Source organism: Trichococcus shcherbakoviae (genome assembly GCF_963666195.1).
Taxonomy (GTDB): domain Bacteria; phylum Bacillota; class Bacilli; order Lactobacillales; family Aerococcaceae; genus Trichococcus; species Trichococcus shcherbakoviae.
This window is the reverse complement of record NZ_OY762653.1, coordinates 978,611-1,093,953: the sequence shown is the minus strand read 5'-3', so window position 1 is coordinate 1,093,953 and position 115,343 is coordinate 978,611. Positions and strand designations below refer to the sequence as shown.

The window sequence follows — 115,343 nt, the reverse complement described above, 5'->3', positions numbered from 1 at the left end:
AGGACATCGCCTGAACCGCCAGTCGCCATGCCGTTGTTGCCGGTAGCGTTGATGAAACGTTCATCCTGGTGGGCTACGACAGTCCGGGCATCCTTCATGACAAAAGTCAGATCCGAATCAGCCGTGCAAAAATCTGCAGTCCCCAGAAGATCCGCTTTTATATCCGCCAGATCCTTATCCAAAAGACGCGCCAGTTCCTTCAAATGAGGGGTAAGGATGCTTCCCTCCGGAACGGTCTGCGCTACTGCGCTGATGCGGGCACGGGAATCGTTACCCGCCAACGCCGCTTCGTTGAAACGATCGGAAAGGATATTCAAGGCATCCGCATCGAGGATCAGAGGTATCTGGCTGTTTTTGAGAACCAGATCGACCACTGTGCGGGCGGCATCGGACTTCCCGATTCCTGGCCCGACAACAATCGCATCGGCGCAGGAAACCGCCGTGATGATTTTCAGGCGCTCACTCTCCTTATCCAACCCGTCCGGCTGGTAAGTTGTCAGGATGGCTTCAGGCAGTTGCATCTGAAGGATGGCGCGGTTTTCATCCGGAGTGACAATCTGGACCAGCCCGGCGCCCGTACGATAGGCAGCTTTTGCCGAAAGGAAGGCAGCCCCGCACATGTTTGCGGATCCGGCGATGATCACGACCCGGCCGTAAGTACCTTTGTTCGAATAGGCCGCGCGTCTCGGAAGCGAAAAAAGATCGCTCTCTTCATAAAACAGCACATTCGAAGAAATGACATCCATGGCGCTCGGCGGGAAACCGATATCACTGACAATCAGTTTTCCGGTGTGCAAAGAACCGGGGTAAAGCAGCTGGCCGATTTTTTCGATCCCGAAAGTGATGGTCACATCCGCCCGGACAGCGGTGCCCAGCACTTGTCCATTGTCGGCCGAGATGCCGGATGGGATGTCGACGGCAAAGACGTATCCGTGGAACTCGTTCATGAGTTGGATCGTCTCCGCGTATTTCCCTTCTGCGGGCCTATCCAATCCGATGCCGAAAATAGCATCGACCAAGACAGTGTAGCCTTTGAAATTGATTTCGCTGACGTCATCCCAGATGACCATTTCCAAGTTTTCGATGATGTCTAGTTGTTTTTTGGACTCAGCGGACAATTTTTTGCGTTCGCCGATCAGGAATACATCCACTTGGAAGCCGTGGTTCAACAAAATGCGGGCTGCCGCCATTCCGTCGCCGCCGTTGTTGCCTGAACCGCAGATCACGAGGATGATGTCCTCTCTTGAGATGCGTTCTTCCATGGCTGTGACGACCTGATTCGCTGCATTTTCCATCAGCACCATGGCTGGGATGCCGATCTCATCGATCGTAAAGGCGTCGATTTTTTTCATCTGTTGGCTGTTGACAAGTTTTTTCATTGAATATTCCTCCTGATGGTTGGTGGATGTCATTCCATTTTCACAATTGATATTATACCATTCTTGGTGCGTGAAAGAATACGGGGAGCCTGATATAGCTTTATCCAAGGCGGAATCTAATGATTGCCTTAACAAGCCGTGACTATTCTGCACAACAATTTTCTGAAAACTTAGGGAAAACAGTCATTCACTTTTTATAAGTAATGTGATAATCTTATCAAGGAACTCGAATAAGGGAGGAATGTATGATGATCGAGCTGATTGCAACAGCCGAGTCAGTAGCGCAAGCCAAGGAATTGGTGGATTGCGGTGTAGATATACTATATATAGGAGAGGATGAGTACGGCCTTCGTTTGCCGTATTCCTTCACCAGAGAGGAACAGCGTGAGGTCATTGCCTATGCGCACGCGAAAGGCGCGCAAGTCAGTGCCGCGGTGAACGCGATCTTCCATAACGATCGGATCAATCAAGTGGCCGAATATCTGGCTTTCCTACGTGAAGCGGAAGTCGACAGCATCACGTTGGGCGACCCTGGCGTAGTGCAGGTCATGCGGGAACAGGATTTGTTCATCCCTTACCGTTATGACGCACAAGTCATGGTGACTTCAAGCGGACAGATAAATTTCTGGGCGAAAAGGGGAGCGGTCGGTTCCGTGCTGGCCCGTGAAGTGCCTTTCGAGGAAATGAAGAAGTTGATTCCGGGCGCTTTGGTGCCGGTCGAAGTGTTGGTGTACGGTGCCACTTGCATCCATCAATCGAAACGCAACCTGCTTGAAAATTATTTCAATTTCATCGAGAAAGAGGAAGCTGTGAACAAAGAGCGCGGGTTGTTCATTTCCGAGCCTAAAAAAGTGGATTCCCATTATTCCATCTATCAGGACCGCAACGGAACGCACATCTTCGCCAACAATGACCTTGATCTGATGCCTCATCTGGGCGAACTGACTGCTATTGGCGTATCGCAATGGATGCTGGATGGATTGTTCACCCTAGGCGAGAATTTTGTCGCAATCGCGAAACTGTTCGTGGAGGCGCGTGAAGCCCTTGCGGAAGGAAAATGGACGGAGGAATTGGCTGAACGTTTGGATGCCGAATTGCACGCTTTGCATCCCGCCAACCGTGAGCTGGATTCCGGGTTCTATTCCAAGGATCCGAACGAAGTCGTCTGATACTTTGATACTGAAAGAAAGAGAGTGTATACACACATGCGAACAATAACAAAGAAGCCCGAGGTCTTGGCCCCGGGCGGAACATTGGAAAAATTGAAGACAGCCATCCACTACGGAGCTGATGCCGTCTATATCGGCGGAGAAGCGTACGGCTTGCGCAGCCGCGCAGGCAACTTCGACTATGAGGAAATGGCGGAAGCAGTCGCTTTTGCGCATAGCCACGGTTCGAAGATCTATGTCGCCGCGAATATGGTCACCCATGAAGGCAACGAGGAAGGCGCAGGTGAATTCTTCCGCACTATCCGTGATATCGGTATCGATGCGGTCCTGATTTCGGATCCCGCGTTGATGGAAATTGCCGTGACCGATGCACCCGGCTTGCCGATCCATTTGTCGACCCAGGCTTCCGCGACAAACTACCAGACGCTCAATTTTTGGGCGAGCGAAGGGTTGGAACGCGTTGTTTTGGCCCGTGAAGTATCAATGGCAGAAATCCAGGAAATGAATGAGAAGACCGATGTCGAAATTGAAGCCTTCGTCCACGGGGCGATGTGCATCTCCTATTCGGGCCGTTGTGTCCTGTCCAACCACATGTCGAACCGTGATGCCAACCGCGGAGGCTGCGCGCAGTCTTGCCGTTGGAAATATGGCTTGTTCGATATGCCGTTGTTGGGACAACAGAACCCTGTAGGTGCCGGCGAAGAAGGCATCGAAGAGAAATTCTCCATGAGTGCAGTCGACTTGTCGATGCTGGAGCACCTGCCCGACCTGATCGAGAGCGGCGTCGACAGCCTGAAAATCGAAGGGCGCATGAAATCGATCCACTACGTGTCGACTGTAGTCAATGTCTATCGCAAAGCCGTGGATGCTTATTGCGCCGATCCCGATCATTATGAACTGAAGCAGGAATGGGTGGATGAGTTGTGGAAAGTCGCGCAGCGCGAATTGGCTACCGGTTTCTTCTACAAGGATCCGACCGAGGATGAACAACTCTTCGGCCAACGCCGCAAAATTCCGCGCTATGGTTTCGTCGGCCAAGTGATGGCCTACGATCCGGAAACGCAGATGGCTACGATCCAGCAACGGAACAATTTCGGTGTCGGAGACGAAATCGAATTCTACGGGCCGGGATTGCGCCACAACATACTGACTGTGGAAGCTATCTGGAACGAACACGATGAAGCGATCGACCGTGCGCCTAACGCCATGATGACCGTGAAGATGAAAGTTCCTTTCGTCGTTGAACGTTTCGATATGATCCGCAAAAAGAAATAAAAAAGCGAAGACTTCAAATTTGCTTTCTGCTGACCTGTCGTTTATAGTAAAAAAGAATTAAATAGAAGTTTTCCGTAGGGGAGTAACTAGCAGCCGAGCTGCGGCAATGCCAACAATAAGTAGATCCGAGAGGACCTTCTGGCATTGCCTTAAATAGTGAGACTTACGCCTACCGTTTCTTGAGAGAAACGGTAGCGCGTAAGTCTCTTTTTTATTTCTCAATTGCGGGAAAAAATGGGGTGAAAGCGGCAGAAACGTGATGCAAGGATAGGGAAAACGATACAACGGTGAACCATGAAAATAGATGAGAACAGATGACTAAAACAGGGGGATAACGAATGGAAAACGAAAGAATAGGCACAAAAACGCTGGAAGCAAAACGGAATGCGGGTCATCCGCACAAGAACAAGCCGGGGGGAACTTTCTTGGAGGCATACCAGAAAAGCTTGGAGACGATTTTTGCGGAAACTGGCAGCACTAGGGAAGGGCTCGATGAGCAGTTCGTCGAAACCAGACAGGCAGAACGTGGATTCAACGAATTAGCGACGAAGGAACGTGATTCGGTTCTGAAGTTGTTTGTTGAGACGTTCAAGGATGCGATGGTACTAGTGTTGCTGGCTGTCGCCGCAATTCAGATGGCCATGGGGCATGCAGCGGAATCCTTGATTATCTTTGCTGTGCTGATGATCAATGCGGTCGTCAGCATCATCCAGACGCGCAAAGCTGAAGGTTCGCTGGATGCCTTGAAGAGCCTGTCCGCTCCGATGGCTAAGGTAAAAAGGGCTGGCGCTCGGCTGACCATTCCGGCAAGAGAATTGGTTGTCGGCGATATCGTCAGCTTGAATGCCGGCGATTATGTCCCTGCGGATGGCCGCTTGGTTGAAGCTGGTTCGCTGAAGGTGGATGAAGGGATGCTGACCGGGGAGTCCATTCCTGCGGACAAAGAGGTGAAGGATATCAACGGCGCCGTCCCGATAGGGGATCGCTCCAATATGGTGCACAGTGGGACGCTGACGGTGTATGGCCGCGGCGAGTTCCTCGTAACGGGTATTGCCAATGATACGGAAATCGGTAAAGTGGCAAACCTGTTGGAAAATGCGCTGGCAAAGCAAACGCCGCTGCAAAGGAATCTGGAGCATTTCAGCAAAAAATTGGGCGTAGGCATTCTGGTGCTTTCCGGCCTCATTTTCGGTATCCAGTTCATACGCATGTTGGGGGAAGGCACAACTGATATGGGAGCTGGCATGTTGAGCGCATTCATGTTCGCTGTAGCCGTGGCTGTAGCCGCCATCCCGGAAGCCCTGCAGTCGATTGTGACAATCGTCCTTTCGATAGGGACGAAAAAGATGGCCAAGCAAAACGCGATCATCCGCAAGTTGCCTGCAGTGGAAACATTGGGATCGACCAGCATCATCGCCACCGACAAGACCGGAACTTTGACGCAGAATAAGATGACGATCGTTGATCACTATTTGGCGAATGGGCAATCAGGCACCTTCAACAATCAGCCGCGGACGTGGTCATTTGATGAACAGAGATTGATGCAGATCGCTGTCTTGGCCAACGATGCCAGCATCAACATGGAAGGGCAGGAATTGGGGGATCCCACGGAAATTGCCATGGTCGCCTTCAGCAACAAAATGAACCAACCGTTTGGCGAGCTGCGGGCAGCCTATCCCCGCGAAGCTGAACTGCCATTCGATTCGGAACGGAAGCTGATGTCAACGGTTCATACGATCGACGGCGAACGCTTGCTCCTGACTAAGGGCGGGCCCGATGTCGTGTTTGGGCGCAGCACCAAAATATTGATCAACGGTGAGGTGTTGCCGTTGACGAAGGAGCTGCTGGGGGAAATCAAGGAACAGAACGAATATTTCTCAAGCCGCGCCCTGCGCGTGTTGGCTTTCGCCTACGGGCCGCTGGAGGAAAAAGAGGCGCTCGATTTCAACGTGGAGCACGATCTGATCCTGGTCGGACTTATGGCGATGATCGATCCGCCACGCGAAGCGGTATACGCCGCGGTTGAGGAAGCAAAGAAGGCCGGCATCAAGACCGTGATGATCACCGGCGACCACAAAACAACGGCGCGCGCAATTGCCCGCGACATCGGCATTGCGGATGAGGAGGACCTCGCTTTGACTGGCCAGGAACTAGACAACCTCAGCGATCGGGAATTGGATGGCATCCTGGAGCGGGTATCCGTCTATGCCCGGGTATCCCCCGAGAACAAGATCCGGATTGTCCGCGCATGGCAGAACAAAGGCCATGTCACCGCAATGACGGGTGATGGGGTGAATGATGCGCCGGCTTTGAAGCAGGCGGATATCGGCATCGCCATGGGTAGCGGAACTGATGTAGCGAAAGAGGCGGCAGCGATGGTGTTGACCGACGACAATTTCGTTTCCATCGTCAGCGCGGTCGGAGTAGGACGGAACGTCTATGACAATATCAAGAAAGCCATCGCTTATCTCTTCTCGGGTAATCTGGGGGCAATCATTGCAATCGTCGCAGCGCTCCTGATGGACTGGGTGAATCCGTTCACAGCCCTGCAACTGCTGTTCATCAACTTGGTCAATGATTCCATTCCGGCAATTGCTTTGGGGATGGAGAAGGGCGAGCCTGACGTGATGGACCGCAAACCAAGGGATCCAAACGAGGGCATTTTCTCCGGAGATACGCTCGTTTCTGTCATCTACCGAGGGGTGCTGATCGGGGCAGCCGTAATCCTTTCTCAATACATCGGACGGGGCTACTCGGCTGAGATGAGCATAGCCATGGCTTTCTCTACCTTGATCATCGCGCGCACTTTGCAGACATTCCCGGCCCGTTCGAATTCCCAGACGGCCATCGGAGCAGGCTTCTTTGCGAACAAATATGTCCTCTATGCCGTAGCGTTCTGCAGCACACTCTACGCAGCGACTTTGTTGCCGGCGGTGCGCGGCATCTTCTCGATACCGGCTGAATTCGGTTTGGTGCATTTCGGGATGGCGGCAGGACTTGCCTTGACCGCTGTCGCGTTGATGGAAGCGACGAAGCTGATCATCAAACGAGTCAGGAACTGATTAATCTTGACACAGTAAAAAAACGGCCTGGGAACTTGGATTCCCGGGCCGTTTTTGCGATTAAGATATCATCAAGAAAAGAGTCGTTCTTTCGGCTGAGCAGGTACTTTGAACAGCAAGGCGATCACTGCAGCGATGACCGTAAAGACGAAAAGGAGCAGATAAAGGTAATTCAGCCCGATCTGATCGATGATGGGGCCGGCCATCATCTGGAAGAAGATGGTGCCGATGTTCCTGGAAAGCATGGCGACGACTGCCGTTCCCGTAGCAATCAGTTTCCGGTTCAACAAGGTGGAGACCATCTTGAGGTTCAGCATGATAAAGGTGCCGGAAGCGAAAAACTTGGTCAGGACGGTCGCAATGGAAAGCACCAGAAAGTCGCTCGAAAGGAAATTGATCAGATACTCTGTCCCCGACAAGAATAGAATGGCCAGAAGCAGCTGCTTGTTCGTGAAATGGTCCATGAAGCGGTGCGACAAAGCCATCGCGATGACTTCCGCAAACAGGGCCACTGTCAGGGTCGTGCTGACAAGTGCGACTGGAGCGCCCGTATCGGTCAAAAGCAACGGCAGATAACTGGTGTTGACCGTGTTCGTGCCGAAAATGATGAACGCCAAAAGCAGATAAGTGATGAACAGTTTGTTCTGGAAGATGTTCTTGAGTGTATTGCCTCCAGAAGGTTCCTCCTGCTTCTCGGCTGCATGCTCTGGAGAGGCAGCCGTTTGCTCCGGTTTAGGTAAGAGATAAAGGAACACGATGCTTGCAAAATAACAGGCGAGATAGAGCACAAAAATCGATTTCGGCGATACAAAATCGTAGATGATCCCTGAAATCTGTTGTCCAGCCGCATAGCCGATTGTTCCCCAAAGGCGAATTTGGCCGAATCTGTAAGGGCTGTTGGTCGCAAGCACATCGAACAGAGGCGCGAGCCCCAAGGTGATGGCGTTCGCCAAACCATAAACGAGTCCGAAGAGCCAGTTGCCTGTGAAGAAAAAAAGCCCACTGCTGATGACAGCTGAAATCAACACATAGATGGTGACCGTTTTGCGGGTTCCCCATTTTTCGTTTGAATACCCGATAAGTCCTTGGATGATGAGTGCGATTATGTTAGAAAGGATAAGGATGAATGAAATTTCCGACCCGCTTTTCCCCAGGTCACGCATGTAGACGGTGATCAATGATGATAAAGCTGACATGGCCATAAAATAGAAGATGAACAATAACACGTATTGTTGATACAGACGCTCCTTAAAATACCCCATAAAAATGCATTCCCCCAATAAGTTCACTAGTATACAATATTCTAACACATGAAACGGTGATTAAGCTGTTTCTTTCTTAAATTGAAAAGTGCTTCGCAAATCTCGCACCATTCTTCCTCGAAATTGTAAAAAGCGTTCGAAAGCTGCCGCGCATCAGGCTGTGGATGCGTTATAATGATAGACAACTACAATTATGGAAAGGAGGGGCTTGCTGATGTATCCAAGAACCCAAAAGAAGATCGCTGAGATGCTGAAAGATGCTGTTTTCCCAGGGGCGACGTATACCTTTATCGATAAGGAAAAAATGGAAACCCGGCTGATTGGATCGGCGGCGATTCTGCCCGAGCGGGAAGTCTTGCGGGAGGGCATGCTCTATGACGTTGCGTCTTTGACGAAGGTGATCGTCACGACAACACTGCTGCTCCAACTGTATGAAGAAGGGGAAATCAACTTTGAAGATCCGGTGCGAGCGTATCTGCCGGCATTCCAGTCTGGCTCGGTGACGATCCGCCATCTGCTGACGCACACGTCAGACCTGAAAGGCTACATCAAAAACCGCGATGCGCTTTCGGCCGAGGACCTTTCTGCCGCCTTGATTTCCCTTGAGCCTGGAGAAAACCTCGGGGGGGAAGTGGTCTATACCGACACCGGTTTGATCCTGGCAGGCTTCATCATCGAGAAGCTGACAGGGAAATCGGTTGAGGAAAACTTTGAGGAACGCATCAAGCAGCCGCTAGCCATGACGGAGAGCAGCTATCAGCCAATTGATCCGATGCGCTGCGTTCCGACGCAAAACCATCCGACCAGAGGGGTGATCCGCGGTAGCGTGCACGATCCGAAAGCCTTGATCCTGGGCGGTCATTGCGGAAGCGCTGGCTTGTTTGCGCCGATGAATGATCTGATCCGGTTCTCCCAGATGCTGCTGCATTTCGGGGAATGGGAAGGCCAGCAGATTTTGCGGAAAGAAAGTGTTCAAGCCTTGCTGCGGGATTGGGGAAATGTCCACGGCCAACCGCGCTCCTTGGGATGGAACCTGTTTCAGGATGGAGAAGACTTTGTGTTGTGGCACACCGGTTACACCGGCACATTCATGATACTGGATCCGAACCGGAAAAAAGGATTTTTGCTGCTTTCGAACCGGGTCCATCTCGAAGACCGCAGGCCGGAATGGATAGCGGTCCGCGATGAGCTGATCGCCATCTATCTGAAGGAATCACGTTAAGGGAAAATAGAATAAGAAAAGCGGAACGGGTTCGTTCAGCCCTGAAAGAAATTTAGGAAATCGTGCCGACTGAGCATCGTAGAGCGCAATAGGTACGATTTGTCTAATTTCCGAAGGGCTAACCCGTGAAGCTGGACAACTTTTTGGATGCATGAAACACTTTGCAAACTTGTGAAACACCTATGGTGATGCACTTTTGAGTTAAAATATTGTATACAACGCTATCAAAAAAACGCCACTTTTTGGGTGGCGTTTTTTGCTGTCCTTGGATGGACGGTATCCTTTAGAAAGTGGACGGTGAAGTTGCAGCTTCACCGTTCCGGTTCGGAGGTCTAAAGAAAAAGAGTAAATTCTCTCAGTAACTTCAGAGTATACAGTGATACTCTGAATATAGTATGACAGCTTATTAATATTTTGGAAAGTAATAAATGAAAAAATTCACATGAAAATCAACAACGAACACGCGGGTACTGTCAATGGAAGCTCGCTGTCATGCCAAAAAACGCAGCGCAACTCAATTTCTGAGTAGCGCTGCGTTTTTTGCTGTCGGGATTTTTGAGTGCTCGAAACCAAATGTGCAACAAGCTATCAGTCGCCCCAGATTTCGTCAGCGATTTGTTTGACCAATGCCAATTTAGCCCATTGTTGTTCTTCCGTCAGATTGTTTCCTTCTTCGGTTGAAGCGAAACCGCATTGCGGGCTCAGGCATAATTGCACCAAAGGCACGAATTTAGCAGCTTCGGCGATCCGCGCTTTGACTTCGTCGATATTTTCCAATTCCGGCGTTTTTGAAGTGATCAGGCCCAAGATGATTTGGCCGTCTCCTTTGTAGTAGCGCAAAGGTTCGAACCCGCCGGCGCGGTCGGTGTCATATTCCAGGAAGAAGCCGTCAAAGCCGGTTTCGCCGAACAGTTCTTTCGCAACAGGCTCATAAGCGCCTTCCTGCGAATAGGACGAACGGAAATTACCGCGGCAGATATGCGTCGTGACGACCAGATCTTCAGGCAGACCGATCTGGATATTTTTGACGTTTTCAGTAGCGACGCGTTTCAATTCATCATAAGTTTCCTGAGAACCGAAAATTTCCAGCGCTTTTTCCGAGCAAAGGTCGCCCCAGAAAGTGTCATCAATCTGGATGTAACGGTTACCCAACGAGTAGAAGTGCAGGATCGTGTCGCGGTATGCTTGCTGCAGATCGGCAGCATACTCCTCCAATGTAGGATAAACTTCTTCGTTGCGGAAACCGAGGCGGATCAACTGATTCGGGCTCGGAATTGATACTTTCGCAACGGCTTTGTCGCCGACTGCTTCAGCCAAGAAAGCATAGTCCGCGAAGAATGGGTGTTCCGGATTAAAGGCGATCTTGCCGATGTTGCGTACGCTGTGGGCGCTTGTCACAACGTTGTGGAATTGTTTGCCTTGCGCCGCGAGGTAACCTTCAAAGCCAAGGAGGTTCTCAAGAAAATCGAAATGCCAATAAGAGCGTCTGAATTCTCCGTCCGTTATGCCTTTATAGCCAAGCTCAATCTGTTTTTCGATGATGCGTGTGATCTCGACATTTTCGATTTCGCGCAGGGCTTCTTTCGTGATTGTGCCTTCAGCCAGCTCTTTGCGGGCTTTTTTGATGCTTTCGGGACGCAGGAAGCTTCCTACGTGGTCTGCGCGGAAGGGCGCTTTCGTTCTGCTTAAAGTTGTTTGGGTTGTCATGATAATTTCCTTCTCTCGTTTGTTTTTTTGTAAAAAAATACGTCCTTGCGCATTGTGCTGCGCAAGGACGTATGAAAGATTCATCGTGTTACCACCTTGGTTCAGAAAAACCTCTCGATTTTCCCCTTAACCAGTACGCCGCAACAAATCGCTGTTCCGGGATACTGTGATGCTGTAACGGGCATTCCCGTGGAGGGCTAAGGTTCTAAAAAGAGCGTTCGCCGTCCACTCACTCGAAGACCATTTTCTGGATAGCATCCCTGTCCTCTTCTCAACTACCGAGGTTCTCTGTGCATTTCGTCCATCCGTACTTATCTTTTCAATGTGGATTTATTTTGAAATTTATATACATAATAACAAGCGGATAAGAATGAGTCAAACTATTTTTAATTATTTTTTCATTTATTAGATTCGGTGGCTTGGCATCTGTTTCCTTTCAGGAAGGAAATTGCATTTGGAACAGCGAGGGTATATACTTCATATAGATAGATGTCTATGAGAAGGCTTCAAGGGTGACAGAACGGGCTAGGTGCCTCAAAAGATATCAGGAAAAGAGGAACTGAGTATGACGATTGAATACAAAACATACGCGAAATGTCTGAAAGTGTTGTCGGACGAAACTAGATTGGAAATCATGGATTTATTGTCGGAAGGCGAAATGTGTGCCTGTGCGTTGTTGGATCAGTTTTCGATCACCCAACCGACCTTGTCGTATCACATGAAGATGATGAAGGACTGCGGCTTGGTGGCCAGCAGAAAAGACGGCATTTGGGTCAAATATTCCGTGAATCATGAAAAATTGGATGAATTGAAGGACTTTTTCCAGACAATGGCAAAGCAAAGCACCACTGTATAGCACGAGAAAGCAGGGGATGGAAATGGAAATCAAAATACTGGGACCAGGGTGCCGCAACTGCGAGAAACTGCAGGCCAATGCACATGAAGCACTGAAGAAAATCGGCATGGAAGCAACCATCATCAAAGTGGAAGATCCGATAGAAATCGCAAAATACGGCATCATGCAGACTCCGGGCCTGGTCATCAATGAAAAGGTCGTCTCATATGGGCGGATCTTGACACCCAAACACATTGCAGAACTGCTGCAAAAGTGAAGAACAGAGAAAACACCTATCTTTGGATGAACAAGCTGCGAAACTGGGGTTCTGCTCCTGCATTATCGCAGCTTTTTTGAAGCCTTTCACTACCCAAGAACAACACATTGACATTTATCTATGTGTGGGCGTATACTGACACATAGATAAATGTCAATGTGTTATGTGAAAAAATACAAAATAGAAGGTGCAGTTCATCATGGGAATTTTTCAATGGTTAAATGATCAGTTATTAAAAATGCAGTGGCTCAGCGATTTGGTCGCTGTGCTTGTCCGGGATGTCTTCGGATTGGACCTCGCCAGCAGGGTAGGCGCCAGCATCCACTTCTTCATCTACGACGTCATCAAAATCTTCATTCTGTTGTCGGTGCTGATTTTCTCCATTTCATACGTGCAAAGCTTTTTCCCGCCTGAGCGGACGAAGAAAATCTTGGGACGCTTTGATGGGATCACCGCCAATATCCTGGCGGCGTTGCTGGGGACGATTACACCATTCTGTTCCTGTTCTTCGATTCCACTTTTCATCGGCTTCACCGGATCGGGACTGCCGTTGGGCGTGACGTTTTCGTTCCTGATCTCTTCACCGCTTGTTGATTTGGCATCGATTATCCTCTTGGCCAGCATCTTCAACTGGAAAATCGCCATCGCGTATGTCGTTGTGGGATTGATACTTGCGGTTGTCGGCGGAACCTTCATCGGGAAAGCGCACATGGAGGACCAGGTCGAATCCTTTGTGTTCGGTAGCCCGACAATTGAACTTGAGGAAGCAGAGTTGACAAGGAGGGATCGTGTCAATTATGCAGTCGATCAAGTGAAGGAAGTCGTCCAGAAAGTATGGCTGTATGTGCTCCTTGGGGTCGGCATCGGAGCCGCCATCCACAACTGGATTCCGGAGTCCGTTATAACGGCTCTGTTGGGCCAAGATAAATGGTATTCGGTATTGGTGGCAACATTCGTCGGGGTTCCGATGTATGCAGATATTTTCGGGACGCTGCCCATTTCCGAAGCACTTGTCGCAAAAGGGGTCGGATTGGGAACCGTGCTTTCCTTCATGATGGGTGTAACGGCATTGTCCTTGCCGTCGATGGTCATGCTGAAGCAGGTCGTCAAACCAAAATTGTTGGGCCTCTTCTTCGGAATCGTGGCAGTCGGTATCATCATCATCGGCTATGTGTTCAATTTCCTGGGACCAATCTTTATGTAATCAAATCAAAAATAATAAGCAGGAGGAATATCATCATGGAAATCAAAATTTTGGGTATAGGCTGCAAAAATTGCGTGAATTTGGCTAAGAACACGGAAGAGGCTTTGAAGGAACTGGGGATGGAAGCGACCATCACAAAAGTGACCGACATGAAGGACATCGCGAAATACGGCATCATGCGCACACCGGGATTGGTCATCGACGAGAAAGTAGTCTCCTACGGTAAAGTCGCCAGTACGGAAGAAATCACAGAATTGTTGAAAAAATAAAAATTTTCGGAAGTGCCGGGTGGGGAATTATTCTCTGTCCGGCACTTTCTTTGCACAAATTCTATTTTGTGTTTGACTGTAGATTGAAGAAGTTCTATATTGTAAAGGTAACAAAAAAATTTTAAGCTATCAAAAGCTATTCAAAATACAAACAAGCTAAGGGGAAATGAATCATGACAAACATTACTATTTTTGAACCGGAAACAAGCAGTAGCTTGTTCAGCAGCCAGGATGCCCTGCGCATTGCAGCAGTAATGGAGGCTTTGGAAGGCTTGGAGAATTACGAGGCATTGCTTTTTAATTTGACCGATGATGCGGATCAATTCACGCTAAACAAGGCCGTTAACGAAAAAATCGAGGCGGAAGGCAATAGCGTCTTGCCAATCACTGTTGTGGATGGAGCAATCGTTAAAAGCGGCAGCTACCCGACCAACGATGAAATCACAAGCTATATCGGCGTCCGCTTCATTGAAGAGACAGAAGGCTCTTGTGGTTGCGGAGGCTGTGGTTGTGGCGGTTCGGAGGAATTTGCCGAAGCAGAAGAAGTAGAAAAAGAAGAAAAAGTAGAAAAAGAAAAAAAAGAAGAAAAAGAAGAAAAAGAAGAATCTGGCTGCTGCGGCGGCAATGGCGGAAAAGGCGGCTGTGGCTGCGGTGGTCATGGACACCATCATCACCATAAGCATGAGGAAGCTGCAACAGCAAGTAAGGGCTCATGCGGTTGTGGACAGGGCGGCTGTTGCTAGCAAAAATAAAGAATACTCGTGTCTCGGGATACCCCGGCTCGAGTTTCTTTTTCAGCGATAGATAGAAAAACTTCTATATAAAAAGGAGCATCAGCAATCATGGATTATGAAAATTATGCAAAAATCGCAAAGGCTTTGGCCGACCCGAAGCGCGTAAAAATTGTCGATATGCTTTCCTGCGGGGCCATGTGTGCCTGCGACATACTGGAACATTTCGATTTTACCCAGCCAACTTTATCCCATCACATCAATCTGTTGGTGAAGGCGGGGCTGGTGACGACGGAAAAATCCGGCACGTGGCATTATTACGATCTGAATAAAGACGCTTTCGAAAAATTCAAGATGGATACCGCGGAACTGATAGCCAATACACCGGCCTGCATCTGTGAACCGGTGCGGTCAAAAGCTGTGTGCACAACGGAAGAAAAAGAAAAAATCAAATGACGCAATAACAGTGCTATAAAGAGCGCAAAACTATAAATGGAGGTATAATATAATGAGTGGAAAAGAGCAAACAAGCATCTCGTTCTTCAATAAATATTTGAGTGTCTGGGTAGCAATCTGTATGGTGGCGGGGGTTCTGGTCGGAAAATATCTGCCGGTCATACCTGAATTCTTCGGGAAATTCGAATATGCGAACGTCTCAATCCCAACGGCCGTGCTGATATGGGTCATGATCTACCCGATGATGATGAAGGTAGATTTCCAAAGCGTCCGGGACGTCGGGAATAATCCGAAAGGACTTTATGTCACCTGGGCAGTGAACTGGCTGATCAAACCTTTTACCATGTACGCGATTTCCGCTTTCTTCTTCTTTATCGTCTTTAAGAATTTCATTACGCCCGAGTTGGCGACGGAATATTTGGCAGGGTCGATTCTGCTGGGAGCTGCGCCGTGTACGGCTATGGTATTTGTCTGGAGCCAATTGACAAAGGGCAATCCGGCATACACTGTCGTTCAGGTTGCGACCAATGATCTGATTATCCTGGTAGCCTTCATTCCGATCGTCAAATTTTTATTGGGCGTCAGCAATGTAACGGTGCCTTGGGACACCTTGATCCTGTCCGTTGTCTTGTTCGTTGTTATTCCCTTGGTCGGAGGAGTCCTGACGCGGATCTTCGTCACAAAGAAAAAAGGAGTCACTTATTTCGAGAAGGATTTTCTTTCGAAATTTGATGGCGCAACTACAGCTGGGCTGTTGTTGATGCTGGTCTTGCTGTTCTCTTTCCAAGGAGAGGTCATTCTGGAGAACCCGTTGCACATTTTGATGATCGCAGTGCCTTTGATCCTGCAGACATTCCTGATTTTCTTCATTGCCTATTTTGCAAGCAAGGCCTTGAAGCTTCCACACGCAATCGCCGCACCAGCCGGGATGATCGGCGCATCGAACTTTTTTGAATTATCGGTGGCGGTTGCCATCGCGTTGTTCGGAATGGATTCTCCAGCAGCATTGGCGACGGTTGTGGGTGTCTTGACTGAAGTGCCGGTGATGCTGATTTTGGTGAAAATTGCCAATTCGACAAGACATTGGTTTCCTGGAAAAGAAAAAAGTGTAGTGAATCCTGTAAAAACGGTAAAATAAGCCACTTTAACTGAAAAGGAGAATTTATTATGAAAATCATCGTAATCGGTTCGGTAGCGGCGGGTACCTCCGTTGCGGCCAAAGCGCGCAGAAACACTGAGGAAGCGGAAATAGTCGTCTATGACCAAGGGAAGGACATTTCCTATTCTGTCTGCGGTATACCCTACAAAATCGGTGGGGAAGTCGATTCAGTGGATCGCCTGACGCCGCGGGATGCGAAATGGTTCAAAAAGAGATATGATGTCTCCATTTTTACGGAACATAAAGTGACGAAAGTGGATCATGACGCCAAAAAGATTCAAGTTAAAGATCTTAAGACCGGCGAAATCAAAGAGGACGCTTATGATGTATTGGTTTTCGCGACAGGTGCGGCTCCGCTGACGCCTCCGCCTTTCGATCAGGCTGAATATGATAATGTCTTCCACGTCCGTAACATCCAGGACCTTCGTGACATTGAAAGTTATTCGGAAGCGAACCAACCAAAAAAAGCGCTGATCATCGGTGCCGGGTTCATCGGTCTGGAAATGGCCGAACAACTCGTGTATAAAGGTTGGGATGTCTCCATCGTTCAACTGGAAAATCAAGTGATGCCGCCGATGGATGCGGATATGGCTTTTCGTGTGGAAGAAGTGCTGATGGCCAATGGGGTGCATTTGCACCTCGGTGATACGGTCAAGACCATCGAAGGTAAGGGGACCGTCAAAAAAGTGGTGACTACAAAAGGCGCCACCATCGAAACGGATATCGTCATCCTGGCTGCCGGCGTGCGTCCGAATATCCAACTGCCGAAGGAAATCGGCGTCACGATCGGAGCGACGGGTGCAGTTGCCGTCAACAGTAAAATGCAGACGAACATCCCGGATGTTTATGCGGTCGGAGACGTCGCCGAAAGTTTCTCGGTCATCACAGGCAAACCGATTTACCGTCCATTGGGCTCTACGGCCAACAAGATGGGACGTATCGCCGGAGACGTGATTACAGGTGGGAATCTGGAACACCGCGGGGTGCTGGGTACCGGCATTTTCCGCGTATTCAATCTGCATGTCGGCCAGACAGGCATGACCGAAAGAGAGGCGAAGGCAGCCGGTTATTCCGTGGAAGTCCTTTACAACATCAAGCCGGACCACGCCGAATACCTTGGCGGCAAGGAACTGATCATCAAGGCATTGGCTGATAAAGCTTCCGGACGCGTTTTGGGTGCGCAAATCTTAGGAACGCAAGGTGTGGACAAACGGATCGATGTCCTTGCCACGGCCATCACCTTCAAGGCAAAAGCTGTAGATCTGTTCCATCTCGATCTGGCTTATGCTCCGCCGTTCGCAACGACAAAAGATCCTATCCATTATACAGGCATGGCATTGGATAACGCCTTGCATGGAAACCCTCTGATGACGCCGGCCCAGGTGGTCGAAACACAACGTAAAGGCGAATCTATCCAGGTGGTCGATACGCGTTCCGCCAAGGACTTCGAGAAGGGTCACGTCCAAAATGCAATCCACATCCCGTTAGGGGAACTGCGTGCACGCGCCGGTGAGCTTTCCAAAGATATCCCGACAGTTACCTACTGCAACAAAGGCGTGACCGGAAATGCCGCTCAGAATGTCTTGATCAATTTAGGTTTCCAGGAAGTCTACAACCTTTCCGGCGGCAACAAAAATTATCAAAGTTACCTCAAAATGCTGAAGAGAAAAAGCTGAAGATAAGTCTCTGAATGTACGTGAGAATAATGGAGGATCCGAAACGGGTTCTCCATTTTTTTTGGATTAAAATCTGATTAGGGGTGGCAATTGTCAAAACGAGTGATAGAATGAAAAGTAAGTCAAATGTTTGGAGGATGAGTAGATGAATTATGATTTCGAAACACCCGTCAATCGGAGCAACACCGGGTCCGAAAAATGGGCAGCCATGTACAGAAGCAATCCGAATGTGGGGAAGGATGTTTATCCTTTTTCTGTAGCGGATTTGGACATAAAGACAGCACCGGAGATCGTCAAAGGGCTGCAGGAATATATCGAAACGGCCGTTATGGGCTATGATTTGCCGACCGAAGACTATTACAGGGCAATCATTAATTGGATGGGGAACCGCCATGATTGGAAAATCAAGAAGGAATGGATCATCTGCACACCGGGCATCATCGCGGCGTTCTATTCCGCAATCCGGGCATACACAGAACCGGGTGATGGCGTCCTTTACATGGGGCCGGTCTATTATCCGTTCATGAAGTCGATCAAGAACACGAAACGCAGGCTCATCAACAATTCGTTGGTCCGCAACGGCGATCGTTACGAAATCGATTTTGAGGGCTTGGCCGATAAAGCCAAAGATCCGAACACCAAACTGATGCTCTTCAGCAACCCGCATAATCCAGTCGGCCGCGTCTGGACCAAAGCGGAACTGGCGAAAGTGGTCGATATCTGCGCCGCCAATGATGTCGTGATTTTGGCGGATGAAATCCACCACGATCTGATCATGCCCGGTCATGTCTTCACACCGATGGCAGCCATTTCTGAAGCAGCAGCGGACATCTGCATCACGGCAACCGCCGCCAGCAAGTCCTTCAATATCGCGGGCCTGCGCAATTCCAACGTCATCATTTCGAATCCAAAGCTCCACACAGCTTTCAAGATGGATATGGAAATGACCGGCATCGGCGGAGGAACCAATGTTATCGGCTTGAAGGCGACAGAGATCGCCTACACGGCAGCCGAGGACTGGCTTGAAGAATTCAAAGCTTTGATCTGGCATAATCACGAAACGCTAAAGGATTTCCTGGCGAAGGAACTGCCGGAAGTGACTGTCTTCGATCTGGAAGGCACCTACCTGCAATGGATGGATTTCAGTGCCTTCGGTTTGTCGCACAAGCAATTGGAAGAAATCACGGAGCAGGAGGCGCAAGTGTTCCTGGATGAAGGCTACATCTTCGGGGATGAAGGTCGCGGATACGAAAGAATCAGCCTAGGTGCTCCAACGAAAACGCTGATGGAAGCGATGGAACGCCTAGTCACAGCCATGCAAAAATACCGGAAATAAAATCAATAGAAAAACTGTGGCTGTCTCGTTGTGGGGCAGCCTTTGATTTGCGGGAAACCCACGAGCAGCGCGCTGCTCCGGTGAACGGAGGGTTGGCCGGAGTTCAGCCGCGTCCTCCGGCGGGCGGATTCCTTACAGGAGTAGAGGATCGCTCCAGACAACCTCCTCCGACCAACCGGGATCTGGTTTTGCCAACAACAATATCTAAAGAATTTGATAAAATTACACCAACGTAAGCATCCTTCATCCTTTCTTCACAATCGGATGCTATACTGTAGAGTAAATAAAAGAAAGGTTGATGAGACATGTTGTATCCATTCTTCGATAGCACCTATATATTGATCATCCTAGGTATCGTGGTTTCCATGATTGCTTCGGGATTCGTCAAACGTACTTTCAATACCTATAACCAAGTGAAAAGCCAAAACGGTTACACCGCTACGGATGCAGCACGCTTCATCCTTGAGCAATCGGGCATCCATGATGTGCAGATCGAACGCGTCCGCGGGGATTTGACGGACCACTATGACTCGCGCGCCAAAGTGTTGCGTCTTTCAGACACGACAGCCAACTCGACTTCGGTTGCGGCTATCGGCGTCGCTGCCCATGAAGTCGGTCACGCAATCCAGGACCAAAAAAATTACATTCCGTTGCGCTTGCGTGCCGGGTTGTTCCCAGCCGCCAATTTTGGTCAGATGGTATCCATGCCGATGATCATGATCGGCGTATTTGCGGGCATGAACCAGACGTTCCTCAATTTGGGGATCCTCTTCTTCTCGTTCAGCTTTTTGTTCCAAGTGGTCACATTGCCTGTCGAATTCAATGCATCCGGACGCGCGCTGAAGATTCTGTCGAACGGTGGCATCCTGAATGCGCAAGAAGTGCCGAAAGCCCGCAAAGTTCTTGTCGCAGCAGCCATGACGTATGTCGCGGCGGCCTTCATGAGCTTCCTGCAACTGCTCCGTCTGCTGTTGCTTTTCGGCGGCGGAAGCAACGACGATTAATTGACGGCAATAGTGTAAGCCTGCCTTCTATCGGAAAAAAACTGCTTCGGTCCATTCAATGGGCTGGAGCAGTTTTTTTGCCGTGGAGGATTCCCGGAAGGGCGGCCGTTAAACTTGTTATCTCGGGGTGGCTATACTATAATCATATTAGCATTTTGGAAGTCTATATCAGAAAAGAATTCCGAATCAGACTCTGGAAGCAGGAGCTAACAATGAATCCTAATAAACAATCGCAGGACAAGCGCGTCATAGCCACAAAGAAAAACCTTTTGCATGCGTTGATAACTCTGTTGGAAGAAAAATCCATCGAAGAAGTGACGGTGAGGGAACTTACCGGACGGGCAAAAGTGAATCGGGGAACTTTTTACCTGCATTATGTCGATAAACATGATTTGTTGGAAAAGAATATCGATGCGCTGATTCTGGAACTTCAGGACAGAGGGAAAGCCATCACGAAAACAGCTTTATCCGGGGCAACGGAAACGGAATTCAGGCAAAAGACGGTCGAGGCGTTCACGGATATCTTCAGTTACATCAAAGAAAACGAGCGCTTCTTCAGTGTTCTTTTCAACGGGCGAAGCAGCTACTCTTTTCCGCTCAAATTCAACACTTATCTGAGGGGACGTTTGGAAGATCAGCTCCGGTCGAAAAAGACTGTTATACCTTATGAACACTGGATCACCGCCGTTTCCTTCGCCTACCAAGGGATGATCTACTCCTGGGTGACGAACGGCATGAAAGACTCGCCGGAACGGATGGGAGAGTACGGATATTATTTCATTTCCCAAAGCGTGGTGGAAATAACCAGAGGAACGTGATCGTACCATAAATTAGCATGTTTGTGTTTGAGCGACAGGAGGAAGCGTCATGGGAAGAGGAAACCTTGATTTGAATGTGGTCCAGGAGATACTGAACAAGACAAAAGAAGAAGTGGAAAACATGCATCCCGTCAATATCCTGCTGGCGGGGAAGACGGGTGTCGGGAAAAGTACGCTGATCAACAATGTCTTCCGGGAACGGATGGCTGAGACCGGAATCGGAAAACCTGTCACGAAACACTTGCGGCGGATCGCGAGGGAAGGCATGCCGATTGTGCTGTATGATACGCGCGGGTTGGAATTGGGCCATCCGATTCAAACCGAGGTAAAACGGGAAATCATCGATGCCATCAAGAAGAGCCAAAAGGAAGGGGCCGATAATGCGATCCATTTGGTCTATTATTGCATCAATGCGCATTCCTCCCGCATCGAGGAATCGGAGATCGCCTTTATGGAAGAACTTTCCGGATTATTGCCGGTGTTGGTCGTCCTGACGCAATCGATCGGTCAGCCTGCGAACGAGCTGAAGCAATACATTGAAAATCTGAACTTGCCGATTGCCGGGGTGCTGAACGTGATGGCGGAACCTTACGCCATCACGGATGAACTGGTGCTTCCGCAGAGCGGATTGAAGGAATTGATCGAGCGGACGTTTGCGTTGCTGCCGGAGGAGACGAAAGAGGCTTTTAACAACGCCCAACAGGTGGACATCGCGCGTAAAGCGAAAGCATCCCGAAGTTGGGCGACAAAATACATTGTGACCACATTCGGTGTTGGGTTCACGCCGATCCCTTTTTCAGATGCGACTGTCCTTGTGCCGATGCAGATCGGCATGCTGGCCCACATTACTGCCATTTTCGGTATTTCGATGGATAAAGCCACCATCACCAGCGTGATAGGCGCTGTCGGCGGAACAGGGGGAGCCACTTATTTAGGTCGGTACATCGTGTCCAACCTGCTGAAGCTGATTCCCGGTGCGGGGACGATCGTCGGAGGGGTCATCAGCGGCGCCACGGCTGCCGTGTTGACGACCGCGCTGGCGATGAGCTACATCGAGGTGCTGACCGTTGTGGCAAAAGGTGAAAAGGACGGCAAGTATCCGGACCTCAGCAACATCGAGACGCTGATGCGCGAAAAAATGCAAGAGCGCCTGAAAATGGGAACCAAGGATCAGGATGTCAAAGAGGTCTTGGCTAACCTGAAGAAGAAAAATCCATTGAAAAAATGGCTAAAAAAATAGAAAAAACAAAAACGCACAGTCAGCCGACTGTGCGTTTTTTCAACAGTGTGCCCGGCATGGGTGATAACTTGGTGGTGAAAGTCCACTACAGGCTTTGCAGTAGGAACTGTTAGCGAATGACAAGGGTGTCCACCGTGAGGTGGAATCTGAAGGAAGTCGGACGCAAATACTCGCACTGACGAACAGAAATCTCATATAAGGCTGGATAGAGACGGACGAGCTTGCTGTACAAAGTAAAATCCTATACTGCACGAATCTCTTACAGTAAATGAGGCAGTGACACGAGTGGAAGGTTATCATTCTTACCCGGGGAGGTCTTATGGACATGAGGAATCATGGAGTAAAGCTTGTCATAAGAAGTCAGCAGAAGCCATAGTAGTGACCATAGGGTCACGAAGGGCTGAACAATAATAATCTTGATAGAAACAAGGAGGTGAATGTATCTCGGCACTACAGAAAACGTCGTGGTATAGACCGAAATGGCGGCTATCTCCAGAAGGGATAAGTTGGAAACGAAAGAGATATGGAGAAGCGTAGAGAGATACAGCATGGATATGAAGAAACAAGATGGTATCACGTTAATCGAGAGAATCGCAACACCAAGGAATTTAGTCATTGCCTGCGAGAAAGTCTACAAAAACAAAGGCGCTGCAGGTATTGATGGCATCACGGTTCAGGAAATAGATGAACATATGGGCAAGTACCAAAAGGCGATCATTGCAAAATTGTTGGATGGGACCTACAAGCCACAACCGGTCAAGCGGGTATCCATACCCAAGGAAAATGGCAGTATGCGTAATCTGGGAATTCCTGTAGTGAGAGATAGAGTTGTTCAACAGGCTATCTTACAGATAATTGAACCGCTGTTTGACCCAAACTTTTCCAGGTATAGTTTCGGTTTTCGAAAAGGAAGAAGCGCGCATGATGCAATTAAACAAGCTGAGAAATACATTGAAGAAGGATACAAAACAATCGTCGATTGTGACTTGAAGAATTATTTCGATACAGTCAATCATCAAAAACTGATGGTGTATCTGAGGGAATTCATACAAGACGAGATTGTACTGAAGTTAATCTGGAGTTTTCTTCGTTCTGGCATCATGGAACAGGATGTGTTTATCCAATCCTACAAAGGCACCCCTCAAGGAGGGGTAATTTCCCCGCTATTAGCCAATATCTATCTCAATCAGCTGGATAGGGAATTGGAAAAACGTGGCCATCGCTTCGTTCGTTATGCGGATGATTTCTGCATATACACCAAGACTCCTCGTGCGGGAGAACGGGTGCTAGCTAGTGTCACTACCTTCCTTGAGAAGAAACTGAAACTGACGGTGAATACCGATAAGAGTAAAGTCACTACCCCAGGTAGTGCTAAATTCCTTGGGTTCACCATTTGGAAAACGATGGGAAAGTCAGAAGCCGTCCACATAAGACGGCTAAACAGAAATTCCGAAAACGATTAAAACAGCTAACCAGTCGGAAACGACCAGGAACCTTTCAAGACATAGTAAAAGAAATCAATCAGTATACGCAAGGATGGATAAACTACTATGGCATTGGTGATATGAAAAACTTTATCAGGGAAACGGCTCAATGGCTGAATCATCGACTAAGGCAGCTAATTTGGAAGAGATGGAAAAGAGTCTCTACCCGCTTCTACGGATTGATGCGTTATGGCATTGATAGAGAAGAAGCTTGGAAAGTTGCGAATTCCCGTAAAGGCTACTGGAGAATGTCTAAGAACCAGACCATTCACCGGGCCATTAACAAAAAAAGGCTGGCTAGTTGGGGTCTGAAAGACCTCAATCAACTATACCAGCGTAGATACTTAAGTTATTGAACCGCCGTGTACGGAACCGTACGCACGGTGGTGTGAGAGGTCGGAGCCTTTGGCTCCTCCTACTCGATTACCTGATTTTAGATGCTGGTTACGTTAAGTGGCTGTTTTAACGGGCCATTTTTCAATGCAAAAAGGTAACAGATGCCGTAGATTATGGCCAAGCCCATCATCGCATACATGCCGATTGCATATGAGCCAGTTACGTCATAAACAGCTCCCCAAAGCGGGCCGGAGATGGACATCCCTATGGAAGGCGCCATACCAAGGATGGACCAGATACGCGGGTAATCCCCGATACCGAAGACTTCGCTCACGACCAATGGTGTCAACACCGCTGGTCCACCGAGTCCGAACGCGAGGATGAACATGACGATCGACAAGGCCAGGAAAGAGCGGGTGGTCGCAAGGAAGAACAAGGCAATCACCATGCAGACAACAACAACTGTAAGCGTGATGGTCGAATCGATTTTATCATTGAGGGCTCCCACCGAAATGTTGGCGATGATCATGCCAGCCATGACGAGCGAGAACAACGAGCCGACCTGTCCGGATGTGAACTCCAGGCCACTAAAGTGCGCCGGCAGATGTTGCATCATTCCGCCTCCGAAAGCGGAAAGGAAAATGCCTATGAATAGGATGTAAAACGATTTCATCTTTTTGGCTTCTTCATAAGGGATGGACAGAGCATGTATAGGTTCATTGTTTTGGGTTTGAGCGGACAGTTCATCCCCATAAGCGTTCAGGCCGATACTACCTGGATTTTCCACCAACAAAAAGAGGGCGTTCGGGACAGTTAAGAGCGCGAAAAGTCCTGCAATCAAAAAATAACCCATGCGCCAACCGAAATTATCCAGAAATGTCGGCATGATCATCGAAACGATGGCTCCCGCAAGTCCTCCGGAGGCATTCAATAAGCCCATCATCAATCCTTTTTTGGCGGTGAACCAATTATTAATCAACAAAATCGCCAGAAACATGGTGATTGGCATCATGAATAGACCGAGGAAGATGCCTCCTAGATAAAATTGCCATAAATGGGTGGCAAATGCCAACCAAACAAATCCAAGCGAAACCCAGAGTCCTCCTCCGATCAGTAAGCGCTTTGCGCCAAATTTAGGTAGAAATTGTCCGATCAGGGGAAGCACGAAGACGCCGGTCAAAGTCGACAGGCTGATGTAAAGCGAAAAAGCACTGCGAGTGAAGCCTAATTCCATGGTAATCGGCTCAACGAAGAAACCAACCGCATTTCCGGCAATGTACATGGCCATGATCAAAAAGGCCGCAGATAAAAAAGATAGATAGTGGCGTAAGGTCATATAATAGTTCCTCTCTACATCGTGATAAGTAAAATGTGATTCATGCCAGGTTTTCCATATAACAAAAAGGCATTCCACAGTATGGAATGTCGTTTCACGAAACCGGATACATGTTTATTTATATAAAATCTTATATTAATAATCAACAAAAAGCAAGGGAGTGTCAAAAAAAACGTCACACCCGTGAGGATGTGACGACAGAAAGAGGCGGATTTTCGGCTCCATTCATCCGAAAATTCAATCTTCAAAATGCAACTGCAATTGCAGAACCTGGAAGAAATGCTGGAGTGCCAATGCGATACCGCCCAAAAGTGCGCCGTTTTCCCCCAGTGTGGACAAACTCACCGGAACGTTTTGTCCGGACTTCCGGTTCAATTCCGTTTGGATTGCTGTCACACATTCCGGCAATGCACGGAAGAGGTCGCCATTCAGATAGACTTTTTCCGGATCGAACAGACTGACGACATTGCTGATCGCGATGCTCATATGCAGCACGAGATGTTCCACTACATTTTTGGCATCTGCATCGCCTGTTTTATACAAGGTAATCAGATCGGCAAGCTTAAGTGCGGGAGCCTTCTTGAGGTCCCTGATTTCCGCAACCAAAGCACTCGTTGAACAATATTGGTTCAGGCAGCCTTGTTTGCCGCAGTCGCAGTCTTTCCCGAATGGATAGAGGATCGTGTGCCCCAGATTGCCCGCCAAGCTGTTTTTGCTTCGGAACAACCGGTTCTGCAGCAAGATGCCGGAACCGATGCCTTCATCCAGATCGATACTGATGATATTCCCCGGAGAATGGGCGAATACAGCTTCGGCAATCACCGCTAGATTATTCTGGTTCTCCAGGAAAATCGGGCAGTTGATTGCGTCGCTCTCTAGATGTTTGGCGGTCAGATGCTCTAACATTTTGTTAGTTGATGCTACTATCTCATCTTCATGCACAAAGCCGTCGATAGAGACAACAATACCCACGAAGCGAAATGGCGTCTTATTGAGATTCTTCCTGTGGTAGACGACCACTTCCTCGATGCTGTCGATGATATTGCTGGCCTCCACTTTTCTGACCAAATCATAATGCGCGACGATTCTGCCTTGAAGATTGCAGACGAGAGAAGAAATCTTTGTTTGTGTAATGGTCAAACTCATCGCGTATCCGCCATTCGCATTCACCTTCAACAACACCGGTTTTCTCCCGCCAACAACAGAACTTTGACCTGTCCCGAGTTCGACGACAAGTTTTTCCTTAAGCAGTTTTTTGACAATTTCAGATACGGTTGCCTTATTGAGTCCGGAATCATGAGAGATGGCCGCTCTTGAGGTATTGGGATGATTGATGATTGCTGTCAAAACGATGGTTTCGTTCTGTTCCCTGATTGTGTTACGGTTGACGATCATGGTGTGTCACACCCTTTACAGATTTTTTTTGAGTTTTGGGCGCAAGAAAGGTGATGGATCTGAAAAATACACAAGGAAAGGCCATCCTGAAGCAGGGGCGAACACGTTTCAGAAAGTCTATCGGATGTGGGAATATCTTGCAAAGTCGTTAGAAGCGCAGCGGTGAAGGCGGTTACAAAAATGGTTATGAAGCAAGTGGGCTCGTTGAAGAGCGATGGTGGAGGGAACAGTCATTGTGGTCATAAGTCTTTGGTTACATTTTAACACTTTTTGTTGTTGATTGCGAGGTTTGGATGACCGCCAAACCCAATTCACACGTACTTTTTTCTAGTAACCGAGGTGATTAAGCGTTTTCTGGATTGTGGTCTCTGAGTCATTGTCATTTTTGGGGATAATCGGTAAAATGAAAGAATCGTTGGAGGGGGGGTTACAGAATGTTGGGTTTGAACGGGATTGAATGGGTAATGTTGATCATTGCCGCGATCATCATCGGTTTTTCGAAAACAGGCATACAAGGTGCGACAATACCGGCAGTGGCACTCGTTGCGGTTTTGTTCGGAGGTAAGGCGTCAGCCGGCATTATGTTGCCGATGCTGATGCTAGGGGATCTTATCGCCATCTTTCAGTACGGCAAACAAGGTAAATTCAGTGACGTCCTGAAATTGTTGCCCGCAGCCGTAATTGGTATCGCCATAGGAGCCATCACAGGCAATTATCTCGATGACAAGCAGTTTAAAGCTTTATTGGGTATCGTCGTGTTGATTTGCTTGGGGCTGTTGGTCTACAGAGAGGTGACCAAAAGAGTTTTACAGCTTCCGAAAAATCCAATCTTCCACTGGATGGTTGGGGCTGTCAGCGGTTTTTCATCGATGGTCGGGAATGCGGCGGGGCCAATTTTCAACGTCTATTTGCTGTCGCAAGACATCTCCAAGAATAAGATGATCGGAACAACTGCCTGGTTCTTCCTGTTGATGAACATTGTGAAATTGCCTTTCCATATCTTCATGTGGGGCACCGTCACCTGGGGAACACTCCGGTACATGCTGCTGATGATTCCGTTCATCGCATTCGGCAGTTGGGTGGGAATCACTTTCGTCAGGAAGATAAACGAAGTGTGGTACAAACGCATCATCATGATCATGACCGCGATTGCTGCGATCCGTCTGTTCATCTAAAAAAGAGATGCCTAATGAAGGAAGTAAAATCCTTTCGTTAGGCATCTCTTTTTGAACTTCTAAAAAACTGGTTGAATATTTATGCTACTTAAGGTGTTCCACTTCTACTTCATCAGCCGGATCGACTGGCCCACGCAAAGCCCGTTGGTTGGCCCGGTGAAGGTGAAATGCTTCCAGGATTGGAACCAATATCGAAGCGACAAGTCCGCCCGAAAAGCCATTATTGTAGAGGTTGACGCCGCCATGGAGATAGCCGATATTCATGACCAACGTCAGATGCATGACTCCGGCGATGATGCCCGCTATGTTCCCGTAGCGACCGGCCAAAGGTGCCAAGGTTGTACCGAACAGTGCCGAAATCAGCACGATGGTTGACTGATTGTCCTGATAGTTGAGTCGGCCCATCAGAGTGACCCCAATCAGGATCGGCAGGACATTCTTGACGTTTTTCCCGAAGGCTCCAAAACCTATGACTGTGAAGATTCCTCCCAAAACGGGACCGTTGATTTCTCCCCCCATCAAAAGAATGTAAGTCGTAGACAGGAATCCAAGAAAAGACATGTTGATGAGCGTCGCACCCAAACCGCCAAGCTCCAGGTAATCAGTAGACAATTGGCCCGAATGGCGCATGATTCGCTTCAACCCCTTGAAGCTCCATCCGTTGAGCCACAAGCCAATCAGGAACATGCCACTGAACAATGAAAAGAGCAGCACTGAAAATGGGCCATTGTAGCCGCTGGCAAGGATATTTGCTGTTTTGATCTCGAAGCCGAAGTTGCGCATCAAAGAGATGAAGACCGTTCCGATGATGCCGCAGGTGAAGCCGACGTTATAGAGGCTGAATCCTCTTGTGAAGGTAACGAAATGATGCGCCAAGGGGGGGATCAGGAAGCCGGAAATGAAACCGGCGCCCAGCCCAAGAAGCACACCATAGGGTTGACCGATGCCTAGGCTGAAGGAGAGTTCACTGACCAGTGGTGCCAAGGCGGTTCCGAAAAGGGCGGCCAGCAATGATTTGTGCATCGGTACTTTTGTGACTCTTGCATAAGTGAAGGCACCGATGCTGATTGGCATGGAATTGAATAAGTTCTTGCCAAAAAAAGCGAATCCCGCAATTGTCAAAATGCCGGCTATGACCGGACCGTTAATCTTGGCATCCGCCATCCGGACAATCCAGAGAGCCTGCAAAGTCATCAAGGCAACGTTGAACAAGGCCGCGCCGACATTCGTCAACGCCATGTAATCCGTAAAAAGATTAGCCGGAGAGGCCAGTATGGTGAGGTTGCCTTCATAAATTTCGCGTGGGCTGTTGAACAGGAAGGCCACACCGCCCATCAATAGGGCAAAGCCGGTCAATAACCTAAATTTTAATCGCTCGTAGAGTTCCTCTGCGCCACTCATAGTAGGCTGTCTTTTCTGTATCATTAGTGTCCCCCAATCTTATAGTGTTGAAACTAGTAAATGAAAATAAAATATGAAAATTGCTGTTTAGTGCTGCGGAAAGAACCCAAGCTGACAAACTCATGTAAACGTTAACTTACATTTAATTATACAGGGCCGGAGCGACTCTCACAATATTTATTTTCAACTTTACTAAAATCCACTAATATTGCAACAGGAAATACACAAACGGAACAATCTGCGCTGAACATTTGGTACAAAAGGCAGCACCCGAACCAAAAAAGACCGCACTTTTGTACCGATTCAACCCGGATTTGTTTACATTCCGATATATACCGCTACAATATAGAGAGGAAGATACAATCATTTAGGAGGAGAAAATATGCTGACAATCGGATACATCGGAAACGGAAAAAGCACGAACCGTTATCATCTGCCATTTTCTTTATCAAGAAGCAACATCAAAGTCAAAACAATCTATAGCCGGAATCCGGAGAAGAGTGATTGGGAAAAAATCGAGGGCATCCACTACACCGGGAATATTGCGGATGTGCTGGAGGATGATGACATCCAGTTGGTGGTCATCTGCACGCATACGAATTCCCACTACGAGTTCGCCAAACAAGCTTTGGATCACGGCAAAAATGTACTGGTCGAAAAACCCTTCATGGCAACATCCGAAGAAGCGGCCGCCATTTTTGCTTACGCGAAAGAAAAGGGCTTGCTGGTCCAGTGTTACCAGAACAGACGCTATGATTCGGACTTCCTGACGACGCAGAAAGTCATCGAAAGCGGCAAATTAGGCGATCTGTTGGAAGTCGAGATAGCCATCGATTATTATCGTCCGGAAATTCCTTTAGCGATCGACAGCTTCACCAAGGATACAAGCTACCTGTACGGAATCGGTAGCCATACCATCGATCAGGTCCTTTCCTATTTCGGCAAACCGGACAAAATCCACTATGATGTGCGCCAATTGTTGGGGCCGGGCCGGATGAACGATTACTTCGATTTGGATTTCCATTATCAGAATCTGAAGGTTTCCATCAAATCCAGCTTCTTCAGGCTGAAAGAGCGTCCGAGTTTTGTCGCTTACGGCAAAAAGGGCATGTTCGTGAAACAGACCCGAGACCGCCAAGAAGAGCATCTGAAGCTGTTCCACATGCCGAACAATTCCGATTTCGGTGTCGACCTGCCTGAACATTACGGGGTTCTGACGTATATGGATGATGAAGGGGTCTACAATGAAGAGAAAGTTGTCTCCGAAAAAGGCGATTACGCCAGAGTCTACGACGATTTGTACAACGCAATCGTGAACGGTGCGGAAAAAGTCACCAAGGACGAAGAAACCCTGCTGCAGATGGAAATCATCGAAACAGGGATAGCGGGTATGATCTGAGGAGAAATAAAATGAAAGCTACCAGGGGCCGTCTCTTTGCGAGGCGGCACTCTGGTTTTTTTGTCTTTTCTGTTTGTCCGGTAACTATCTTTGCGAACGTTTTGAGGCCGGCGGGGGCCCCAGCTCAGGTGAACGGTGCCTTCGCCGTAGTTCGGACCACATTTCGCTTGCGTACTCCGATGAGCGCAGCCTCGTCGGAGTTGCGGCTGAAAATTACCGAAGAAATTCGGTGAGCGTGCGCCTCACCGGAGCTGGGCGAGCGACCGTTTTTGCTTTTTTTGATGGAAACAGACCTGGAAACATGGATTCATTTGAGTTATTCATGGTTTCGGTCGCGATATCATCCAGAAACATGAATTCACGAAAGTTATTCATGTTTTCAGTCGCGAAATTATCCGAAAACATGGATTCACGATAGTTACCCATGTTTTTTTTCACCTCAAAATTATCCCGTTGTGCTCAATTATGGTAAAATTTCCTTGTAAACACAGGTCGACATATTCCTTTCCAATGATTGCCCTAATAACAATACAACCAAAGGAGTGATCAAAACTACGATGGAAAAAACAATTGAGAACACAACGGATATCAAAGGCAAAATCTATTTGCTGACATTCATCAGTTTCCTGGTCGGCACGTTGCAGTTCGTCATCGGGGGTATCCTGGATAAAGTGGCATTCTCAGTGGGGGTTTCGGTATCGACAGTGGGGCAGGTCATCACAGCCTTTTCATTGGCCGCCGCCATCGGCACTCCGATTTTCATGATGGCGACCGCGAAGATGGACAGACGCAAGCAACTGCTGATCGGGCTTGCTGCAGTACTGATCAGCACGATTTCCACGGTGGCCCTGCCAGGGTTCGGATTCCTGATGGTTTCCCGTAGCCTGCTTGGTGTTGGGACCGGGATCTACAACATCAGCGCTTATGCGCTCGTTGCCAAGATGGCTCCTCCCGGACGGCAGGCCATGGCCTTGTCGAATCTTGCGATGGGAGCCAGCGCCGCTCTGGTCATCGGTGTTCCGATTGCCCGTGTCATGGTTGCTGCTTTTGACTGGAGGATCATTTTTGTGGTCATCGGCATCCTGACGCTGCTGTCCATACTCGCCGTGATCCGGATGATTCCGGCTGCGGCAGGAGAAGCGCCAATACCGCTCAGCGCGCAACTGGCATTGCTGAAGAACCCGAAAATATTTATGGCACTCAGCGTGTCGTTTTTAATGTTTTTCGCCTATTCGGTGGTCAATTCGTACACGACTCCATTTCTGCTGGCGGTCATGCCGTCGATGGAATCACGCATCAGTATGATTCTCCTTTTCCTCGGAATTGCGAGTCTGATCGGATCCAAGCTTGGAGGCTTTTTGGCGGATCGATTTGGTGCCGCCCACACGCTGGTGGGTGGAATCATAGCCCAAGCCCTTGCGTTGATGCTCATCCCGATCTTTTCCGGATCGGTGATTCTCATCGTTTCCATGCTGATGATCTGGTCCATCGCCGCCTGGGCATGCGGACCGACGCTGAACTTTAATCTGGTCTCCATCGCTCCCGAAGCGTCCGGCATCATGCTGAGCCTGAACAGCACTTTCATCCAGTTCGGGTTTGCTGCAGGTGCGGCCATCGGGGGGATCGTCGTGGGAAGTGCGTCGATCATGGCGATCATGTGGACAGGCGCTGCATCGTTAGCAGGTGCTGTTGTCGTGGGGCTTGTTTCCTTCGGCCTTATGCCTCCCCGTAAAAATTATCATTTGTAAAAACAGAAAAATCCTTAAAATGGGCACGAATCCCATTTTAAGGATTTTTTTGTTGGTTATTTAGTTTGCGCGGACATCTTTCAGGGCATCCAGAATCGCCACATCTTCCGGTGAAATGCTGAAATCCAGCTGCGCATTCTCGATGATGCGCGCTTCGTGCGTGGACTTCGGCAAAGGCAAGGTATCCTTCTCCAGGCAGTAACGGATGGATAATTGCGCCGGCGTCACGCCGTATTTTTCGGCCATCTGCTTGATTTCCGGGCTATCCAGAATAGCGCCGGTAGCTAAAGGTGAATAGGCTTCGACGACGATTTTGTGTGTCTTGCAGAAAGTCAGCAAGTCCTTCTGGTCGCGGCCGATGTAGAAAGGGATCTGGTTTGCCATCGGTACGATGTCGCAATTGTCCAGGATCGCTTGCAGGTCTTTGATGGAGAAGTTCGAAACCCCGATGGCGCGGATTCGGCCTTCGTCATAGAGCTGTTCCATGGCTTTCCAAACTTGGATGTTGCCTTCGGTGCAGTCCTTGCCGATCTCATCCCATGGCCATGGCGCATGGATCAAGTAAAGGTCCAAATAATCCAGACCGAGATTGTTCATGGTTTCCTCGAAATGCTGCAGCGCACCGTCAAAATCTTTGATTTGCGCCGGCAATTTGCTGGTCACGAACACTTCTTCGCGGGCAATGCCAAAATCGCGGATCGCTTTTCCCACATTTTCTTCGTTGTGATAGGCATGTGCCGTATCGATGTGCGTATAGCCATTCTTCAAAGCCATCGTCACCGCTGCATAGGCTTCTTCGTTAGGGATTTGCCATGTGCCGAAACCGATGGAGGGAATCGTCACACCGTTGTAAAAAGTGAATACATCTTTAGTTGTCATTAAATAACCTCCTGATATGATAACGTTTACTATTATTCAGTTTAGAGCAGTTGGAGGCAGATGTAAAAGAATACACCTCGAAAGGAAAAAAGAGACACAAATAAGATATGCGTATATAGAATAATTATCTCTACATGATCTAGTAAAATATTATCGATATGATAAACTGATGAGTAAAGACACAAGCGAGGTGAAGCCATGTATTCGTTGATAACCAACAGCAAAAAAGGGACCTTATTGGACGAACTGGTCCAATCATTGGAAACATGCCAACGCTTTTATTTGAACGTGGCCTTCATCAACTTTTCCGGACTGCAATTATTGTTGGATCCGATCCAGAAAGCGGCACAGAATGGTGCGTCGGGAAAAATACTGACGGGGACTTACCTGAATTTTACGGAACCGTACGCGTTGACCCGATTAAAGGCATTTCAGCATATTGATACCCGCATCTTTGTCGCTACTCATCAAACCGGCTTCCATCCTAAAGCCTATATTTTTGAATATACCAATTATTACAAAGTCATCGTCGGCTCTTCTAACATTACCCAAAGCGCCTTGAAAAGTAACATCGAATGGAATCTTCAAATCATCACCAAGGACGACAATGAGGACGAGGAATTCATCTCGGAAATCATGGAAGCCTACAACCTGATTTGGGAGAGCAGTGAAATATTGGACGACGCCTTCATCGATGACTACGCAAGCTTCTTGACGGATCGCAAAAAAGACCTCGTTGTCCAAGAGTCTTATCCTATGGTTTTCCAATTCACGCGCGGACCCTCGATCAAACCAAACATGATGCAGGAATTAGCGATAGAAAAGCTGATGCGGCTGCGGGAAAAACACCAGGAGAAGGCGTTAGTGGTGGCTGCCACCGGAACCGGCAAAACGTTCCTAGCTGCTTTTGATGTGAAGCAGGCAAACCCAGAGCGGCTTTTATTTCTGGTGCATCGGGAAGACATCCTGCATAGTGCGATGTCGTCTTTCAAAAAAATCATCAATCTGAAGGATAAATCGACCGGCATTTTATCGGGGACATCCAAAGAGCATCAGTCTGATTATTTGTTTGCGACAATCCAGAGCATGAAGAATATTTATGCAGAATATGACCCGGGGCATTTCGACTATATCATCGTGGATGAAGCGCATCATGCGACAAGTCCGAGATATATGGAGGTTCTCGAGCATTTTAATCCCAAATTTCTGTTAGGGATGACTGCGACTCCAGAGCGGACGGATGGCGGCAACATCTTTGACTTGTTCGATAACAATGTGCCTGTTGAAATTCGGCTGCGCGAGGCTTTGGAATACGATTTGCTGGTGCCGTTCCACTATTTTGGCATCACTGATGAATCGGGTGTCGACTTAAAGGATTCGGAGAAGCTGACGCCTGATCAAATTGCCCAGCGCCTCAGTGTTCATCGGCGAGTGGACTTCATCGTCGAAAAAATGAACTACTATGGGCATGATGGCTTGAAGCGAAAAGCGTTAGGCTTCTGTATGACGATTGCGCACGCAGAATTTATGGCGGCGGAATTCAATGAACGGGGTATCCCGAGCATCGCTTTATCTGGTGGCGATAAAGTAACCAGAAGAGAAGCCTACACGAAATTACTGGAAGCGGAAGATTCTGATCTGGAGGTGATCTTCACCGTGGATATTTTCAATGAAGGGATTGATATTCCCGGCGTCAATCTGGTCATGATGCTGCGACCGACCCAATCTTCCATCGTCTTCACCCAGCAATTAGGCCGCGGCTTGCGCAAAAAAGACAACAAGGAATTCCTGACGGTCTTGGACTTCATCGGCAACTACAGCAAAAGCTTCCTGATTGCGATCGCGCTGAACGGGCGCCGCTTTTACGACAAGGACAGCGTTAAAACGTCAGTGAAACGCAATTTTTCGGATTTGCCGGGAGCGACCCATATCCAGTTGGATGAGATCAGCAAGCAACAGATTCTGGAACAGCTCGAACGGGAGAAGTTTTCGAGTCTGGCTTACTTGAAAAACAGTTATCTGGAGTTCAAAAACCTGAATAGCGGGAAAATCCCTTGGTCGTTACAGGACTATTTGAAAGTGGACGCTGCTCCCGATCCGGTCACTTATTTTCATAGAGCCGGAACAGTGTCCTCAAGAAATTATCTGGAGTTTATCAACAGAGTAGAAGAGAACAATGAATATGTGCAAACTTTGACTTCAGACACTCTGTTTATGAATATTCTGTCGACACTTTCCCAATGGCTGCCTTTGATCCGTCCGCATGAATGGATCATTTTGGAATACTTGTTGATGCATGAGACGTGTACGTTGGCGGAAGCGAAAAGCGAGCTGTTGGAATACGTTGATTCAGTGGATGAGGCCACTGTGCTGCATGCCTTCCGCACCTTGGCCATGGAATTTGCGGATAAAGGAGAAAGAGATAAAACGAGACCTATCGTTTCCATGGATCACAATCTAACGCTGCAGCGTACACCGGAGTTTGCGAAAATCCTTGCTGATGAGACCTATCGTTTCTTTATCACGGATATCCTGCATTATGGACGGATGCGCTACTTGAAGGCTTTCGGTACCCTGAATTATGGGATTCCTCATCTGAAACTTTACGAGGAATATACCATGCGGGACATTGCATTGGTATCCAACTATAAAAAGACCCATTCATCTTTCAGGGGACAAGGGGTCCTGAAGAATGATGAAATCAACCATTATTTCTTCTTTGTCGATCTCCATAAAGGCGAGGATGTTGAAGAACGGGTCAACTATAAGGACAAATTCATCAGCACCAAGCAATTCCAGTGGGAGTCACCGAACAGCACAAAAGTTGCTACGGATCGCGGCCAAGATTTCGTCAATTCCGAAAACCGCGGCGTGACGTTGCATCTGTTTGCCCGCAAATTTAAACAGATAGACAATGTCACTTCCAAGTTCATCTATCTCGGTGAAATCACGCCAATGTCCCATCGGAACGAAAAACCGATCGAAATCCAATACAAACTGGAAAAGGAAGTGCCTTGGGAATTGTATCAGGAATTTGAACCGGAACTTTCTATCAAGTAAATCCTGTTATTGAAAGATTACCGGGCGCTGCAGCCGCGATTATAGGCGAGCAACAGTGCCCGGTATTTGTCAGTAAAAAAGCGATTGGATAGAGGCTTCGTCAAATAAGGATACACGTAATGTCAGGGTTAATTTGAGAACACTCGAATAAAACAGTATATTTTAAGCTAGGGTGGATGCTATAATTTCGCCAAGGGGGAATGTTCATGGGCTTCGATAGGAATCAGTATTTACGTGAATTGGAGACGATCGTCAATATCGACAGTGGCAGCAGAAATCCTGCGGGCACACGGGAAGTGGCGGCGTTTTTGGAAGAGAAATATAGGCAGCAAGGTTTTCTGACCGAGCTGGTTTCGGTCGGTCCGGAGGTGGGGCCGGTATTGGTGGCGACGAATGCTCCAGACGAACCCATCGATCTGCTCTTCATCGGCCACACTGATACTGTGTTCCTGGATGGCGAAGCGAGCAGACGGCCTTTCAAGATAGAAGGAGAGCGGCTTTATGGGCCTGGCGTCTATGACATGAAAGGCTGCAGCCTGTTGACGGCTTATTTGCTGGAAAACTTGCCCGCAGAACTGAAGCAAAGCCTCAATATCTGTGTGATCCACAATCCGGATGAGGAGATCAGCTCCTTTTATTCCCGCGAAGTGATCATCGCGAAAGCAAAAACGGCCAAGTTCGCCTTCGTCATGGAGCCGAGTTCAGCGGACGGTTCGATGATCAAGGAAAGGAAAGGCATCGAAAAACTGAAGATCCATTTCAAGGGCCGGCCCTCCCACGCCGGCGACGCTCCCCAGGAAGGGCGCAGTGCCATCAACGAATTGGCTCATTGGATCGTTCGCATGAATACTTTGATTGATTACGATGCCGGTGTGTCGGTCAACGCGGGCACCATCCAAGGCGGTAGCGTACCGAATGTCGTCCCCGAGCACGCCCAGATGGAATTGGACTACCGTTACTCAAATCCCACGGACGTCACGGCCTTCTTTGTTATGTTGGAGGAATTGCAGAGTCATGCAACCGAAATGGAGATCGGCATCGAAATAGAAGCCATCGGTAAGCGGCCACCTATGGTCGATGTGCCGGGAGCGAAAGCGTTGCGGAGCGTCTTCGAGGATGTCGGCAAGCAAATGGACACGTTCGTTTCGTTCAAGAAATCGGGAGGCGTATCCGACGCCAACTTCACGACCAGTGTCGGTGTTCCGACGGTCTGCAGCATCGGTCTGATCGGCGGCGCTTTCCATACCGATCATGAATATGTGGAGCTGGATTCCATTAAGCAACGCTTGGATCTTTTGACGGCAGTCATAGCAGAAATGAGCAGGCGGAAAATGTTCTGCAAAAGCACAGATCGTCTTTCCGTAAAATGATGCAGACATGAAATACTATAAATAGAACAGCAATGCGAAGGTCCTTTTCCGGTCCTCTGCGTTGCTGTTTTTTTGGATGGGTGGGGCAGTGTTCCTCGGCGGAAATACTTGCCGAAGCACACCGGAAGAACAGCACTTTTGTTGTTCCGGATGCGATAATAGGGGTATAGCATTTCAGCCATAAATGTAGGACCGCATAGACTACAGACCGAGCAAATGAGTGATTGAATGTTTCCGGGGGATTAAGCAGAAGGGGTGGTAACATGGTGAAGATTGGTGAGAAGACAGTTGTGTCCGTAACGTGCCAAGATGTTATTCTGCAATTAGCTGAGCAGTATTGTTCTGAAGGGGAGTACCTTCATTTCGGGATGAAAGAGAATCCGAAAAAATATGTGTTGGTGACCGACGAAAAAATATACCTGATCAAATCCAAAGCGATGGCTGAGGACAAGCATAAAGAGGATGTGTTCAGCATCCAGTACACGCAAATGCGGAAAGAGGAATTAAGGATGAAGTTTGATGGCTGGTTTGTGGAAATGTCCACCAACGCTGCTGCAAAGAAAGAGCCTCATTTCCATGTCGTTTTGGACAAAATCCAAGGATTGCGTCCGGATGAAAAAGAGACTTCCTTAAAGAATCCGCAACCCGTTTTGCCAGATTACCTGGAAGCGGAAATCCACTGCTTAAAAGAAATATTGGCGGAAGGCCTCATCACGCAGGAAGAGTACGAGAGCGTTAAGGACAGACTTTCGGAAATGTGAGCAAGCATTCGGTTCCTCGGAGTCGCGATACAGAATATATTAAAAAAAACATGGAGCTGTCTCGTTTTCGAGACAGCTCCATGTTTTTTTGTGGGCGTGCTGTTGGTGTCTGATACTTACAGGATATCGGACAACTACGGATGAAAGCGAGCGCTGCTTGTCCGATACTTACGGATTATCGGACAACTCCGGATGAAAGCGAGCGCTGCTTGGGGCTGTCTCAAAATAAAATGAGATGGCCTCTTTGTTTTTGTTTAAAAAATACAAAAAGGAGAATTCACGAAGAATTCTCCTTTGGTGTAAAATAGAATTATGGAAAACGATTTCACACAACCAGAGTATAGCAAACGCGGGAGCTTTACACAACTGGTTTTACCCCATTATTATGACGTACTCATTCCCGAGGATGATTCGGTGAGACTCCTGAGCCAAATATTAGAGGAGCTCGATTATTCGAAATTACACCTGGCCTACTCCCCTTTGGGAAGAAAACCAGCGGTTTCACCGAAAAATCTTTTCAAAGTTGTCATATACGGCGCGATGAATCATATTTTTTCGAGCCGAGCAATCGAGAAGTCCTGCCGACGCGACATTAATTTTATGTACCTCCTTCAAGGGCAACCTGTCCCCGATCACAACACGATTGCACGTTTCAAAAAAGATCGCCTGCCTAAATCAATTGATTATTTGTTCAATCAGTTCACTCGCTTACTACAAAAGATACAGGAGATTACTTTCGAAACCCTTTATGTAGATGGAACGAAAGTAGAAGCAAATGCGAACCGGTATACATTCGTATGGCGAAAGTCGGTGGAAAAGTACAATGTAAAGCTAATGGAAAAAGCGAATCTGTTTCTCCAAACTCTTTATGCTGACAAGGATATTCCACAACCACTTACGCTTACCTTTATGAAAGACTGTCTTTTACTACTTGAGAAGGAAAAACAGGAAACTAACCTCACTTTTGTGCATGGGAGTGGCAAACGAAAGACGCCACTACAAAGGAATTATGAGACTCTAAGCGAATATATAGACCGAAAAACGTACTATGAATACTGCTTTGATAAATTTGGCGATCGAAATAGTTTTTCTAAAAGCGATACAGATGCCACATTCATGCGACTGAAAGATGACCATATGCGTAATGGTCAATTAAAACCGGCTTATAATGTTCAGATTGGTGTGGAAGCAGAGTACATTGTCCAAGTAGGTGTTTATTCAAGTAGTACAGATTATGGCACGTTCGTGCCTTTCTTGCATAAGATAGAAGCAGCGTTTAAAGAGAAATTCAAGAACATCGTGGCAGATTCTGGATACGAAAGTGAAGAGAATTATGTCTATCTAACAGAAGAGAAGTATAGCTCGTTCATAAAACCTCAGAATCATGAAATAGTGAAGACGAAAAAATTTAAAAAACAAATTGGACGCAAGGAAAATATGGAATATGACAAGGAAAAAGATGAATTTACCTGTAGCAACGGGCGCAAATTAGTATTCAAATATGAGAGCACCCAAAAGTTAAAGAGTGGATATGAGCGGAAATTAAGTAATTATGAATGCGAAGATTGCAGCAATTGCCCGATTTATGAACAATGTAACAAAAGTAAGTTAGAGGCAAATAAGACTCTTCGTTTTTCAAAAAAATTTGACGCGCTACGAGCGGTATCCGTTCAAAATATTTCGTCCAAGGAAGGTATAAAACTCCGTGTGAATCGATCCATTCAGGTAGAAGGTGCGTTTGGCGTTCTAAAAGGGAACTATGGGGTCCAACGATTTTTGATGCGAGGATTCAAAAATGTAGAAGTTGAAATGACCATCTTGTGTTTAGGATATAATTTTAATAAACTGCACAACAAGCGCAAATCGAATCGCCTTAAAACGGAGTACCACGAAGTAAAAATTGCTTAAAAAAATCATATCAATCTATCTTATTTCCGTGCGCCCAAAAACATCCGTTTTTGGATTTTTTTGTTTTACACGACTATTATTCAATGAATACGACAAAAAGGCCGTCAAAAACTAGAATAATATATTCTAGTTTTGAGACAGCCCCAACAACGGATGAAAGCGAGCGGCGATTGTCCGATACTTACGGGTTATCGGACAACTTCTTATGGAACTAATCTCAGATTGCCAGGCTTGTTCTTTTGAATGTGTTGAACTGGTCGCGCAAAAGGGCGCGCGTCAGATGGTCCTCAAAAGTCACGTTCAGGTTCGGCAGTTTTGCGATATTGTAGATGTCGTTTGTATCTTCCACGAGCACCCAATTGTTCAATACCTTCACGACGATGGAGGACAGCGGTTCTGCATGGCTGCACTTGAACAGCGTATCATCCACAAATTTTTTGAAAGGGTTGACCAACTGTTCTTCCGGCAGCATGTTCTCCGCCAAGTCCAAGGCATCATCCCGATAAATCGTGAATTCTTTCTCATAAACGGGAGGGGATTGCTTGATGAGTTCGTAATCCCGTTCCTTTATGTAAGCCAAGGCATCCTGGTATCCTTTGCGGTATTCCTTAGTCGATTTGATGCCGCTGTTCATGTAGGTTTTGGCTGCGATGACTTCTTCCAATGAATCTTCAGGAATCAACCAACCTTCTTTATTGCTGAATTTCACAGCATCTTTGATTTTCCCTTTGCGGATCCATCTGCGCACCATTTCTTCTGAATGTGTAATATTTTTTTTGCTGAGTATTTTGACTGCTTCGGCTACGGTAAGCACTATTCATTCCTCCGTTATTACTTGTTTAGTTGACTCTATAGTAGCATTAAGCTTTCGGGATGTGGTGTTTCTTTTGTGTACTCCCAAACATAGTACAGTGAAAAAACACTTCTCGGATGCGAAAAAGTCTCATACACCAAGAAAGTGTTTTTTTTCTGTTCAAAATATCAAGCACATCATAAGTACACCTCAATATCGGCACAAACACAGAAAAGCATACTATAATGAAGTCATCAAAACTACGGAGGTCGAGTATGGCAACAATTGAAACGTACCAAAGATCTGCATTGAAGAAGACCAATCCATTGTTAACCAAATTACGCACGACAGTCGAAACTGCTTTCTACGGCAGCAATATGCATGAAGTGACGACACTTGCCGAAGCCTATGAATTGGCGAAAACATCCCCAGGGGTCATCGTAACCGACCTTCCCATCAAAGAGACGGAAAAATTGGGCCTGCCTGAAGATGCCAAAGTGTTGGTCGAAAACGGCGGCAAGATAGTCGGACGGACGGCTAAAGCAAGAAGGATTGTTGGCGAGGACAAAGCGGAGGACGAGCAGTTGATGGCACTGGTCCGTGAAGTCATCTACCAGAACCGCACGAAGAAATACCACCAGACAACCGGCTATGTCGGATTGGATGAAGAGTTCATCATTAAAGCGCACATCGCCTTTCCGGAAGGGAACGAAAATAATCTATATTCCTGGTTGTTGAACTTCCAGTGGGCCAATGATATGTACAACGAATTGTACGCGCATTCAAAGAAATATGAGGAAGGGGATATCTACATTTATACGGATCCCGACTGGCGCCATCCCGATTATCCGCTGGGTCTGGCTTACTTCGAACCCGATCACAACGTCGCCTGCATTTTGGGTATGCAGTATTTTGGGGAATTCAAGAAAGGCACGCTATCCTTGGCATGGGGCACCGCGCACCGCAACGGGTATGCTTCTTGTCACGGCGGTCTGAAGAAATTTGTGTTGAAAGACAAGAAGCGCGTCTTTGCGTTCTTCGGCCTGTCCGGTTCGGGCAAGTCGACGCTGACGCATTCGAAGCACAACGGAAAGTACAAAGTGAAAGTATTGCATGATGATGCCTTCATCATCGATCTGCTCGACGGCTCCTCGATTGCATTGGAACCGGCTTACTTCGACAAGACTCAGGACTATCCGGCAGATCATCCTGAGCAGGAATATTTCCTGACGGCACAGAACGTAGGCGTGACGAAGGACGTGGACGGGAAACGTGTCTTGGTGACGGAAGATATCCGCAACGGCAATGGCCGCACCGTCAAGTCGCGATACGTGACGCCTGACCGAGTGGACAAGTTCCATTCGGCGATCGAGGGAATCTACTGGATCATGAAAGATGACGCCTTGCCGCCGCTCGTCAAAATCGAGAATCCGATCCTTGCCGCCACTTTCGGAGCAACGTTGGCCACGAAACGGTCGACTGCGGAAACCGCCAGAAAGGGCGAGGACAGAGACCGATTGGTTATCGAACCTTATGCCAATCCGTTCCGCGTCTATCCGCTGATCGAAGATTACGAAGATTTTAAAGCTTTGCTGAGCAAAGAGGCAGTGGACTGCTACATCATCAACACCGGCGCTTTCCTGGACAAGGACATCACCAAGGATGTCACCCTCGGCGTGATCGAAAGCATCGTCGAAGAGACAGCCACATTCAAACCTTTCGGGGACGGGACCGGCTTGGCGTACTTGGATGTGCCTGGATATGAACCACCTATGGAAGACGAGAGCTATAAAAAGCTGGTGAAGGAACGGATGACGATGCGGATTGATTTCTTGCAGACGTTCAACCAAGAACATCCGGAATTCCCGCTTCCGGATGAGGCTATCCATGCATTTGACCAGATTGCCCAATCTCTGTGAATACCAGCAGATCGGTAGAGCACTGATCTGAAAATAAAAAACCAGCAGCATTGTCCCCGTCAATCAGGATTAATGCTGTTGGTTTTCATTTTTTGTTGTATCAGCTTTTCTGGAGGGGAATGTTGACGAGGACGGTCAGACCTTTTTGGGCTCTGTCCAGTCTGATTTGCCAATCATATTTATCAGCGATGGAAGAAACCACAAACAATCCCAGACCGGACCCGTTGCTGCCTTTGGTGGTGAAGAAAGGATCGAACAGGTCGTTGCTCTCCAATCCTTCCGCGATTCCGGGGCCATCGTCTGTGATGGACAGGACCGCATATTCTTTGTACTTCGTCACAATCGAGCGCTTCTGCAAATCGGCGTTGCATTCGGCATCAGCTTTTTTCAGCCTGATCGTGACATTGCCGGGACGCGTATCGATTGCTTGAAAGGCGTTTGTCAGAAGGTTATACAGGACCACTTGCAAGTCTTGCTTGTCGAAGCCTTCAACCAAGATGCCGGGAGCGATGTCACTCTCGACTTTGATGCTCTTCGGCGTCAGGATCGTGATTTCGGAAATGGTTTCCTTGAGTACTTGCGAAAGGTCATGCGCGGTATCTTGTTGTCCTTCGCTGACCTTGGAAAAACGCAACACGTTCGTTGAGAGATCCTTGCCTTTTTCTGCCGCAAGGTAGATTTCCTTCAGCTCGCTGACCAAGTCCTCGTTCTCAGCGTAATCTTCCATCAACAACTGGGCATTTCCTAGGATAGGGGTCAGGAAATTATTCATGTCGTGAACAATCGTCGTGGTCAAAAGTCCGATTGCTTCCAATTTGCTTTCTTTCAGGATCCGTTTTTCCAGTCGATGGCGCTCATTTTCGAATTTTTGTTTTTCGATGAGGCGTTGGCTTTCTTCGTAGGCCTGGTTTTTTTTGTTATAGCCCCTGATCAAAAGGATGAAGATGAGAATTATAGCAGAAATCAGCAATAACAGACTTAATAGGATATAATTGTTTTGAATAGGGACGCGGTTGTGCTCATAGAAATCCGAGTTCAGGGCAATGACCCAGTGGGCTGCACCGATGTCGATCCACTCGAAGGCACCCAACTTCAGAACCTTGGTCGGATTCTCTTCGTCCCACCAATAGGAATAATAGCTGAGCGTTCCTTCTTCTTGAGTAAGCTGGGCTTCCTCCAAGCGCCTCAGATCGGAAAGATCCAAATCCGGGAACTGCTCCTGGCGGCCGGAGATGATATCAAGTCCGACTTGGCTCTCGACCGGATGGATGACGACTTCCATATCGGCGTTCTTCACCAATGGATAGCCACTGTAGTCGCTTGTGTCGCTGAATATTTCCGCCTTGAACATATTTTCAAGGTTCAAAGGTGCGATAAAATAACCGGTGATTTGGCCATCGTCCGCAACAATCGGGGAATAAAGGTTGACGAACGATTGGTTCTCAAGAAAATAATCGCTGCTGTTTTGGACGAGCGAGCCACTTCCAATCAACGATTTTAGACTCGGGTCCGCAATCAGATAAGTTTCGACTCGATCTTCGGAAAGTTCCTGAACGGATCCATTGTTGAACTGCCAAGCCTCCGAAAAACTACCTTCAGCATCAAGTTGGATCAACAGATTTATTTGATCTTCATGGGAGCCGAGATAAGCAGTGAGGGTCTCTTCGGGAAGGTCTTCGGAAGGAAGTTTCTGGGAGAATTGCTGAAGCGATAAGGACCTGTTTTCGATGACAAGCTTCAGGTTGTTCGTCACATAATTCAAGGTGCGCATCAGTTGTTCCTGGCCGCTTTTCTTGGCATTCTGTTCGACGGTGTAGAAGCTGCCGGCGATCGTGACCAATGTAATTGCGATGATGATGAATAATCCTGCCATGATGATGTTGATGATACGTGTCGTTGGTTTATTTTTCATCATAAGAACCCTTTCTTAAAAAATACACAGTATGTAAATTATCAGTTGACAAAACGATGTTCCACTTGCGAAACTAGAGAACATTGAGGAGGAAAAATATGAACAATCAAAAAATACTCGTCGTTGATGACGATATCGCAATTCGGCGGCTGATTTGGAAGTCGCTGCAATCAACGGGCGTTCTTATTTACCAAAGTGATTCCATCGAAAAAACACTGGATATCATGACCCGTGTGACTTTTGATCTTTTTCTGTTGGATATCAGTCTGGAATATGAGAATGACGGTTACCATCTGGCGCAGCTGATCCGCGCTGACTACCCGTTGACCCCTATTATATTTATAAGCGGCAAAAAAAGCGAGACCGATATCATCAACGGTCTCGAAACAGGGGCGGACTATTATATTACGAAGCCTTTTTCGCCAAATCTTTTGCGTGCTCAAATTTTGAGCACGTTGCAAAGAATGAAGACCATCCAGTCACAACAATCAAATCCAACCAGCCGTGTCCTCAAAGTGGGCGATTTTACTTTCGACAAAAATCTATATCAACTGCAGAAGCGGGGGCAGGATATCGCCCTGTCATCCAAAGAAATCCAATTGATGCTGTTTTTCCTGGAAAATCCGAATCAAGTTTTTTCGAAGGAGCAGATCTATGCGAATGTATGGAATGATGGGGAGATGGACAATAACCTGATCATGGTTTACATCAGCTATCTGCGCAATAAGATTGAGGATGACTCGAAAAAGCCGCGTTATTTGAAGACCGTCTGGGGAATCGGCTATACGTTCAGCCCAGACGGCGAGTAAGATCAGAACAAATTTTCCAATTTTGCAAAAAAGATACCTAAGGATAAAAGATCGGCAGCTCCGCCTGGGCTCAAGTGTCTTTCTATCAAGACCAGGTCATAGCTGTACATCAACTCTTTCAGGTTTCCTTCATGTGAATCTTGCAGGAGTTGTTTTGCTTCCATTTTGATTGTCTGCCAGGCGTCGATGCCTCCGCGGTGTATGATGTTGCCATCTTCAACTTGGCTCATCAACAGGAGCAGCGCCTTTAATAATAGTGATTCAATGGGCTGACGTTGGTTTGCTCTAAAAAAAGGCAAAATCAGTTCGCTCAAGGCAGGATAGCCGGCTTCGGCTTCGCCGCGGATACCGGTGATGCCATAGCTGAGGTATAATTTTTCTCCATACGTCAAGGAGGTTTTGGCAGCGAGATCAGCAAAATCATCCGTCACCAATCCATGGCTCATTTCTTGGGCATAGGCGAGTACTTCTTGCGTATCATTTTGTGTGAAAGGAGGCTGCAGACCCCGACCGATGCAAGCACCGGTCGCTCCCAACAGTACAGCGAAAGAGAAGTTCGCGCCTTTGTGCGTATTGATGTTTTTGGTGGCAGCCAGCATCGCTTTTTCGGCATGGACGCCCATTGAGCGGACTTTATGGAATAGCTCTTTTGCGGTTCCTTCATGTTCCATCCCTAATTTTACATATTGATAAAGGTAAGGGCTCAGGCTGACGATGCTGTCCAAGAAAGTAAAGAAATCCATGTCGGAGTGGGCACCGCTGTTGTTGCGGTCCACCAGACCGGGTTTTGGTGTCAATGCTACCTCATAAAGGAGAGCTTTCTCGGCTTGCCCGGCAATTTCGACAAGTAGCTCATTCATTGGTTTCAAAGTCAATTTTACGTTTCTCCATTTCTTTGACGATAAAATTCAGTGAGCGATCCAAATGTTCGTGGGTGATGAGTTGGATCTGGAGAGCATCCTGTGTCTTCATCCCGCGGTAGATCAACCAGTGTTCCGCCAATGCAAAATCACGTCTTTCCTTCGAACTGATCGAGATGTCCCTGAAGTACATCAAGTATTCCGATAGCTTCAAAACGATGGACTTTAAGCGTTGCATCTGGCTTTTTTCGTATATGAAATCGTTGAATTCAAAAAATTTCTGCTGCAATTCATCAACTTTATCTTCCTGATTCAGCATTTCGCAGTATTCCAAATGCAGTCGCATCACTTTGAAATCCTCGGCTGTCATCAGCTTCATGGCTGTTGTTGTAGCGAGGGTATCCAGCGCTTTGCGGATATCGTAAATTTCGTACGCATCTTTGATGCTGATGCCTTTTACGACGACGCCGACTCCAGGGACGTGTTTCACTAAATCTTCTTCGGTCAACTTTTTCAGAGCGTAGCGGATGGGTGTGCGGCTGATGTTCATATTTTCGGAGAACTCTTTTTCGTTGATGCGCTCTCCAGCTGGGATTTCGCCTAAAATGACGGTCTTGCGAAAAGCCTCGTAAATCAGGTCTTTAAGCGGCTTATTTTGGCTAAGGTCTAAATTTTTGCTGACTGCTTTGATTATAGTGCTCATCTTTTTCCCCTTCATCCTATTATTTTTTGGTTAGCTATTGGTTAGTTCTAAATGAGAGCGATTCCTTTTATACTAAAAAGCCGAGCAGAGTCGCCCGGCTTTCCATTCCTTATTAGGATTATACGTTTATTTATTGCGGGATGTAAAGCGGCATTTGGCCGAACAATACGATTGTCACTAAGAAGATTACGAAAATTCCTAGTGCATATTTCGCAGATTCTTTCTGCCAAGCGCCCATATCCAATCCAGTCAAACGAAGCAAAAGGTAGATGAATGCTACCAATGGGCTCAACAAGTGGAATGCTTGACCCATCAGGGAAGCCAAAGCCATTTGCATGTTTGTGAATCCGTAAGAGCGACCAGCTTCAGCCAATACAGGCAAGACACCGAAGTAGAAGCCATCATTGGAGATGAAGAAAGTACCTGGTGCAGAGATAAGGGCGATGATGATTCCCCAGAAACCTGCCAATTGTTTAGGAATGATTGTTGCAAAGCTTTCTGCCAAAGCAGTAGCCATTCCGGAACCTTGGAACAAGCCCATGAATACGCCAGCTGCGAATACTAAGATTACTACTTGAACAGCGTCGCCGCCGTTTGCGCCGATACGGGAAGATTGATCTTTAAGAGCAGGGTAGTTAACCATCAAAGCGATACACGTACCAACCAAGAATAACATCAAAGGTGGCATTGAGATAGCTTCGATGAATGACCCAGCAACCAACCAGCCGATCAAGCCGATTGTAAGGATACCATTGAATGCGAAGTTTTGTGGACGACGGATTTCTTGTGTTTCAGGGTCTGTAACAGTAGTCATTTCTTCGATTTCTTCATCAGTCAGGACTTTAACGCCTAAACGAGCGCGTTCTTTGCGGCCCATGTGTGGGGCAACCCAGAAAGTGACATAAAGTAAAGCCAATACCATACCAGGAGCAAGGTAAGAAAGGATGCTTGCATCAACTTCCAGAACAGCCATTGCACGAGCAGTAGGGCCGCCCCATGGAAGCAAGTTCATGATTGTGTTTTGCAGGATAACCAAGACAGCAAGGTTCATCAGGTTCATATTTAATTTCTTATAGATAGGAATAAAAGCTGAACAGCAGATCAAAGTTGTTGTAGTACCGTCACCATTCAAGGAAACAGTGGCAGCAACGACAGCAGTTGCCATCAAGACTTTCATCGGATCGCCTTTAGCGAAGTGGATCATTTTTTTGGTGATAGGGTCGAATAGACCAGTATCCAACATGATAGAGAAGTAAAGAATAGCGAACAATAACATGATACCAGTTTTAGAAGTTGTGGTTACCCCTTCCAAAACAAATTCCCCGATATTTCCAGAGGTAACACCCGTTGCCAAAGCGATAAGCGTAAAAACAAGTGGGATGATTACTAATGCGGTGAACGGTGATAATTTCTTTTTCATGATCACGTACATGAAGATCGCGATCATTCCATAAGACAATACTGTAAGTAACATTTTTTTTCTCCTTCCGACTATAAAAAAGTTTTTTTGAGAGCACCCGATTCCTTTGATAGTCAAACTAGGAAGTGAATAGATTCACATTTCTTCTAATTTAAAAATCCCAAAGTTGATTGGGCTGTCTCTCTAAGAGCAATAATAGTTACTTTGCAAGTTAATTGAAAGCCGTTACTTTAAAAAAACACAAAAAACACACGCTAATTGAAACGCTTTCTTAAATGCGGCTTAACCAAATATTAAAAAAGTCTTAAATGCCCAAAAACGTTGATATGACAACGTTTGTAGTGTTTGGTCGTTTTTGAGAACATAAAAAAAACAATAAAAGAGGCTTAATGACCTGTTTTTAATGAGAGAAATTTCTATAATGGGATTAAATCCATAGAAAGGACGTGAGAAAATGATTTTTTTCAAAGGTTTCTTTGGGAAAAAGGACACAATGGCGCCTAAGCCAGTACCGTCAGCAACTGTTTCTGCAAGTGCACCCGTGAATGACCTGATTGAAATTCCAGCTTTTATACCCACTGATCCGAATGAATATGAATTAGTCAGTGTCATCGCGACAGCAATCGCTGCAGGAGATCATCCTAAATCGCAGTTTGTGGTAAAGAATATTATGAAGCGTAATCCCGAGGCTCATCTTGTTTCGCTGATTTCCGCAAGTATTGCGGCAGGCACTATGCCTGAAAGTAAATTTGTCGTAAAAAAAATAAGTCAGGTTAAATAATAAGGAGGAATTATAAATGTTAAGAAAATTCAAGATTGCAATCGATGGTAAGGAATACTTAGTAGAAATGGAAGAAATCGGCGGAGTGCAACAACCGGTTCAAGCACCAGTTGCAGCAGCACCAGCAGCGCCAGTAGCAGCACCAGCAGCACCAGCAGAACAAGCAGCACCAGCTGCAGCGCCAGTTTCAGCAGCTTCAGGAGACGCAATGACATCCCCAATGCCAGGAACTATCCTAAGACTATTAGTGAACATCGGTGATGAAGTGAAAGAAAATCAACCATTGATGATCCTTGAAGCCATGAAGATGGAAAATGAAGTTGTCGCAAACCATGCTGGTAAAGTAGCTGGCATCCATGTGAACCAAGGTCAAGTCGTAAATGCCGGCGATGCATTAATCACAATCGCATAATTATTTTATTAGGAGGAAGTGAATAAATGGAGACACTATTAGCAGGAATTACATCCATTACGATTGGCCAAATCGTGATGATGCTTATCGGGGCTACCCTGATTTATTTAGGAATAAAGAAAGAGTACGAACCTACATTATTAGTGCCTATGGGACTGGGTACTATCTTGGTCAACTTCCCAGGGACAGGCGTTCTGACCCAAATGGTCAACGGATCTGAATCAGAGGGCGTTTTGGATGTTCTCTTTGAAGCAGGTATCAGCACAGAGTTGTTCCCGCTGCTGATTTTCATCGGTATCGGTGCCATGATCGATTTCGGGCCGCTGTTGCAAAACCCGTTCATGTTATTATTCGGAGCTGCCGCTCAATTCGGTATCTTCTTTACAATCGTAGTCGCTATCTTCTTCGGATTCGACATCAGAGAAGCTGCTTCAATTGGTATCATCGGTGCCGCTGATGGCCCGACAGCCATCTTCGTATCCAACCAGTTGGCGCCTAATCTATTAGGACCGATCACGGTTGCCGCTTATTCCTACATGGCGCTTGTTCCGATCATCCAACCGATCGCGATCAAAGCTGTCACTACCAAAGCAGAACGTCGCATCCGCATGACTTATAAAGCGGAAGGCGTATCCAAAATGACAAAAATTCTTTTCCCGATCATCATTTCGATCGTTGCCGGTTTTATCGCACCAATTTCCCTTCCATTGGTAGGTTTCCTGATGTTCGGTAACTTGTTGCGCGAATGTGGCGTTTTGGACAGACTTTCATTGACTGCCCAAAACGAATTGGTCAACATCATCAGTATCCTGTTGGGGCTTACAATTTCCGTAAAAATGCAGGCTGACTTGTTCTTGAATTTCCAAACACTGATGATCATCGCTTTCGGTTTGGTTGCCTTCATCATGGACACAATCGGTGGCGTATTGTTCGCAAAACTGCTGAACTTGTTCAGAACCGAAAAAATCAATCCAATGATCGGTGGCGCCGGTATTTCCGCATTCCCAATGTCAAGCCGTGTAATCCAAAAAATGGCTACGGATGAAGATCCTCAAAACTTTATTTTGATGTATGCTGTCGGTGCGAACGTATCCGGACAAATTGCATCTGTTATCGCTGGTGGTTTAGTACTTGCCTTCTTTAGTTAAGAAGGTTCATTGAAAGGAGAATTATTATGGTATTTGATCCAGAAGCTTTAAAAATTGCATTTGAATTGATGATTTTCGGTATGGGCGGCATCTTCCTGGTCCTATTCCTTTTGTATGTTGTATCGATTGTATTGATCAAACGTTTTCCAGCCTAAAAATAAAACAAAGAAGGCTCACCTATGTATGAACTGAAAAGAATCTGGATAACGCGTGTTCCAGCGGACAAAAAAGCTTGGGAGGATTTATTGTTCTTAGGCGGACTTGTCCCGGACGAGCAAGTCGACTATACAGTAGGCCTCTATGACCGAAACAAATTAGTCGCTACCGGATCGACTTATCAAAACATCATCAAACTGGTCGCTGTCGATCCTGAGTATCAAAGCGAAAATTTATTGACAAAAATCGTGATGGCTTTATCTTCCAAGCTTCACGATGAGGGCATTATCCACTTCTTTTTGTACACGAAACCCTGCGTGGCGATTTCCTTTGCGTCCCTTGGCTTTAAAGAGATTATCCGCACAAACACGATTCTCTTTATGGAACAAGGCTCTCCCGATTTTTCGGACTACTTGGCCTTGCTAGAGAGCCGCAAGAGGGATGCCGATCATGCGGGAGCCATCGTGATGAATGCGAATCCGTTCACTAAAGGTCATTTGTACTTAGTCGAAACGGCTGCTGCTCAAGTTGATGTTCTCTATCTTTTTGTCCTGTCCGACGATCGCTCCGAATTTTCGACGGAAGAGCGATCAAAGCTTGTCAAGGCGGGCACACAGCACCTTCCGAATGTGGTCATTCTCCCGACAAGGGATTATCAAGTGTCATCCGCTACTTTCCCATCCTACTTTCTGAAGGATCAGGCAGTAGAAAGCATAGCCCGCGTACAGGCAACGCTGGATGCAACCTTGTTCAAGGAGAGGATCGCGCCTGCTCTCCAGATCAAAACGCGCTTTGTAGGGGAAGAACCATTATCCCCCGTTACAGAGGTATATAACGAGAGTATGCGTGAGATTTTTTCTGATACGCTTGCCCTGACAGTCGTTCCCCGGATCGAACTGGATGGACAGGTCATCAGTGCTACACGTGTACGAAAAGCATTGAAAGAAGATGATTTTCAAACAATTAAAAAACTTGTACCAGCAACAACGTATTTGTATTTAATAGAAAATTATGGAAAAATTAATAGGGGTGAAAAAAGTGGAAATTAAAAAATATGCAGTAGCTGGAACGACTGAATCAAGTGACATCATGATCGTCGTTGAACCTAGTGATAACAATGAAGTTGCAGTGACACTGGATTCAAGCGTGGAAAAACAATATGGCGATCGTATCGAGGAAGTCATCATCGCAACACTTAAAAATCTAGGCATCACAAGCGCGAAAGTATCCGCTGTTGACAAAGGTGCATTGGATTGCACGATCGAAGCGCGTACAGTAACAGCCATTCATCGTGCTGCTGAAAACAACGACTACAACTGGAAGGAGATGGACACATGGAACGTTTAAGAAGAACTATGATGTTTGTCCCTGGCGCAAATGCTGCAATGCTTAGGGATGCACCCCTGTATGGTGCTGATTCAATCATGTTTGACTTGGAGGACGCTGTTTCTCTGAAAGAAAAAGATTCAGCCCGCACATTGGTGCATTTTGCATTGAAAACATTTGATTACAGCAAATCAGAAACAGTTGTACGTATCAATAGTTTAGACACTGTTGGAAAACTAGACATTGAAGCTGTAGTTTTGGCTGGAGTAAATGTTATCAGACTCCCAAAAACAGAAACTGCTCAAGATATCATTGATGTAGATGAAGTAATCACTGAAGTCGAAACAAAATATGGTATCGAAATCGGAACAACTAAAATGATGGCAGCCATCGAATCTGCTGAAGGTACATTGAATGCTCGTGAAATCGCAAAAGCATCTACTCGTTTAATCGGGATTGCATTAGGCGCAGAAGACTACGTAACAAACATGAAAACAAAACGCTACCCTGACGGACAAGAATTGTTCTTCGCAAGAAGCTACATTCTTCATGCTGCTCGTGCAGCTGGAATCGCTGCTATTGATACAGTTTACTCTGACGTTGAGAATGTACAGGGCTTCTCCAGAGAAGTTGAACTTGTTAAACAACTTGGTTTTGATGGTAAATCTGTTATTAATCCTCGTCAAATCCCAATCGTGAACAAGATTTACGCACCAACAGAAAAAGAAATTCAAAATGCAAAAGAAGTTATCTGGGCAATCAGAGAAGCAGAAGAAAAAGGTTCAGGCGTTATCTCATTGAAGGGTAAGATGGTTGACAAACCAATTGTTGAACGTGCACAACGCGTTATTGCATTGGCCAAAGCGGCTAAACTGATTAACGAGGAGGAAATTTAATAATGGCCATCAATAAAGTTGGAAAAGACATTCCTGAAGTATTTGCTCAACAATACGGTGTTTATGACGGGGAATTAGCAAACATCGCTGATTACGAAGAGTCTACTCGTAAACTTCATCCTGTAAAGCCTAACGACAAAAAGATGTTAGGTAGCATTCGTGAAGCGATTGAAAAAACAGGACTTAAAGACGGCATGACAATTTCTTTTCACCATCATTTCCGCGAAGGCGACTTCGTAATGAACATGGTTATGGATCAAATTGCTAAAATGGGTTTCAAAAACATTTCTATCGCACCAAGCTCCATTGCAAATGTTCATGAACCATTAATTGGACATATTAAATCAGGTGTTGTGACAAACATTACATCAAGCGGATTACGTGATAAAGTTGGGGCAGCTATTTCCCAAGGTATCATGGAAAACCCTGTTGTGATTCGCTCTCATGGTGGACGTGCCAGAGCAATCGTCCGTGGAGATATCCATATCGATGTTGCTTTCTTAGGCGCTCCAAGTTCTGATGAATATGGTAATGTGAATGGAACATCAGGAAAAACAACGTGCGGATCTTTAGGCTACGCTATGGTAGATGCAAAGTATGCTGATAAAGTTGTCGCTATTACTGACTCATTGATGCCTTATCCAAACACACCAATCAGTATTCCTCAAACAGATGTTGATTATGTTGTTGTCGTTGATGCAATTGGCGATCCTGAAGGAATTGCTAAAGGGGCAACACGGTTCACTAAAAACCCTAAAGAACTATTGATTGCAGAATATGCTTCTAAAGTAATCATTAACTCTCCTTATTATAAACAAGGTTTCTCTTTCCAAACAGGTACCGGTGGAGCATCTCTTGCTGTAACGCGCTTCTTGAAAGATTCTATGATTGAAGATGGTATCAAAGCTAGCTTTGCTTTAGGTGGTATTACTAACGCAATGGTAGAATTGCTTGAAGAAGGACTTGTTGGAAAAATCATCGACGTGCAAGATTTTGACCATCCGTCTGCTGTTTCTTTAGGAAATAATGTTAACCATTATGAAATTGATGCAAACATGTATGCTTCTCCATTAAGCAAAGGCGCTGTCATCAATCAATTGGATACAGCTATTTTATCTGCGCTAGAAATCGATACCGACTTTAACGTGAATGTAATAACAGGTTCTGATGGTGTTATTCGTGGCGCTTCAGGCGGACACTCAGATACAAGTGCGGCATGTAAAATGAGTTTGGTTATTTCACCACTTATTCGTGGACGTATCCCAACAATTGTTGATACAGTAAATACTGTCGTTACACCAGGTGCTAGTGTAGATGTAGTTGTTACCGAAGTTGGTATTGCTATCAATCCTGAACGTAAAGATTTAATTGAACACTTCAGTAATCTTGATGTTCCTCAATTTACAATTGAACAATTAAAAGACATTGCATATTCTGTAGTAGGAGCACCAGAACCTATTGAATACGGAAACAAAGTAGTTGCTTTAATCGAATACCGTGATGGCACGATAATCGATGTGGTAAAAAATGTCTAATACAACCCTTTTTACTGAAGGAGAACGCGTTACTTTAGCAGAAATGTTGGAGGTGCGTGAAAAACGTGTCGCCATCCAACGGGAATTATTGAGCAGCCAGAAAGAGGACAGCCTCTTGATGGCACTCATGAATATTCCGGGTCCTATAAAAAACAATCAGCAGTTGGAAGCTGTCTTTGCTGAAGTTCTGGAACGCATAGAAGAAGTGCTGGGCAATCATCTGCCGCAAGCTTCCCTCTACCGGAACCTGAAGACAGGGGCGGAATATTATTTCCTTTCGCCATTGACGCCAGCACAACTGAAAGAAAAAATGGTGATGATCGAAGAAACGCATCCTTTCGGCCGATTGTTTGACCTGGATGTTCTTTGGATGGAAGGCAATGATCTGAAGAGCATCAGCCGGACCGAATTGGGCCTGAACACGAGACGCTGCTTCATCTGCAATCGTGATGCAAAAGATTGCGGACGCAGCCGTCGCCACACCATTGAAGAAATGCAAGATGCCATTTCTAAAATAATACAAGAAGGAAGTGACCAATTACATGACTAAAGAAATCCGTTTTATGGAAACGGTCTTGCGTGATGGTCAACAAAGTTTGATTGCAACACGTATGCCACTTTCAGATATGTTGCCTATCATCAAAACCATGGATGAAGCCGGCTACCACTCCATCGAAATGTGGGGAGGCGCTACCTTTGATTCTTGTATCCGTTATTTGAACGAGGATCCTTGGGAACGTCTGCGCACAATCCGTAAAGAAGTCAAAAATGCAAAACTGCAAATGCTTTTGCGTGGCCAAAACTTATTGGGATACAAACATTATTCCGATGATGTCGTCAGCGCATTCGTCGAAAAATCAATCGAAAACGGCATCGATGTTGTGCGTGTCTTCGATGCGTTGAATGACCTGCGCAACCTGAAGACAGCCATCGATATCACCAAAAAGGCTGGCGGCCATTGCCAGACTGCAATCTCTTATACAACCAGCGAATTCCACACAGTCGACTATTTCGTCGGCTTGACGAAGGAAATGGCCAAAATGGGCGCAGATTCCATCTGCATCAAGGACATGGCCGGCGTTTTGACGCCAGCCGTCGCTTTTGAATTGGTAAGCAAAATCAAAGCTGCAGTTGATTTGCCTTTGGAAGTCCACACACATGCGACAAGCGGCATTGCTGAAATGACGTACCTGAAGGCTGTTGAAGCCGGTGCAGATATCATCGACACAGCCATCTCCCCGTTTGCTGGCGGCACAAGCCAACCAGCTACGGAATCCGTCGCAATCGCGTTGGAAGGCCTGGGTTACAACACGGGTCTTGATATGAACAAACTGGCAGAAATCGCCGATCACTTTGCACTAATCCGGGATCGTTTCCGTAACGACGGCATCCTGAACCCTAAAGTGAAGGACGTCGAGCCGAAAACATTGCTGTATCAAGTACCAGGCGGTATGCTTTCCAACTTGTTGAGCCAACTGACTGAACAAGGCCTGCAGGACAAATACGACGATGTATTGGCAGAAGTTCCGAAAGTGCGTGCGGACTTAGGCTATCCTCCATTGGTTACCCCGTTATCGCAAATGGTCGGTACGCAAGCCTTGATGAACGTCATCTCAGGCGAGCGCTACAAACTTGTGCCTAATGAAATCAAGGAATATGTAAGAGGTCAATACGGCAAACCGCCAGTAGCGATTTCCGCAGAAATCACGAAAAAAATCATCGGCAACGAAGGCATCACAACAGTGAGACCTGCCGATCTGATCTTGCCGCAAATGCCTAAATTTGAAAAAGAGATCAGCCAATACGCTAAATCCACAGAAGACGTCTTGATGTACGCTTTGTTCCCGCAACAAGCAAAAGACTTCCTTGGACGCAGAGAAGACAGATTCTACGATGTTCCAGTACAGACGATCGATGTTTCTATCGACGTACAATAACCCTAGAGTAATCAAAAACTTCAAGCCAACCTTAATCGGTTCGCTTGAAGTTTTTTTGGGGTTAAGGAGATCATCACCGAAATTTTTAAGCAGGTCATCCAGGACGGCAAAGGGATCGAAGTGAACACGTCCCCGCACCGATAAGGCCTGAAGGATCTGACACCATCCAGAGCCATTTTGAGGCTATACAAGGACTTGAACGGCAAAATTGTGAGCATAGGGTAGCGACAGCAATGAATAGCACCACCTGGGGGCATATATCGAAGATACCAAGTTGGAATTGAATGCGTTGGGCTATGAGCAGTAATGCACCTTCGAAGGGAGGCAACCGATATTCCACGAATTGTAGAACGACAAAAAGAAGAGCTGAATGCCCGCGGGCGTTTCGGCTCTTCTTTCGTCACTTATCCCAAATCTGTTTTGTGGAAAGGCCGGAAAGCAGGCGGCTGTTCTGGTTGCGTTTGACCAGGTTGTTGATTCTGCGCTCCTCGTAGCCGGCGCAAATCATCTTTTCTTCCTCCGATTCGGGCTGGATCTGTGGCATCACAAAGTCCGGGTCAGAGCTGTCGGTGATGACGAAAGTCAGGAAGGCGTAGGCGCAGATGCGGCTTTCGCCAGAGCGCACATCGGTGGCGGTCAGCTTGGCGAAGGCCTCCACGGATGTGTTCCCGCAGCCGGAGACATACGCTTCCACGTAGATGGCCTCGTTTTTCCGGACGGGCTGGATGAAGGCAACCAAATCGACAGTCGCAGTGAAGGAAGGCCGCTTGACGAAATTGAATACGGCCCTGCCGCAGGCTGAGTCGAAATGCGACATGATTTCACCGCCGAACAGGGTATCTTTATCGTTCAATTCGCTGTAGGACACGAACGCAGTGCGCACGTTCCGCGTCTGGTTGCATGTCAGTTCTTTTTTTGTATGATCCATATCATCATCCCTTGTTTGGATTATTTTTTTTCATTGTATCACAGCTTTTGGCTTCAGAAGTGTCTTCTGATCGCTTTTGCATTTTGCCGGTCGAGGCTTCTGGTTTGTATCCGTTTACATAACGTTATAAAATGGAAACAGGAGATGCGTTTCCTTTGGGTAAGAAGCGCTGCTTGCATCTTTTATCCGAAACCAGCAGAAGAAAAGAGGGCTCAGTAATGAACAGAAAACTGATGCGCATGCTGATTGTTGCCGCTTACATCCTTCTCCCTGTATTTATCGCTGCAGTCTCTCTCAGGAACAGGAGCTTTCTTTCCGCAGGACCGCCTTTTCTGGGGATTGTATCCTATACTTGGCTTTTGACGGGAGTCATCATCGCATCCCGTCCGAGGTTCATCGAACACTACTTCAGCTTGGACAAGCTGAATCGATTCCATGCCATCATGGCCGTCGTCGCCTTATCGATCGGAGTCACGCATAAATTATGGGTGACTGTTCTCTGGGGCTGGGTATACCGCTACTCGACCATCTTCGGGGATTTGGCCATCATCTTCTTTTTGACCATCGCCGTCCTTTCTGCCCTCATCCTAACGAACTGGTTCGGACGAAAAAAAATCGTCAAAACAGCCAAAACAACCCTCAAAAAATATCCTATCGCCAACTACGAGAAGATGAAATTCGTCCATAATTTCAACATCCTAGCCGCCACTTTTTTGGCTATCCATGTCTTGACCATGACCGTGATCGTGCAGGGCGACTACCTAGCCGCCGCCATTTTCGGAGGCTATTTCGCTTTGGCGTTTGGCTTGTACATCAACCACAAATTCCTCAAGCCGGTCAGACTAAAAAAAAATCTATATACAGTCACTGCCACAAAACCGGAAAAGGGCAATGTCCTGGAAGTCCATCTGAAGCCGGACAATGGCGAAATATTCCCTTACCAAGCCGGGCAGTTTGTCTTTCTGCGCCTCTATGACCCACAGTATTCATCGGAAGAGCATCCTTTCTCGCTGATCAGTGCCCCGCAGGATCGGGATGAAGTTGCACTGGCCATCAAGGATTCCGGGGATTACACCCACCGTTTCCAAACGCTGCAGCCGGGAGTCAAAGCGTCGCTTGAAGGCCCTCATGGCGGTATGTGGCATGTTCAAGAAGGTATGCACGATAAAACGGTGAGTATGGTCATGTTTGCGGGAGGCATCGGGATCACACCGATGCTGGGGATATTGGAAAATAGTGCGCACCTACAATTCCCAAACAGAATGGTGTTGGTCTGGAGTCTGAAAAGTCAGGAGGAGTATGGGTTTACCGATAAGCTCCAATCGTTGAAGGACAGGCTCCCTGATTTCCGTTTGGTGCCTTTCTTTGCCAATGAGAGCGGCTTTCTCGATGAAGGGAAAATCGATAAGATTCTCCAGGACAATGAAATCCGATACGAGGCTGCTGAGTACCTGTTGTGCGGTCCACCGCCATTCATGAACGCCGTCGAAGCAGTTCTGCTTAAAAAAGGTGTTTCCAAAGACCGCATCCATTATGAAACATTTGGTTTATGATGAAGGAGGAACCGAAGATGTCGAAAATAAAATTGAGCCTGATGCTGCAAGCAGGGATAGCCGGCTTGTTGTTGGTCGCGTGTGCGCCTGCCATAGTCGAAGATAGCGCAACAACGAGTTCCGAAGTCGTATCGGTCAGCAGTTCAGCTGAAGAAATGCGAACCTTCACGCTCGAAGAACTCAGCCAATACAACGGCAAGGACGGCCAGCCGGCTTATGTAGCCGTCGATGGAGTCGTCTACGATGTCACTAATGTGGAAGCTTGGAAAGACGGAGAACATAAATTGGGCTTGACCGCCGGCAATGAACTGACGGAAGAAATCACTAACCAGTCGCCTCACGGACTAAAGGTCCTTGAAGGTCTGCCGATAGTCGGCGAGCTTGTGGAGTGATTGTTGCAATCGCAAATAGAAAATGGAGCTCTCCCAAGGAAAGCTCCATTTTCTATTTGGACGGATACTGTGACAAAAAAATGACAAATTTTCAATGCTTCTTTTTTGTGTGTAGGGATTTTCCGAAGCATTATATGATTTGAAGAAATGGCTACATAGAGAGGTTTGGTGACATTTTGAAAGCCTTTTTTTAACCGTTATGACCTGAGGATTCAATTTTGAACAGAATCCGAACCTTTCAAAAACAGGGTGAAAGTGCCTTCATTTTTTCGGATAAACTGCCTATACTTGTTCTTGTAGGAAAGACGGTGCTGACGCCAACGCGCTGGTATCGATCTGTTCCAGAACTATTTTGAAAGGGGAAAAATCATGAGAGTCGATTTAACTACTAAACCTTATAACTTGGATGCCGAGGGAATCAAGTGGGTCAAAGATACGATCGCAGGCATGTCTGTCGAAGAAAAAATCGGACAACTGTTTATTAATATGGGTTCGGAACGCACGGAGGAATATTTGACGGGCGTATTGAATAACTATCATATCGGCGGAGTCCGCTACAATCCTGGTATGGCGGAAGAAGTTTACGAACAAAACAAAATTCTGCAGGAAAACAGCAAAATCCCTTTGTTGATCGCTGCCAACACGGAAGCAGGCGGCAACGGCGCATGTAAAGACGGCACGTATGTCGGCGTTGAAGTGAAAATCGCAGCTACAAACGATACGAAGTACGCATACGAAATGGGCCGCGTTTCCGGCGTTGAAGCTGCTGCTATCGGCTGCAACTGGAGTTTTGCCCCGATCGTGGACATCAACCGCAACTGGCGCAACCCGATCATCGCAACGCGTACATGGAGCGGCGATGTGGATAAAACCATCGCGTTGTCATTGGCATACATGAAGGGTATCCAGGAAAGCGGCATCGCGCCTGCTGCAAAACATTTCCCTGGCGACGGAATCGACGAGCGTGACCAACATTTATCATTCAGCGTAAATCCATATTCCACTGAAGAGTGGGACGCTACTTTCGGTAAAGTCTACGGCACTTTGTTCGATGCCGGTTTGCCTTCCATCATGGCAGGACACATCTCCTTGCCTGAATACGTGAAACACTTCAATCCGGCAGCTACCGTTCAAGAACAGATTATGCCTGCTACTTTGAACAAATACATCCTGACTGATCTGTTGCGCGACAAAATGGGCTTCAATGGCTTGGTCGTTACCGATGCCAGCCACATGGTTGCGATGACTTCCGCCATGAAACGCCAAGATATGCTGCCGACTGCTATCGCTGCAGGTTCTGACCTGTTCTTGTTCTTCAACGATCCGGACGAAGATTTCCAATGGATGTTGGATGGCTACAACAACGGCGTCATCACGGACGAGCGTTTGGAAGAAGCTTTGACGCGCATCTTGGGCACAAAGGCTGCTTTAGGTCTGCACAAAAAAGCGAAAACAGAAATCTTGCCATCCAAAGAAGAAGCAATGGCTAAAATCGGTTTGCCTGAAAACAAAGCAATCGCAGTTGAAGTTGCCGACAAAGCGATCACTTTGGTCAAAAACAACCAAAACATCTTCCCGATTTCACCAGAAAAGACAAAACGTGTCCTGTTGGTCAACGTTGAAGGCCATAAAGGCGGCTTCGGCGCAATGATCGGCGGCGAAGCGGTTCGTCCTGTCGATACGTTGAAAGGCATCCTGGAAGCTGAAGGCTTTGAAGTCTCCATCTGGGAATCTACTGAAGAACGGATCAACAAATTGCCGGAAGAAGAAAGGGCCGCTGCCGTTGCAAACGTGTACGCTCAAAAACGTCCAATCAAAGAGTTGATCGCAGCCTATGACTTGATCATCAACGTAGCTTCGGTACAACCGAATACGGATCAGCGCATCCAATGGCCAGCTTCAAAAGGAACACCGGACATTCCATTTTATGTCCACGAAATCCCGACAATCTTTGTATCTGTCCAAGCACCGAACCATTTGGCTGACGTGCCGCAAGTACAAACGTACATCAACACATACGACTCAAAGGATTTCACACTGAAAGCATTAGTCGATAAGATGGTAGGCCGTTCCGAATTCACCGGTGTGTCTCCAGTAGATGCATTCTGCGGATTCCTGGATACGCGTTATTAAATGATAAGAAAAAAACTTCACAAGTCCGCACTCCGCGAGCCTGTGGAGTTTTTTTGCGATTTTTCCAGTGTTGTTGCGCTATCCCAACAACCACCATTCCCGAAAACATATTTGCAAGTGCCTGTCAGGGGTGATAAAATGAAAGAAATTTCATTTATCAAAAAATGAATAATAGAGCCTGAAAATGGCCCGAATGCGTACAGCCAGAGGAGGCAAAACGATGAAAAACGAATTGAAGGAAAAGATTCTGAAGATTATTGAAAAGAACAACAAACTGACTGATGAAGAAGTTGCCGTGATGTTGGGCGTGGACACAGAAGTAGTGGCGGTTGCCGTGAAAGAACTGGAAGCCGACAAAATCATCTGCGGCTACCATACTTTGATTAACTGGGATAAGACCGGCGATGACGAAGTTTCTGCCATCATCGAGCTACGCGTAAATCCGCAAAGAGGGTCCGGATTCGACCGTATCGCGGAAAAAGTATACCAATTCCCGGAAGTGGAGACTGTTTTCCTGATGTCCGGCGGTTTTGATTTTATGGTGCAACTGAAGAAAGCCCCGATGAAAGAGATTGCTCTGTTTGTTGCGAAACGCCTTTCTGTGATCGACGAAGTACAATCAACCACCACTCATTTCGTATTGAAACGTTATAAAGACCACGGCACGTTGTTCGTGGATGAGGGTGACGACAAACGGATGGTGCTGACTCCATGAGAAATCCGATAAATGCTAAGGTGCGGGAAATCAAACCTTCCGGCATCCGGAGATTTTTTGATATTGCGAATGAGATACCCGGAGTGATTTCATTGGGGGTAGGCGAGCCCGACTTTGACACCCCCTGGATTGTGCGTGACGAGGGCATGTATACCCTCCAAAAAGGGCGCACCTTCTACACAGCTAATGCCGGTTTGGCCGAACTGCGCCAGGAAATCTGCTTATATTTGGAACGCCGCTATAATCTGCACTATTCCCCCGAGGATGAAACGGTCGTTACGGTTGGCGGAAGCGAAGCCATCGATTTGGCGCTGCGTGCCATGCTGGATCCGGGCGATGAGGTCGTCTACGCGGAGCCTTGCTATGTTTCCTATCTTCCGTGCATCGTATTGGCTGACGGGGTTCCCGTCGCTATCCCGCTGCAGGAGAAGAACCAATTCCGTTTGACGAAAGAAGAGCTGGAAGCGGCGATCACTCCGAAAACAAAAGTGCTGATTCTTTCTTATCCCAATAATCCGACTGGGGCTGTTATGTCCAAAGAGGACCTGGAAGCGATCGCTGAAGTCATCATCGCCCATGATCTATTCGTCATCACTGATGAAATTTATAGTGAACTTTCCTACAATGGAAATCACTTCAGCATTGCCGCTTTGCCGGGAATGAAGGAACGGACCGTTTACATCAATGGCTTCTCGAAAGGGTATGCGATGACCGGCTGGCGTCTGGGCTATGCAACTGCTCCGCCGATCATTATGGAGCAGATGATTAAAATCCATCAATTCGCCATCATGGCCGCACCGACGACAAGTCAGTACGCCGGTATCGTTGCGTTACGGAACTGCGATGACAATGTTGCCGAGATGCGTGAAAGCTACAATCAACGCCGCCGTTATCTAATGAAAGTCCTAAAAGATTTGGACTTGCCTTGTTTTGTGCCTTATGGCGCCTTTTATATCTTCCCGAACATAACCGAATTCGGCTTGACTTCGGAAGAGTTCGCTACCCGTTTGGTTCAGGAGGAGAAAGTGGCCGTAGTGCCAGGCTCAGCCTTCGGCGAAAGCGGAGAGGGTTTCATCCGTATTTCCTACGCTTATTCAATCGAAGAGCTGAAAGAAGCCTTCGAACACATAAAAAGCTTTATCGAACGCCTACGTGCAGAAAATAAAAGCAATCAATAAGAAGAAAGACTGCAGAGTTGCGTTCCTACGCAACTTTTGCGGTCTTTTTTCTCTATACTATGCGGGAGAGCTGTTTGTGTGTTAATTTTGTTCAGTATCAGAAGAATGGCTATGTATCAGGCTTTTTTTACATTTTTGAAATTTTTGAATAAAAATGGTTTACAAAATATACCCTATGGGGTATTATAAGTCCATAAGCGATTGATACTACTTACGAAAAAGGAGCCAAGTATGCTATTTAATTTATTCAACAGTATGCCTTCCGTATCCACTAAGGAACTGGAAGCAAAATTAACTGAAAAACCACAAATAATCGATGTCCGTGAACCGAACGAATTCATCGCAGGACATATTCCAGGCGCAAAAAATGTTCCGTTGAGAAAAGCGGAAACATATACCCCTAAGGGTAAAGTGTATGTGATCTGCCAATCAGGTGGACGCAGCAAACGTGCAGCAACTATCTTAAAATCCAAAGGCTACGATGTAGTCAATGTCAAAGGCGGCATGTCCGCATGGTCAGGCCCTACAAGAGGAGGAAAACTATGATGAAAATTGTTATTATCGGTGGAGTGGCAGGCGGTATGTCCGCTGCAACACGTTTGAGAAGATTGAATGAAGATGCAGAAATCATCGTACTGGAAAAAGGACCTTTCGTTTCCTTTGCGAACTGTGGCTTGCCTTATTATGTTTCAGGCGATATCCAAGAACGCAGCGATCTCTTGGTTCAAACCCCTGAGCAATTGCGTGCGCGTTTTGACTTGGATGTCCGTCCTTTCAGCGAAGCGACCGCAATCGATCCGGATAAAAAAGAAGTGACAGTCCGTTCTAAAGATGGCGAATACCAACTGGCTTACGATAAAGTCATTTTATCCCCAGGAGCAAAACCTTTCGTACCGCCAGCTGAAGGTCTGTCCGAAGCCAAAAACATCTTTACGATGCGCAATGTACCGGATGTGGATGCTGTCACAGGTTTCATCCTTGAGCATAAACCGAAAAAAGCGGTCGTCATCGGAGCAGGGTTCATCGGTCTTGAAATGGCTGAAAGCTTAGCGCACCGTGGTTTGGCTGTAACAATCGTCGAAAAAGCACCGCATGTCTTGCCTCCATTCGATGAAGAAATGGCTGCTTACTTAGCGGATGAATTGAAGGCGAACGGTGTGACGCTGTATACAGGCGTTGCTGCTACGGCTTTCCAAAATGAAGGTAAAACAATCGTCCTTGAAAACGGGGTGACACTGGAAAGCGATTTGACAATCATGTCAGTCGGCGTCCAACCTGAGAACAGCCTAGCGATCGCGGCGGGTATCGAAACAGGCATGCGCGGCGGTATCTTGGTCGATGAGAACTATGAAACAAGCAAAAAAGACATCTATGCAGTCGGTGATGCAATCATCGTGAAGCAACAGATCACCGGTGAAGACACCATGATCGCGTTGGCTTCGCCTGCGAACCGCCAAGGCCGCCAAGTTGCTGACGTCATCAGCGGCTTGAACAGAAAAAATAAAGGCAGCATCGGAACCGCAATCGTGCGTGTATTCGGTTTGGCCGGCGCTTCCACAGGTATGAACGAGCGCCAATTGCAGCTGTCAGGAAAAGAGTATGCAGTCGTGCATATCCAAGGAAAGAACCATGCCGGCTACTATCCGAATGCGTCAGCGATTGTCCTGAAATTGGTTTTCCATCCGAAAACAGGTGAAATTTACGGAGCGCAAGCTATCGGGGCAGATGGCGTAGATAAACGTATCGATATCATCGCTACAGCAATCAAAGGCAATTTGACGGTCCATGATTTGCCGGAATTGGAATTCACTTACGCGCCGCCGTTCGGTTCAGCCAAAGATCCAGTCAATATGGCCGGCTACGCAGCCATGAACATCATCGAAGGCGTTTCTGAATCCATCCAATGGTATGAATTGGAAAAGATGCAGGAAGCAGGCTATCAACTGTTGGACGTCCGCGGTGAGGGCGAAATCGCAAGACTAGGAGCCTTGAAGGGTGCCATCAACATCCCAGTCGATGATTTACGCGCACGTATCGGAGAATTATCGAAGGAAACACCGATCATCGTCAGCTGCCAAAGCGGCTTGCGTAGCTACATAGCAGAACGTGTGTTGAAACAAAATGGATTCACAGTCAAAAATTTAGATGGTGCATTCAGCTTATATGCAACCGTCAGACCAGAAAAGGTGGTAAAATAATATGTATCAATCAATTACAATGCCGGAATTCGAACAATTATGGAAAAAAACTCCTGTCAAACTAGTTGACGTACGTGAAGCAGACGAATATGCACATGCACACGTTGATGGTGCCATCTCTATGCCTTTGAGCGGTTTAGAAGACACTGTTGATCAATTGGATAAGGATGAAAATTACTATGTTATGTGCCTGAGCGGTGCTCGCTCAGCTGCAGCTTGCCAATATCTTGCTTCAAAGGGCTACAAAGTAACGAACGTAATGGGAGGCATTTCGGCCTGGAGGGGTGAAGTTGTGTGAACCAATACAACAAAAATATAATCAACCGCATTAAGCGTGCGGAAGGACAAATGCGTGGCATTCTTGCCATGATGGAAGACGGAAAGAACTGTTCCGACGTCGTGACGCAATTGTCCGCAGTCCGATCCAGCATCGACCGCGCAATGGGCATCATCGTTGCGGAAAATTTGGTTTCCTGTGTGAATGACCAGGAAAAAGACAACATTTCGAAAGAAGAAAGCGTCCAACAAGCAATCAATCTGTTGGTGAAGAGTCGATAGAACGATTTATCGGACAACCAGAGAAGGCCTCGCGCCTTGGTTGTCCGATATTTTTGGTTTATCGGACAATTAGAGAAGGCCTCGCGCCTTGGTTGTCCGATATATTCGGTTTATCGGACAATTAGAGAAGTCCCTCCGCTCGCCGGAGCACACATGCAAAAAAATGAATACCGTACTCCAGCGTACAATTATTTTGTCTCCATTCGCCATTCTGATACACTGAACATGAAGAAGTTTTTTTATATTCTGGATGGGCAGTGCTTCGCTATCAGAGAGGGTGTTTTCAGTTGGAAAAAATCATAGAAGTCAAAGGCTTATCAAAGCGTTTCGGAGATGTGCAAGCGGTCAAGGACATCGATTTCCATGTGAATGCCGGCCAGCTTTTTGCATTTTTGGGGCCGAACGGAGCAGGCAAGTCGACGACGATCGATATCATCTGCACACTGCTGCAGGCGGACAGCGGAGAAGTCACGATAAATGGATTCACTATAGGCAAGGATGACTTTGCGATCCGTTCCAATATTGGCGTCGTCTTCCAAACAAACTTGTTGGACAAACTGCTGACAGTCAAGGAAAATCTTGAGGTGAGAGGGAGTTTTTACGGATTATCCAAATCGGAATGGGAACCGGCTTTCCTTCGAGCAACTCAGGCTGCCGGGGTGACGGAGTTTTTGGAAAGGCCATACGGAAAGTTGTCCGGTGGGCAGAAACGGCGAGCGGATATCGCGCGGGCATTGATCAACACGCCGAAGATTCTCTTTTTGGATGAGCCGACGACCGGATTGGATCCTCAAACCCGCAAGAATGTTTGGGATACGATCCGGAAACTCCAAGCGGAGCACGGGATGACGATTTTTCTGACGACGCATTACATGGAGGAGGCGGCCAGCGCTGATTATGTCGTCATCATCGATGAAGGGGAAATCATCGCCGAAGGAACGCCTGATGCACTGCGGGAAAGGTACAGCTCTGACGTATTGAAGATGCGGACCGGAACAGTTTCCGAAGTGAGCCGTATTTTGGATGCTCAACAGGCACCGTATGAGCTGCAGCAAGATCTCTTCCGTGTGAAATTAGCCAAAACGATGGATGCATTGCCCATTCTGGAGCAATGCAAACCATATCTGACATACTTTGAGGTGGTGGCTGGTTCGATGGACGATGCCTTTATTGCGATCACAGGAAAGCAGGTGCAGGAATGATACCGATCATTGGCCGCAACATAAAAATATTTTTCAGGGATAAGGCGAATGTTTTCTTCTCCTTGTTGGCAGTGCTGATCATCATCGGACTCTACGTCTTTTTCTTGGGTAAAAATCTGACGAACTCTCTGGGGGATACAGTAGGCGCGCAGTACGTCATGGACAGCTGGATCATGTCCGGCGTCATCTCGGTTTCCGGAGTGACGACGACGATGGGGGCATTCGCCGTCATGATCGATGACCGGGCCAATAAAATATTGAAGGACTTTACGGTCTCGCCAATCCGCTCGAGCAGATTGGCGGCAGGCTATATCCTGAGTTCAGTGGTTGTTGGGTTCATCATGAGCATCGTAACGTTCGTGTTGGCCGAAGCGTACATCTTCCTCAACGGTGGGGAGTTGCTGCCTCCCATGGCCATGCTGAAGATGATAGGCCTGATCATGCTCACCGTGTTGACGAGCAGTGCGATGGTCTATTTCCTGACTTCCTTCTTCCGAAGCCAGAACGCTTTCGCGACAGCCAGCACGATCCTCGGCACCATCATCGGCTTCCTTGCCGGGGTCTATGTGCCGATCGGGCAGTTCTCGGACAGTGTGCAGACGGTCATCAAACTGTTCCCGATGACCTATTCGGCCTCCTTGATGAGGCAAGTGATGATGGAGGAACCTTTGAAAATCTCTTTCGCAGGGGTTCCGGTTGAAGGGTTGGATGCCTTCAAACTGATGATGGGTCATACCATCCGCTTCGGGGAAACCGCAGTGACTCCCTTCACCAGCATCCTGATCCTGAGCGGCACCGCGCTGCTGCTCTACGGCATGTCCATCCTGAACATCTCCAGAAAAGCGAAATAAACAAAGAACCGACGGCCTCGCATTGAGCGCCGTCGGTTCTTTTGTGGTTAAAACAGGTTTTTGATTTTCTCGATGTTTTTGATGATGACGGATGTTGTGCCGTCGGGATTGTTGATGAATTCCACAACATCCGGGTCTTTGTATAGCTCCAGCGGAATGCTGATTTCGATGCCGTTGTCGAGTCGGAATTTTTGTTTGGAATATTTCGGTCCGGCGATTGCCGCTTCCGCGGGGGCGCGATCGACATAGCCCAATTCCTCGACCTGTTCGAAATATTTCTGCTTTTTGGCGAAGTTATCGCCGAATAAGGCCTCAGCGATTTTTTCGTTATCGATTAGGTTATCTTCCTGCATGCTTGTGACGATGGCTTCCTTCGTTTCGGCCAACACCTGAAATTCTTCATCATTGAAGGCTTTGCTTGTCTTTTGGACGGCCTTTTTGATTATCGAGATGTTCTCCTTCAGGCTCGGCTTTGGCGTGTCTTCGAGGAACATTTCCGTGAAGTAGTTTACTTTTTCACCCAGTTCGGCGATCATGTGCTTTTTCTCGATGACATGGTATACCAGCTGCTCCAGATTCACGACAAGGCCTTCCTGGATGGCTTGTCTTTGCGAAGGTAGGATGGCACGGTTCAAGATGATTTGGTTGGTCAAAACGTCCCCTTCGTAGGAGACAAAGTGCGTATAGCTGTCTGAGTAGTTCAGTTTGAACACCCCGAGGCAAGGTACTTCATCCAATTCAAAATGCGCAATAAGCAGATCCGCAGGCGGGATTTCGGGATTCAATTTGGTCACATTGAAGAATTTTTCCGACAAGGCTTTCGTGCCTTCGACAAAATCGCTTTGGCAATTCTTGAACAGGGCAGTCATCGGATTATCCTCTTCCAAAATCCCGTCCTTCATGCTGTCTGAATCTTCGACCTTTGCGACCATCGCTTCGATATATTCGATCATCATGCGCTCTGACGTATCCAGTCCGGCATAGGAAAAAATCGGTTCATTCGTGTTGATGTCCAAAATGTGTAAAATGGCTTCTTTAATGCGTATCAAGTTTTTCTACCTCCGTTTTTGTTCACGTCTATCAGTATCCCACAAAATCGCTTTTCGGACAAAGCAAAAATATCAGCTTTCTATTTGTCCGGTCATCGCATATAATGATGTTATTTGAAAAAAATAAAGGAATGGAGGGATGGAATGTCTCAATATAAATCCGGCGTGCTGTTCACTGTTGTAGGGGCGCTGCTGTGGGGGATTTCGGGGACCAGTGGGCAGTTTCTGCTTCAGCAGCGCGGGTTGACCTCCGGCTGGCTGGTTGCCGTCAGGATGCTGATGGCCGGCCTGATTTTGTTGGTGCTATGCTACAAAAAAGAGAAGGACGCCATCTTTCGGGTCTGGAAAGACAAGCGGGACCGCAAGGACTTGTTCCTGTTCGCGTCTTTGGGCCTGTCTTTTTGCCAATACACCTATTTTGCGACAATCAGCCATTCGAACGCGGGAACGGCTACCGTTCTGCAATTTTTGGCCCCGGTCCTGATCATGATTTACCTCTCCGTCAAGAACAAAAAATTACCGCGGCCAGCTGAAATGGCAGCCATTGTCTTTGCGGTTGCCGGCATTTTCCTGTTGGCCACACATGGCCGATTGGATAGTCTGGCCATTTCGCAGGAAGCATTAATGTACGGTTTATTGTCGGCTGTTTCTGTCGTCATCTACAATCTTCAGCCTGCCCGTCTGATCAAAACTTATGGGACGCTGCTCTCGTTGGGTTGGGGGATGCTGATAGGTGGCGTTCTGCTTTCGATAGTCTATCAGCCTTGGCGGATCATCGGCACTTGGGACATCGCTGCATTGGCTGCCATGCTGGTCATCATCTTGTTGGGGACAGTCATTTCCTTCAGTCTCTATCTGGAGGGTGTGCATCGCATCGGCGCAACGGTCGGAAGCCTGCTCTCATCGGCCGAACCGCTTTCTGCGACGTTCCTTTCCGTTTTTTGGCTCGGGACCAGTCTTCACTGGACGGATCTGCTCGGTATCGCCTTGATTCTGTCGACCGTGTTCTTGTTGACGCTGAAATCAAAACCAGTGAGATCAAGCGAGGTCATCCAAACCGAATCGAATATCTGAATACAACAAAAACGTGATGCCGAATAGCATCACGTTTTTGTCTTTTGACAGCGTCATAATTTCTAAACCAACGCATTTGTTCTATAATGAAGACAGGTAAATGTCAGGTTATGAAGAGGGTAAATTCAGAAATGAGGGGCTAACAGTGAAAAAAACGAAGATAGTCTGCACAATCGGACCAGCCAGCGATTCCGTCGATGTGCTGGTAAGGATGATGAACAGCGGCATGAATGTGGCGCGGCTGAATTTTTCACACGGCGCACATGATACGCATATGGTCAGCCTGAATAATGTCAGGGAAGCTGCACGGTTGGCGAACAAAAACATAGGCATCATGATGGATATCCAAGGCCAAAAAATCCGGACAAACAAAATGACCGATGACGCAGTTACATTGGTTTCCGGGGAGTCGGTAATCATCAGCATGGAACCCGTGCTGGGAACAAAAGAAAAATTCTCTGTCACCTATCCTGAGCTGATCAACGATGTGACGATCGGCATGCATATTTTGATCGATGACGGTTTATTGGTTCTGGAGGTTACGGATATCAATTATGAAGCCAAAGAAATCATAGCCATAGTCCAAGTGGATGGCATCCTGAAGAATTCAAAGGGCATCAATGTGCCGGAGGCTAAATTCAGCATGCCCGGCCTGACGGAAAAAGATGCTGCGGATATCCGCTTCGGTGTCCAGCAGGGAGTGGATTTCATCGCCGCCAGCTTTGTCCGCAGGGCCAGTGATATCCTGGAAATTATCGAAATCCTTGAAGAAATGGATGCGATGGATACGCAGATCATCGCCAAAATCGAAAACCAGGAAGGCGTCCAGAATGCTGAAGAGATACTCAAGGTGTGCAGCGGCTTGATGGTTGCGCGCGGCGATTTGGGTGTGGAAATCAACGGTGGCGATGTGCCGATCGTCCAGAAAGATCTGATCCGAAAATGTAATCTGGTCGGAAAACAAGTCATCACCGCCACGCAGATGTTGGACTCCATGCAATGGAATCCGCGGCCGACAAGGGCAGAAGCGAGCGACGTCGCGAATGCTATATTTGATGGAACAGATGCAGTCATGCTTTCCGGCGAATCGGCTGTAGGTCAGTACCCCGTGGAGACTGTAGCGATGATGGCGCGGATAGCGGAACGGACGGAAGAAGCCCTTGAGGCAAATGGCGGCAACCTATCCACGTTGGCCTTGTTCGATAAGGCATCCGTTACCGAAGCAATCAGCCAAGCTGCAGCGCGTACTGTTATGAACCTGGGCATCAAGACCATCGTAGCTGCAACCAGCTCCGGGCATACGGCCCGCATGATCTCCAAATACCGGCCGAAAGCGAATATTTTGGCGGCGACCTACAGTGAAAGGGTCCAGAGAGGATTGACGCTTGTCTGGGGTGTCCAGTCTTTCGTGATTGATGAGCCTGAAAATGTCGATGATATGCTGAGCAAGGTAACGGCATTGGCGAAAGAAAAGGGCTTTGCGCAACCTGGAGACGCCATTGTCATCACTGCCGGGACGCCGATAAAAGAAAGTGGCACAACTAATCTGATGAAGATCGAACGGATACCCGATTGAATGCAACGCATTGAGTGGAACGGTTTTTTGTATTGGGATTGGATTTATACTAAGAGATTCCCCGCCAAAACCTATTTGGAGGGGTAAAATGTCCAAGGGCAACACGAGATTGCCCGCCAAAAACCATTTGGCGGGGTAAAACATCAGCGGATAATAAGAGATTCCCCTTCAAAACCACTTTGGCGGGGAATTCCACCGCCAAACCACAGAAAGAGGCAGCCTCATTTCGAGGCTGCCTCTTTCTGTTAATGATTGATCAGGAGATGATCTGGTAGTCTTCTAATTTTGTTTTGACTGCTTCGATGTGCTCTTTCACTCGTTCCGGTGCCGGTCCACCGGCTACATTTCTGCGGATGACGCATTCCTTCAGGTCAACCTTTTTGTAGATGGTTTCATCAAAAGCATCCGAGTGTTTTTTGTACATCTCCAACGGGAAGTTTTCCAGCGTCAGGTTCTGTTCTTCGCACTCTTTCAGGATGTTTCCGGTGATCTTGTAAGCGTCACGGAAAGGGATGCCTTTTTCGACAAGGAAGTCGGCACAGTCAGTGGCATTCAGATAGCCTTTTTGCGAAGCCGTCAGCATGGCTGCTTCCATCACGTCCATATCGTTGAGCATTGCAGGTAGGATTTCCAGACAGAATGTGACCGTGTCGATCGCTTCGAACAGCAATTCTTTTTCTTCCTGCATGTCTTTGTTGTATGCAAGCGGTAAACCTTTCATCAAAGTCAATACGCCCATCAAGTCGCCGAAGACACGGCCGGATTTGCCGCGCAGCAATTCCGCGATGTCCGGATTTTTCTTCTGCGGCATGATGCTTGAGCCGGAAGAGAATGTATCCCGGATTTTCACAAAACCGAATTCCTGCGATGACCAGATGATGACTTCTTCAGCCAGACGGGAAATGTGGACCATGATGATCGACATATCCGCCAGCATTTCCAAGGAATGGTCGCGATCGGATACGCCATCCAAACTGTTCCGGGAAAAATCCTTGAAGCCGAGTGCTTCAGCAGTGAAGGCGCGGTCCAATGGCAAGGTAGTTGTCGCAAGCGCGGCACTGCCCAGCGGCATATAATGCAGTACCCGTTCTTTGGCATCATCCAGACGGGATTTGTCCCTTAGGAACATCTCCGTGTAAGCCATCAGGTGATGGGCAAATGTGATGGGTTGTGCACGTTGCAGATGGGTATAACCAGGCATGATCGTTTCCAGATGCTGTTCGGCTTTTTCACTCAATGCGAGGGCAACGTTGGCAGTAAGACTGGACAGATGCTCCAACGCAGAAACAGAATACAACTTCAAAGCAGTCGCTACTTGGTCGTTGCGGCTTCTGCCTGTGTGGACCTTTTTGCCGATAGCGCCAAGACGTCGCGTCAGTTCCGCTTCCAAGAAGCTGTGGATATCTTCTTCCGAGAAATCGATGGTCAGATCGCCATCCTGCAGTTCATCATTCATTTTGCCCAGTTCATTGACGAGGGCATCCGCTTCTTCGCGGGGAATGATTTCGGTTTTGCCCAACATTTTTGCGTGAGCGATGCTTCCTGCGATATCCGCATAGACCAGACGGGCATCCGCATCGATGGATGAATTGAATTCAAATGCCTTTTCATTCATGGAACCGTGATAATTATTTGACCAAATTGCCATAATTTCCTCCTCGGCAGGGTGTTTGTCTTGATGTGGATGACCACACCGCAATCCCTGGCTCTTTTCAATAGTATTTTAATACGCTTCAGTATTGCTGCTTTTTTCTTTTGCTTCTGTCAATTGTACAATTGTTTCGAACGCGAGTTCAATCCCTTTTTGCAATTGCGCATAATCTGTCCATTTTTAATGCTACTCTTTCCCCGAAAATATGCGAGTGCAAGTATTCTCATTTTTTTTTAATTTTATTTTCTATATTGAATCCTAGAGCAAAAGCATCCAAAAAGCAAGGGAAATCAAGGATATTCATGAAAAATGGAGAATTAAAATGAGATACTGCAATGAAAAACGCCACAACTGGTCATTGACAGAGGGATGACAGCACGTTACAATAGCATTAATTTATTTTTAAATGTGAATTTGGTGAAAAAATTTATCTAATAGCAATAATATGGGCGGAGGAATGAGAATGATGGACGGCTATCTGGACATGCATATGTGTTGCAGAAAAGTTAAGCATGTACGTCGTGCGCTCATTTGAACAGCCTTTTTGGGAAGTGTCTGCAGATCATAATCGCACTTCATTAGAGAATAATGTGACGGGAGGAATAATGGATGAAACCGATTATAGGAATTGGAGGCAACCATTTGTCTGCTGAGCTCGGCAACCAGATGGAAAAAACATACACACCGCAAGGATTTATCGATGGTGTACAAGTAGCAGGAGGGATTCCGCTTGTGATTCCCATCAGCGATCCAATGGATGCAGAGCATTACATCAATGCTGTGGACGGATTGATTTTGGCAGGCGGGCAGGACGTATCCCCGATTCTTTATGATGAGGAGCCGACGCATCGGTTGGGTGTGACACATCCGGCGCGGGACGCATTCGAGATTGCTTTGGCCCGAGAAGCCTACAATCAATGTAAACCGATTTTTGCGGTATGCCGCGGTATGCAACTGATCAATGTCGCTTTTGGCGGAAGCCTGCATCAGGATATCAGCCAGCTGGAAGAGTATGATGTCCAACATGACCAAAAAACGAACATCCAGTATGCTTCCCATTCGATTTCGATTGCCCCGAATAATTTCTTGCGTTCCTTTTTAGGGGAGAAGCATCTCGTCAACTCTTTCCATCATCAGGGCGTCAAGGAATTGGCGGAGCCTTTTGAGGCCATCGCTTGGAGCTCTGACGGGTTGATTGAAGCCTTCCAAGCAAAAGAAAGAAGCCAAAATATCTTTGCCGTGCAGTGGCATCCGGAATTTATGCTGGCCTCCTCCCAGAAAATGCAATATTTCTTTGATGAAATCGTCTTCCTGGCGGGAACAGGCATCCATTATCAAGACAACGTGATACATTATTGAGAATCGTTCAGAAACCTGCTGCCATCCGGCTGCTGGGTCTCTGGACTTTTTTTGTGCTTTAGGCTCCGCTTAAAATAGCTAAAGAACGCGCTATAGATTAAAATATAAGTAAGAAGAACGCCAATGGTAGCTGGGAGGCCAAATTTATGAAACGTGTACCGAACATCCTTACGCTGATACGCCTGTTTTTGATCCCTTTTTATTTGATGGTCTTCTATTCCGATACGGCGCATCCGGTCCGTTGGGCGATGATCATTTTTCTGGTCGCCAGCCTTACCGACATCATCGATGGCTACATCGCCAGGAAATATGATGCCATCACGAAATTTGGGCAGGTGGCTGACCCGTTTGCGGACAAAGTGATGCAGATTTCGGTTCTGTACACATTGATGGACATCGGGTATATCGAAAACTGGTTTTTCCTGATTGTATTGATAAAAGACGGTTTGCAGATATTCCTAGGAGTGGCTTTGCTGAATGTCGAGCCGAAGATCATCGTGCCGGCGAATGTATTCGGGAAGGCCACGACCGTCCTGATTTTTGCTACGATCCTGCTTTCCTTGTTCCGTCTGCCGGGATTGATCTATCTGCAGCTGTTCGTCGGGGGATTGGCAGTCATCACCTTCTCCCAGTATGCTTACCATGTCTGGCGAGCATGGGGAAAAAATAAGCCAGCCAAGACTGAAAACTAATGATTAAAAAAACGACGAGTTTCCTCGTCGTTTTTTTGTCTATAAATTCGGATAAGCTTTTATGATATAGGCTTTGATGCGGTCAATGGCCTCCTGCAGGACTTCTTCCGATTCCGCGAATGGGATCCTCAAGTAGCCTTCGCCCATTTTCCCGAAAGCGGAGCCCGGCGTCAGCGCCACATGGGTTTCCGTCAAGATTTCCATCGCAAAATCATAGGAAGACTTACCGAATGCCTTGATGTTCGGGAAGGCATAGAAGGCGCCTTCCGTATTCAGACAATTGAAGCCGGGGATCTGGTTCAAGCCATCGACGATGATGTGGCGGCGACGGTCATATTGTTCCAGAAAATAACGGACATCATCCTGCGGTCCGGTGATTGCAGCGATTGCGGCTTCCTGGATGAAGGGCGGGACGCAGAATCCGACGCCTTCCCTGAACTCAGCCATGCGATCGATGGCTTCATGATTGCCGACGACATATCCGATCCGCCAACCCGTCATCGCATAGGTTTTGGACAAGCTGTTCACTACGAAATGATTATCTTTTGCACCGGGTATCTGGAACAGGCTGAAATGTTTCTTTCCATCGTAAATGAGACTTTCGTAGACTTCATCCGACAGAATCGCAATCTGATGGAGATCAGCCAATGCCACGATGGCTTCCATATCGCTCGGATCAAGGATTGAACCCATCGGATTATTCGGGGTATTCAGAATGATCAAACGCGTTTTGTCGGTCATGACCTGCTCAATGTCGGAAGCCTGCATTTTGAATGAATTTTCTTCGTAGACAGGCACCGGCACAACTTTGGCTCCCAAAAGCATGATTTGACCGAGATAATTCGGATAGCTCGGGTCGGCGATGATCACTTCGTCACCTGGATTCAGGATTGACATCATAACATGCAGAATGCCTTCCGTTCCGCCGAAAGTCGCCATGACTTCATTCGGTTCGAAGGGGATGCCGGTCTGGTCCGTGTATTTTTTTGCGACGGCTTGCTGAAAAGCGAGCTCGCCGACATTCGGCCCGTAGTGCGTATGATTGGCGGCGATGGCATCCTGCGCTGCTTTTTTGATATATTCCGGGGTTTCGAAATTCGGTTCGCCCATCGTCAGCATCAGGGTGTCATCAAATTGGGCGGCCAGCTTCGCCATCTTTCGGATGCTGGATGCCGGATAGTTTTTGGATAGTTCAGACCAATGGTACATGTAGGTGTGCTCCTTTTAATCAACTTTACTTCAATTTTTTCTGTTTTTCTTCTATTTTTCTACTATCTTATCAGAAATTATTCGACTATCCTAGTGTCGGGAGCGGAGGAGACGAATGGACCCCAAAGGAAGATAAAGATAATTTTCTGAAAAGTTGCATTCAGCCGGACTGTTTTTGGTATAATGAAAGGATGGATACAAAAACAGAACGACTTTTCATTTGCTGCAACGGGATGGCCTATCTTATCGTTAATTTTATTTAAATGGGTGGAAGTCAGGTTTTGTAATAACAAATTAGGAGCAACAAGATGTCAGACCAGAAGATTTATTTATTATTGACGGATACAGGATCGATGTTGACTCGGACCATCAAACTGTTTACGAGAAAAAAATATAACCACGTATCCTTGGCGTTTGACGCAGAACTGGCGGATACCTTCAGTTTCGGCCGCAAAAAAGCCAATAACCCTTTTATCGGTGGGTTCATACACGAAGATGTGACATCTGATTTCTACAGCCGGGCAAAATGCGCGGTTTATGAGTTGACCGTGTCAGAGAAACAGGCGGCTGTGATGAGAGGCTATGTCTCTTCATTCGAGAAGGACAAAGAAAAATACCATTATAATCTGCTGGGGTTATTGCCGGCTCTGTTCAATAAGGTATGGGACAGGGAAAATTATTATTTTTGTTCCCATTTTATTTCGACTGTATTAGTGGAGGGGGACGTGCTGCAAGCCAACAAGCCAGTGGCCCTGATGAGGCCGACAGATGTTTTGGAAGCATTGCCGTTTGTACCTTTGTATGAAGGGGTTCTTTATCATTTCAATGAGCTGTCCACGAGTGCAAGCGCGCAAGGTTTGGCATATGAAGCTGAAAACATAATCGAGTCCATTGATTCGGATAGTGCTGACCTCTATTTTCCGGATAACTTTTCGCCTGTCCCTATCCTTTAATCAACCCGATGGATTGAGGTAGATGAACGGATTATGAAAGAAGAATAAAAGCATTGACTTATTTCTAATTTAGATTTAATATTTAAAGAAAGATAATGAAAGGAGTTGCAGTATGATGAGAAAAATGAACGCACACAGTACGACAGCTTGCCATGCTGTAAACACTTTATTAGTCATTATTATGCCCTAGGATTCAAACTATTCAATTAGTTGAGTCCTATTCTTAGTGAATCAGGGCTCGACGTAAGCTGGAGCCCTATGTCACATGAGGGCTTCTTTTTTATAAATATACGGAAAAAGGGGAGACAGCAATGCGTAGTGATAAAATCAAAAAGGGAATAGATAAAGCGCCACATCGTTCCTTGTTGCGAGCGACCGGACAAATCAGGGAAGAAGGGGACATGGACAAACCGTTCATAGCTGTCTGCAATTCCTATACAGATATCGTGCCTGGTCACGTGCATTTGAGAGAATTGGGTGATATCGCCAAAGAAGCGATCCGTGAAGCCGGCGGGATTCCTTTTGAATTCAACACTATCGGTGTCGACGACGGGATCGCGATGGGACACATCGGGATGCGCTACTCATTGCCATCACGCGAAATCATTGCCGATGCCGCTGAAACGGTCATCAATGCACATTGGTTCGACGGTGTTTTCTACATCCCGAACTGCGATAAGATTACTCCGGGTATGCTTTTGGCGGCTGTCCGCACCAATGTTCCGGCGATTTTCTGCTCTGGCGGCCCGATGAAGGCTGGACTTTCAGCTACCGGACAGGCTTTGACACTGTCATCCATGTTTGAAGCGGTCGGCACTTTCAAAGAAGGCAACATGACCGAGGAAGAATTCTTCGATATGGAAGCCAACGCTTGCCCAACATGCGGTTCTTGTGCGGGGATGTTCACCGCCAACTCGATGAACTGTTTGATGGAAGTATTGGGATTGGCATTGCCATACAACGGTACTGCTTTGGCAGTCAGTGACGAGAGAAGAGAACTGATCCGCGAAGCGGCTTTCAAATTGATGGACTTAGTCAAAAAAGACATCAAACCGCGTGACATCATCACTGCTGAAGCAATCGATGATGCCTTCGCCTTGGATATGGCGATGGGTGGCTCGACGAATACAGTGCTGCATACATTGGCTTTGGCGAAAGAAGCGGGAATCGATTATGACATGAACCGCATCAACGAGATCGCGGAAACAACCCCGTACCTATCAAAAATCGCACCATCATCTGTTTACTCCATGCATGATGTGCATGAGGCGGGTGGTGTGCCGGCGATCATGAATGAATTGATTAAACACGGCAACCTGCATCCGGACCGTATCACTGTAACCAGCAAAACGATCCGCGAAAATGTTGCGAACCATGAAATCAAGAACGAAGAAGTCATCCATAAATACGAGAATGCCTATTCTCCAGTCGGTGGCTTGTCCATCCTGAACGGCAATATCGCTCCTTTCGGCGGCGTCATCAAAGTAGGCGGCGTGGATGCCGACATAAAAAAATTCGTCGGAAAAGCGATCTGCTTCAGCAGCCATGATGAAGCGGTGGAAGCAATAGATAACCGTACAGTCAAAAAAGGACATGTTGTCGTCATCCGTTATGAGGGCCCTAAAGGCGGACCTGGAATGCCGGAAATGTTGGCTCCAACTTCTTCCATCGTGGGACGCGGCTTAGGCCGCGATGTTGCACTGATCACTGACGGCCGTTTCTCCGGTGCCACACGCGGTATCGCGATCGGACACATCTCTCCGGAAGCTGCTTCAGGCGGCCCAATCGGCTTGATTGAAGATGGCGATGAAATCGTCATCGATTTGGAGCACCGCACAATCAACGTAAGTGTCGCTGATGAAGTGTTGGAAGAGAGAAAGAAAAAACAAACACGCTTCATGCCTAAAGTGAAGACAGGTTGGTTGGCACGTTACGCCGCGTTGGTTACATCAGCCAATACCGGTGGCGTTCTGAAGACGCCAGAAGAATTATTTGCAGAATACGAATAAAACAAAAAATTCCAGCCGGAAAACAATCCGGTTGGAATTTTTTGTTTTGGAATTCAGTCCATTCGTTTGCTGCGGACGAATTATTCTTCGTCGCGACCCAGAGCGACTTGCATCTCTGCAACAGTCTTACTGTCCAAGTTGAAGATGAACTGGAAGCAGATGAAGATGAGGATGTAGCCAATCAATGGGAACAGGGCAGCCATATCACGGATGGCGTGTGAATTTTCGGCGGTCCATGTCATGGCGTCCTTGACATCCAGTGTAGGTATCAGGATGGCGATGGCTGCTGGAATGAATGATTGGCCGAAGCCTTGTGCGACTTTACGCAGCATGGAGTAGGTTGCGTAAACGGAACCTTCGTTACGGATGCCTGTCTTCCATTCTTGATAATCGATCGCGTCAGCAACCATACCCCAAGTATAGATGGTCAAACCGAAGGCGAAGCTGTTTGCGATGATCTGCATCGCGATCCAAAGAATCGGATTTGTGATTTCGACCAAGTAAAGGAAAGCATAGACTGCGATAGAGCCGATCAATGGCCAAGTCGACAATTCTTTTTTGCCCAGTTTTCCGACCAAGGCACCACCAAGGGCAGTACCAACAAATAGTGGGATAATTTGAGTGAGGATGGAGTAAGAACTCAAGGTTCCATCTCCGAAGTACATTTGGTAAGTCAATTGATGCAATTGGTTCCCGCCCATGATGAACAGGATTTGAGCGATAGAGGCAAGAGCGATACCCAGAATCGCGCGGTTATGGAAGAAGTCTTTTAATGTCTTGAAGTAATTGAATTTTACCTCTTCACCCTCAGCCTCAACATGCTGGATGCGTTCTTCCGTATTCAGATACAGAAGCGCAAAAGCAATGATGGAAACGATACCCAAAATGACTGCAATCGGGAACATTCTTTCGCCGCGGAAAATACTTGCTGTTTGGCCGTTTTTTGTGACTTGCTCATAAGCGAACAACGGAATCAGTACGCCTAGAGGAACACCTGCGATGATGTATCCCCAAGAACGTGCGTTGGATAAAGCAGCGCGTTGTGAAGGCTTGGCGGTCATAACTGAGCTCAGAGCGCCGTAAGGTACGTTAACGACTGTATAGGTGATATCCCATAAGATGTACCCACCGATACACAAAGCAAGTTTAGCAGGATATGACCAGTCAGCCGCATCGATGAACATGACAGTTGCTGCCAATGCCAAGAAAGGAGCGCCGCGCAGAATCCATTGTTTAAATTTTTCACCATTTTTGTTTGCGCCCATCCGGTCGACGATCGCGCCGATGATCGGATCGTTGATGCCATCAAGGATTTTCGTGATCAGGATGACAATGGAATAGTGGGCCAAGGAAATTCCGATGTACTGGGTGTAGAAAATGAACATGTAGCTGGAAATTAACGTGAAACTCATATTGCAGCCGAAGTCGCCCATGAAATATCCAAGTAGGTCACGGAATCCAAATGGACGCTTTGCTGTGCCGGTGACTTGATTTTGAGCCATTTTAAATTTTCCTCCCATAAAAGATTATTTTTGATAAGAAGGGCGAAAATAATAACGGGAATTGTATATCATAATATGAAACTGCCGTTTTTAATCTGATATGAGTATAGTAAGAAAACGCATTCAAGTCAAAGGTGAGCAGTGGAAATAATCCAAAATACAGCGGGTCCTGTCAAATTTCTGACATAATCCCAAAGCCATGTTATGCGCGTAGGATCGCCCATAGGGAAGAATGTTCCGAAAAAAATGACGCGCAAACTTCCTTTCCTCGGCGTTTGCATCCATAAGAAGAAACAGAAGCTGTGCATCGCGAATGTGTAGATCTTTGTATGCGTTTAAATTATTTTTTGAAATTAGACGCGGGGGGCTTATCATGCTTCATTTTATTTGCTATAATATCACAATATGAAACGGTTTCCCGTTAAATGAATCCAAACGCTGATTTTTGATTAGCTAAGTATGGAAAATGGAATGATATACAAAGATTTTGTAAGGTTTGAGACTATATTCGAAAAAAGGATGATCAGAAAAATGGTACAAAAAGAAGAGTCAAACACAAGCACAAAAGTTCAATCGATAGATCGGGCCTTATCGATCCTGGAAACATTGGCGGACTATCCTAGTCTCAGCCTGATGGAGTTGAGCGAAAAAGTCCGCCTGCATAAAGCAACGACCCATCGCTTGGTGAACTCTCTGATGGAAAACGGCTATATCGACCGCAATCCTGACACCAAGCAATACCGCATTTCCTTGAAGATGTTCCATCTCGGGAACAAACGTGTCCACAACATCGACTTCTTGAACGTGGCCAAAAGCATGATCCGTCAGTTGTCGGATGATACGAAACAGACCGTGCATCTGGTTGTGGAAGACAATGATGAAGTGCTCTACATCGATAAGTATGGTGAGTCCCGCGGTGTGCGGATGCAATCAAAGATCGGTACGAAAGCGCCACTTTATTGCACTGCGGTCGGGAAAGCGCTCCTGAGCACCCGTCAAAATGCTGCCGTCCGTGAATATTGGGACAGCATCGTTCCGGAACAGAAGACCGGACGCACGATCACCACTTATGAAGAACTCGTCAATGAACTGGATGAAATCAGAAGGAATGGTTACGCCCTCGACGATGAGGAGTTTGAAGAGGGCATCGTCTGCATCGCAGCAGCGTTTTCGAGCGCAAGGGAAGTTGCCGCAGGCGCGATCAGCATCTCCTTGCCGTTGTCCGACATGGTCGATAAAGACTTCTATACAGGAAAAATTTTGGAGTATGCCACAAAGATTTCACAGTTGCTCGGTCACTTTTGATCCTTTCCGATCTGAGCCCGATACAGCAGGAACTCCCCACGAAGCGCATGATACATGCGTTTGTGGGGAGTTTTTTTGTATATCCTTTTGTTTTTTTCTGGGGCCATTCAGGAGTACGCCACAAATTTTTCACAATTGGGAGGTCATTTTTATATTTCTGATGGAATTTCGTTGACATAAAAGATGGTAAATTCTATAATGAACTCGAGTTATGATACTGAGTTCCACAATGCGAAACCATGAATGGAGGATGACAAATGAGCGTCAAGAGAGATACCCTGGCTCAATTACAAGAGAATTACCTGTTTGCAGTAGTGCGCGGAGCTTCCGAAGAAGCGGGTTATGAGATTTCAAAAGCAGCTTATCAAGGAGGCATCAAGAACATCGAGGTGACATTTTCGACACCGGGTGCTGAAAATGTTATGCGCAAGCTGTCTGATGAATTCGCAGGTACGGATATGGTCGTAGGTGCAGGTACGGTATTGGATGAAGTCGCTGCGAGAATTTCGATCATGAACGGAGCGAAATTTATCGTAAGCCCTTCCTTTAATGAAAAGATTTCAAGAATGTGCAACCTATACACTGTTCCATACTTGCCTGGATGCGGTTCTGTTACAGAAATTCAAATGGCTCTGGAAACTGGATGCGAAGTAGTGAAGCTTTTCCCGGGTGGTTTGTTGGGTCCTGGATTCATCAAAGACGTTCATGGGCCTATTCCTTGGGTTGACGTGATGCCATCAGGTGGCGTAAGCATTGAGAACATGGACAAATGGATCGCAAACGGAGCTTGGTCAGTCGGTGTCGGCAGTGCCTTGACACGAAACCTTAAAGAAGGCGGCTACTCCAGTGTAGCGGCTGCAGCTAAAGAATTTGCCGATCGATTGGCAGAAATCAAAGCGCAATAATCAATGATATTTCAAAATAAAGCTCGGAAGGGGATTTCTTCACATGTCATTTATTCATGACGACTTTATGTTACAGTCCGAAACGGCCAAAAAACTTTACCACGAATATGCGGAAAACATGCCCATCTTCGATTACCACTGCCATTTGGTCCCGCAACAGATCGCTGAAGATTATGAGTTCGAAAACATTACGGAATTATGGTTGGGCGGAGATCATTACAAATGGCGCGCGATGCGTGCGATGGGAATTCCGGAAGAAAAAATCACCGGCAATGCTTCTCCTGAAGAAAAATTTGAAGCTTGGGCCTACACTGCTGAAAATGCAGTAGGGAATCCCTTGTTCCACTGGACAGCTTTGGAATTGAAAAAGTACTTCCATATAGAAGAAACACTTACCAGTGCCAACTGGAAGGAAATCTATGCGGAATGCAACCGCGTGTTGAAAGAAGAAAAGCTGACAGCACGACAATTGATCAAAAATTCCAACGTCACCTTCATTTGTACGACAGACAACCCAACGGATACGTTGGAATGGCACAAAGCAATCGCTGAAGACGAGACATTCGATGTGGCCGTCGTTCCTGGTTTCCGTCCAGATGAAGCTTTCGCTATCCAGGAAGCAGCCAAGTTTGCTGGATTCATCGGAAAAATGCAAGAGGCGACAGGCAAAGAAATGACGACATTCGCTGAGTTGTTGGACGGAATGGAAGAGCGGATCCAATATTTTGCGGATCATGGTTCGAATGTTTCCGACCACGGTTTATCCCAAATCTACTATGCTGAAGCTACGGATGAAGAGATTGAAGCTATCTATGCCAAAGCGATCGCAGGGGACAGCATCTCGGAAGCGGAATATGCAAAATACCAAACACGCTTGTTGGTGGAATTGGGCAAAATCTATGCTGCAAAAGACTTCGTGATGCAATTGCACTTCGGCGCTATCCGCAACAACAATAAGCGCATGTTTGCTAAATTAGGCGCGGATGCGGGCTTCGATTCCATCCAGGATCAACCGAACGTATCCTATGCTTTGAACAATCTGCTTGGTGCAATGGACCTGACGAATGAATTGCCTAAATTCATCGCTTATAACCTTGACCCTACTTATTTCGACTTGGTGGGAACGGCAATAACGAACTTCCAAGTGAACGATAAAGGCATCAAGAGCAAAGTTCAGATGGGTTCCGGTTGGTGGTTCAACGACACCAAGTACGGCATGCTGAAACAATTGAAATCTTTATCCGAAGCAGGTTTGTTGATGAATTTTGTCGGCATGCTGACAGATTCAAGAAGCTTCATCTCCTATACGCGTCATGAGTATTTCCGCCGCATCCTTTGTGATTTCATCGGTGATCTCGTGGAACGTGGAGAAATCCCGAATGATGCCAAGTTACTTGAAAAGCTGATCACAAACATCAGCTACAACAACGCTGTAGAATACTTTGATTTTAAAAAATAAAAAAACAAAAAAAGAAGAGGAAGTGTATTGCAATGGAAATGTCATTCAGATGGTACGGTCATGAGGACCCTGTTACACTGAAAAATATTCGTCAAATCCCTGGTATGAAAGGAATCGTCACTGCAGTTTACGATATCCCTGTTGGTCAATCTTGGCCTTTGGAAAGAATCGAAAAGTTGAAAACGGGCGTTGAAGCTGAAGGTATGTACATCTCAGTCATTGAATCTGTTCCGGTTCACGAATCCATCAAATTGGGTCGTCCAGACCGTGACCAATACATCGAGGCATACAAAGAAACCTTACGCAACTTAGGTAAAGCAGGAATTCCTGTTGTATGTTACAACTTTATGCCAATCTTTGACTGGACTCGTTCCAACTTGGCATACGAATTACCTGATGGTTCAAATGCATTGATCTTCGATGAAGAAGAAGTAAACAAAATGGACCCACGTACGCTTTCTCTTCCAGGTTGGGACGAAAGCTACAATGCTGAAGAAATGAACGCTTTAATGGATGAATACAAAGAAGTTGACGAAGAAAAACTATGGGAAAACCTGGAATACTTCATCAAAGCGATCATGCCTACAGCTGAGGCAGCCGGCGTCAAGATGGCTATCCACCCTGATGATCCTCCATACAGCATCTTCGGATTGCCTCGTATCATCACTGGCGGAGAAGCATTGAACCGCTTCATCAAATTGTACGACAGCGAATATAACGGCGTTACATTATGCGTAGGCTCATTCGCTTCAGATCCTAAAAACGATGCAGTGGCTATCTTGAAAGATATGCTTGCTAAAAAACGTGTGAACTTCGTGCATGCACGTAACGTGAAATTAGTCGGTGGACGTTCATTTGAAGAGTCAGCTCACTTGTCTGAAATGGGATCCATCGATATGTATGAAGTAGTAAAAGCATGTGTTGAAGGCGGCTTTGAAGGTGCAATCCGTCCAGACCATGGCCGTATGATTTGGGGAGAAACCGGTAAACCTGGTTATGGTTTGTATGACCGTGCATTAGGTGCAACTTACCTGAATGGTTTGGAAGAAGCAGTTAAGAAAAACTTGAAAGCTCAACAATAACAATAAGAAAGAAGGAAAATCACCATGACAAGCCCATTCGTTCATGATTTTACCGATAAAGTAGTAGTAGTAACAGGTGCTGGCGGCGTTTTATGCTCTTATTTCGCGAAAGAATTCGCCAGAGCAGGCGCTAAAGTAGCCCTTTTGGACTTAAACTTGGATAACGCACAAGGATATGCTGATGAAATCGTAGCCGAAGGCGGCATCGCTAAAGCGTTCAAAGCCAACGTATTGGAATTGCCAAGCCTGCAAGCAGCTAAAGAAGCTGTAGTAGCTGAATTAGGCGAAGTGGATATCTTGGTAAACGGCGCAGGCGGCAATAACCCGCGCGCAACGACAGACAACGAATACCATGAAACTGATCTTCCGGAAGGAACAAAAACATTCTTCGACTTGGAACAAAGCGGCATCGAATTCGTCTTCAACTTGAACTTCTTGGGTACAGTGTTGCCTACACAAGTTTTTGCTAAAGATATGGTCGGCCGTCCAGGCGCTAACATCATCAACATCTCAAGCATGAACGGTTTCACACCATTGACCAAAATCGTTGCTTACTCAGGCGCGAAAGCTGCTATCTCCAACTTGACTGAATGGTTGGCTGTACACTTCTCGCACGTAGGTATCCGTGTCAATGCGATCGCTCCTGGTTTCTTGGTTTCAAAACAAAACCAAGCGTTGTTGTTCAACGAAGATGGCACACCGACTCCTCGTACGGGCAAAATTCTGAACGGCACGCCAATGGGCCGTTTCGGCGAACCGCATGAATTGATCGGCGGCTTGTTGTTCTTGGCTGACGAGAAAGCTGCAAGCTTTGTGAACGGCGTCGTATTGCCGATCGATGGCGGCTTCAACGCGTATTCAGGCGTATAAGTTTAGGTAATTGAATAGGGCAGATAGAACGAAATGTGTTGCACAGTTCTTCTCTATCTGCCCTTTTTTTGATATCAAGTTAGGAGAGAAAAATTATGTCTACACACCCAACACAATTTACGAAACAAAAACAATTCTTAGTATGCGTCGATTCCGACGGCTGCGCAATGGATACGATGAACGTGAAACATGAACGTTTCTTCGGACCTTTGGCAGCTGACGAGTACGGCATCAAAGATCGCGAAACTTTCTTGGCTGACTGGAACCGCATCAACTTGTTCTCCAGCACACGCGGCATCAATCGCTTCAAAGCATTGGTCTTGACGCTGATTGAAGCACAGGAAAAAGGCGAAGACATCGGCGATATTACGGCACTGACTGCTTGGGCAAACAATGCGCCATCGTTATCGAATGCTTCCCTGGAAGCGGAGATCGCGAAAGCATCTTCCGAAGATTTGGAAAAAGCTTTGGTATGGAGCAAGAAAGTCAACGAAGGCATCGAAACGGAATTAGCGGGCGAAGATAAGCCTTTCCCTGGCGTTCTGGAAGGACTGACAAAAATCCATGGCCTGACGGATGTCGCAATCGTAAGCTCAGCCAACAGCGAAGCTTTGAACAGCGAATGGAACAGACACAATCTGATGCCGCAAGTTGACGTAGTCTATGGACAGGAAGTCGGCAGCAAAGCGGACGCAATCGCTGATCTGTTGACGAAAGGTTATGCAGCGGACGAAATTTTGATGGTCGGGGACGCGCCTGGAGATGAACAAGCGGCAACGGTAAATGGCGTATTCTATTATCCGATTCTTTTCGGGAAAGAAGAATTCTCTTGGGAACGCCTAAGCAACGAAGCAATCGAGAAATTCCTGAACAAAGAATATGCAGGAGCTTATCAGGAAAAAGTGCTTGGGGAATTCCATGCTTTATTGGCTCAATTCGATTAATCTACATTCCAAGATTTGCAAGTTAGAAACATTACGTTAACAGGAGGAACAAAAGTGCCAAAATTAGTTGATTTAAAAGCAAAACCGTACAATCTGAACGACAAACAGGTCGAATGGGTAAATGACATGATCGCTGGTATGACAGATGAGGAAAAAGTAGGACAATTGTTCACCAACCTTTTCTTCTTCGGAGATGATGCCTTCTCAGGGAACGATTTCACCAACAAAGAAATCATCGAAAAATTCCACATCGGTGGCGCACGTTACCACGGCAATTCGAAAGAAGATATCCAAGATCTATTGAACGACCTGCAATCAATGTCCAAAATTCCTTTGTTGGTTGCAGCGAACTGCGACTCCGGCGGAAATGGTGCATGCAGCGAGGGTACTTACATCGCTTCCGGTGCACAGTCTGAAGCTGCAGGCGACCCTCAAGTTTCTTATCATGCAGGCTTGGTTTCTGCCCGTGAAGAAAAAGCTTTAGGCGTCAATGTCAACTTTGATCCATGTGTGGATATCCTTTACAACTGGAGAAACACAATCGTTAACACGCGTGCTTACGGTACGGATGCAGAAACAGTCATCAAATATACAAATGCATATTTGGATGGCTTGACTGCTGAAAACGGCGAAAACATGGAAGACGGCGTTATCCAATGCATCAAGCACTTCCCTGGAGACGGAACAGAAGAACGCGACCAGCATCTGGTGTTGGGCATCAATGAATTGAGCCCTGAAGAATGGCGCGCTTCTTTCGGTAAAGTTTACCAAAATCACATCGACCGCGGTGTTGAAATGATCATGGCAGGACACATTGCAGTCCCTGCTTTGCAAAAAGAATTGAACCCTGCTTTGGAAGACAAAGACATCATGCCGGCAACGTTGGCGGAAGAATTGATCCAAGATGAATTGAAGGGCGAACTGAACTTCAACGGCCTTGTCATCACCGATGCTACACACATGCTGGGCATGACATCGGCTATGCGCCGCGAAGATTATGTTCCAAAAGCAATCGCTGCTGGTTGTGATATGTTCCTTTTCTTCAACAACATCGAAGAGGACTTCGGTTTCATGCTGAAAGGTTACCAAAACGGCGTCATCACGGAAGAACGTTTGACTGATGCTTTGCGTCGTATCTTAGGCTTGAAAGCTAAATTGCACTTGCCTGAAAAACAAGCAAACGGCACATTGTTGCGCACACGCGAAGACTTGAACGTCATCGGCTGTGAAGAGCATCTGCAATGGAGAGCGGAAGCTGCTGACAAAGGGATCTCTTTGATCAAAGATACCCAAAACAACTTGCCGATCAACCCTGTTGATCACAAACGCATCCGTTTGTACATTTTGGAAGGCGAAAAAGGCGGAATCAATGATGCTGGTTCAGCAACGCAACAACTCTTCATTGATGAATTGACAAGCCGCGGCTACGAAGTGACTGTCAACGAACGCGGTTCACGCGTTAAAGGCGCTACTTTAAAATACCGTGATGAAGTGGACTTCGCTTTGGAAGTTTCTGATATCGTAGGCTACGGCGCACAAAACAACTACCGCATCCAATGGAGTACTGCCATGGCAAATGAAGTTCCTTGGTTTGTATGGGAAGTTCCGCATGCGTTCGTATCATTGAATTTCACGACACATCTGCATGATGCGACAATGGTGAAAACATTCATCAATGCTTACCACAACAACAAAGAAACAATCAAACAAGTCATCGACAAACTGGAAGGCAAATCCGAATTCAAAGGCGGTCACAACGACCTAGTTTGGACCGACAAATGGCAAGCCAAATTATAAAAGGATACGATGAATCCCGGGTAGAAACCGAGCACTAAGAGGACAAACACAAAGCGGACGCTTTTTGTCTGTGTGTGGTTGTCAGCTTAGGCACAGGTTTCTGGGATTCAGAGTTCAACTAAAAAGTGTGTGATGAATCCTGAGCTCAGCGTTAGGCGGAGAACTCTAGGATTCAGAACCGTTCTACAGGATACGATTAGTTGCATTCAGCGCTTGAGTTCCTGGAGGGTGTACATCCAACTAATGTACCATTTTGTTCACAAATCACCCAAAACACTGTTGTACCAAGTAAAGTCGAGAAGTATTTTTCTCGACTTTGTTTTTTTGAACAACAAAAAGCACTCTTGGTCAATTATTTGAAAAATGTAAGCATTTCAGGACATTGAATTGTAACCGCTGTTATTCTATACTTTGAAGTGTCAAAGAGAGGGAGGTGACACGTATCATTGAAAAATTGTTGATCGGATATCACGTCAAAGGGCAAGCATATGCCCTAGATTTCCATACACATCCGCAATATGAAATATTCCTGTTCCACGGCGGAAATTGTCGGTTCCTGGTCGGTAATAAAATCTATTATCTTCAGCCTGGCGACTTGCTGATGATGGATGGGATGACGGTTCACCGTGCCTACGTAATTGGAGACAAGGATGCCTATGAACGCAGCATCGTCCATTTCGATGCCGACTGGATTGCCCCTTTACTGAATGATCTGAACATTGACTATATCCTGCGATTCTTTACTGAAAATCGTGATGGCCTCATTCGGACTTTCCGAAAGAAGGATGAACTCCTATTGGAAAATGCTATCCGGGAAATGAATCATTTGCAGCAGTTGGACAAATCCTATGCAAATGAAGCGAAACGCAAACTGTCTTTAGTCCAGTTGCTTCTGATGATAGATTCTTCAACGGATAAGATCGTAGAAAAAGGACAGTCCTATGTCGATGAAAAAACGCAGATAGCGGAGAAAGTTTCGGAATACATTTTCAGGCATTACCGTGACTCGTTCAATATCGATGATATCGCGAATACCCTTAATTTGAGCAAATCTTATTTGTCCCATGCTTTCAAAGAAATAACAGGAAAGACCATCATGGCTTATGCGATGGGATATCGGTTGTCACAAGCATGCACGGCATTATTGATGGAACCATCCAAATCCATCAAAATGATTTCCGGCGAATGCGGTTTTGAAAGCGATGCCCATTTCAGCAGATATTTCAAACAGAACATCGGCAGTACACCCAGTAATTACAGAAAAAACAATAGAATCAACATACAAAAAGGAGAATGATGAGAATGACAGAAAAAGTGAAATTAGGAATTATTGGTTATGGTGCAGAAGGCGGCATGTACGCAGGGTTCTTCAAGAACAACGATGAGCGTTTGAACGACAACATCGAGTTGGTTGCAATCTGCGACAATGATCCTGCTAAAAAAGAAAAAGTGGCTGCTGATTTCCCAGGACTACCATTCTTCGATAACTATATGGATATGTTGGAATCAGGTGTAGTCAACGCAATCGTTACAACTGTTCCCCACTATGACCACTGTGTGATCGGTATTGACGCATTGAAACGCGGCATCCATTTGTTGGGTGAAAAACCAGCCGGTGTTTATACAAAAGAAGTTGAACGTTTGATCGCTGCGGCCGATGAAAATCCGGAATCTACTTTCGCTATTTTCTTCAACCAACGTACGAATCCACTTTACCAAAAAGTTAAACAATTGATGGACGATAAAGCAATCGGTGATCTGCAACGCGCTACTTGGATCATCACTACTTGGTGGAGACCACAAGGTTACTACAACCAAAGCGCATGGCGCGCAACGTGGGGTGGCGAAGGCGGCGGCGTCTTAGTAAACCAAGCTCCTCACCAATTGGACTTATTGCAATGGATCTGCGGCAAACCTGAAAAAGTTTTCGCGAAATTGCAATACGGCGTTGGCCGTGAGATCGTAGTTGAAAATGAAGTGAACGCATTGTTGGACTTCGGCAACGGAGCAACAGGTTCATTCATCACGTGCACGAATGATTTGGTCGGTACAGACCGTTTTGAAATCTTTGGCACAAAAGGGAAAATCGTCGTTGAGGATTCCAAAAAATTGATCGTGAAACAATTAACTGCACCGGAAGCGGAACTTTCTGAGAAGATGGATATGTCAGATGTTATGAAAATTTTCATGGGACAAGTGGATATGGCTCAATACGTTACCGAAACAGAAGAAGAATTCACGACTGTTTTTGGACAACAACATATCGATGTCTTGAATAACTTCGCTGACCATGTCGTAAATGGCGCGCCATTATTGGCCAACGGCAGAGAAGGCATCAACGGCGTTACGTTAGCGAACGCAATGCATTTATCTTCATGGTTGGACAAAGAGGTAGATTACAACGTGGATGGCGATCAATATTTGGCTGAATTGAACAAACGCATCGCTGAAGAAGGAAAATTCGAAACAAGAAAATAAGAAAGAGACGTGATCAGAGATGTTAAGAGCGGCAATAATCGGATTAGGCGATGTATCGCCTGTCCACAAATATGCTATCGACGCCAGCGACAACGGTGAATTGGTTGCAGTCTGCGACGTAAATGAAGCCTTGAAGACCAAATATCCTGATGTGCCTTTTTACACAGACGTAGAGACGATGTTGGAAAAAGAGGATTTGGATGTTGTACATATCTGCTTGCCGCACTATTTGCATTATCCGATCACGAAACGCTGCATCGAAAAAGGCGTGCATGTTTTCCAGGAAAAGCCCTTAGCCTTGGATTATGAAGAAGGCTTGAAGACGCTCGCCTTGGCAGAGGGAAGCAACAAGAAAATCGGCGTGTGTTTCCAAAATCGCTACAACGAAACGTTTTTGGAACTCAAAAAATTGCTCGCGAACGAAAATGTCGGGGCAGTGACGGCGGTCAAAGGCTTGGTGGCTTGGCATCGTCCTGAAACCTATTACACAACCAAACCATGGCGCGGCCAGATGGAATTTGCTGGCGGAGGATCGATCATCAACCAAGCCATCCATACGCTGGATCTGATGCGGGTTTTGGGCGGGGAAATAGACCGCTGCAAAGCCAGCCTGTCGAACATCACAGATTATGACATCGAGGTCGAGGACACTGCCGTCGCGAACTTCACGTTCAAGAACGGCGCGCGCGGATTTTACATGTCTACCAATGCCTATGCCGAGAATTCCAGCGTGGAATTGCAGGTCATCACTGAAAGGGCAAAATTCACAATCAAGGATAACTGTTTGTATCGTTCGAACAGTTCCGGTGAAAAAGAACTGCACCTGCAGGACACACCGATGCAAGGGACGAAATTTTACTACGGTCCGAGTCATTCTGCCCTGATCCAGCGTTTTTACAACGCGATCGAAGCAGACACGGATGATTATGTGACGGTCCGGGAGGCCTTGCCAGCGATGCTGATGATCGATGCGATGAAAGCATCGTCGAAAGAAAAACGTACAATCGAAATGGAGGAAATCATACATGGCTAAAGTTAAGATAGGTGTACAAGCATCAACTGTAAAAAAAAGTTTTGAAGAAGTCGGGCCTTATGAAACATTGAAAAAATTACATGACATCGGCTATAACTCCATTGAGGTCTCTCAAGTAGCGACAACGCCTGAGAACATCGCTGAAATCCAAAAAGCGACAGCTGATTTCGGCATGGAAGTAGCTTCCATGAGCGCTTCCTTGAAACCGCAAGTTAAGGACGGCGAATCTTTGACAACGCACTATGACAAAATCGTAGCGGATTGCAAAGCCGTGGGAACGGATCTGTTGCGCATCGGCATGTTGCCGATCGATGCGATGGCCAGCTTGGATAAAGTTTTGGAATTCTGTCATGATGTCAATGAAGTGACGCAAAAACTGAAAGAAGACGGCATCACTTTGTATTATCATAACCACCACATCGAATTCCGCAAATATGACGGTAAATTCCTGCTGGACATCATACGCGAAAAAGCTCCATTACTAGGGTTTGAATTGGATGTTCACTGGGTGCAGCGCGGAGGCGCAAATCCACTTGAAGTCATCAAAGACTACAAAGGTAAAGTGGAATTGATCCATTTGAAAGACTACCGAATCTCTGAAATCCCACAGGACGGCTTCGATGCTTTGTACACGGGGGATGTTGCCAAATTCATGGACTACTTCACAAATACAATTCAATTTGCTGAATTGGGGACAGGTAGCCTGCCGTTGAAAGCAATCATCGAAGAAAGCATCGCATCGGGCGCGCGCTACCTATTGGTGGAGCAAGACGACACTTATGGCGTGGATCCGTTCGAAAGCTTGAAAATTTCTCGTGAATATCTATTGGAATTGGGCTACGGAGAATTGTTCTAAACATAACAACACGAGGTTCGGAGATTATTCTCTTCGAACCTTTTCTTATCAGACAAGGAGGATTTACAAATGGGCAGTAAAGATGGAATGAATTATGCGCCGAAAGGGAAAATCAATAAGGTCGTGGAACCGGGAGCGTTCAATGTCGGCATAACGGCACTGGATCACGGGCACATCAACGGCATGACGAACGGCTTGATCGAAGCCGGTGCCACAATCAAATATGTGTACGATCCCGATGCGGAAAAGCTAGCGAATTACTTGGAATCTTTTCCGGATGTGGCGGTCGCTGACTCGCTGGAGCAAATCCTGGAAGATCCGGAGATCCAATTGGTCGCAGCGGCGGCAGTGCCTAATTTGCGCAGCGCTCTGGGAAACCGTGTCATGCAGGCCGGGAAAGACTACTTCACCGACAAGACCGGCTTCACAACACTTGAACAACTGGAAGAGACTAAAAAAGTCGTTGCTGAAACCGGCAAGAAATATTGGGTCTACTTCAGCGAAAGGCTGCATGTGGAAGGCGCCGTATTTGCCGGCCAATTAATAGAAGAGGGTAGGATCGGCCGCGTCATCCAAGTGACAGGCTTTGGGCCGCACCGCCTCGACAAGGAAAAACGTCCGGATTGGTTCTTCAAAAAAGAACAATACGGCGGCATTTTAGCCGACATCGGCAGCCACCAAATTGAGCAATTCCTCCATTATACAGGGAATGTGGATGCAAAAGTTCTCCACAGCAAGGTCGGAAACTACAACAACCCGGATACGCCTGAATTGGAGGACTACGGCGATGCCACGCTGGTCGGCGATAATGGCGCAACCTTCATCTTCAAAGTCGATTGGTTCACACCGGATGGACTCGGAACATGGGGTGACGGCCGTACATTCATCACCGGAACGGAAGGAACCATCGAAATCCGCAAATACATCAACGTGGCGACTGAGCAGACCGGCGATCACCTCTTCCTGGTGACGAAGGACGGCGAGGAGCACTACTCCTTGACTGGTGAAGTCGGCTTCCCGTTCTTCGGAGAAATGATTTTGGACTGCATCAACCGCACCGAAAATGCGATGACGCAAGAACACATCTTCAAGGCGCAGGAATTATGCCTGAAAGCGCAGGAACAAGCGCTGAACATTACTGCAAACCTATAAGAAAAGCGGGACAAACCACGCTCTGCCTCGAAAGAAATTTAGGAAATCTGCCCCTGAATGAGCATCGTAGAGCGCAATGGGTCAGATTTATCTAATTTCCGAGAGGCAGGTTTGGCCCGCTGGACATCTTTTAATATGCATGAAACACGTTGGGAATGTATGGAACACCTGTGGTGATGCAAGATAAAGTTAAAAATAGTATACTTTTCCACAAGCTAAAAGCTGTCCCTTTCTTTGCTTCCGGATCATCCGGGTGGCGGAGGAAGGGATTTTTTGTTGGTTTCGCGATGAGTGAGCGTGCAACTTGAACTCTGGCCGGCAGCTTGTTATGATTCGGATGAAGAACTATTGAGTGAATGAGGTGAAAGGATGCAAACATTAATCATAGTCAGCCACCCGACGCTGGCTGATTCGAATGCGCAAAGGTTTCTGTGGGAAAGTCTTCCGGCTGAAGGGGTGACGTGGCACCATCTCGAATCGGTTTATCCGGATGGGCAGATTGATCGGGAGGCCGAGCAACAGCAATTGCTCCAGTATGACCGCATCATTTTCCAATTCCCGTTCTATTGGTACAGTTCGCCTGCTTTATTGAAGCAATGGCAGGATGTCGTGCTGACTGAAGGTTTCGCTTATGGAGCTGAAGGCAGCAGGCTGTCGGGGAAAGAATTCGGTCTCGTTCTGGCCCTGGGTGTGAATGAACGCGAATACCAAGCGGGGGGCAGGGAAGGATTCACGATTTCGGAACTGACCCGGCCGTTTCAGGCGATGGCAAGGAAATGCGGCATGGTGTACTTGCCGACGAACGTCGTTTCGAAATTCGATTATCTGAGCGTCAGCAAGAAGAAAGAATTGCTGATCAGCTATCAGCAATATTTGTCCAAAGAAAACGATGCCAGTCTGACGGCAACGGAAAATTGGTTCAAACTCCAGCTACAGTCGCTCGGGAAAGCGGGACTTTCCGAAGCGGATCAGCAACTGGTGGAGCATCTGCTTGCCGTTTTGAAGGACAACCGCGAGCACTTGAATGATCTGGCGTGGACGTTGGCACAGATGGAAGGCAATCAGCTTGGGTAAAGGTAAAGCGGGGGACGACAATGGAAACTGAAAATTGGGTGCAGGAACAGCTGGATCATTTAGTGGAAGCGAGCAAGGATTACCGGCAAAAAGCACTCTTCCAAGAAACGAAAAAACTCTTCCAAGAACAGCATCAACGGATGGAACAGATGGAAGGCGAACTGGACGGGCGGATGTGGAGCCCGAAAGAGTGGTCGAATTAGAAAATGGAAAAAATAGAGGGCAGCTGAGCATTTGCTTGGCTGTCCTCTATTTAGGTTGTTTATTGTTCCGGTTTGAGCGGATATTGGTAGACGTAGTCGTCCATCACGAAGCCGCCTCCGATGGGGGAGACGATGGATTCCGTTCGCACAAAACCGTATTTTTCGTAGAATGCGATCGAACCTTCGTTGTATTTGTTGACGGTAAGCTCAAGGACTTTTTTCTGTTCCTTGCTAGCCAAATCGACCATTTTTTGCATAATTTGATAGGCATAGCCTTTTCCGCGGGCTTCCTGCAGCAGATAAAGCTTGCTGATGAACAGTTTGTCGTCCTGCAACTGGATAGCCAGATACCCGGCGGATTGGCCCTCGCTTTTGATGAGGAAATAATCCAATTTGCCTGTTTCGATATCCTCTTCCAAGTTCGCTCTGGATTGGATATTCTCCAACATATAGGTCACTTGGTCCGGACCGAGGATCGGCAGATAGTACTCATGCCAGATGATGTCGGCCAAACGGGAAAGTTCATTGATCTGCTCCATGCTTTCGACCGGCTCCAACCGGAGTGCGGCTTCGCGCGAAAATAGTTGCGGGGTTGTCATATCAAGCCACCAACTTTACCAAGAAATATTTCTTTTTGCCTCGGCGCACGAGGATAAAGCGGCCTTCGAAAGAATTTTCGGCAGTGATGATGAATTCCAGATCCGTGACTTTATCGCCGTTGATGGAGATGGCGCCGTTTTGGATATCTTCGCGTGACTGGCGGCGTGACGGTTCGATGCCGAGATCGACCAGCCAAGTGACTAATTCCTGCTCTTTCAGGTCGGACTCGAAAGTAGGCATATTTTTGAATCCTTCAGCGATTTCATCGGCGGTCAATTCCTTCACTTCACCGGTAAACAGGGCTTCGGTGATCTTTAGAGCGTCCGCCAGAGCTTGTTCGCTGTGGACGAAGCGTGTCATTTCGGATGCCAAAACTTTTTGAGCTTCGCGTTTGTGCGGCTCTGTTTCCACTTTTTCAGTCAGGGCATCGATCTCTTCCTTCGAAAGGAAAGTGAAATACTTCAGGTATTTGATGACATCGCGGTCGTCCTGGTTCACCCAGAATTGGTAGAACTCGTAAGGCGTTGTTTTTTTCGGGTCCAACCAGACAGCACCGCCGGCAGTTTTGCCGAATTTCGTGCCGTCCGCCTTCAACATCAAAGGAATCGTCAAACCGAAAGCTTTTGCTTCCGCGCCTTCTTTTTTACGGATCAGGTCCAAACCGGCAGTGATGTTGCCCCATTGATCTTGGCCGCCGATCTGAAGGTTGACGCCCTCATTCTGGAATAGGTGCAGGAAGTCCATGGACTGGAGAATTTGGTAAGTGAATTCCGTGAAGGAAATGCCGGTGTCCAGACGGCTGGCTACGATATCTTTCGCCAACATCGTATTGATGTTGAAGTTCTTGCCGAAGTCGCGCAGGAAATCCAACAGTGTCAAATCTTTCGTCCAGTCGTAATTGTTGACGAGGCGGATGTCAGCCGAACTGTCCGATAGAAACAGTTTCTTCATTTGAGAGGTCAAAGCATTTGCATTCTCGACGACTTGATCCATCGATTGCAGAACCCTTTCTTCGCTCTTTCCGCTTGGATCGCCTATCGATCCGGTCGCGCCGCCGATCAGGATAACGGGCTTGTGTCCTGCCAATTGGAATCTCTTCAATACTATGAAGGGAATCAGATGTCCGATATGCAGGCTGTCGCCGGTAGGGTCAACGCCGCAATACAGGCCAATCTGCTCATCCTCCGTTAATTTGCGCAAACCTGCCGCGTCCGTTTGTTGATTGATGGCGCCGCGCCATTCTAATTCGTCTATGATATTCATGTGCTTCATTCCTCTTCTCGTAAATTTATATGCAAAAAAATCCCTGTCCAGACAAGAAAATTCTTGTTTGAACAGGGACGATTGTTATCGTGGTACCACCCAGCTTGCAGAATCATCCTGAATCGGAAAGACTTTGCCACTCTGACATGTATCGTATGCCGGCCGCTTATACGCATAAGAAAGCTCCAAAGTGTAATTCGAATCCAGGCTTGCATCAGCTTCCACCAACCGCTGACTCTCTATAGGACAAAATCCCGATTCTACTGTCTTTTTCATCGCTTTTTCTTTTATTGTTTAATTGCCGTAAGTATAGCGCAGTAAAACTTCGGATGTCAACAGTGACAACGAAAAAAGTAATGCTACAGGAATGTTACAAAGTCGGAAGGTGCATGAAATATTACTGATGGCGCGGATTTGGACACATTAGGAGAGTCATTTTACAGAAATGTTACAGTTAGGATACAACTTGACGAAACCGGGTTAAACGAAAAAAAACTATGTTATGATTCATTATGTTGATGAATCTTAAGAAAAACTATAAAAAGTTAAAAGATATATAAGAATTATAACTAACGACAATCGAATGTAAGTGGAGGAATTAGACTTGAAGAAGAAATTAGTGGCTATCGCATTAGCAGGTACGATCCTTGCAACAAGTATAGTAACGCCTTTTACAGCTCAAGCAGATGAAATCTTAACAAAAATCCAACAGCAAGAAACTAAAATTTCTGATTTGGACAGCAAACAAAACACAGCAGCAGAAAACTTGTCTGCAATCACTGCAGAAGTTGATGCAGCCGAACAAAGAGCAGAGACTCTATTGGCAAACCGCGTAAAGACACAAGATGAGATTGTTGCTTTACAAGAAGATATTGCCGAATTGCAAGTTGTCATCGCGCAACGCGAAGAACAACTGGATGAGCAAGCAAGATCTGTTCAAGTGAACGGTTCAAACGAAAACTACTTGAACTTTATCGTAGCATCGGAATCTTTCACAGATTTAGTATCCCGCATTGATGTTGTATCAAAAATGGTTTCAGCCAATAAAGAATTGGTAGAACAGCAAGTTGCGGATCAAAAAGCTGTTGAGGACAAGAAAAATAAAACTGAAGATAACTTAAATGAAATCAATGCAATGGCCATGGAGTTGGAACAACTTAAAGGCGATCTGCAAGTGAAGAGAATCGAACAAGAGAGCGCAGTTGCCGCTTTGGCTGCTGAAAAAGCAACAGCTGAGTCCGACCGCGAAATGTTCTTGGCGCAAAAAGAAGAGGCTGACCAACGCGCTGCCGCAGAGGCTGCTTCCATTGCTGCCGCTGAAGCTGCTGCAGCAACTGTAGCTGCAACAATCGCACAAGCAAGTTCAGAAGAATCTTCTGCCGCTGCATCATCTGTTGACATTGCATCAAGCACAGTAGCAAGTTCCGAGACAGCAGCTCCTGCTCAAACAGTTGCAGCTGCACCAGTTGTTGAGAGTGCACCAGTTGTGTCTGCTCCTGTAGCGGCTGCACCAGCTGCACCAGTCGTGAACACACCCGTTGTGGCTGCACCAGTCGTGACACCGGCGTTATCAGCACCAACAGGCGATGTTGTTTCCATTGCTGCGAAATACATCGGCGTTCCTTATGTATGGGGCGGAAAAACACCATCAGGCTTTGACTGCTCAGGCTTCACGTCTTATGTCTTCAGAGAAGCATACGGCATCGAAATCGGTGGCTACACAGTTCCTCAAGAAAACTCAGGTACGCAGATCGCTGTATCAGCCGCACAAGCGGGAGATTTGATTTTCTGGGGTTCAAGAGGCGCGACTTATCACGTAGCTATCTACGTAGGCGGCGGACAATACATCCACGCTCCAGCACCAGGCCAAACAGTTACTTATTCTTCTTACAACCTTTCCGGCGCATCATTTGCCGTACGTGTTGCAAGATAATCTAAAATTCACGACAGTCCTCCGGGGCTGTCTTTTTTTGATTTTTGCGTTTATGAAGGGAAATTGTTGACCTTGACGCAGCGTCAAGGTGTAAGATGAAATCATCGGAGGGGATAGGATGGAATATACGATCCAAAAATTGAGCCGGTTGGCCGGCGTCAGCACGAGGACGCTGCGTTTCTATGATGAAATCGGCCTGCTGAAGCCCAAACGCACCAGTTCCTCCGGCTACCGCATCTACGGTGAAGCAGAGGTGGACAGGCTGCAGCAGATCCTGTTCTTCAAGAAATTGTCCTTTTCGCTTGAAGAGATCAAAGCAGCGATGGATGATCCGGCATATGACGCGGAACGTTCGTTGGTCGCGCACAAACAGGCTTTGTTGGAAAAAAAGGCAGAAATCGAATTGCTGATCCAAACGGTCGATGCTACGCTGGAAGAAAAAAGAGGAGGCAGAAAGATGAGCGACAAAGAGAAATTTGAAGGCTTGAAGAAGGAGCTGCTCGACGAGAACGAAACCCGCTACGGACAGGAAATCCGCGAAAAATACGGCGAAAAGACCGTTGCGGCATCAAACAAAAAATTCGCAGGAATGAGCGCAGCGGATTTTGATGCGATGCAGGAAATGGCTGCGCGCTTACAGGCGATGCTGACGGAAGCGATGGCTACGGGGGATGCCGGCGGAGAAGCCGCCTTGGCTGTTGCTGCGTTGCATAAACAGTGGCTGAGCTATACTTGGCCGAGCTACTCTCCGGAAGCGCATCGTGGACTGGCCCAGATGTATGTCGACGACGAAAGATTCACGGCATACTACGACAAAGCATCAGGCAAAGGAGCCGCCGCCTTTTTGCGGGATGCGATCCACAACTATACTGAAAAAGCTGAATGACGCTGGTGAGGCCGGGAGCTGAACGTTGCTTTCGGTTTTTTTTTGCGTGGATCCGGAGGTGCAGGCGTTGGCAGGAGGTTACCGCTTGTTTCGAATTTCGCGCCCCAACCCTTGACTTTTGTGGTAGAATGGTACGGTAAGTTGCGTACATTCGCAAAGAACTTAGAATTCAGGGAGGCTTTAAACAGTCAATAAAAATCTCCTCAAATGCATTCAAATCTTTTATTTTTGATTCCATTTCCTCTATACTTTGCGTATAGAAAGGGATGATGCGAGATGATGCTGACTAAGAAGGTCCGTTTGATTGTGACAGACGAAACTTCCAAACTCTACCAAGCAGCCGGCGTTGCCCGCTGGGCGTACAACTACACGATCCGGATGCAGGAAATGAACCATCGCTTCGGTGGGACATTAATCAGCGACAATGAACTGCGGAAGCACATCACCAAGATGAAGAAGCGCAAGAAATATGCCTGGCTGAACGACGTGTCCAACAATGTCGTCAAACAAGCGGTCAAGGATGCCTGCAAAGCCTACAAAGCCTTCTTCAATGGGCAAACTCAGCATCCCCGATTTAAGACCAAACGCCGGTCCACACCGAGTTTCTACAATGACTGCGTCAAGCTGAAAGTGAAAGGCAACCGCGTCCTGTTGGAAAAAATCGGTTGGGTCAAAACCAACGAACCGTTGCCCGTGGATTGCAAATACTACAACCCGCGCATCAAGTTCGACGGCAAATATTGGTATCTGACGGTCGGCGTCGAGGTGACCCCGAAAATCGTCGAAGTAGACGATCGGGTTGTAGGGGTGGATGTAGGCATCAAGGAGTTGGCTGTCACCTCCGATGGTGTTTTCTACAACAACATCAACAAAACAGCCTCCGTGAGGAAAGCGGAGAAACGCCTCAAGAGATTGCAACGGCGTGCAAGCAGAAAATACAAGAAAGGAACGCCTAAATCTAAGCATCTCCTAAAACTAGAAGGTGAAATCCGAAAGCAACACAGACGCTTAGCCAACATTAGAACCAATCATGTCCATCAAGCAACAGCGGAGATCGTGAAATCCAAACCCTCCCGCATTGTGATGGAAACGCTGAACATCAGCGGCATGATGAAGAACAAGCATTTGGCTAAGGCAATCGCAAATCAGAAACTCTATTTCTTCAAACAATGCCTGCAATACAAATGCGAACTAAATGGCATTGTCTTTGTGGAAGCGGACCAGTGGTTTCCAAGTTCCAAGTTGTGCAACAAGTGCGGAACGCTCAAAAAGGACCTGAAACGTAGCGACAGGGTCTACCACTGCACCTGCGGCCATCATTGCGATAGGGATCTGAACGCAAGCTACAATCTGAGGGATTACCAAGCAGTCTAACGGTACCTCGGATATGTACGACTCGTTGCATCGGAATTTACGCCCTCGGAGTGTTACATAAACAAGAGTAGTCCGTAAGGACAAAATTGGACACGAAGAACAGGGAAGCAAACATAAACTAGATTTAGTTAGATTTATGGCAACGGCACTCATTCGTGGCTAAATACAATAACACATTTTATATCACTACTCCAATCTATTATCCGAGCGGTAAGCTCCATATCGGAAATGCGTATTCTACAATCGCATGCGATGTAATGGCGCGCTATAAAAAACTGATGGGATTCGATGTGTTCTACCTGACCGGTTCAGATGAGCACGGACAAAAAATCGAGAACAAAGCTGCAGAATTGGGCATCACACCGAAAGAATATGTGGACGGCATGGCCCAGGATATGCAGGATCTATGGAAACGTCTGGACATTTCCAACAACAAGTTCATCCGCACGACTGATGATGACCACGTGCAGGCCGTTCAGCAGATCTTCGAACAATTATTGGCACAAGGCGACATCTATCTTGGTGAATACGAAGGTTGGTATTCCGTTTCCGACGAAGAGTTCTTCACGGAAACTCAATTGGCTGAAGTGTATCGTGATGCCGACGGAAAAATCATCGGCGGGGTTGCTCCAAGCGGCCATGAAGTCGAGTTGGTGAAAGAGGAGTCCTACTTCTTCCGCATGAGCAAATACGCGGATCGCCTTTTGGCTTATTACGATGCGCATCCTGATTTCATCCAACCGGAATCGCGCAAAAACGAGATGGTCAACAATTTCATCAAACCAGGCCTTGAGGATCTGGCTGTATCACGGACGACCTTTACTTGGGGGATTCCCGTGAAGAGCAATCCGAAGCACGTGGTCTATGTTTGGATTGACGCATTGGCGAACTACATCACTGCCTTGGGCTATGGTTCGGCTGATGATTCGCTTTACCAAAAATATTGGCCGGCTGATGTGCACATGGTCGGAAAAGAAATCGTCCGCTTCCACACCATTTATTGGCCGATCATGCTGATGGCACTGGATCTTCCGCTTCCGAAGAAAATCTTCGGACACGGGTGGCTTTTGATGAAGGAAGGCAAAATGTCCAAATCCAAAGGCAACGTTGTGTATCCGGATATGTTGGTGGACCGCTTCGGGTTGGATGCTTTGCGCTACTACCTGATGCGCGAAGTGACTTTTGGCAGCGACGGCATCTTCACGCCGGAAGACTACGTGAACCGGATCAACTATGATTTGGCGAACGATCTGGGCAACTTGCTGAACAGAACAATCGCGATGGTCAATAAATATTTCGGGGGTAACATCCCTGCGGCACTAGCAGCGGAAACGGCTTTCGATGCGGAACTAAAAGCGATGGCAGCGGAAGTGACCGAGAATTACCAGAAGGAAATGGACAACATGCAGTTCAGTTCGGCCTTGTCCGAAACATGGCGCCTCATTTCCCGCGCGAACAAATACATCGATGAGACAGCTCCATGGGTCTTGGCGAAGGATGAATCCAAGCAAGCGGAGTTGGGAAGCGTCATGTCGCATTTGGCGGAAACCTTGCGCGTCGTCGGCATTCTCCTGTCTCCGTTCATGACGCAAGCGCCGTTCAGAATGTATGAACAACTTGGATTGGACTTCGAAAAACAAGGCGCTTGGGAAAATGTGGCCTTCGGAACGTTCCCTGCGGACGTGAAGGTAGTTGAAAAAGGCACCCCTATTTTCCCTCGTCTCGTTACGGAAGAAGAAGTCGCCTACATCAAGGAACAAATGGGCGGAACAGCACCAGTGGAAGAGGAAATGGTCGCGGCTGAATGGGATCCGACGACTACCGTACTGACTTCCGAAAAGGAAAAACAGATCAAATATGAAGACTTCGATAAAGTCGAGCTGAAGGTAGCTGAAGTCATCGATTGCCAGAAAGTCGAAGGCGCGGACAAGTTGCTGAAATTCCGTCTGGATGCGGGTGATGAAGGTCATCGCCAAATCCTGTCGGGCATTGCGCAATGGTATCCGGATCCTGCATATTTCATCGGCAAGAAAGTCATCATCGTCGCTAACCTGAAAGCGCGCAAAATGAAGGGTGAAATCAGCCAAGGAATGATCCTTTCTGCTGAAAAGGATGGCGTGCTGCAAGTGATACTCGCACCTGAATCGGCAGCAAATGGTTCGACAGTGGCATAAGGGTTTTTGTGATTCAAGGAGCCTGGGACAGTTGTCCCGGACTCCTTTGTCCATTTTAGATGCAGAAGAATCAGGGCAGGCTAAGCCTTCCCGCAGGAACCGGAAAGGAATCTATGGATAAACTATTATTTGATACACACACGCATCTGAATGTGGACGCTTTTGTGGAAGATGTGGATGCGGCCATCGGAAGGGCCCACGAAGCCGGTGTCGGAAGATTTGCTGTAGTGGGATTCGATGCGGACACAATAAAAAAATCGCTCGAATTGAGCGCAAAATATCCCGAAATCTACAGCATCATCGGCTGGCATCCTACTGAAGCAGCCACCTATACTGCAGCAGTGGAAGACAGCCTGATGGCATTGCTTGAAGAAAAAAAGGTTGTTGCCATGGGCGAAATGGGTCTGGACTATCACTGGGACACAGCGCCGCATGACGTCCAAGCGAAAGTGTTCAGAAGGCAAATCGCGATCGCAAAAGAATTGGAACTGCCGATCAGCATCCATATGCGTGATGCCATCGAAGACACGTACCGCATTCTGAAGGAAGAGGATGTGCGCGACATAGGCGGCATCATGCACAGCTTCAGCGGTGACGTGAACTACATGAAGAAGTTTTTGGATTTGGGCATGCACATTTCGATCAGCGGCGTCGTCACCTTCAAAAAGGCGACAGAAGTGCATGAAGTGGCCAAAGCTGTTCCGATCGAGAGACTCTTGGTCGAAACTGATGCGCCTTATCTGGCTCCCGTTCCTTTCCGGGGAAAGCGAAACGAGCCGGCATATGTCCGCTATGTAGCCGAAAAGATTGCTGAATTACGTGGCCAGACCTTCGAAGAGATCGCGCTGCAGACTACCAAAAACGCAAATACATTATTCGGGTTGGATGATAGATGAAAATAGAAGAGATTATAGTGGTCGAGGGGAAAGACGATACAAGACGGATCAAACTGGCGGTGGAAGCTGATACGATCGAAACGAACGGATCAGCAATCAACGAAGAAACGCTGCAGCTGATCGCCCATGCGCAAGCGACACGTGGCGTCATCGTCTTCACCGATCCGGATTTTCCAGGCGGGAAGATCCGGGCAACGATCGTTGAACGGATCCCCGGCGTCAAGCATGCGTTTTTACGCAAGGATGACGCGCAATCCCCGAAAGGCGGAAGCCTCGGAATCGAGCATGCCTCTCCGGAAACCATAAGGGAAGCGCTGAAAAATATCTACACGCAAAGGCAAGCAGAAACGAGCGACATCGACAGGAAATTCCTGGATGAATGGCGCTTGGTCGGACATGCTGACTCAAGCCGTTACCGGGAGTTGCTGGGGGATGCGCTTGGGATCGGGCATACGAACGGGAAACAGTTGTTGAAACGCCTGCGCATGTTCCAATTGGAAAAAGAAGCTGTTAACGCAGCGATGACGGCCATTTTGAAAGAACTGGATGAAAAGGATAGCCTGACCGCTCTGCGGCAGGAGGAGGAAAACAAATGAGTGGATTAGAATACCATAAGGATATAGCAACACCGAGCAGAACGAACGCCATCTTAAAAAAATACCATTTGACCATGAAGAAGAGCCTAGGCCAAAATTTTTTGGTTGACCCGAATATACTGACGAAGATGGTTGCTGCAGCCGGCATAGATGAAAACACCAATGTGATCGAGATCGGCCCCGGTATCGGAGCCTTGACGGAACGCCTTGCCAGAGAAGCCAAAAAAGTAGTGGCATTTGAAGTGGACAAACGTCTGGCGCCGATTCTGAAGACGGAACTAGCGGAATACGATAATATCGAAATCATTTTTCAGGATATTCTGGAGGCAAATGTTCCGCAAGTCATCGAAGAGCATTTTGAACCGGCCGACCGCTTGGTGGTGGCAGCGAATCTGCCTTACTATATCACGACGCCGATCATCATGAATTTCATAGAGACTGACTTACCGATCGACACGTTTGTGATGATGATGCAAAAGGAAGTCGCTCAACGCATGACAGCCAAGCCTGGAACGAAAGCATTCGGTTCATTGACGATTGCTATCGACTACTATACAGAAGCCGAGATTGCCTTCATCGTTCCGAAAACCGTTTTTGTGCCGCAACCGAATGTCGATTCAGCAATCCTGAAGCTGCAGCGCAGAGCGGAACCTAAAGTCAAAGTTACCGATGAGGCGTTCTTCTTTGATTTGGTGCGCGCCGGTTTCAATCAACGCAGAAAAACGCTCTGGAACAATCTGCAATCACGCTACGGCAAAACGGAAGAGATCAAGGCAGCTTTGACAGCCGGACTTGAAGAAGCCGGCATTGAGCCTTCAAAACGGGGAGAAGCACTAAGCATCGAACAATTTGCGGACTTGGCGAATGCCTTGGTCAAATATTTGGACGTTCAATAGAACATCAAAAAATAACCTGATATTTCCGCGTCCAGAAGCACCATCGGTACGGATGCCTCACCATCCGGATCCCATTGCGAAGGAAAGGTGATGCATCCGCAGTGCAATTTTCCATTCAGCAGTTTTACTAAATAAAAGTAAAAAAATTTGATAAGATTTCTTTAAAAATTTATTCGTTTCATAGTTGCGTGCATACGTCCTCTGTGATATACTTGTTATTTTAATTTATCTGTGTTATACTGTGAATCAGTGAGGTGAAACAGAATGCCGGATAATTTGAGTCAGATTAAGGAACAACTGGAATGTCACTTAGGGCAGAAAGTTATGCTGACTGCGCAAGCAGGACGCAAACGCAAGACAGAACGAAAAGGTATTTTACGGGAAACGTATCATGCTGTATTTGTGGTTGATCTAGACCAAAACGAAAATGCATTTGAACGTGTATCATACAGTTATGCAGATGTTTTAACCGAAGCTGTAGAGATCTTATTTTATGATGAAGAAAAATGCCAGTACGCTTAAATTATGTAAGAACTTATTCCAAATAAATCAAACAGACATCGAAATGTCTGTTTTTTTTTTTATCGAAAAATCGCCTGCTGGAAGAGAAATCGTGTATGGGAAAAACCGGTTCCGGGCACAGAGCCGTGAGATATTGATCATTCAGAAAGTAATTCTTGGTTATTGACATATAATTCTTTTAAAAACGGCACGCTTACGCTAGTATTGTAGTATAAGAACAGTTGAGAGGAGCGTGGAGCGATGGAATGGATTGAACGGGCACCGGCAAAAATAAATTTGGCGTTAGATGTATTGTATAAGCGGGATGACCTTTATCATGAACTCGAAATGGTGATGGCTTCAGTCGACCTCGCGGACCATCTTACGTTTACTCCTCTCGAAAAAGATGAAATCAGAATCTACACGAACAAAGTGTTTTTGCCCGTGGATACGCGAAATCATGTCTATCAAGCGGTAAAGCTTCTCAAAGACCGTTGCGGGATAAAGAAGGGGATCAAAATCGAAATCGACAAGAAAATCCCTGTCGCTGCCGGATTGGGCGGCGGCAGCACGGATGCGGCTGCGGCTTTGCGCGCGCTGAACAAGATTTGGGATCTGCAGCTTTCTGTTGAGGAACTGATTGCGATCGGCAACCAAGTAGGCTCGGATGTTCCCTACAGCATAGTGGGCGGCACAGCCTTCGTATCAGGCCGAGGGGAAATCGTCCGCAAACTGCGACCGATGCCATCCTGTTGGGTGATTTTGGCGAAACCGCGCCTGAGCGTCTCGACGAAGACGATTTTCCGACTGTTGGCTGTCGAGCAACTGCAGCACAAACCGACTTCCCGCATCGTAGCGCAAGCCATCGAGGAGGGCGATTACGAGCGGATGTGTCAGAACGTTGGGAATGCTTTAGAGCAAGTGACCTTCAATAAGCATCCGGAACTGCGCCAATTGAAGGACCGGATGGAGAAGTACGGCCTTGATGGCGTGACGATGAGCGGCAGTGGCCCTACCATCATCGGATTCAGCAGAAACACGTCGCGCATCAAAAGAGCCTATAACAGTCTGCGCGGATTCTGCGAAGAAGTATACATGGTCCGACTGCTCAACGAAGAATGAATAGAAAAGCGGGACAAGCCCGCTCTGCCTCGAAAGAAATTTAGGAAATCTGGCCTCGCAACGTTCCCTACGGTCACCTTATACTGGGACTCTAAGGGATGAACCCCTAAGACTCCCATGCAAATGAGCATCGCAGAGCGCAATGGGTCAGATTTATCTAATTTCCGAGAGGCAGGCTTGGACCGCTAGCCATCATTTTAGATGCATAAAACATTTTGAAAATCTTTAATACACCTATGGTGATGCACAGCCGAAATTTAAATGCAAGACTATCTATGCCAGACAAAAACCGCGAATCCCCCTGAAGGGTGTTTGCGGTTTTTGCTTGTGAAATGGAAGCGGAATGGTTGACGCGTTGCATCCAATTGTGATAAAGTGTCTATCGGGACTTAAACAGTAATCATTACGTTTTGGAGGGATAATAAATTATGCTAAATAGATTGAAACTGACAGGCATTCTGTCTGCAGCTGCTCTTGTTCTGGTTGGTTGCGGAACGAGTGGAAGCGATGAATCAGCCGTTTCTGAAGATGGGATACAGGTTGTCACAACCTTCTATCCGATGTATGACTTTGCGAAAAATGTGGTAGGCGATAATGGCGAAGTTTCCGTTTTGCTGGATGCCGGACAAGAATCGCATGGCTATGAGCCGACTCCACAGGATATCGCGGCCATTGCTGACGCTGATGTGTTCGTATACAACAGCGATGAAATGGAAACGTGGGTACCCAGCGTGTTGGAGTCCATTGAATCGAGCGATGTGATCGTCGTCGAGGCTGCCGAGGATATCGCGCTTTTTGAGTTGGAAGAGGCTGCCGAAGAAGAGCACAGTGATGAAGAAGGCGAAGATGCCCACGACGTCGATCCGCATGTCTGGTTGGATCCGGTGTATGCACAAGAGGAAGTGGCCGCCATTTTGGCCGGAGTCCTTGAGGCGGATGAAGCCAACAAAGAGAGTTACGAAGCGAATGCGGCTGCCTTTAACGAAAAATTGGCGAAACTGGATACGGCCTATCAGACTGCCTTTGAGACTGCCGAAAACCGCACATTCGTCGTCCAGCACGCAGCTTTCGGCTATATCGCCCGTCGCTACGAACTGACTGAAGTGGCGGTATCCGATGTGTCATCCGATGCGGAACCGAATCCTGCCAAGCTGGCTGAACTGCAACAATTTATGATCGATAATCAGATCACTACCGTTTATTACTCGGACAGTGCCTCTTCGAAAACCGCAGAAACGCTTGCCGAAGAAGCAGGGGCTACACTTGAAGTGCTGAGTCCGCTTGAAGGGATAACCGATGAAGACCAAGAAGCGGGCAAAGATTACCTGAGTGTGATGGAAGAAAATTTGACAGCTTTGAAAAAAGTGATCCAGTAAGAGAAGAGAGGGATTCAAGTGGAATATATCGATGTACAGCATCTGTCGTTCTATTACGATGATGAACCTGTCCTGCAGGATATCACATTCCAAGTGCACGAAGGGGAATTCGTCATCCTTACAGGCGAAAACGGCGCCGCGAAATCCACTTTATTGAAGAGCATCCTGGGCCTATTGAATCCCCGGGAGGGCAGCGCGACGATTTCGAAGGTGAACTATCGTGGGGAAAAGCTTACGATCGGTTATGCACCGCAGCAAATTTCGTCGTTCAATATCGGGTTTCCGAGCAGGGTACTTGAGTTTGTGGAGTCGGGCAGATACCAAAAAGGCAAATGGTTCAAAAAATTGGATGAAGAAGATAATACCCATGTAAAAAAAGCTTTGGAATCAGTGGGCATGTGGGAGATGCGCAACAAAAAAATCGGTGAACTATCCGGTGGCCAAAAACAACGCATCGCCTTGGCCCGCATTTTCGCAACCGATCCGGACTTGTTTGTGCTCGATGAGCCGACAACCGGAATGGACAAGGAATCGCGTGAGCGTTTCTATCGTTTGCTGAAACACAATTCACAAGTCCACAATAAAGCAATCATCATGGTGACGCACGAGCATGAAGATATCAAAGAATTTATGGATACCCATATTCAGTTGGTCAGAAAGGAGGATTCGCCGTGGAGATGTTTCTCTATGGATTTATGCAAAGAGCCTTCCAAGCATCAACATTAATCGCAATCATGGCACCCATTTTGGGCCTGCTGCTGATTTTGCGCCGGCAATCCTTGATGGCGGATACGCTGTCGCATGTTTCCTTAGCAGGGGTTGCTTTAGGAATGCTCCTCAATATCAATCCTACGCTTACAACATTAGCCATCGTCATTTTGGCGGCGATCGGGATCGAATATTTGCGCGTCATCTTCAAAGGCTATTCGGAAATATCCATCGCAATCCTGATGGCTACGGGAATGGCGGTAGCATTGGTTTTGATGAGCTTCGTATCCGGGAAACAGAACGCAAGTGTCGAGCAGTTTTTGTTCGGATCGATCATCACCATCAATGATGAGCAGATCCTCATCTTGTTGGCATTGGCAATCATAGTCGTTTTGTTGTATCTGATTTTCCGCAAACCGTTGTATGTGTTGACGTTTGATGAAGACACGGCCCATACAGCGGGCTTGCCGGTCCGCATGATGTCGCTGCTGGTTTCGGTGATTACGGGGGTTGCCATCAGCGTGGTAATGCCGATTACCGGTTCGCTATTGGTTTCTTCAATCATGATTCTGCCGGCAGCCATCTCGATGAGATTGGTGCATACCTTCAACGGCGTTATCCTGCTTGGGATAGGCATCGGTTTGACGGGAATGTACGGGGGATTGTTCGCATCCTATCAATACGGGACGCCTCCCGGTGCCACAATCACCTTGGTTTTTGTGGCCATGTTCATTTTGACCAGCATCTATAAGGTCATCGCCGAAAAGAAGTAGAATCTTAACAATAAGATATATGGACAAGAGCAGAACATTGCTCTTGTTTTTTTTGCTAAAATTCGATTAAAAACGAACAATCAACAATTAAAAGCTTCCATTTTTCAGGAACCAACTATATAATAGGGAAAAGAACGCAATATGAGGAGAGATTTGGATTGAAAATAAAGCGCAGTGAACGGTTAGTCGATATGACCCGTTACTTATTAGAGAGACCGCATCGGTTGATTTCATTGACCTATTTCGCTAAACGTTATGAATCAGCGAAATCATCCATCAGTGAAGACTTATCCATCATCAAAAAAACATTTGAAGATCGGGGAACAGGGATTGTCGAAACGCTGCCGGGTGCAGCAGGCGGCGTCAAATATATTCCGACAATCACCAAAGAAAATGCCCGCGAAATTATAGAAGAAATGTGCGAAATCATGAACAGTAAAGATCGTCTGCTGCCAGGGGGATACGTTTATCTTTCCGACATGTTGGGCAATCCGGAAATCCTGCAGAAAATCGGACGTGTAATCGCGGCTCAATACGTCGACAAAAAAGTCGATGCAGTCATGACGGTAGCCACTAAAGGGGTTCCAATCGCGCAAGCGGTTGCCACTTATCTGAATGTGCCGTTCGTCATCGTGCGCCGTGATTCGAAAATTACCGAAGGCTCCACAGTGAGCATCAATTACGTTTCAGGTTCATCCGATCGTGTTGAAAAAATGGAGCTATCCAAGCGCAGTTTGCCGCGCGGTTCAAAAGTTCTCATCGTCGATGATTTCCTGAAAGGCGGCGGCACAATCAACGGTATGCGCAGCATGATTTCCGAATTCGAATCGGAGACAGTCGGCGTAACCGTCTTCGCTGAAGCTGGCTACAATTCCAAGCGTGAAGTATTCGATTATACGTCACTGATCCGCGTAAACAATATCGACCTGAAAGATCATTCCATCAGCGTGGGCTTGGGCAATTATTTCGATTCAAGCACCGAGTGAGAATAATCATTAAAAAAGAGCTGGACCTTAAAATCAAGGACCGGCTCTTTGGTTTGTCTTGGGAATTGAAATTTGGATTCGCCAAGTGTAATTGGAGAATTCACACGTTATCTTTCCTGAAAGAAGCCTCAGGCAGTTTTTTGTAGGCCAATTTTTCCAAAATGCTTCCGTAATCAGGATAAACTTTGATTAGCGCATCATAAGGCAGCAATTCAAAATCACGGTAATCGAATCCTGGTGAAACCATGCAACTTACGAGAGCATAGTCTCCGGATGATCCTTCGACGCTGCTTCCAAAGATGACACCTTTCGGAACCGTAAATTGGAAAAGTTCCCCTTTTTCGGGATGGCGCCCCATCTTGACTGCCTCGTAACGGCCGTCGGGATACAACAGATGGATCGACAAGGTGCTGCCCTCATGAAAATACCAAGCCTCATCGGATTTCAAGCGGTGAAAATGGGAAGGGTTGTCTGCAGTCAACAAGAAGAGAATGTTGCTGTAGAGATAGCGTTCCCTCCGGTCCTCGGTAACGATCAGTTCGGGAGAATGGCCCGTTTCACGAAAGTAGCCGCCTTCCGCATGCGGTTGAAGCAACAGTTCGTGTATCCAAAATGATGCAGTCGGTTTTGTCATTGGGATCAATCCTTTCGGTGTGTCTTACTGTCTACAAGTATATCCAAAAAACCGGTCAATAAGAAACAATGTATCCGCATTCTTCGTATTTCCATTAGAAAATGAAAAGAAGTCTGAATTTATGTACGACATCATATTGAAAAAAGCAAGTTTTTAGGCTAAGATAATTTAGTTGAAGGAATAAAATGAAAAGATAGGAGTTGCTTATGGCTAATCGTTTTGCAATCATACTTGCTGCTGGTCAAGGAACGCGCATGAAAAGTAAGCTTTATAAAGTACTGCATGCAGTTTGCGGAAAACCAATGGTAGAGCACGTCGTGGATCAAGTAGAGGCTGCTGGCATTGAAAAGGTAGTGACAATTGTAGGGCACGGTGCGGATACTGTTAAAGGATGCTTGGGGGATCGTTCGGAATATGTATTGCAGGCGCAACAATTGGGAACAGGGCACGCTGTCCTGCAAGCGCAAGCTGTGCTGGAGAACGAAGAGGGCACTACGTTGGTCATCTGCGGAGATACACCGCTCTTGACTGCAGAGACGTTGGAATCCTTGTTGCAATACCATGAAGAGAAAAAAGCGAAAGCAACTATCCTGACAGCGCATGCTGCTGATCCGAACGGCTATGGCCGCATCATCAGAAATGCGTCAGATAACGTAGAAAAAATTGTGGAACAAAAAGACGCTTCTCCGGAAGAAGTGCTTGTGCAGGAAATCAATACAGGCACGTATGCGTTCGATAACAAGTTTTTGTTTGCCGCGCTGCAATCAGTAGGCAACAACAATGCGCAAGGCGAGTATTACCTGCCGGATGTCATCGAAATCCTGAAGAACCAAGGCGAAATCGTTACGGCTTACCAGATGAGCGACATGGGCGAAGCTTTGGGCGTGAACGATCGTGTGGCGTTGGCTGAAGCCTCCGTCTACATGAAGAGACGCATCAATGAAAAACATATGCGCAATGGTGTTACTTTGATCGACCCGGATGCTACCTACATCGAGGCGGATGTGATCATCGGAAGTGATACAGTCATTGAACCGAACGTATTCCTGAAAGGGAAAACAATCATCGGGGAAGATTGTTTCATCGGATCAGGCTCAGAACTGAGCAACACAACGATCGGTGACCGTGTCCAAATCAGAAGTTCAAATCTGGAGGACTCCGTGATGGAATCGGACAGCAACATCGGTCCGTTCAGCCACCTGAGACCGAACAGCCACATCGGAAAACGCGTCCACATCGGAAATTTTGTGGAAGTGAAGAATGCGGTATTGAACGAAGACACAAAAGTCGGACATCTGACTTATGTGGGAGACGCGGATCTCGGTAAAAATATCAACGTCGGTTGCGGCACTGTCTTCGTGAATTATGACGGCAAGCACAAACACCGTTCCAGCATCGGCGACAATACATTCATCGGTTGCAACGTGAACATTGTGGCGCCTGTCAACGTAGAGGCCAACACATTCCTGGCTGCAGGTTCGACCATCACCAAAGATGTGCCTGAAGGCGCGATGGGCATCGCCCGCAGCCGCCAGGAGAACAAACCCGGCTATTGGGAAAAATTGCCGCCAGCTAAAAAATAAAAGCAAAACCTTATACATGTATGGTAGAATGATTTTGAAAATACAATATCAGTATGTGTTTAATTTGGTAAAAACAAAAGATTAACGGAGGATTATCATGACAGAACATTACAAAGATCCAAAACTTAAGATTTTTTCCTTAAGTTCAAATCGCCCTTTGGC

103 protein-coding genes, 1 pseudogene and 1 other annotated feature (2 of these 105 running past the window's edge) are annotated in these 115,343 nt (G+C 47.0%); of the genes and pseudogenes, 83 read left to right on the top strand and 21 right to left on the bottom strand.

Going from position 1 to position 115,343, the window contains the following annotated elements; all coding sequences use genetic code 11:
• A protein-coding gene (locus ACKPBX_RS05035; protein ID WP_319996160.1) for an NAD(P)H-hydrate dehydratase crosses the window boundary here: on the bottom strand, window positions 1-1,379 show its 5' portion. Its footprint begins 169 nt before the window's first position; the window shows 1,379 of its 1,548 coding nt (coding positions 1-1,379); the start codon lies at window positions 1,377-1,379; its stop codon lies beyond the left edge, outside the window.
• Window positions 1,380-1,627: 248 nt separating this feature from the next.
• Here ACKPBX_RS05035 and ACKPBX_RS05030 point away from each other — a divergent pair, with 248 nt between their 5' ends.
• The 3 genes from ACKPBX_RS05030 to ACKPBX_RS05020 all read left to right on the top strand — a co-directional run bounded on the left by ACKPBX_RS05030 (window position 1,628) and on the right by ACKPBX_RS05020 (window position 6,885).
• Window positions 1,628-2,548: a peptidase U32 family protein gene (locus ACKPBX_RS05030; RefSeq protein ID WP_319996408.1), complete on the top strand. Its 921-nt coding sequence runs from the start codon at window positions 1,628-1,630 to the stop codon at window positions 2,546-2,548.
• Window positions 2,549-2,584: 36 nt separating this feature from the next.
• Window positions 2,585-3,823 carry a peptidase U32 family protein gene (locus ACKPBX_RS05025; RefSeq protein ID WP_086626797.1) on the top strand — a complete coding sequence of 413 codons (1,239 nt, stop codon included), beginning with the start codon at window positions 2,585-2,587 and terminating at the stop codon, window positions 3,821-3,823.
• Window positions 3,824-4,248: 425 nt separating this feature from the next.
• Window positions 4,249-6,885 carry a cation-translocating P-type ATPase gene (locus ACKPBX_RS05020; RefSeq protein ID WP_319996407.1) on the top strand — a complete coding sequence of 879 codons (2,637 nt, stop codon included), beginning with the start codon at window positions 4,249-4,251 and terminating at the stop codon, window positions 6,883-6,885.
• A 71-nt stretch (window positions 6,886-6,956) separates the two neighbouring features.
• Here the strand turns inward: ACKPBX_RS05020 and ACKPBX_RS05015 are convergent, their stop codons facing one another.
• On the bottom strand, window positions 6,957-8,147 hold the full coding sequence (locus ACKPBX_RS05015; RefSeq protein WP_086626799.1) for an MFS transporter: 1,191 nt from the start codon (window positions 8,145-8,147) through the stop codon (window positions 6,957-6,959).
• A gap of 214 nt (window positions 8,148-8,361) precedes the next feature.
• Here ACKPBX_RS05015 and ACKPBX_RS05010 point away from each other — a divergent pair, with 214 nt between their 5' ends.
• The gene (locus tag ACKPBX_RS05010; protein WP_319996159.1) at window positions 8,362-9,369 is read left to right on the top strand and encodes a serine hydrolase domain-containing protein; all 1,008 of its coding nucleotides are present in this window, start codon (window positions 8,362-8,364) and stop codon (window positions 9,367-9,369) included.
• A 588-nt stretch (window positions 9,370-9,957) separates the two neighbouring features.
• Here ACKPBX_RS05010 and ACKPBX_RS05005 read toward each other — a convergent pair.
• Entirely contained in the window at window positions 9,958-11,076 is a 1,119-nt protein-coding gene (locus tag ACKPBX_RS05005; protein ID WP_319996158.1) for a 5-methyltetrahydropteroyltriglutamate--homocysteine S-methyltransferase, read from the bottom strand.
• 565 nt (window positions 11,077-11,641) lie between these two features.
• Between ACKPBX_RS05005 and ACKPBX_RS05000 the strand changes: the two genes are divergently transcribed.
• The 14 genes from ACKPBX_RS05000 (at window position 11,642) to ACKPBX_RS04935 (ending at window position 23,921) form a co-directional block, all read left to right on the top strand.
• Complete coding sequence (locus ACKPBX_RS05000; protein WP_086626802.1) at window positions 11,642-11,932, top strand: ArsR/SmtB family transcription factor; 291 nt, start codon at window positions 11,642-11,644, stop codon at window positions 11,930-11,932.
• A gap of 22 nt (window positions 11,933-11,954) precedes the next feature.
• The gene (locus tag ACKPBX_RS04995) at window positions 11,955-12,188 is read left to right on the top strand and encodes a thioredoxin family protein (RefSeq protein ID WP_086627509.1); all 234 of its coding nucleotides are present in this window, start codon (window positions 11,955-11,957) and stop codon (window positions 12,186-12,188) included.
• Between the two features lie 199 nt (window positions 12,189-12,387).
• Window positions 12,388-13,392: a permease gene (locus tag ACKPBX_RS04990; RefSeq protein ID WP_086626803.1), complete on the top strand. Its 1,005-nt coding sequence runs from the start codon at window positions 12,388-12,390 to the stop codon at window positions 13,390-13,392.
• A gap of 35 nt (window positions 13,393-13,427) precedes the next feature.
• Window positions 13,428-13,661, top strand: a complete 234-nt coding sequence (locus ACKPBX_RS04985) for a thioredoxin family protein (protein ID WP_068559151.1) — start codon at window positions 13,428-13,430, stop codon at window positions 13,659-13,661.
• 173 nt (window positions 13,662-13,834) lie between these two features.
• Window positions 13,835-14,404 carry an arsenic metallochaperone ArsD family protein gene (locus ACKPBX_RS04980; RefSeq protein ID WP_319996157.1) on the top strand — a complete coding sequence of 190 codons (570 nt, stop codon included), beginning with the start codon at window positions 13,835-13,837 and terminating at the stop codon, window positions 14,402-14,404.
• A 99-nt stretch (window positions 14,405-14,503) separates the two neighbouring features.
• Window positions 14,504-14,848 (top strand): ArsR/SmtB family transcription factor, encoded by a 345-nt coding sequence (locus ACKPBX_RS04975; protein WP_086626805.1) that lies wholly within the window; start codon window positions 14,504-14,506, stop codon window positions 14,846-14,848.
• Between the two features lie 52 nt (window positions 14,849-14,900).
• The gene (gene arsB, locus ACKPBX_RS04970) at window positions 14,901-15,986 is read left to right on the top strand and encodes an ACR3 family arsenite efflux transporter (RefSeq protein ID WP_119092325.1); all 1,086 of its coding nucleotides are present in this window, start codon (window positions 14,901-14,903) and stop codon (window positions 15,984-15,986) included.
• A gap of 29 nt (window positions 15,987-16,015) precedes the next feature.
• A complete protein-coding gene (locus ACKPBX_RS04965; RefSeq protein ID WP_319996156.1) occupies window positions 16,016-17,683 on the top strand; it encodes an FAD-dependent oxidoreductase in 1,668 nt (555 codons plus the stop codon).
• 145 nt (window positions 17,684-17,828) lie between these two features.
• The gene (locus ACKPBX_RS04960; protein ID WP_140185403.1) at window positions 17,829-19,019 is read left to right on the top strand and encodes a MalY/PatB family protein; all 1,191 of its coding nucleotides are present in this window, start codon (window positions 17,829-17,831) and stop codon (window positions 19,017-19,019) included.
• 305 nt (window positions 19,020-19,324) lie between these two features.
• The gene (locus ACKPBX_RS04955) at window positions 19,325-20,023 is read left to right on the top strand and encodes a zinc metallopeptidase (RefSeq protein WP_119092328.1); all 699 of its coding nucleotides are present in this window, start codon (window positions 19,325-19,327) and stop codon (window positions 20,021-20,023) included.
• A gap of 212 nt (window positions 20,024-20,235) precedes the next feature.
• Window positions 20,236-20,841 carry a TetR/AcrR family transcriptional regulator gene (locus ACKPBX_RS04950; protein WP_140185402.1) on the top strand — a complete coding sequence of 202 codons (606 nt, stop codon included), beginning with the start codon at window positions 20,236-20,238 and terminating at the stop codon, window positions 20,839-20,841.
• A 49-nt stretch (window positions 20,842-20,890) separates the two neighbouring features.
• Complete coding sequence (locus tag ACKPBX_RS04945; protein WP_140185401.1) at window positions 20,891-22,081, top strand: YcjF family protein; 1,191 nt, start codon at window positions 20,891-20,893, stop codon at window positions 22,079-22,081.
• Between the two features lie 506 nt (window positions 22,082-22,587).
• Complete coding sequence (gene ltrA / locus ACKPBX_RS04940; protein WP_319996155.1) at window positions 22,588-23,544, top strand: group II intron reverse transcriptase/maturase; 957 nt, start codon at window positions 22,588-22,590, stop codon at window positions 23,542-23,544.
• Window positions 23,475-23,921: a group II intron maturase-specific domain-containing protein gene (locus ACKPBX_RS04935; protein ID WP_319996154.1), complete on the top strand. Its 447-nt coding sequence runs from the start codon at window positions 23,475-23,477 to the stop codon at window positions 23,919-23,921. Before ltrA ends, ACKPBX_RS04935 begins: the two co-directional genes overlap by 70 nt.
• A gap of 77 nt (window positions 23,922-23,998) precedes the next feature.
• Here the strand turns inward: ACKPBX_RS04935 and ACKPBX_RS04930 are convergent, their stop codons facing one another.
• Both ACKPBX_RS04930 and ACKPBX_RS04925 read right to left on the bottom strand, forming a co-directional pair.
• The gene (locus ACKPBX_RS04930; protein WP_140185400.1) at window positions 23,999-25,237 is read right to left on the bottom strand and encodes an MFS transporter; all 1,239 of its coding nucleotides are present in this window, start codon (window positions 25,235-25,237) and stop codon (window positions 23,999-24,001) included.
• A 237-nt stretch (window positions 25,238-25,474) separates the two neighbouring features.
• Entirely contained in the window at window positions 25,475-26,632 is a 1,158-nt protein-coding gene (locus ACKPBX_RS04925; protein ID WP_319996153.1) for an ROK family transcriptional regulator, read from the bottom strand.
• 434 nt (window positions 26,633-27,066) lie between these two features.
• Between ACKPBX_RS04925 and ACKPBX_RS04920 the strand changes: the two genes are divergently transcribed.
• Window positions 27,067-27,807, top strand: coding sequence for a sulfite exporter TauE/SafE family protein (locus ACKPBX_RS04920; RefSeq protein WP_319996152.1), 741 nt, complete (start codon window positions 27,067-27,069; stop codon window positions 27,805-27,807).
• Between the two features lie 84 nt (window positions 27,808-27,891).
• Here the strand turns inward: ACKPBX_RS04920 and ACKPBX_RS04915 are convergent, their stop codons facing one another.
• Complete coding sequence (locus ACKPBX_RS04915) at window positions 27,892-29,232, bottom strand: DUF1576 domain-containing protein (RefSeq protein ID WP_319996151.1); 1,341 nt, start codon at window positions 29,230-29,232, stop codon at window positions 27,892-27,894.
• Window positions 29,233-29,590: 358 nt separating this feature from the next.
• On the opposite strand from ACKPBX_RS04915, the gene ACKPBX_RS04910 reads away from it, so the two are divergent.
• On the top strand, window positions 29,591-30,607 hold the full coding sequence (locus ACKPBX_RS04910; protein WP_319996150.1) for a Gfo/Idh/MocA family oxidoreductase: 1,017 nt from the start codon (window positions 29,591-29,593) through the stop codon (window positions 30,605-30,607).
• Window positions 30,608-30,820: 213 nt separating this feature from the next.
• Here ACKPBX_RS04910 and ACKPBX_RS04905 read toward each other — a convergent pair whose 3' ends face one another.
• Window positions 30,821-31,033: a hypothetical protein gene (locus ACKPBX_RS04905; protein WP_319996149.1), complete on the bottom strand. Its 213-nt coding sequence runs from the start codon at window positions 31,031-31,033 to the stop codon at window positions 30,821-30,823.
• Between the two features lie 131 nt (window positions 31,034-31,164).
• On the opposite strand from ACKPBX_RS04905, the gene ACKPBX_RS04900 reads away from it, so the two are divergent.
• Window positions 31,165-32,355 (top strand): MFS transporter, encoded by a 1,191-nt coding sequence (locus ACKPBX_RS04900; RefSeq protein ID WP_319996148.1) that lies wholly within the window; start codon window positions 31,165-31,167, stop codon window positions 32,353-32,355.
• Window positions 32,356-32,415: 60 nt separating this feature from the next.
• On the opposite strand, the gene ACKPBX_RS04895 is transcribed toward ACKPBX_RS04900, so the two are convergent.
• Window positions 32,416-33,234, bottom strand: coding sequence for an aldo/keto reductase (locus ACKPBX_RS04895; RefSeq protein ID WP_319996147.1), 819 nt, complete (start codon window positions 33,232-33,234; stop codon window positions 32,416-32,418).
• Window positions 33,235-33,432: 198 nt separating this feature from the next.
• On the opposite strand from ACKPBX_RS04895, the gene ACKPBX_RS04890 reads away from it, so the two are divergent.
• The 4 genes from ACKPBX_RS04890 (at window position 33,433) to ACKPBX_RS04875 (ending at window position 40,333) form a co-directional block, all read left to right on the top strand.
• On the top strand, window positions 33,433-36,294 hold the full coding sequence (locus tag ACKPBX_RS04890; RefSeq protein WP_319996146.1) for a DEAD/DEAH box helicase: 2,862 nt from the start codon (window positions 33,433-33,435) through the stop codon (window positions 36,292-36,294).
• Between the two features lie 206 nt (window positions 36,295-36,500).
• A complete protein-coding gene (locus tag ACKPBX_RS04885) occupies window positions 36,501-37,664 on the top strand; it encodes a M20 family metallopeptidase (protein WP_319996145.1) in 1,164 nt (387 codons plus the stop codon).
• Window positions 37,665-37,927: 263 nt separating this feature from the next.
• Window positions 37,928-38,425: a hypothetical protein gene (locus tag ACKPBX_RS04880; protein ID WP_319996144.1), complete on the top strand. Its 498-nt coding sequence runs from the start codon at window positions 37,928-37,930 to the stop codon at window positions 38,423-38,425.
• Between the two features lie 312 nt (window positions 38,426-38,737).
• Window positions 38,738-40,333, top strand: coding sequence for an IS1182 family transposase (locus tag ACKPBX_RS04875; protein WP_319996143.1), 1,596 nt, complete (start codon window positions 38,738-38,740; stop codon window positions 40,331-40,333).
• A 217-nt stretch (window positions 40,334-40,550) separates the two neighbouring features.
• On the opposite strand, the gene ACKPBX_RS04870 is transcribed toward ACKPBX_RS04875, so the two are convergent.
• The gene (locus ACKPBX_RS04870; protein WP_319996142.1) at window positions 40,551-41,147 is read right to left on the bottom strand and encodes a helix-turn-helix domain-containing protein; all 597 of its coding nucleotides are present in this window, start codon (window positions 41,145-41,147) and stop codon (window positions 40,551-40,553) included.
• A 254-nt stretch (window positions 41,148-41,401) separates the two neighbouring features.
• On the opposite strand from ACKPBX_RS04870, the gene ACKPBX_RS04865 reads away from it, so the two are divergent.
• Window positions 41,402-43,045 (top strand): phosphoenolpyruvate carboxykinase (ATP), encoded by a 1,644-nt coding sequence (locus tag ACKPBX_RS04865; RefSeq protein ID WP_319996141.1) that lies wholly within the window; start codon window positions 41,402-41,404, stop codon window positions 43,043-43,045.
• 100 nt (window positions 43,046-43,145) lie between these two features.
• Here the strand turns inward: ACKPBX_RS04865 and ACKPBX_RS04860 are convergent, their stop codons facing one another.
• Window positions 43,146-44,960: a sensor histidine kinase gene (locus ACKPBX_RS04860; RefSeq protein WP_319996140.1), complete on the bottom strand. Its 1,815-nt coding sequence runs from the start codon at window positions 44,958-44,960 to the stop codon at window positions 43,146-43,148.
• 95 nt (window positions 44,961-45,055) lie between these two features.
• Between ACKPBX_RS04860 and ACKPBX_RS04855 the strand changes: the two genes are divergently transcribed.
• The gene (locus tag ACKPBX_RS04855; RefSeq protein WP_086626827.1) at window positions 45,056-45,766 is read left to right on the top strand and encodes a response regulator transcription factor; all 711 of its coding nucleotides are present in this window, start codon (window positions 45,056-45,058) and stop codon (window positions 45,764-45,766) included.
• 2 nt (window positions 45,767-45,768) lie between these two features.
• Here ACKPBX_RS04855 and citG read toward each other — a convergent pair whose 3' ends face one another.
• The 3 genes from citG to ACKPBX_RS04840 all read right to left on the bottom strand — a co-directional run bounded on the left by citG (window position 45,769) and on the right by ACKPBX_RS04840 (window position 48,803).
• Entirely contained in the window at window positions 45,769-46,641 is an 873-nt protein-coding gene (citG, locus tag ACKPBX_RS04850) for a triphosphoribosyl-dephospho-CoA synthase CitG (protein ID WP_319996139.1), read from the bottom strand.
• Window positions 46,619-47,329, bottom strand: a complete 711-nt coding sequence (locus ACKPBX_RS04845; protein WP_086626828.1) for a GntR family transcriptional regulator — start codon at window positions 47,327-47,329, stop codon at window positions 46,619-46,621. The genes citG and ACKPBX_RS04845 overlap by 23 nt, the downstream gene beginning before the upstream one ends.
• A gap of 130 nt (window positions 47,330-47,459) precedes the next feature.
• Entirely contained in the window at window positions 47,460-48,803 is a 1,344-nt protein-coding gene (locus ACKPBX_RS04840; protein ID WP_086626829.1) for a CitMHS family transporter, read from the bottom strand.
• A gap of 439 nt (window positions 48,804-49,242) precedes the next feature.
• On the opposite strand from ACKPBX_RS04840, the gene ACKPBX_RS04835 reads away from it, so the two are divergent.
• Genes ACKPBX_RS04835 through ACKPBX_RS04790 form a run of 10 tightly spaced genes read left to right on the top strand, consistent with a single transcriptional unit; the run spans window position 49,243 to window position 56,940 of the window.
• Window positions 49,243-49,530 carry a hypothetical protein gene (locus ACKPBX_RS04835; protein ID WP_319996406.1) on the top strand — a complete coding sequence of 96 codons (288 nt, stop codon included), beginning with the start codon at window positions 49,243-49,245 and terminating at the stop codon, window positions 49,528-49,530.
• A gap of 16 nt (window positions 49,531-49,546) precedes the next feature.
• Entirely contained in the window at window positions 49,547-49,942 is a 396-nt protein-coding gene (locus ACKPBX_RS04830) for an acetyl-CoA carboxylase biotin carboxyl carrier protein subunit (protein WP_086626831.1), read from the top strand.
• A gap of 26 nt (window positions 49,943-49,968) precedes the next feature.
• Entirely contained in the window at window positions 49,969-51,090 is a 1,122-nt protein-coding gene (locus tag ACKPBX_RS04825; RefSeq protein WP_086626832.1) for a sodium ion-translocating decarboxylase subunit beta, read from the top strand.
• Window positions 51,091-51,116: 26 nt separating this feature from the next.
• Window positions 51,117-51,245: an OadG-related small transporter subunit gene (locus ACKPBX_RS04820; RefSeq protein ID WP_086626833.1), complete on the top strand. Its 129-nt coding sequence runs from the start codon at window positions 51,117-51,119 to the stop codon at window positions 51,243-51,245.
• Window positions 51,246-51,269: 24 nt separating this feature from the next.
• Entirely contained in the window at window positions 51,270-52,295 is a 1,026-nt protein-coding gene (gene citC, locus ACKPBX_RS04815) for a [citrate (pro-3S)-lyase] ligase (RefSeq protein WP_086626834.1), read from the top strand.
• A complete protein-coding gene (citD, locus tag ACKPBX_RS04810; RefSeq protein ID WP_086626835.1) occupies window positions 52,285-52,593 on the top strand; it encodes a citrate lyase acyl carrier protein in 309 nt (102 codons plus the stop codon). Before citC ends, citD begins: the two co-directional genes overlap by 11 nt.
• Window positions 52,581-53,468, top strand: a complete 888-nt coding sequence (gene citE / locus ACKPBX_RS04805; RefSeq protein ID WP_106449004.1) for a citrate (pro-3S)-lyase subunit beta — start codon at window positions 52,581-52,583, stop codon at window positions 53,466-53,468. The genes citD and citE overlap by 13 nt, the downstream gene beginning before the upstream one ends.
• Window positions 53,469-53,470: 2 nt before the next feature.
• Complete coding sequence (gene citF, locus ACKPBX_RS04800; protein WP_086626837.1) at window positions 53,471-55,003, top strand: citrate lyase subunit alpha; 1,533 nt, start codon at window positions 53,471-53,473, stop codon at window positions 55,001-55,003.
• Window positions 54,996-55,553: a citrate lyase holo-[acyl-carrier protein] synthase gene (gene citX / locus ACKPBX_RS04795; RefSeq protein WP_319996138.1), complete on the top strand. Its 558-nt coding sequence runs from the start codon at window positions 54,996-54,998 to the stop codon at window positions 55,551-55,553. The genes citF and citX overlap by 8 nt, the downstream gene beginning before the upstream one ends.
• Window positions 55,546-56,940, top strand: a complete 1,395-nt coding sequence (locus tag ACKPBX_RS04790; protein WP_319996137.1) for an oxaloacetate decarboxylase subunit alpha — start codon at window positions 55,546-55,548, stop codon at window positions 56,938-56,940. Before citX ends, ACKPBX_RS04790 begins: the two co-directional genes overlap by 8 nt.
• A 400-nt stretch (window positions 56,941-57,340) precedes the next feature.
• Here ACKPBX_RS04790 and ACKPBX_RS04785 read toward each other — a convergent pair whose 3' ends face one another.
• Window positions 57,341-57,868 carry an acyl-CoA thioesterase gene (locus ACKPBX_RS04785; RefSeq protein ID WP_319996136.1) on the bottom strand — a complete coding sequence of 176 codons (528 nt, stop codon included), beginning with the start codon at window positions 57,866-57,868 and terminating at the stop codon, window positions 57,341-57,343.
• Between the two features lie 218 nt (window positions 57,869-58,086).
• Here ACKPBX_RS04785 and ACKPBX_RS04780 point away from each other — a divergent pair, with 218 nt between their 5' ends.
• From ACKPBX_RS04780 to ACKPBX_RS04730, 11 genes are all read left to right on the top strand, one after another.
• Complete coding sequence (locus tag ACKPBX_RS04780) at window positions 58,087-59,421, top strand: ferredoxin reductase family protein (protein ID WP_319996135.1); 1,335 nt, start codon at window positions 58,087-58,089, stop codon at window positions 59,419-59,421.
• Window positions 59,422-59,576: 155 nt separating this feature from the next.
• Window positions 59,577-59,813 carry a cytochrome b5 domain-containing protein gene (locus ACKPBX_RS04775; RefSeq protein ID WP_106449094.1) on the top strand — a complete coding sequence of 79 codons (237 nt, stop codon included), beginning with the start codon at window positions 59,577-59,579 and terminating at the stop codon, window positions 59,811-59,813.
• A 369-nt stretch (window positions 59,814-60,182) separates the two neighbouring features.
• Entirely contained in the window at window positions 60,183-61,946 is a 1,764-nt protein-coding gene (locus ACKPBX_RS04770; protein ID WP_319996134.1) for a glycoside hydrolase family 3 protein, read from the top strand.
• 220 nt (window positions 61,947-62,166) lie between these two features.
• On the top strand, window positions 62,167-62,661 hold the full coding sequence (locus ACKPBX_RS04765; protein ID WP_086626843.1) for an Lrp/AsnC family transcriptional regulator: 495 nt from the start codon (window positions 62,167-62,169) through the stop codon (window positions 62,659-62,661).
• Complete coding sequence (locus tag ACKPBX_RS04760; protein ID WP_086626844.1) at window positions 62,658-63,839, top strand: aminotransferase class I/II-fold pyridoxal phosphate-dependent enzyme; 1,182 nt, start codon at window positions 62,658-62,660, stop codon at window positions 63,837-63,839. The genes ACKPBX_RS04765 and ACKPBX_RS04760 overlap by 4 nt, the downstream gene beginning before the upstream one ends.
• A gap of 231 nt (window positions 63,840-64,070) precedes the next feature.
• Window positions 64,071-64,385, top strand: a complete 315-nt coding sequence (locus ACKPBX_RS04755; protein WP_086626845.1) for a rhodanese-like domain-containing protein — start codon at window positions 64,071-64,073, stop codon at window positions 64,383-64,385.
• Window positions 64,385-66,037 (top strand): FAD-dependent oxidoreductase, encoded by a 1,653-nt coding sequence (locus tag ACKPBX_RS04750; protein ID WP_119092511.1) that lies wholly within the window; start codon window positions 64,385-64,387, stop codon window positions 66,035-66,037. Before ACKPBX_RS04755 ends, ACKPBX_RS04750 begins: the two co-directional genes overlap by 1 nt.
• Window position 66,038: 1 nt before the next feature.
• Window positions 66,039-66,335 carry a rhodanese-like domain-containing protein gene (locus tag ACKPBX_RS04745; RefSeq protein WP_086626846.1) on the top strand — a complete coding sequence of 99 codons (297 nt, stop codon included), beginning with the start codon at window positions 66,039-66,041 and terminating at the stop codon, window positions 66,333-66,335.
• Window positions 66,332-66,595, top strand: coding sequence for a metal-sensitive transcriptional regulator (locus tag ACKPBX_RS04740; RefSeq protein ID WP_086626847.1), 264 nt, complete (start codon window positions 66,332-66,334; stop codon window positions 66,593-66,595). The genes ACKPBX_RS04745 and ACKPBX_RS04740 overlap by 4 nt, the downstream gene beginning before the upstream one ends.
• 287 nt (window positions 66,596-66,882) lie before the next feature.
• The gene (locus ACKPBX_RS04735) at window positions 66,883-67,797 is read left to right on the top strand and encodes an ABC transporter ATP-binding protein (protein ID WP_086626849.1); all 915 of its coding nucleotides are present in this window, start codon (window positions 66,883-66,885) and stop codon (window positions 67,795-67,797) included.
• Entirely contained in the window at window positions 67,794-68,648 is an 855-nt protein-coding gene (locus ACKPBX_RS04730) for an ABC transporter permease (RefSeq protein ID WP_086626850.1), read from the top strand. The genes ACKPBX_RS04735 and ACKPBX_RS04730 overlap by 4 nt, the downstream gene beginning before the upstream one ends.
• A 47-nt stretch (window positions 68,649-68,695) precedes the next feature.
• Here ACKPBX_RS04730 and ACKPBX_RS04725 read toward each other — a convergent pair whose 3' ends face one another.
• Window positions 68,696-69,697, bottom strand: a complete 1,002-nt coding sequence (locus tag ACKPBX_RS04725) for a nucleoid-associated protein (RefSeq protein WP_086626851.1) — start codon at window positions 69,695-69,697, stop codon at window positions 68,696-68,698.
• Between the two features lie 144 nt (window positions 69,698-69,841).
• Here ACKPBX_RS04725 and ACKPBX_RS04720 point away from each other — a divergent pair, with 144 nt between their 5' ends.
• Together ACKPBX_RS04720 and pyk are read left to right on the top strand one after the other, a co-directional pair.
• Window positions 69,842-70,771: an EamA family transporter gene (locus ACKPBX_RS04720; RefSeq protein ID WP_319996133.1), complete on the top strand. Its 930-nt coding sequence runs from the start codon at window positions 69,842-69,844 to the stop codon at window positions 70,769-70,771.
• A gap of 145 nt (window positions 70,772-70,916) precedes the next feature.
• Window positions 70,917-72,338: pseudogene (gene pyk / locus ACKPBX_RS04715) on the top strand (pyruvate kinase); the annotation flags it as partial.
• 265 nt (window positions 72,339-72,603) lie between these two features.
• Here the strand turns inward: pyk and argH are convergent.
• Window positions 72,604-73,995, bottom strand: a complete 1,392-nt coding sequence (gene argH / locus ACKPBX_RS04710) for an argininosuccinate lyase (protein WP_319996132.1) — start codon at window positions 73,993-73,995, stop codon at window positions 72,604-72,606.
• A gap of 612 nt (window positions 73,996-74,607) precedes the next feature.
• Here argH and ACKPBX_RS04705 point away from each other — a divergent pair.
• Window positions 74,608-75,357: a gamma-glutamyl-gamma-aminobutyrate hydrolase family protein gene (locus tag ACKPBX_RS04705; RefSeq protein WP_119092360.1), complete on the top strand. Its 750-nt coding sequence runs from the start codon at window positions 74,608-74,610 to the stop codon at window positions 75,355-75,357.
• 146 nt (window positions 75,358-75,503) lie between these two features.
• The gene (locus ACKPBX_RS04700) at window positions 75,504-76,049 is read left to right on the top strand and encodes a CDP-alcohol phosphatidyltransferase family protein (RefSeq protein ID WP_319996131.1); all 546 of its coding nucleotides are present in this window, start codon (window positions 75,504-75,506) and stop codon (window positions 76,047-76,049) included.
• Between the two features lie 39 nt (window positions 76,050-76,088).
• Here the strand turns inward: ACKPBX_RS04700 and ACKPBX_RS04695 are convergent, their stop codons facing one another.
• On the bottom strand, window positions 76,089-77,258 hold the full coding sequence (locus tag ACKPBX_RS04695; protein ID WP_086626856.1) for a pyridoxal phosphate-dependent aminotransferase: 1,170 nt from the start codon (window positions 77,256-77,258) through the stop codon (window positions 76,089-76,091).
• Window positions 77,259-77,566: 308 nt separating this feature from the next.
• Here ACKPBX_RS04695 and ACKPBX_RS04690 point away from each other — a divergent pair, with 308 nt between their 5' ends.
• On the top strand, window positions 77,567-78,211 hold the full coding sequence (locus ACKPBX_RS04690) for a hypothetical protein (protein ID WP_086626857.1): 645 nt from the start codon (window positions 77,567-77,569) through the stop codon (window positions 78,209-78,211).
• Between the two features lie 311 nt (window positions 78,212-78,522).
• Window positions 78,523-80,220, top strand: coding sequence for a dihydroxy-acid dehydratase (ilvD, locus tag ACKPBX_RS04685; RefSeq protein ID WP_319996130.1), 1,698 nt, complete (start codon window positions 78,523-78,525; stop codon window positions 80,218-80,220).
• A gap of 80 nt (window positions 80,221-80,300) precedes the next feature.
• Here the strand turns inward: ilvD and ACKPBX_RS04680 are convergent, their stop codons facing one another.
• Window positions 80,301-81,722, bottom strand: coding sequence for an MFS transporter (locus ACKPBX_RS04680; protein WP_319996129.1), 1,422 nt, complete (start codon window positions 81,720-81,722; stop codon window positions 80,301-80,303).
• Window positions 81,723-82,253: 531 nt separating this feature from the next.
• Here ACKPBX_RS04680 and ACKPBX_RS04675 point away from each other — a divergent pair.
• The 14 genes from ACKPBX_RS04675 (at window position 82,254) to ACKPBX_RS04610 (ending at window position 96,880) form a co-directional block, all read left to right on the top strand.
• The gene (locus ACKPBX_RS04675; protein WP_319996128.1) at window positions 82,254-83,027 is read left to right on the top strand and encodes an IclR family transcriptional regulator; all 774 of its coding nucleotides are present in this window, start codon (window positions 82,254-82,256) and stop codon (window positions 83,025-83,027) included.
• A 257-nt stretch (window positions 83,028-83,284) separates the two neighbouring features.
• Window positions 83,285-83,932: a bifunctional 2-keto-4-hydroxyglutarate aldolase/2-keto-3-deoxy-6-phosphogluconate aldolase gene (locus ACKPBX_RS04670; protein ID WP_119092366.1), complete on the top strand. Its 648-nt coding sequence runs from the start codon at window positions 83,285-83,287 to the stop codon at window positions 83,930-83,932.
• Window positions 83,933-83,975: 43 nt separating this feature from the next.
• Window positions 83,976-85,391, top strand: a complete 1,416-nt coding sequence (gene uxaC, locus ACKPBX_RS04665) for a glucuronate isomerase (protein ID WP_319996127.1) — start codon at window positions 83,976-83,978, stop codon at window positions 85,389-85,391.
• Window positions 85,392-85,423: 32 nt separating this feature from the next.
• Window positions 85,424-86,473 carry a mannonate dehydratase gene (gene uxuA / locus ACKPBX_RS04660; RefSeq protein ID WP_319996126.1) on the top strand — a complete coding sequence of 350 codons (1,050 nt, stop codon included), beginning with the start codon at window positions 85,424-85,426 and terminating at the stop codon, window positions 86,471-86,473.
• Window positions 86,474-86,497: 24 nt separating this feature from the next.
• Entirely contained in the window at window positions 86,498-87,343 is an 846-nt protein-coding gene (locus ACKPBX_RS04655) for an SDR family oxidoreductase (protein ID WP_086626865.1), read from the top strand.
• A gap of 95 nt (window positions 87,344-87,438) precedes the next feature.
• Window positions 87,439-88,287, top strand: coding sequence for an HAD family hydrolase (locus tag ACKPBX_RS04650; RefSeq protein WP_086626866.1), 849 nt, complete (start codon window positions 87,439-87,441; stop codon window positions 88,285-88,287).
• 54 nt (window positions 88,288-88,341) lie between these two features.
• Window positions 88,342-90,084 carry a glycoside hydrolase family 3 protein gene (locus ACKPBX_RS04645; RefSeq protein WP_319996125.1) on the top strand — a complete coding sequence of 581 codons (1,743 nt, stop codon included), beginning with the start codon at window positions 88,342-88,344 and terminating at the stop codon, window positions 90,082-90,084.
• 433 nt (window positions 90,085-90,517) lie between these two features.
• Window positions 90,518-91,381, top strand: coding sequence for an AraC family transcriptional regulator (locus ACKPBX_RS04640; protein WP_319996124.1), 864 nt, complete (start codon window positions 90,518-90,520; stop codon window positions 91,379-91,381).
• A 5-nt stretch (window positions 91,382-91,386) separates the two neighbouring features.
• Entirely contained in the window at window positions 91,387-92,562 is a 1,176-nt protein-coding gene (locus tag ACKPBX_RS04635; protein WP_119092371.1) for a Gfo/Idh/MocA family protein, read from the top strand.
• A gap of 19 nt (window positions 92,563-92,581) precedes the next feature.
• Window positions 92,582-93,595 carry a Gfo/Idh/MocA family protein gene (locus ACKPBX_RS04630; RefSeq protein ID WP_319996123.1) on the top strand — a complete coding sequence of 338 codons (1,014 nt, stop codon included), beginning with the start codon at window positions 92,582-92,584 and terminating at the stop codon, window positions 93,593-93,595.
• A complete protein-coding gene (locus tag ACKPBX_RS04625) occupies window positions 93,588-94,451 on the top strand; it encodes a sugar phosphate isomerase/epimerase family protein (protein WP_319996122.1) in 864 nt (287 codons plus the stop codon). The genes ACKPBX_RS04630 and ACKPBX_RS04625 overlap by 8 nt, the downstream gene beginning before the upstream one ends.
• Window positions 94,452-94,520: 69 nt before the next feature.
• Window positions 94,521-95,603 (top strand): Gfo/Idh/MocA family protein, encoded by a 1,083-nt coding sequence (locus tag ACKPBX_RS04620; protein WP_319996121.1) that lies wholly within the window; start codon window positions 94,521-94,523, stop codon window positions 95,601-95,603.
• Window positions 95,604-95,972: 369 nt separating this feature from the next.
• The gene (locus tag ACKPBX_RS04615) at window positions 95,973-96,677 is read left to right on the top strand and encodes an NAD(P)H-dependent oxidoreductase (RefSeq protein WP_319996120.1); all 705 of its coding nucleotides are present in this window, start codon (window positions 95,973-95,975) and stop codon (window positions 96,675-96,677) included.
• A gap of 20 nt (window positions 96,678-96,697) precedes the next feature.
• Window positions 96,698-96,880 carry a hypothetical protein gene (locus ACKPBX_RS04610; protein ID WP_106448970.1) on the top strand — a complete coding sequence of 61 codons (183 nt, stop codon included), beginning with the start codon at window positions 96,698-96,700 and terminating at the stop codon, window positions 96,878-96,880.
• A gap of 59 nt (window positions 96,881-96,939) precedes the next feature.
• On the opposite strand, the gene ACKPBX_RS04605 is transcribed toward ACKPBX_RS04610, so the two are convergent.
• Both ACKPBX_RS04605 and tyrS read right to left on the bottom strand, forming a co-directional pair.
• Window positions 96,940-97,479, bottom strand: coding sequence for a GNAT family N-acetyltransferase (locus tag ACKPBX_RS04605; RefSeq protein WP_119092376.1), 540 nt, complete (start codon window positions 97,477-97,479; stop codon window positions 96,940-96,942).
• Window position 97,480: 1 nt separating this feature from the next.
• A complete protein-coding gene (tyrS, locus tag ACKPBX_RS04600) occupies window positions 97,481-98,743 on the bottom strand; it encodes a tyrosine--tRNA ligase (protein WP_119092377.1) in 1,263 nt (420 codons plus the stop codon).
• 70 nt (window positions 98,744-98,813) lie between these two features.
• Window positions 98,814-99,028 (bottom strand) — a binding site (T-box leader).
• Between the two features lie 319 nt (window positions 99,029-99,347).
• Between tyrS and ACKPBX_RS04595 the strand changes: the two genes are divergently transcribed.
• From ACKPBX_RS04595 to purR, 13 genes are all read left to right on the top strand, one after another.
• Window positions 99,348-100,676, top strand: a complete 1,329-nt coding sequence (locus tag ACKPBX_RS04595; RefSeq protein ID WP_319996119.1) for a C40 family peptidase — start codon at window positions 99,348-99,350, stop codon at window positions 100,674-100,676.
• A gap of 118 nt (window positions 100,677-100,794) precedes the next feature.
• Window positions 100,795-101,562: a MerR family transcriptional regulator gene (locus ACKPBX_RS04590; RefSeq protein ID WP_319996118.1), complete on the top strand. Its 768-nt coding sequence runs from the start codon at window positions 100,795-100,797 to the stop codon at window positions 101,560-101,562.
• A 276-nt stretch (window positions 101,563-101,838) separates the two neighbouring features.
• The gene (locus ACKPBX_RS04585; protein ID WP_319996117.1) at window positions 101,839-102,936 is read left to right on the top strand and encodes an RNA-guided endonuclease InsQ/TnpB family protein; all 1,098 of its coding nucleotides are present in this window, start codon (window positions 101,839-101,841) and stop codon (window positions 102,934-102,936) included.
• A gap of 155 nt (window positions 102,937-103,091) precedes the next feature.
• On the top strand, window positions 103,092-105,110 hold the full coding sequence (gene metG / locus ACKPBX_RS04580) for a methionine--tRNA ligase (RefSeq protein ID WP_319996116.1): 2,019 nt from the start codon (window positions 103,092-103,094) through the stop codon (window positions 105,108-105,110).
• 113 nt (window positions 105,111-105,223) lie between these two features.
• Window positions 105,224-106,006, top strand: a complete 783-nt coding sequence (locus ACKPBX_RS04575) for a TatD family hydrolase (RefSeq protein ID WP_086626880.1) — start codon at window positions 105,224-105,226, stop codon at window positions 106,004-106,006.
• Window positions 106,003-106,602 (top strand): ribonuclease M5, encoded by a 600-nt coding sequence (rnmV, locus tag ACKPBX_RS04570; RefSeq protein WP_086626881.1) that lies wholly within the window; start codon window positions 106,003-106,005, stop codon window positions 106,600-106,602. Before ACKPBX_RS04575 ends, rnmV begins: the two co-directional genes overlap by 4 nt.
• On the top strand, window positions 106,599-107,498 hold the full coding sequence (gene rsmA, locus ACKPBX_RS04565; protein WP_086626882.1) for a 16S rRNA (adenine(1518)-N(6)/adenine(1519)-N(6))-dimethyltransferase RsmA: 900 nt from the start codon (window positions 106,599-106,601) through the stop codon (window positions 107,496-107,498). Before rnmV ends, rsmA begins: the two co-directional genes overlap by 4 nt.
• A 264-nt stretch (window positions 107,499-107,762) precedes the next feature.
• On the top strand, window positions 107,763-108,020 hold the full coding sequence (locus tag ACKPBX_RS04560) for a Veg family protein (protein ID WP_068559042.1): 258 nt from the start codon (window positions 107,763-107,765) through the stop codon (window positions 108,018-108,020).
• Between the two features lie 240 nt (window positions 108,021-108,260).
• Complete coding sequence (ispE, locus tag ACKPBX_RS04555; RefSeq protein ID WP_140185371.1) at window positions 108,261-109,121, top strand: 4-(cytidine 5'-diphospho)-2-C-methyl-D-erythritol kinase; 861 nt, start codon at window positions 108,261-108,263, stop codon at window positions 109,119-109,121.
• Window positions 109,122-109,549: 428 nt separating this feature from the next.
• Window positions 109,550-110,497, top strand: coding sequence for a metal ABC transporter solute-binding protein, Zn/Mn family (locus tag ACKPBX_RS04550; RefSeq protein WP_319996115.1), 948 nt, complete (start codon window positions 109,550-109,552; stop codon window positions 110,495-110,497).
• A gap of 18 nt (window positions 110,498-110,515) precedes the next feature.
• Entirely contained in the window at window positions 110,516-111,223 is a 708-nt protein-coding gene (locus tag ACKPBX_RS04545; RefSeq protein ID WP_086626885.1) for a metal ABC transporter ATP-binding protein, read from the top strand.
• Entirely contained in the window at window positions 111,169-111,978 is an 810-nt protein-coding gene (locus tag ACKPBX_RS04540; protein ID WP_319996114.1) for a metal ABC transporter permease, read from the top strand. The genes ACKPBX_RS04545 and ACKPBX_RS04540 overlap by 55 nt, the downstream gene beginning before the upstream one ends.
• 158 nt (window positions 111,979-112,136) lie before the next feature.
• Complete coding sequence (gene purR, locus ACKPBX_RS04535) at window positions 112,137-112,964, top strand: pur operon repressor (RefSeq protein WP_086626887.1); 828 nt, start codon at window positions 112,137-112,139, stop codon at window positions 112,962-112,964.
• Window positions 112,965-113,064: 100 nt separating this feature from the next.
• Here purR and ACKPBX_RS04530 read toward each other — a convergent pair whose 3' ends face one another.
• Window positions 113,065-113,598, bottom strand: a complete 534-nt coding sequence (locus ACKPBX_RS04530; RefSeq protein ID WP_319996113.1) for a cupin domain-containing protein — start codon at window positions 113,596-113,598, stop codon at window positions 113,065-113,067.
• 206 nt (window positions 113,599-113,804) lie between these two features.
• Between ACKPBX_RS04530 and glmU the strand changes: the two genes are divergently transcribed.
• Together glmU and ACKPBX_RS04520 are read left to right on the top strand one after the other, a co-directional pair.
• The gene (gene glmU, locus ACKPBX_RS04525; protein WP_140185367.1) at window positions 113,805-115,181 is read left to right on the top strand and encodes a bifunctional UDP-N-acetylglucosamine diphosphorylase/glucosamine-1-phosphate N-acetyltransferase GlmU; all 1,377 of its coding nucleotides are present in this window, start codon (window positions 113,805-113,807) and stop codon (window positions 115,179-115,181) included.
• A 97-nt stretch (window positions 115,182-115,278) separates the two neighbouring features.
• A protein-coding gene (locus ACKPBX_RS04520) for a ribose-phosphate diphosphokinase (RefSeq protein WP_086626890.1) crosses the window boundary here: on the top strand, window positions 115,279-115,343 show its 5' portion. It continues 916 nt past the right edge of the window; 65 of the gene's 981 nt are visible here — the first part of the coding sequence; the start codon lies at window positions 115,279-115,281; its stop codon lies beyond the right edge, outside the window.

Bases quoted from the DNA above. Each gene is read 5' to 3' on its own strand.
- ACKPBX_RS04605 (WP_119092376.1), bottom strand. From the start codon at position 97,479: ATGACAACCCCGCAACTATTTTCGCGCGAAGCCGCACTCCGGTTGGAG.
- ACKPBX_RS04530 (WP_319996113.1), bottom strand. From the start codon at position 113,598: ATGACAAAACCGACTGCATCATTTTGGATACACGAACTGTTGCTTCAA.
- ACKPBX_RS04865 (WP_319996141.1), top strand. From the start codon at position 41,402: ATGGCAACAATTGAAACGTACCAAAGATCTGCATTGAAGAAGACCAAT.
- citX (WP_319996138.1), top strand. From the start codon at position 54,996: ATGTCTAATACAACCCTTTTTACTGAAGGAGAACGCGTTACTTTAGCA.
- ACKPBX_RS04625 (WP_319996122.1), top strand. From the start codon at position 93,588: ATGGCTAAAGTTAAGATAGGTGTACAAGCATCAACTGTAAAAAAAAGT.
- ACKPBX_RS04825 (WP_086626832.1), top strand. From the start codon at position 49,969: ATGGAGACACTATTAGCAGGAATTACATCCATTACGATTGGCCAAATC.
- ACKPBX_RS04630 (WP_319996123.1), top strand. From the start codon at position 92,582: ATGTTAAGAGCGGCAATAATCGGATTAGGCGATGTATCGCCTGTCCAC.
- ACKPBX_RS04615 (WP_319996120.1), top strand. From the start codon at position 95,973: ATGCAAACATTAATCATAGTCAGCCACCCGACGCTGGCTGATTCGAAT.
- ACKPBX_RS04750 (WP_119092511.1), top strand. From the start codon at position 64,385: ATGAAAATTGTTATTATCGGTGGAGTGGCAGGCGGTATGTCCGCTGCA.
- ACKPBX_RS04705 (WP_119092360.1), top strand. From the start codon at position 74,608: ATGAAACCGATTATAGGAATTGGAGGCAACCATTTGTCTGCTGAGCTC.
- uxuA (WP_319996126.1), top strand. From the start codon at position 85,424: ATGGAAATGTCATTCAGATGGTACGGTCATGAGGACCCTGTTACACTG.
- ACKPBX_RS04955 (WP_119092328.1), top strand. From the start codon at position 19,325: ATGTTGTATCCATTCTTCGATAGCACCTATATATTGATCATCCTAGGT.
- citE (WP_106449004.1), top strand. From the start codon at position 52,581: ATGGAACGTTTAAGAAGAACTATGATGTTTGTCCCTGGCGCAAATGCT.
- rnmV (WP_086626881.1), top strand. From the start codon at position 106,003: ATGAAAATAGAAGAGATTATAGTGGTCGAGGGGAAAGACGATACAAGA.
- ACKPBX_RS04780 (WP_319996135.1), top strand. From the start codon at position 58,087: ATGAACAGAAAACTGATGCGCATGCTGATTGTTGCCGCTTACATCCTT.
- ACKPBX_RS04635 (WP_119092371.1), top strand. From the start codon at position 91,387: ATGACAGAAAAAGTGAAATTAGGAATTATTGGTTATGGTGCAGAAGGC.
- glmU (WP_140185367.1), top strand. From the start codon at position 113,805: ATGGCTAATCGTTTTGCAATCATACTTGCTGCTGGTCAAGGAACGCGC.
- ACKPBX_RS04675 (WP_319996128.1), top strand. From the start codon at position 82,254: ATGGTACAAAAAGAAGAGTCAAACACAAGCACAAAAGTTCAATCGATA.
- ACKPBX_RS04610 (WP_106448970.1), top strand. From the start codon at position 96,698: ATGGAAACTGAAAATTGGGTGCAGGAACAGCTGGATCATTTAGTGGAA.
- argH (WP_319996132.1), bottom strand. From the start codon at position 73,995: ATGGCAATTTGGTCAAATAATTATCACGGTTCCATGAATGAAAAGGCA.
- ilvD (WP_319996130.1), top strand. From the start codon at position 78,523: ATGCGTAGTGATAAAATCAAAAAGGGAATAGATAAAGCGCCACATCGT.
- ACKPBX_RS04690 (WP_086626857.1), top strand. From the start codon at position 77,567: ATGTCAGACCAGAAGATTTATTTATTATTGACGGATACAGGATCGATG.
- ACKPBX_RS04975 (WP_086626805.1), top strand. From the start codon at position 14,504: ATGGATTATGAAAATTATGCAAAAATCGCAAAGGCTTTGGCCGACCCG.
- ACKPBX_RS04835 (WP_319996406.1), top strand. From the start codon at position 49,243: ATGGCGCCTAAGCCAGTACCGTCAGCAACTGTTTCTGCAAGTGCACCC.
- ACKPBX_RS04680 (WP_319996129.1), bottom strand. From the start codon at position 81,722: ATGGCTCAAAATCAAGTCACCGGCACAGCAAAGCGTCCATTTGGATTC.
- ACKPBX_RS04930 (WP_140185400.1), bottom strand. From the start codon at position 25,237: ATGACCTTACGCCACTATCTATCTTTTTTATCTGCGGCCTTTTTGATC.
- ACKPBX_RS04765 (WP_086626843.1), top strand. From the start codon at position 62,167: ATGAAAAACGAATTGAAGGAAAAGATTCTGAAGATTATTGAAAAGAAC.
- ACKPBX_RS04875 (WP_319996143.1), top strand. From the start codon at position 38,738: ATGGAAAACGATTTCACACAACCAGAGTATAGCAAACGCGGGAGCTTT.
- ACKPBX_RS04695 (WP_086626856.1), bottom strand. From the start codon at position 77,258: ATGTACCATTGGTCTGAACTATCCAAAAACTATCCGGCATCCAGCATC.
- ACKPBX_RS04990 (WP_086626803.1), top strand. From the start codon at position 12,388: ATGGGAATTTTTCAATGGTTAAATGATCAGTTATTAAAAATGCAGTGG.
- ACKPBX_RS04980 (WP_319996157.1), top strand. From the start codon at position 13,835: ATGACAAACATTACTATTTTTGAACCGGAAACAAGCAGTAGCTTGTTC.
- ACKPBX_RS04770 (WP_319996134.1), top strand. From the start codon at position 60,183: ATGAGAGTCGATTTAACTACTAAACCTTATAACTTGGATGCCGAGGGA.
- ACKPBX_RS04960 (WP_140185403.1), top strand. From the start codon at position 17,829: ATGAATTATGATTTCGAAACACCCGTCAATCGGAGCAACACCGGGTCC.
- ACKPBX_RS05025 (WP_086626797.1), top strand. From the start codon at position 2,585: ATGCGAACAATAACAAAGAAGCCCGAGGTCTTGGCCCCGGGCGGAACA.
- ACKPBX_RS04730 (WP_086626850.1), top strand. From the start codon at position 67,794: ATGATACCGATCATTGGCCGCAACATAAAAATATTTTTCAGGGATAAG.
- ACKPBX_RS04830 (WP_086626831.1), top strand. From the start codon at position 49,547: ATGTTAAGAAAATTCAAGATTGCAATCGATGGTAAGGAATACTTAGTA.
- ACKPBX_RS04845 (WP_086626828.1), bottom strand. From the start codon at position 47,329: ATGAGCACTATAATCAAAGCAGTCAGCAAAAATTTAGACCTTAGCCAA.
- ACKPBX_RS05010 (WP_319996159.1), top strand. From the start codon at position 8,362: ATGTATCCAAGAACCCAAAAGAAGATCGCTGAGATGCTGAAAGATGCT.
- ACKPBX_RS04760 (WP_086626844.1), top strand. From the start codon at position 62,658: ATGAGAAATCCGATAAATGCTAAGGTGCGGGAAATCAAACCTTCCGGC.
- ACKPBX_RS04560 (WP_068559042.1), top strand. From the start codon at position 107,763: ATGCCGGATAATTTGAGTCAGATTAAGGAACAACTGGAATGTCACTTA.
- ACKPBX_RS04905 (WP_319996149.1), bottom strand. From the start codon at position 31,033: ATGGGTAACTATCGTGAATCCATGTTTTCGGATAATTTCGCGACTGAA.
- ACKPBX_RS04890 (WP_319996146.1), top strand. From the start codon at position 33,433: ATGTATTCGTTGATAACCAACAGCAAAAAAGGGACCTTATTGGACGAA.
- ACKPBX_RS04950 (WP_140185402.1), top strand. From the start codon at position 20,236: ATGAATCCTAATAAACAATCGCAGGACAAGCGCGTCATAGCCACAAAG.
- ACKPBX_RS04775 (WP_106449094.1), top strand. From the start codon at position 59,577: ATGCGAACCTTCACGCTCGAAGAACTCAGCCAATACAACGGCAAGGAC.
- ispE (WP_140185371.1), top strand. From the start codon at position 108,261: ATGGAATGGATTGAACGGGCACCGGCAAAAATAAATTTGGCGTTAGAT.
- uxaC (WP_319996127.1), top strand. From the start codon at position 83,976: ATGTCATTTATTCATGACGACTTTATGTTACAGTCCGAAACGGCCAAA.
- ACKPBX_RS04585 (WP_319996117.1), top strand. From the start codon at position 101,839: ATGATGCTGACTAAGAAGGTCCGTTTGATTGTGACAGACGAAACTTCC.
- ACKPBX_RS04965 (WP_319996156.1), top strand. From the start codon at position 16,016: ATGAAAATCATCGTAATCGGTTCGGTAGCGGCGGGTACCTCCGTTGCG.
- ACKPBX_RS04945 (WP_140185401.1), top strand. From the start codon at position 20,891: ATGGGAAGAGGAAACCTTGATTTGAATGTGGTCCAGGAGATACTGAAC.
- ACKPBX_RS04885 (WP_319996145.1), top strand. From the start codon at position 36,501: ATGGGCTTCGATAGGAATCAGTATTTACGTGAATTGGAGACGATCGTC.
- citF (WP_086626837.1), top strand. From the start codon at position 53,471: ATGGCCATCAATAAAGTTGGAAAAGACATTCCTGAAGTATTTGCTCAA.
- ACKPBX_RS04920 (WP_319996152.1), top strand. From the start codon at position 27,067: ATGTTGGGTTTGAACGGGATTGAATGGGTAATGTTGATCATTGCCGCG.
- tyrS (WP_119092377.1), bottom strand. From the start codon at position 98,743: ATGAATATCATAGACGAATTAGAATGGCGCGGCGCCATCAATCAACAA.
- ACKPBX_RS05030 (WP_319996408.1), top strand. From the start codon at position 1,628: ATGATCGAGCTGATTGCAACAGCCGAGTCAGTAGCGCAAGCCAAGGAA.
- ACKPBX_RS04790 (WP_319996137.1), top strand. From the start codon at position 55,546: ATGACTAAAGAAATCCGTTTTATGGAAACGGTCTTGCGTGATGGTCAA.
- ACKPBX_RS04995 (WP_086627509.1), top strand. From the start codon at position 11,955: ATGGAAATCAAAATACTGGGACCAGGGTGCCGCAACTGCGAGAAACTG.
- ACKPBX_RS04655 (WP_086626865.1), top strand. From the start codon at position 86,498: ATGACAAGCCCATTCGTTCATGATTTTACCGATAAAGTAGTAGTAGTA.
- ACKPBX_RS04820 (WP_086626833.1), top strand. From the start codon at position 51,117: ATGGTATTTGATCCAGAAGCTTTAAAAATTGCATTTGAATTGATGATT.
- ACKPBX_RS04910 (WP_319996150.1), top strand. From the start codon at position 29,591: ATGCTGACAATCGGATACATCGGAAACGGAAAAAGCACGAACCGTTAT.
- ACKPBX_RS04550 (WP_319996115.1), top strand. From the start codon at position 109,550: ATGCTAAATAGATTGAAACTGACAGGCATTCTGTCTGCAGCTGCTCTT.
- ACKPBX_RS04755 (WP_086626845.1), top strand. From the start codon at position 64,071: ATGCTATTTAATTTATTCAACAGTATGCCTTCCGTATCCACTAAGGAA.
- ACKPBX_RS04745 (WP_086626846.1), top strand. From the start codon at position 66,039: ATGTATCAATCAATTACAATGCCGGAATTCGAACAATTATGGAAAAAA.
- ACKPBX_RS04900 (WP_319996148.1), top strand. From the start codon at position 31,165: ATGGAAAAAACAATTGAGAACACAACGGATATCAAAGGCAAAATCTAT.
- ACKPBX_RS05000 (WP_086626802.1), top strand. From the start codon at position 11,642: ATGACGATTGAATACAAAACATACGCGAAATGTCTGAAAGTGTTGTCG.
- ACKPBX_RS05005 (WP_319996158.1), bottom strand. From the start codon at position 11,076: ATGACAACCCAAACAACTTTAAGCAGAACGAAAGCGCCCTTCCGCGCA.
- ACKPBX_RS04670 (WP_119092366.1), top strand. From the start codon at position 83,285: ATGAGCGTCAAGAGAGATACCCTGGCTCAATTACAAGAGAATTACCTG.
- ACKPBX_RS04860 (WP_319996140.1), bottom strand. From the start codon at position 44,960: ATGATGAAAAATAAACCAACGACACGTATCATCAACATCATCATGGCA.
- arsB (WP_119092325.1), top strand. From the start codon at position 14,901: ATGAGTGGAAAAGAGCAAACAAGCATCTCGTTCTTCAATAAATATTTG.
- ACKPBX_RS04590 (WP_319996118.1), top strand. From the start codon at position 100,795: ATGGAATATACGATCCAAAAATTGAGCCGGTTGGCCGGCGTCAGCACG.
- ACKPBX_RS04785 (WP_319996136.1), bottom strand. From the start codon at position 57,868: ATGGATCATACAAAAAAAGAACTGACATGCAACCAGACGCGGAACGTG.
- ACKPBX_RS04855 (WP_086626827.1), top strand. From the start codon at position 45,056: ATGAACAATCAAAAAATACTCGTCGTTGATGACGATATCGCAATTCGG.
- ACKPBX_RS04840 (WP_086626829.1), bottom strand. From the start codon at position 48,803: ATGTTACTTACAGTATTGTCTTATGGAATGATCGCGATCTTCATGTAC.
- ACKPBX_RS04720 (WP_319996133.1), top strand. From the start codon at position 69,842: ATGTCTCAATATAAATCCGGCGTGCTGTTCACTGTTGTAGGGGCGCTG.
- ACKPBX_RS04985 (WP_068559151.1), top strand. From the start codon at position 13,428: ATGGAAATCAAAATTTTGGGTATAGGCTGCAAAAATTGCGTGAATTTG.
- ACKPBX_RS04620 (WP_319996121.1), top strand. From the start codon at position 94,521: ATGGGCAGTAAAGATGGAATGAATTATGCGCCGAAAGGGAAAATCAAT.
- ACKPBX_RS04925 (WP_319996153.1), bottom strand. From the start codon at position 26,632: ATGATCGTCAACCGTAACACAATCAGGGAACAGAACGAAACCATCGTT.
- citC (WP_086626834.1), top strand. From the start codon at position 51,270: ATGTATGAACTGAAAAGAATCTGGATAACGCGTGTTCCAGCGGACAAA.
- ACKPBX_RS04700 (WP_319996131.1), top strand. From the start codon at position 75,504: ATGAAACGTGTACCGAACATCCTTACGCTGATACGCCTGTTTTTGATC.
- ACKPBX_RS05015 (WP_086626799.1), bottom strand. From the start codon at position 8,147: ATGGGGTATTTTAAGGAGCGTCTGTATCAACAATACGTGTTATTGTTC.
- ACKPBX_RS04650 (WP_086626866.1), top strand. From the start codon at position 87,439: ATGTCTACACACCCAACACAATTTACGAAACAAAAACAATTCTTAGTA.
- rsmA (WP_086626882.1), top strand. From the start codon at position 106,599: ATGAGTGGATTAGAATACCATAAGGATATAGCAACACCGAGCAGAACG.
- ACKPBX_RS04880 (WP_319996144.1), top strand. From the start codon at position 37,928: ATGGTGAAGATTGGTGAGAAGACAGTTGTGTCCGTAACGTGCCAAGAT.
- ACKPBX_RS04915 (WP_319996151.1), bottom strand. From the start codon at position 29,232: ATGATACAGAAAAGACAGCCTACTATGAGTGGCGCAGAGGAACTCTAC.
- ACKPBX_RS04895 (WP_319996147.1), bottom strand. From the start codon at position 33,234: ATGACAACTAAAGATGTATTCACTTTTTACAACGGTGTGACGATTCCC.
- ACKPBX_RS04575 (WP_086626880.1), top strand. From the start codon at position 105,224: ATGGATAAACTATTATTTGATACACACACGCATCTGAATGTGGACGCT.